Origin of the sequence: Brevibacillus sp. SYP-B805 (genome assembly GCF_011059135.1) — a bacterium.
Taxonomy (GTDB): Bacteria; Bacillota; Bacilli; order Brevibacillales; family Brevibacillaceae; genus Brevibacillus_F.
In genome coordinates this window covers 1-115,343 of sequence record NZ_JAALGD010000006.1, presented here as the reverse complement: position 1 = coordinate 115,343, position 115,343 = coordinate 1, and the positions used below count along the sequence as shown (strand labels likewise).

Annotated in this window: 105 protein-coding genes, 15 tRNA genes and 1 rRNA gene (1 of these 121 running past the window's edge); 23 read left to right on the top strand and 98 right to left on the bottom strand. The window is 53.6% G+C overall.

What is annotated here, in order from left to right:
- From G3578_RS09560 to G3578_RS09525, 8 genes are all read right to left on the bottom strand, one after another.
- Positions 1-881: the 5' portion of a hypothetical protein gene (locus tag G3578_RS09560; protein WP_165211979.1), read on the bottom strand. The gene continues 172 nt to the left of window position 1, outside the view; 881 of the gene's 1,053 nt are visible here — the first part of the coding sequence; the start codon lies at positions 879-881; its stop codon lies beyond the left edge, outside the window.
- A gap of 20 nt (positions 882-901) precedes the next feature.
- Positions 902-1,684, bottom strand: coding sequence for a 5'/3'-nucleotidase SurE (gene surE / locus G3578_RS09555; protein WP_165211976.1), 783 nt, complete (start codon positions 1,682-1,684; stop codon positions 902-904).
- Positions 1,685-1,821: 137 nt separating this feature from the next.
- A complete protein-coding gene (locus G3578_RS09550; RefSeq protein WP_165211973.1) occupies positions 1,822-2,787 on the bottom strand; it encodes a S8 family serine peptidase in 966 nt (321 codons plus the stop codon).
- A gap of 77 nt (positions 2,788-2,864) precedes the next feature.
- Positions 2,865-3,290, bottom strand: a complete 426-nt coding sequence (locus tag G3578_RS09545; protein ID WP_165211970.1) for a tellurite resistance TerB family protein — start codon at positions 3,288-3,290, stop codon at positions 2,865-2,867.
- Positions 3,291-3,400: 110 nt separating this feature from the next.
- The gene (locus tag G3578_RS09540; protein ID WP_165211967.1) at positions 3,401-4,435 is read right to left on the bottom strand and encodes an FUSC family protein; all 1,035 of its coding nucleotides are present in this window, start codon (positions 4,433-4,435) and stop codon (positions 3,401-3,403) included.
- A 148-nt stretch (positions 4,436-4,583) separates the two neighbouring features.
- Complete coding sequence (locus tag G3578_RS09535; RefSeq protein ID WP_165212251.1) at positions 4,584-5,894, bottom strand: hemolysin family protein; 1,311 nt, start codon at positions 5,892-5,894, stop codon at positions 4,584-4,586.
- 411 nt (positions 5,895-6,305) lie between these two features.
- Entirely contained in the window at positions 6,306-6,488 is a 183-nt protein-coding gene (locus G3578_RS09530) for a hypothetical protein (RefSeq protein ID WP_165211964.1), read from the bottom strand.
- A gap of 167 nt (positions 6,489-6,655) precedes the next feature.
- Positions 6,656-6,919: a hypothetical protein gene (locus G3578_RS09525; RefSeq protein ID WP_206529600.1), complete on the bottom strand. Its 264-nt coding sequence runs from the start codon at positions 6,917-6,919 to the stop codon at positions 6,656-6,658.
- Between the two features lie 248 nt (positions 6,920-7,167).
- Between G3578_RS09525 and G3578_RS09520 the strand changes: the two genes are divergently transcribed.
- Entirely contained in the window at positions 7,168-7,959 is a 792-nt protein-coding gene (locus G3578_RS09520; protein ID WP_165211961.1) for a DUF2935 domain-containing protein, read from the top strand.
- A 28-nt stretch (positions 7,960-7,987) separates the two neighbouring features.
- On the opposite strand, the gene G3578_RS09515 is transcribed toward G3578_RS09520, so the two are convergent.
- The gene (locus G3578_RS09515) at positions 7,988-8,287 is read right to left on the bottom strand and encodes an NAD(P)-dependent oxidoreductase (protein ID WP_346773992.1); all 300 of its coding nucleotides are present in this window, start codon (positions 8,285-8,287) and stop codon (positions 7,988-7,990) included.
- A 381-nt stretch (positions 8,288-8,668) separates the two neighbouring features.
- Positions 8,669-9,079, bottom strand: coding sequence for a 2'-5' RNA ligase family protein (locus tag G3578_RS09510; protein WP_165211955.1), 411 nt, complete (start codon positions 9,077-9,079; stop codon positions 8,669-8,671).
- A 271-nt stretch (positions 9,080-9,350) separates the two neighbouring features.
- Between G3578_RS09510 and G3578_RS09505 the strand changes: the two genes are divergently transcribed.
- From G3578_RS09505 to G3578_RS09490, 4 genes are all read left to right on the top strand, one after another.
- Positions 9,351-9,713 carry a hypothetical protein gene (locus tag G3578_RS09505; protein WP_165211952.1) on the top strand — a complete coding sequence of 121 codons (363 nt, stop codon included), beginning with the start codon at positions 9,351-9,353 and terminating at the stop codon, positions 9,711-9,713.
- 123 nt (positions 9,714-9,836) lie between these two features.
- Positions 9,837-11,522: a DNA repair helicase XPB gene (locus G3578_RS09500; protein ID WP_165211949.1), complete on the top strand. Its 1,686-nt coding sequence runs from the start codon at positions 9,837-9,839 to the stop codon at positions 11,520-11,522.
- 57 nt (positions 11,523-11,579) lie between these two features.
- Entirely contained in the window at positions 11,580-12,149 is a 570-nt protein-coding gene (locus G3578_RS09495) for an RNA polymerase sigma factor (protein WP_165211946.1), read from the top strand.
- Positions 12,130-13,554 carry an anti-sigma factor gene (locus G3578_RS09490; RefSeq protein ID WP_165211943.1) on the top strand — a complete coding sequence of 475 codons (1,425 nt, stop codon included), beginning with the start codon at positions 12,130-12,132 and terminating at the stop codon, positions 13,552-13,554. Before G3578_RS09495 ends, G3578_RS09490 begins: the two co-directional genes overlap by 20 nt.
- A gap of 55 nt (positions 13,555-13,609) precedes the next feature.
- Here G3578_RS09490 and G3578_RS09485 read toward each other — a convergent pair whose 3' ends face one another.
- The 3 genes from G3578_RS09485 to G3578_RS09475 are packed head-to-tail and all read right to left on the bottom strand — an operon-like array spanning position 13,610 to position 15,730.
- Positions 13,610-13,795 (bottom strand): hypothetical protein, encoded by a 186-nt coding sequence (locus G3578_RS09485; protein ID WP_165211940.1) that lies wholly within the window; start codon positions 13,793-13,795, stop codon positions 13,610-13,612.
- Positions 13,796-13,809: 14 nt separating this feature from the next.
- On the bottom strand, positions 13,810-14,793 hold the full coding sequence (locus tag G3578_RS09480; protein WP_165212249.1) for an ABC transporter permease: 984 nt from the start codon (positions 14,791-14,793) through the stop codon (positions 13,810-13,812).
- A complete protein-coding gene (locus G3578_RS09475) occupies positions 14,771-15,730 on the bottom strand; it encodes an ABC transporter ATP-binding protein (RefSeq protein ID WP_165211938.1) in 960 nt (319 codons plus the stop codon). The genes G3578_RS09480 and G3578_RS09475 overlap by 23 nt, the downstream gene beginning before the upstream one ends.
- Positions 15,731-15,867: 137 nt before the next feature.
- On the opposite strand from G3578_RS09475, the gene G3578_RS09470 reads away from it, so the two are divergent.
- Positions 15,868-16,668, top strand: coding sequence for a GDSL-type esterase/lipase family protein (locus tag G3578_RS09470; protein WP_165211936.1), 801 nt, complete (start codon positions 15,868-15,870; stop codon positions 16,666-16,668).
- An 8-nt stretch (positions 16,669-16,676) separates the two neighbouring features.
- Here the strand turns inward: G3578_RS09470 and G3578_RS09465 are convergent, their stop codons facing one another.
- Complete coding sequence (locus G3578_RS09465) at positions 16,677-17,906, bottom strand: MDR family MFS transporter (RefSeq protein WP_165211934.1); 1,230 nt, start codon at positions 17,904-17,906, stop codon at positions 16,677-16,679.
- 130 nt (positions 17,907-18,036) lie between these two features.
- Entirely contained in the window at positions 18,037-18,927 is an 891-nt protein-coding gene (locus G3578_RS09460; protein ID WP_165211932.1) for an NAD-dependent epimerase/dehydratase family protein, read from the bottom strand.
- Between the two features lie 183 nt (positions 18,928-19,110).
- Between G3578_RS09460 and G3578_RS09455 the strand changes: the two genes are divergently transcribed.
- The gene (locus tag G3578_RS09455) at positions 19,111-20,091 is read left to right on the top strand and encodes a beta-ketoacyl-ACP synthase III (RefSeq protein WP_165211930.1); all 981 of its coding nucleotides are present in this window, start codon (positions 19,111-19,113) and stop codon (positions 20,089-20,091) included.
- Positions 20,092-20,117: 26 nt separating this feature from the next.
- Here G3578_RS09455 and G3578_RS09450 read toward each other — a convergent pair whose 3' ends face one another.
- Positions 20,118-20,969: a YtnP family quorum-quenching lactonase gene (locus tag G3578_RS09450; RefSeq protein ID WP_165211928.1), complete on the bottom strand. Its 852-nt coding sequence runs from the start codon at positions 20,967-20,969 to the stop codon at positions 20,118-20,120.
- A gap of 83 nt (positions 20,970-21,052) precedes the next feature.
- Complete coding sequence (locus G3578_RS09445; protein ID WP_165211926.1) at positions 21,053-21,346, bottom strand: hypothetical protein; 294 nt, start codon at positions 21,344-21,346, stop codon at positions 21,053-21,055.
- A 254-nt stretch (positions 21,347-21,600) separates the two neighbouring features.
- On the opposite strand from G3578_RS09445, the gene G3578_RS09440 reads away from it, so the two are divergent.
- The gene (locus G3578_RS09440) at positions 21,601-25,854 is read left to right on the top strand and encodes a GGDEF domain-containing protein (protein WP_165211924.1); all 4,254 of its coding nucleotides are present in this window, start codon (positions 21,601-21,603) and stop codon (positions 25,852-25,854) included.
- A 119-nt stretch (positions 25,855-25,973) separates the two neighbouring features.
- Here G3578_RS09440 and G3578_RS09435 read toward each other — a convergent pair whose 3' ends face one another.
- The 5 genes from G3578_RS09435 to G3578_RS21155 all read right to left on the bottom strand — a co-directional run bounded on the left by G3578_RS09435 (position 25,974) and on the right by G3578_RS21155 (position 31,159).
- Positions 25,974-27,977 (bottom strand): NADPH-dependent 2,4-dienoyl-CoA reductase, encoded by a 2,004-nt coding sequence (locus G3578_RS09435; protein WP_165211922.1) that lies wholly within the window; start codon positions 27,975-27,977, stop codon positions 25,974-25,976.
- An 88-nt stretch (positions 27,978-28,065) separates the two neighbouring features.
- A complete protein-coding gene (locus G3578_RS09430; RefSeq protein WP_165211920.1) occupies positions 28,066-28,527 on the bottom strand; it encodes a hypothetical protein in 462 nt (153 codons plus the stop codon).
- Between the two features lie 330 nt (positions 28,528-28,857).
- A complete protein-coding gene (locus G3578_RS09425) occupies positions 28,858-29,166 on the bottom strand; it encodes a hypothetical protein (RefSeq protein WP_165211917.1) in 309 nt (102 codons plus the stop codon).
- Between the two features lie 187 nt (positions 29,167-29,353).
- Positions 29,354-30,799, bottom strand: a complete 1,446-nt coding sequence (locus tag G3578_RS09420; protein ID WP_165211914.1) for an LCP family glycopolymer transferase — start codon at positions 30,797-30,799, stop codon at positions 29,354-29,356.
- 228 nt (positions 30,800-31,027) lie between these two features.
- On the bottom strand, positions 31,028-31,159 hold the full coding sequence (locus tag G3578_RS21155) for a hypothetical protein (protein ID WP_277603132.1): 132 nt from the start codon (positions 31,157-31,159) through the stop codon (positions 31,028-31,030).
- Positions 31,160-31,290: 131 nt separating this feature from the next.
- On the opposite strand from G3578_RS21155, the gene G3578_RS09415 reads away from it, so the two are divergent.
- On the top strand, positions 31,291-32,481 hold the full coding sequence (locus G3578_RS09415; protein WP_346773985.1) for an iron-containing alcohol dehydrogenase: 1,191 nt from the start codon (positions 31,291-31,293) through the stop codon (positions 32,479-32,481).
- 91 nt (positions 32,482-32,572) lie between these two features.
- Entirely contained in the window at positions 32,573-33,787 is a 1,215-nt protein-coding gene (locus G3578_RS09410) for an MFS transporter (RefSeq protein WP_165211911.1), read from the top strand.
- Positions 33,788-33,802: 15 nt separating this feature from the next.
- On the opposite strand, the gene G3578_RS09405 is transcribed toward G3578_RS09410, so the two are convergent.
- The 6 genes from G3578_RS09405 to G3578_RS09380 form a co-directional block, all read right to left on the bottom strand.
- Positions 33,803-35,839, bottom strand: coding sequence for an SEC-C metal-binding domain-containing protein (locus tag G3578_RS09405; protein ID WP_165211908.1), 2,037 nt, complete (start codon positions 35,837-35,839; stop codon positions 33,803-33,805).
- 314 nt (positions 35,840-36,153) lie between these two features.
- Positions 36,154-36,414, bottom strand: a complete 261-nt coding sequence (locus tag G3578_RS09400; RefSeq protein WP_165211905.1) for a hypothetical protein — start codon at positions 36,412-36,414, stop codon at positions 36,154-36,156.
- Complete coding sequence (locus G3578_RS09395; RefSeq protein WP_165211902.1) at positions 36,411-37,397, bottom strand: hypothetical protein; 987 nt, start codon at positions 37,395-37,397, stop codon at positions 36,411-36,413. The genes G3578_RS09400 and G3578_RS09395 overlap by 4 nt, the downstream gene beginning before the upstream one ends.
- Positions 37,398-37,554: 157 nt before the next feature.
- On the bottom strand, positions 37,555-38,502 hold the full coding sequence (locus G3578_RS09390; protein WP_165211899.1) for a 3'-5' exoribonuclease YhaM family protein: 948 nt from the start codon (positions 38,500-38,502) through the stop codon (positions 37,555-37,557).
- A 29-nt stretch (positions 38,503-38,531) separates the two neighbouring features.
- Entirely contained in the window at positions 38,532-39,062 is a 531-nt protein-coding gene (locus tag G3578_RS09385; RefSeq protein ID WP_165212245.1) for a YkvA family protein, read from the bottom strand.
- 5 nt (positions 39,063-39,067) lie between these two features.
- Positions 39,068-39,679, bottom strand: coding sequence for a DedA family protein (locus G3578_RS09380; protein WP_165212243.1), 612 nt, complete (start codon positions 39,677-39,679; stop codon positions 39,068-39,070).
- Between the two features lie 246 nt (positions 39,680-39,925).
- Here G3578_RS09380 and G3578_RS09375 point away from each other — a divergent pair, with 246 nt between their 5' ends.
- Positions 39,926-40,408 carry a DUF2062 domain-containing protein gene (locus G3578_RS09375; RefSeq protein ID WP_165211896.1) on the top strand — a complete coding sequence of 161 codons (483 nt, stop codon included), beginning with the start codon at positions 39,926-39,928 and terminating at the stop codon, positions 40,406-40,408.
- An 80-nt stretch (positions 40,409-40,488) separates the two neighbouring features.
- Here the strand turns inward: G3578_RS09375 and G3578_RS09370 are convergent, their stop codons facing one another.
- On the bottom strand, positions 40,489-40,719 hold the full coding sequence (locus G3578_RS09370; RefSeq protein ID WP_165211893.1) for a hypothetical protein: 231 nt from the start codon (positions 40,717-40,719) through the stop codon (positions 40,489-40,491).
- A 180-nt stretch (positions 40,720-40,899) separates the two neighbouring features.
- Positions 40,900-41,652, bottom strand: a complete 753-nt coding sequence (nadE, locus tag G3578_RS09365; RefSeq protein ID WP_165211890.1) for an NAD(+) synthase — start codon at positions 41,650-41,652, stop codon at positions 40,900-40,902.
- Between the two features lie 105 nt (positions 41,653-41,757).
- Between nadE and map the strand changes: the two genes are divergently transcribed.
- A complete protein-coding gene (gene map / locus G3578_RS09360; protein ID WP_165212241.1) occupies positions 41,758-42,519 on the top strand; it encodes a type I methionyl aminopeptidase in 762 nt (253 codons plus the stop codon).
- A 66-nt stretch (positions 42,520-42,585) separates the two neighbouring features.
- On the opposite strand, the gene G3578_RS09355 is transcribed toward map, so the two are convergent.
- Positions 42,586-42,756 carry a hypothetical protein gene (locus G3578_RS09355; RefSeq protein ID WP_165211887.1) on the bottom strand — a complete coding sequence of 57 codons (171 nt, stop codon included), beginning with the start codon at positions 42,754-42,756 and terminating at the stop codon, positions 42,586-42,588.
- Between the two features lie 81 nt (positions 42,757-42,837).
- The gene (locus tag G3578_RS09350; protein WP_165211884.1) at positions 42,838-43,161 is read right to left on the bottom strand and encodes a PspC domain-containing protein; all 324 of its coding nucleotides are present in this window, start codon (positions 43,159-43,161) and stop codon (positions 42,838-42,840) included.
- A gap of 128 nt (positions 43,162-43,289) precedes the next feature.
- On the opposite strand from G3578_RS09350, the gene G3578_RS09345 reads away from it, so the two are divergent.
- A complete protein-coding gene (locus G3578_RS09345; protein WP_241254545.1) occupies positions 43,290-43,562 on the top strand; it encodes a hypothetical protein in 273 nt (90 codons plus the stop codon).
- A gap of 87 nt (positions 43,563-43,649) precedes the next feature.
- On the opposite strand, the gene G3578_RS09340 is transcribed toward G3578_RS09345, so the two are convergent.
- From G3578_RS09340 to G3578_RS09325, 4 genes are all read right to left on the bottom strand, one after another.
- Positions 43,650-44,264, bottom strand: coding sequence for a flavin reductase (locus tag G3578_RS09340; protein WP_165211881.1), 615 nt, complete (start codon positions 44,262-44,264; stop codon positions 43,650-43,652).
- 12 nt (positions 44,265-44,276) lie between these two features.
- Positions 44,277-45,440, bottom strand: coding sequence for a homogentisate 1,2-dioxygenase (locus G3578_RS09335; RefSeq protein WP_165211878.1), 1,164 nt, complete (start codon positions 45,438-45,440; stop codon positions 44,277-44,279).
- 24 nt (positions 45,441-45,464) lie between these two features.
- Entirely contained in the window at positions 45,465-46,418 is a 954-nt protein-coding gene (locus tag G3578_RS09330; protein ID WP_165211875.1) for a fumarylacetoacetate hydrolase family protein, read from the bottom strand.
- A 364-nt stretch (positions 46,419-46,782) separates the two neighbouring features.
- Complete coding sequence (locus G3578_RS09325) at positions 46,783-47,676, bottom strand: RluA family pseudouridine synthase (RefSeq protein WP_165211872.1); 894 nt, start codon at positions 47,674-47,676, stop codon at positions 46,783-46,785.
- A gap of 403 nt (positions 47,677-48,079) precedes the next feature.
- Here G3578_RS09325 and G3578_RS09320 point away from each other — a divergent pair, with 403 nt between their 5' ends.
- Positions 48,080-49,507 (top strand): Mur ligase family protein, encoded by a 1,428-nt coding sequence (locus tag G3578_RS09320; protein ID WP_165211869.1) that lies wholly within the window; start codon positions 48,080-48,082, stop codon positions 49,505-49,507.
- Between the two features lie 89 nt (positions 49,508-49,596).
- On the opposite strand, the gene G3578_RS09315 is transcribed toward G3578_RS09320, so the two are convergent.
- From G3578_RS09315 to G3578_RS09300, 4 genes are all read right to left on the bottom strand, one after another.
- Positions 49,597-50,982, bottom strand: coding sequence for an oligopeptide:H+ symporter (locus G3578_RS09315; RefSeq protein ID WP_165211866.1), 1,386 nt, complete (start codon positions 50,980-50,982; stop codon positions 49,597-49,599).
- Between the two features lie 340 nt (positions 50,983-51,322).
- Positions 51,323-51,841: a thiol peroxidase gene (tpx, locus tag G3578_RS09310; protein WP_165211863.1), complete on the bottom strand. Its 519-nt coding sequence runs from the start codon at positions 51,839-51,841 to the stop codon at positions 51,323-51,325.
- 76 nt (positions 51,842-51,917) lie between these two features.
- Positions 51,918-52,469 carry a hypothetical protein gene (locus tag G3578_RS09305; protein WP_165211860.1) on the bottom strand — a complete coding sequence of 184 codons (552 nt, stop codon included), beginning with the start codon at positions 52,467-52,469 and terminating at the stop codon, positions 51,918-51,920.
- A gap of 98 nt (positions 52,470-52,567) precedes the next feature.
- Entirely contained in the window at positions 52,568-53,014 is a 447-nt protein-coding gene (locus tag G3578_RS09300) for a gamma-glutamylcyclotransferase family protein (protein WP_165211857.1), read from the bottom strand.
- Between the two features lie 132 nt (positions 53,015-53,146).
- On the opposite strand from G3578_RS09300, the gene pyc reads away from it, so the two are divergent.
- The 6 genes from pyc to cysC all read left to right on the top strand — a co-directional run bounded on the left by pyc (position 53,147) and on the right by cysC (position 61,679).
- Positions 53,147-56,593, top strand: a complete 3,447-nt coding sequence (pyc, locus tag G3578_RS09295) for a pyruvate carboxylase (protein WP_165211854.1) — start codon at positions 53,147-53,149, stop codon at positions 56,591-56,593.
- A 417-nt stretch (positions 56,594-57,010) separates the two neighbouring features.
- Complete coding sequence (locus G3578_RS09290; RefSeq protein WP_165211852.1) at positions 57,011-58,633, top strand: nitrite/sulfite reductase; 1,623 nt, start codon at positions 57,011-57,013, stop codon at positions 58,631-58,633.
- Positions 58,634-58,701: 68 nt separating this feature from the next.
- On the top strand, positions 58,702-58,905 hold the full coding sequence (locus G3578_RS09285) for a DUF3906 family protein (protein WP_165211849.1): 204 nt from the start codon (positions 58,702-58,704) through the stop codon (positions 58,903-58,905).
- Positions 58,906-59,059: 154 nt separating this feature from the next.
- Positions 59,060-59,782, top strand: coding sequence for a phosphoadenylyl-sulfate reductase (locus tag G3578_RS09280; protein WP_165212237.1), 723 nt, complete (start codon positions 59,060-59,062; stop codon positions 59,780-59,782).
- A gap of 121 nt (positions 59,783-59,903) precedes the next feature.
- Positions 59,904-61,043, top strand: a complete 1,140-nt coding sequence (sat, locus tag G3578_RS09275) for a sulfate adenylyltransferase (RefSeq protein ID WP_165211846.1) — start codon at positions 59,904-59,906, stop codon at positions 61,041-61,043.
- 33 nt (positions 61,044-61,076) lie between these two features.
- Positions 61,077-61,679: an adenylyl-sulfate kinase gene (cysC, locus tag G3578_RS09270; RefSeq protein WP_165211843.1), complete on the top strand. Its 603-nt coding sequence runs from the start codon at positions 61,077-61,079 to the stop codon at positions 61,677-61,679.
- A gap of 322 nt (positions 61,680-62,001) precedes the next feature.
- On the opposite strand, the gene G3578_RS09265 is transcribed toward cysC, so the two are convergent.
- The 32 genes from G3578_RS09265 to G3578_RS09115 all read right to left on the bottom strand — a co-directional run bounded on the left by G3578_RS09265 (position 62,002) and on the right by G3578_RS09115 (position 102,329).
- A complete protein-coding gene (locus G3578_RS09265; protein WP_165211840.1) occupies positions 62,002-62,565 on the bottom strand; it encodes a GNAT family N-acetyltransferase in 564 nt (187 codons plus the stop codon).
- Between the two features lie 48 nt (positions 62,566-62,613).
- Positions 62,614-63,063 carry a GerW family sporulation protein gene (ytfJ, locus tag G3578_RS09260; protein ID WP_165211837.1) on the bottom strand — a complete coding sequence of 150 codons (450 nt, stop codon included), beginning with the start codon at positions 63,061-63,063 and terminating at the stop codon, positions 62,614-62,616.
- Positions 63,064-63,252: 189 nt separating this feature from the next.
- Positions 63,253-64,056 (bottom strand): sigma-70 family RNA polymerase sigma factor, encoded by an 804-nt coding sequence (locus G3578_RS09255; protein ID WP_346773984.1) that lies wholly within the window; start codon positions 64,054-64,056, stop codon positions 63,253-63,255.
- An 88-nt stretch (positions 64,057-64,144) separates the two neighbouring features.
- Positions 64,145-64,432 carry an HU family DNA-binding protein gene (locus tag G3578_RS09250; protein WP_165211834.1) on the bottom strand — a complete coding sequence of 96 codons (288 nt, stop codon included), beginning with the start codon at positions 64,430-64,432 and terminating at the stop codon, positions 64,145-64,147.
- Positions 64,433-64,497: 65 nt separating this feature from the next.
- Entirely contained in the window at positions 64,498-65,199 is a 702-nt protein-coding gene (locus G3578_RS09245) for a lytic transglycosylase domain-containing protein (RefSeq protein WP_165211831.1), read from the bottom strand.
- A gap of 67 nt (positions 65,200-65,266) precedes the next feature.
- On the bottom strand, positions 65,267-65,764 hold the full coding sequence (locus tag G3578_RS09240; RefSeq protein ID WP_165211828.1) for a dUTP diphosphatase: 498 nt from the start codon (positions 65,762-65,764) through the stop codon (positions 65,267-65,269).
- 272 nt (positions 65,765-66,036) lie between these two features.
- The gene (locus G3578_RS09235) at positions 66,037-66,291 is read right to left on the bottom strand and encodes a hypothetical protein (RefSeq protein ID WP_165211825.1); all 255 of its coding nucleotides are present in this window, start codon (positions 66,289-66,291) and stop codon (positions 66,037-66,039) included.
- 61 nt (positions 66,292-66,352) lie between these two features.
- Positions 66,353-66,841, bottom strand: coding sequence for a CYTH domain-containing protein (locus G3578_RS09230; protein ID WP_165211822.1), 489 nt, complete (start codon positions 66,839-66,841; stop codon positions 66,353-66,355).
- Positions 66,842-67,090: 249 nt separating this feature from the next.
- Positions 67,091-67,648, bottom strand: a complete 558-nt coding sequence (locus tag G3578_RS09225; protein WP_165211819.1) for a sigma-70 family RNA polymerase sigma factor — start codon at positions 67,646-67,648, stop codon at positions 67,091-67,093.
- A gap of 581 nt (positions 67,649-68,229) precedes the next feature.
- The gene (locus G3578_RS20705; protein WP_206529596.1) at positions 68,230-68,430 is read right to left on the bottom strand and encodes a hypothetical protein; all 201 of its coding nucleotides are present in this window, start codon (positions 68,428-68,430) and stop codon (positions 68,230-68,232) included.
- A gap of 13 nt (positions 68,431-68,443) precedes the next feature.
- Positions 68,444-68,878, bottom strand: coding sequence for a hypothetical protein (locus tag G3578_RS09220; protein WP_165211816.1), 435 nt, complete (start codon positions 68,876-68,878; stop codon positions 68,444-68,446).
- Positions 68,879-69,310: 432 nt separating this feature from the next.
- Positions 69,311-73,297, bottom strand: coding sequence for a DNRLRE domain-containing protein (locus G3578_RS09215; protein WP_165211813.1), 3,987 nt, complete (start codon positions 73,295-73,297; stop codon positions 69,311-69,313).
- 36 nt (positions 73,298-73,333) lie between these two features.
- A complete protein-coding gene (locus G3578_RS09210; RefSeq protein WP_165211810.1) occupies positions 73,334-76,162 on the bottom strand; it encodes a filamentous hemagglutinin in 2,829 nt (942 codons plus the stop codon).
- Positions 76,147-76,761, bottom strand: coding sequence for a hypothetical protein (locus G3578_RS09205; RefSeq protein ID WP_165211807.1), 615 nt, complete (start codon positions 76,759-76,761; stop codon positions 76,147-76,149). The genes G3578_RS09210 and G3578_RS09205 overlap by 16 nt, the downstream gene beginning before the upstream one ends.
- A 32-nt stretch (positions 76,762-76,793) precedes the next feature.
- Positions 76,794-77,285, bottom strand: coding sequence for a hypothetical protein (locus G3578_RS09200; protein WP_165211805.1), 492 nt, complete (start codon positions 77,283-77,285; stop codon positions 76,794-76,796).
- Positions 77,286-77,411: 126 nt separating this feature from the next.
- Positions 77,412-78,641, bottom strand: coding sequence for a hypothetical protein (locus tag G3578_RS09195; protein WP_165211802.1), 1,230 nt, complete (start codon positions 78,639-78,641; stop codon positions 77,412-77,414).
- Positions 78,642-78,761: 120 nt separating this feature from the next.
- The gene (locus G3578_RS09190; protein ID WP_165211799.1) at positions 78,762-79,592 is read right to left on the bottom strand and encodes a hypothetical protein; all 831 of its coding nucleotides are present in this window, start codon (positions 79,590-79,592) and stop codon (positions 78,762-78,764) included.
- Positions 79,593-79,604: 12 nt separating this feature from the next.
- Positions 79,605-80,489 carry a cell adhesion protein gene (locus G3578_RS09185; protein WP_241254544.1) on the bottom strand — a complete coding sequence of 295 codons (885 nt, stop codon included), beginning with the start codon at positions 80,487-80,489 and terminating at the stop codon, positions 79,605-79,607.
- A gap of 239 nt (positions 80,490-80,728) precedes the next feature.
- Complete coding sequence (locus tag G3578_RS09180) at positions 80,729-84,907, bottom strand: hypothetical protein (RefSeq protein WP_165211793.1); 4,179 nt, start codon at positions 84,905-84,907, stop codon at positions 80,729-80,731.
- A gap of 27 nt (positions 84,908-84,934) precedes the next feature.
- Entirely contained in the window at positions 84,935-86,848 is a 1,914-nt protein-coding gene (locus G3578_RS09175) for a DUF2460 domain-containing protein (RefSeq protein ID WP_165211790.1), read from the bottom strand.
- Between the two features lie 17 nt (positions 86,849-86,865).
- On the bottom strand, positions 86,866-88,332 hold the full coding sequence (locus tag G3578_RS09170) for a hypothetical protein (RefSeq protein ID WP_165211787.1): 1,467 nt from the start codon (positions 88,330-88,332) through the stop codon (positions 86,866-86,868).
- 6 nt (positions 88,333-88,338) lie between these two features.
- Positions 88,339-90,414: a hypothetical protein gene (locus tag G3578_RS09165; RefSeq protein ID WP_165211784.1), complete on the bottom strand. Its 2,076-nt coding sequence runs from the start codon at positions 90,412-90,414 to the stop codon at positions 88,339-88,341.
- A 12-nt stretch (positions 90,415-90,426) separates the two neighbouring features.
- On the bottom strand, positions 90,427-90,807 hold the full coding sequence (locus G3578_RS09160; protein ID WP_346773983.1) for a Low copy number virion structural protein: 381 nt from the start codon (positions 90,805-90,807) through the stop codon (positions 90,427-90,429).
- 106 nt (positions 90,808-90,913) lie between these two features.
- Positions 90,914-91,339 carry a hypothetical protein gene (locus G3578_RS09155; protein ID WP_165211781.1) on the bottom strand — a complete coding sequence of 142 codons (426 nt, stop codon included), beginning with the start codon at positions 91,337-91,339 and terminating at the stop codon, positions 90,914-90,916.
- Positions 91,336-94,389, bottom strand: coding sequence for a peptidoglycan DD-metalloendopeptidase family protein (locus G3578_RS09150; RefSeq protein WP_165211778.1), 3,054 nt, complete (start codon positions 94,387-94,389; stop codon positions 91,336-91,338). Before G3578_RS09150 ends, G3578_RS09155 begins: the two co-directional genes overlap by 4 nt.
- 11 nt (positions 94,390-94,400) lie before the next feature.
- A complete protein-coding gene (locus G3578_RS09145) occupies positions 94,401-95,687 on the bottom strand; it encodes an S-layer homology domain-containing protein (protein ID WP_165211775.1) in 1,287 nt (428 codons plus the stop codon).
- 53 nt (positions 95,688-95,740) lie between these two features.
- Positions 95,741-96,367, bottom strand: coding sequence for an S-layer homology domain-containing protein (locus tag G3578_RS09140; RefSeq protein ID WP_165211772.1), 627 nt, complete (start codon positions 96,365-96,367; stop codon positions 95,741-95,743).
- A 6-nt stretch (positions 96,368-96,373) separates the two neighbouring features.
- The gene (locus G3578_RS09135) at positions 96,374-99,391 is read right to left on the bottom strand and encodes an AAA family ATPase (protein WP_165211769.1); all 3,018 of its coding nucleotides are present in this window, start codon (positions 99,389-99,391) and stop codon (positions 96,374-96,376) included.
- 411 nt (positions 99,392-99,802) lie between these two features.
- Positions 99,803-100,249, bottom strand: a complete 447-nt coding sequence (locus G3578_RS09130; protein WP_241254543.1) for a hypothetical protein — start codon at positions 100,247-100,249, stop codon at positions 99,803-99,805.
- A 102-nt stretch (positions 100,250-100,351) separates the two neighbouring features.
- Positions 100,352-101,152: a hypothetical protein gene (locus G3578_RS09125; protein WP_165211766.1), complete on the bottom strand. Its 801-nt coding sequence runs from the start codon at positions 101,150-101,152 to the stop codon at positions 100,352-100,354.
- A 29-nt stretch (positions 101,153-101,181) separates the two neighbouring features.
- A complete protein-coding gene (locus tag G3578_RS09120) occupies positions 101,182-101,631 on the bottom strand; it encodes a hypothetical protein (RefSeq protein WP_165211763.1) in 450 nt (149 codons plus the stop codon).
- A gap of 335 nt (positions 101,632-101,966) precedes the next feature.
- A complete protein-coding gene (locus tag G3578_RS09115; protein ID WP_165211760.1) occupies positions 101,967-102,329 on the bottom strand; it encodes a hypothetical protein in 363 nt (120 codons plus the stop codon).
- A gap of 321 nt (positions 102,330-102,650) precedes the next feature.
- Between G3578_RS09115 and G3578_RS09110 the strand changes: the two genes are divergently transcribed.
- Both G3578_RS09110 and G3578_RS09105 read left to right on the top strand, forming a co-directional pair.
- Positions 102,651-102,902 (top strand): hypothetical protein, encoded by a 252-nt coding sequence (locus G3578_RS09110; RefSeq protein ID WP_165211757.1) that lies wholly within the window; start codon positions 102,651-102,653, stop codon positions 102,900-102,902.
- Positions 102,903-103,050: 148 nt separating this feature from the next.
- Positions 103,051-103,302: a hypothetical protein gene (locus tag G3578_RS09105; protein WP_165211754.1), complete on the top strand. Its 252-nt coding sequence runs from the start codon at positions 103,051-103,053 to the stop codon at positions 103,300-103,302.
- Between the two features lie 112 nt (positions 103,303-103,414).
- On the opposite strand, the gene G3578_RS09100 is transcribed toward G3578_RS09105, so the two are convergent.
- From G3578_RS09100 to G3578_RS09055, 10 genes are all read right to left on the bottom strand, one after another.
- Entirely contained in the window at positions 103,415-103,660 is a 246-nt protein-coding gene (locus G3578_RS09100; RefSeq protein ID WP_165211751.1) for a hypothetical protein, read from the bottom strand.
- Positions 103,657-104,484 carry a peptidoglycan recognition protein family protein gene (locus G3578_RS09095; RefSeq protein WP_165211748.1) on the bottom strand — a complete coding sequence of 276 codons (828 nt, stop codon included), beginning with the start codon at positions 104,482-104,484 and terminating at the stop codon, positions 103,657-103,659. The genes G3578_RS09100 and G3578_RS09095 overlap by 4 nt, the downstream gene beginning before the upstream one ends.
- 27 nt (positions 104,485-104,511) lie before the next feature.
- Positions 104,512-105,165 (bottom strand): phage holin family protein, encoded by a 654-nt coding sequence (locus tag G3578_RS09090; RefSeq protein ID WP_165211745.1) that lies wholly within the window; start codon positions 105,163-105,165, stop codon positions 104,512-104,514.
- Positions 105,166-105,566: 401 nt separating this feature from the next.
- On the bottom strand, positions 105,567-106,232 hold the full coding sequence (locus G3578_RS09085; protein WP_165211742.1) for a DUF2953 domain-containing protein: 666 nt from the start codon (positions 106,230-106,232) through the stop codon (positions 105,567-105,569).
- A gap of 53 nt (positions 106,233-106,285) precedes the next feature.
- Positions 106,286-107,260: an S-layer homology domain-containing protein gene (locus G3578_RS09080; RefSeq protein WP_165211739.1), complete on the bottom strand. Its 975-nt coding sequence runs from the start codon at positions 107,258-107,260 to the stop codon at positions 106,286-106,288.
- 181 nt (positions 107,261-107,441) lie between these two features.
- Positions 107,442-107,642, bottom strand: coding sequence for an alpha/beta-type small acid-soluble spore protein (locus G3578_RS09075; protein ID WP_165211736.1), 201 nt, complete (start codon positions 107,640-107,642; stop codon positions 107,442-107,444).
- 88 nt (positions 107,643-107,730) lie between these two features.
- Positions 107,731-108,858 (bottom strand): MGDG synthase family glycosyltransferase, encoded by a 1,128-nt coding sequence (locus G3578_RS09070; RefSeq protein WP_165211733.1) that lies wholly within the window; start codon positions 108,856-108,858, stop codon positions 107,731-107,733.
- Positions 108,855-109,439 (bottom strand): YkoP family protein, encoded by a 585-nt coding sequence (locus tag G3578_RS09065; RefSeq protein WP_165211730.1) that lies wholly within the window; start codon positions 109,437-109,439, stop codon positions 108,855-108,857. The genes G3578_RS09070 and G3578_RS09065 overlap by 4 nt, the downstream gene beginning before the upstream one ends.
- Positions 109,440-109,538: 99 nt before the next feature.
- Positions 109,539-110,192 carry a TerC family protein gene (locus G3578_RS09060; protein WP_165211727.1) on the bottom strand — a complete coding sequence of 218 codons (654 nt, stop codon included), beginning with the start codon at positions 110,190-110,192 and terminating at the stop codon, positions 109,539-109,541.
- 103 nt (positions 110,193-110,295) lie between these two features.
- The gene (locus G3578_RS09055; protein WP_165211724.1) at positions 110,296-111,954 is read right to left on the bottom strand and encodes a M20/M25/M40 family metallo-hydrolase; all 1,659 of its coding nucleotides are present in this window, start codon (positions 111,952-111,954) and stop codon (positions 110,296-110,298) included.
- Between the two features lie 196 nt (positions 111,955-112,150).
- Between G3578_RS09055 and G3578_RS09050 the strand changes: the two genes are divergently transcribed.
- Complete coding sequence (locus G3578_RS09050) at positions 112,151-113,299, top strand: sensor histidine kinase (protein WP_165211721.1); 1,149 nt, start codon at positions 112,151-112,153, stop codon at positions 113,297-113,299.
- 192 nt (positions 113,300-113,491) lie between these two features.
- Here G3578_RS09050 and G3578_RS09045 read toward each other — a convergent pair.
- The 16 genes from G3578_RS09045 to G3578_RS08970 all read right to left on the bottom strand — a co-directional run.
- Positions 113,492-113,565 (bottom strand) — tRNA-Gly (locus G3578_RS09045).
- A gap of 12 nt (positions 113,566-113,577) precedes the next feature.
- A tRNA-Leu gene (locus G3578_RS09040) sits at positions 113,578-113,665 on the bottom strand.
- Between the two features lie 25 nt (positions 113,666-113,690).
- Positions 113,691-113,767: transfer RNA gene (locus G3578_RS09035), tRNA-Pro, on the bottom strand.
- A 53-nt stretch (positions 113,768-113,820) separates the two neighbouring features.
- Positions 113,821-113,897 (bottom strand) — tRNA-Arg (locus G3578_RS09030).
- A gap of 8 nt (positions 113,898-113,905) precedes the next feature.
- Positions 113,906-113,981 (bottom strand) — tRNA-Gly (locus G3578_RS09025).
- A gap of 19 nt (positions 113,982-114,000) precedes the next feature.
- Positions 114,001-114,087 (bottom strand) — tRNA-Leu (locus G3578_RS09020).
- A gap of 75 nt (positions 114,088-114,162) precedes the next feature.
- Positions 114,163-114,238, bottom strand: a tRNA-Lys gene (locus G3578_RS09015).
- A gap of 25 nt (positions 114,239-114,263) precedes the next feature.
- Positions 114,264-114,348: transfer RNA gene (locus G3578_RS09010), tRNA-Tyr, on the bottom strand.
- Between the two features lie 15 nt (positions 114,349-114,363).
- Positions 114,364-114,439 (bottom strand) — tRNA-Thr (locus G3578_RS09005).
- A gap of 60 nt (positions 114,440-114,499) precedes the next feature.
- Positions 114,500-114,576: transfer RNA gene (locus G3578_RS09000), tRNA-Asp, on the bottom strand.
- 12 nt (positions 114,577-114,588) lie between these two features.
- Positions 114,589-114,665, bottom strand: a tRNA-Met gene (locus tag G3578_RS08995).
- Positions 114,666-114,708: 43 nt separating this feature from the next.
- A tRNA-Val gene (locus G3578_RS08990) sits at positions 114,709-114,784 on the bottom strand.
- A gap of 73 nt (positions 114,785-114,857) precedes the next feature.
- Positions 114,858-114,934 (bottom strand) — tRNA-Glu (locus G3578_RS08985).
- Positions 114,935-115,005: 71 nt separating this feature from the next.
- Positions 115,006-115,081, bottom strand: a tRNA-Thr gene (locus G3578_RS08980).
- Between the two features lies 1 nt (position 115,082).
- A tRNA-Asn gene (locus G3578_RS08975) sits at positions 115,083-115,158 on the bottom strand.
- A gap of 59 nt (positions 115,159-115,217) precedes the next feature.
- Positions 115,218-115,343: ribosomal RNA gene (locus tag G3578_RS08970) — 23S ribosomal RNA — on the bottom strand; the annotation flags it as partial.

The window sequence follows — 115,343 nt, the reverse complement described above, 5'->3', positions numbered from 1 at the left end:
TCGGGAAGTGCCAGCAAAAACCGGGAGAACGGATTGGCTTCATCCGCCGACATATGGATCACTTCAAACAAGGAAGAGAGATCGGGGGTCACCATCAGCAGCAGGCTTTTTTCCTTCTCCCCCGCCCAGATGGTGAAGCGGCTTTCCCGCACCTCGCTTCTGGCATGGCGCCGGATCACCAGCATCGCCTGGTGCAGGGTGCTCATCAGCAGATGCTGCGCTTCCTCCTCGCCGTATCGTTCCCGCATCCTGTCAAAAGCGAAGTGGTAGGCGGTCCCCTTCTCCCGCAGGATGGTGTCAGACAGCACATCCGCCGGAACGGTGGCGATCTCCGCCTCTTTCACCTCTTCTGCCGCCGGTTCCGCCTCCGTCTCCCATTCTCCCTCAAACAGGCGGCGGATCAGTTCTTCTCCCCGTTCGCGCTCCCGGTGGGAGAACGTGACGGCTTCGGAATAGATGTGGATCAAGTTTCCGTCATGAAAGCCCAGGTAATGAATGGGCGTATGCTCCTGTTCCAGCATGCGCAGCGCCATGAAGCGATCCTCCGCTTTCCCGATGTCAAACGCCAGGGGAAACCCCAGCGGTTCCTGGGGATCGGACAGCGTCCAGATCACCGCGAGCAGCTTCTGCCGGTAGGTTTTGAATTCGATGGATACGGCGTCCCGCGTCGCTTCGCTGAACGCGTCGATGCTTTCAAACACCAGGTACAGCTCGACGTCGCCCGCTCCGTTCAAGCGGGCGAAATACGGCAGCCCTTCCGCTTGCGCCAGATGGTAGAGATCGGCATACTCCCCTTCGTTTAACACATCCCCCATCGTCGCTTCCGTCGGCGAGGCTAGCGAAGGATCCGGGGTGATCCTCGGCCGAAACGGCTCTGTCATCTTCTCTCCCCTCCTTCCCGCTAGGTGGCTGGTGCGAACCAGTCGTTGATCCGGGGCAGCACGGAACGGTCGGTGGCATCGATATGTACGGGCGTGATCGTGATATATCCGTCCTTGAGCAGACGGTAATCGTCTTCCTCCCGGTGGGTGAAATCCTGCGGGTAGTGGCGGGTGAGCCAGTACCCCTCCGCTTCCCGGTTGTACAAATCGCGATAGTGGTACAAGGAGAGCACAGCCGGAGCGATTCCTTTGATCTCATCCGCTTGGCGATGGGGGAGATTGACATTCCAGAACACCTCGGCGGGAAGATCGCCCGCTTTGGCCCGGGTGAGAAACCGATCCAACAGCGGCTGGACGATCCGGGTGACATCCCCGTAATTCTCCTGGTCCTCCCAATTGTCATAGGAAAGCGCGATGCCCGGAATGCCGTGCAGAACCGCTTCCCGCGCGCCGCTGCATGTGCCGGAATAGTACACGTCCCTGCCAAGGTTGGCTCCCACATTAATGCCGGAAAAGACGATATCCGGCTTCTTCTCCTGCATAAACAGCAGATGATAGGCCGCTTTCACACAGTCGGCGGGGTTGCCGTTGATCGCCCACGCTTTTACCGGCAGTCCATAAAAGGAATGCGGGACGGGCGCAAGCGCTTCACGATAGGTGACGCCGTGTCCCACCCCGCTTTTCTCTTCGGCCGGGGCGACCACAAATACCTCTGTATCCTCCAGAGCGAGAAGCGCTTCCACCAGGCGGCGGATGCCCTGCGCTTCTATGCCGTCATCGTTTGTTACCAAGACTCGCTGCATCGTTTCCTCCTCCTCACCTGCTTCCCCTTTATTCTACCAGAAAAAGCGGGAAAGGACCCAACGGTTCATCTGTGCAGCATCATCCGCAAAAAAATAGCCAGCCGGATTGTTCGCCGGCTGACTCGCACGAAACGCCATCAGGATGCCGGTTGGTTGCGCGGTTCGCCGGAGTTCTTGCCGATTCCGCGCATGATCCTGCGATTTTTGGCCGCAAGCGACAGGGCGTACATCCCGGAGACATGGGCTGCCGCCATCGATGTGCCGTCCAGGATGCGGTAACGGTTCCCCGGCCAGGTTGATTTGATCCCGACGCCGGGCGCCACCATATCGAGGCCGCGGCCGCGGGCACTGAAGGAGGCCAGGTGGTTGTCTTTGTCCACGGCGCCAACCGCCACGACTTCCCGATAGGCGGCCGGATATTCCAGCGCCCCGCCGTTGTTGCCCGCAGAGGCGACCAACACAATGCCCGCCCTGGCTGCCCGTTTGACCGCCTGGCGCATGGCGTAATTGTCTTCGCTCACGCCAAAACTCATATTGATGATATCCATCTTTTGCTCCACCGCCCAGTTGATTCCCGCCACCACATCGGCTACCGTGGCATTGCCGTCCGCTCCGAACGCCTGCACGTCGTACAATTCCACATCCGGCGCTACGCCTACGATCCCTTTCTGGTTGGCCACGGCGGCAATCGTGCCGGCGACGTGGGTCCCATGGCCGCCGATCTTTCCTGCCTTCCCCCCGCCTGCGATGATGACTCTCCCTTTTACCCGACCTGTCAAGTCAGGGTGTTTCGCGGAAATCCCCGTATCGATGATCGCCACCTTCACCCCCTGCCCCCTGGTTTGATTCCAGTATCTCGGGGCTCCAATATACTCGACCCCCCACGGAATCTCGTCGGCATGAAGACGGACGGTCACATTTTCGGACACCTTGTGCTTCCGGTTGCCGATCAGTTTGCAAAACGACTCATAATCGTCGGCAGGCACAGCCAATATTCCCAGGGCAGCGAAAATTTTCGCCTTCTGCTTGATGCCATCGTCCTTGGTCAGGCAGTTGACGCAGTGATGATACGTCTTATTCGGTACGCTGATCAGTTTGTACACGCACGAATCCCTCCAGAGAAATCACCTTTCCCTGTCATCGTATGTGCGTGACAGCAGCGGAGAAATAGGCCATTCGCCTATTCTCCGACGATTTCCTCCCAGCGGTTTCGCCAGGAGATTCCTTCATAGATCCATTCTTCCACCTGCCGCTGCTTTTCCTCCGGGATATCCAGAAGGCAGGCGATCCGTCTGATTTCCCGCTCTTCCGCTGGAGACAGCTTCCGGTCAATCAGCGCGATTTGATACAGCTGGCGCAGGATGGTCAGCTTCTCTGTCGGCGTCATGCTCATCCCGCGGACAATCGATTCCGGCGATTTGGGGTCGTCCAGATCGCTCATCAAAATGCGCCTCTCCTGCAGGGTGAAATGCTTCCCCTCCACCAGCTGATAAATCCGGTTGACTTCCTTTTCTCCCATATATCCATCGGCATGGCCTACGCAGATCATCAATCGAATCGATGCAAATAACAGCCGTTTTTCTTTTTCGGTACTGGCCTGCAACATTTACCCCTCCCACAGTTGTCCTCTTTGTTTATTGTATTATACGAACGTAAAAGAAAGCGGTTGCAAATTCTTTACATTTCTTTTCCCGCAAAAATAACCGCCCGGCATCGCTACATCCGTACCGGGCGGGGGTCCGGAAGTTCGATGCGGACCACGCCGAGGGAATCGCCCTTGATCTTCCCGCACAAATCGGCCATCAGCTGCACATATTCCCCCAGATAGCCGTACAGATTATGGAAGGCAAGCTTGCTCTCAAAAGCGGAAGAACCCGCCGCCCGCTGCCGGAGGAAGGCCCTCCTGTCTTCCAATATTCGTTCCAACCATGCCAAATGATGGTTTTTCCCCCGCATCACCCGCTCCTGAGTGCGCGCAACGGCGATCAGCGCTTTTTGCGCAAAGAGCGTTTCTTCATCCCGCACATGGATCTTCTGCATTTCCTTGGCGATATCCCGAATCCGCTCCACCATGCTTTCAAAGGTGCGAAACGCCGTCTGGATGTGTTTGGCCGGCATCTGCCCGAATGCATGATCCTCCATAATCAGCACCGACAGTTCCTTCCCCTTCTCGATATACTGCCGCACCTGATCAATTTGATCACGCAGCTGTACATACGGGGTAACCGTCCCCTTCAGCAGATCAAGCTGCAGATAATGCAGCAGCGATTGCAGCATCGCTTCCGATTGGCGGAAAAGCGCTGCCGCCCGCTCATGATGAATCGGCTTGCGGCAGAGATTGATCAGCGAGCCGTATCCCACCCCGATCAGGACCAACGCAATCTGATTCAGGGCCGATTCCCCGAAGAAGCGGCTCGAAGTCCCCATGGTGTTGATGGCAACTACGACGGATACCAGGAGGGAATTCGTTCGCTTCGTCTTCACATGCAGCGTCATCAACAGAAACGTCACGATCCCCATCACCCAAAAGGAGTTCCCCACGGCGAAGAGGGCGCAGGCTCCCACCGCAGCGCCCAGCACGGCGCTGATGATATGCTGGATGCCGTGGCGCAGGGAACGGTAAATGGAGGGCTGAACCGCCAGCACCGCGATGATGCCGGCAAAATGGGGAGTGCCCAGCTCGAAAATCCTCGCGGTGAGAATGGACAGCAGCACGGCAACCGATGTTTTTATCACACGCGCACCTACCAAACCCTCCACTTCCTCTCTTATATGTAAGATTATCTAACATAAATGTACCGTTGTAGGCATTATAAACAAGGGAAAAGAAAAGAACAAGAGAAAATTATGTAAGTTTTTCTAACATAAAAAACCTCTCCCTGCAAGGTTGCGGGAAAGGTTAAGGATCGGCGGTTTGCGCCGCCATTTTTCTCACCTGCACGCGCGTGATCCGGAAATGATCCACCTCGGCCACGATAAATTCATGATCGTCCGCCCGTACCTTATCGCCCACTTTGGGCGGATGGTCGATCTGCATGTAGATCCACCCTGCCAGCGTATCCACTTCCCGGTCATCCAGGGAAATGCCGAGATAATCGTTTACCTCTTCCAGCAGAACGCGCCCGTCAAAGGAATACGTGTCGTCCTTCCGCTCGATCTCCGGCCGTTCGTCATCGAACTCATCCTGGATATCGCCAACGATCTCTTCCATGATGTCTTCCAGCGTGACCAAGCCGGCGGTTCCGCCATACTCATCGATCAGGATGGCCATTTGGTTGCGCTGTTTTTGCAGCATCGTCAGAAGCCTGCTGATGGAGATCGTCTCCGGCACGGTCAGCACCGGGCGCATGATCGCCTCCAGGCCTCCTTCTCCCCCCTGCAGCACGTGGGTCAACAAATCCTTGATATGCAGGCTACCCACGACATGATCCTTATCGCCATCCACCACCGGATAGCGGGTATACCGTCCGTTTTTCACCAGATTGACGCTATGTTCAAAGCGATCCCGCAGATTCAGGACGATCATGTCCGTACGGGGGACCATGATCTCCCGGGCCATCGTCTCCGAAAAGTCAAAGATATTGTCCACCAGCATCAGTTCTGTCTGATCGATCAGGCCGCTCTTGTGGCTTTCGCTGACCAGAATGCGGATCTCTTCTTCCGTATGCGCCTCTTCATGGCTGTCCGCTTTGATCCCGAACAGCCCCAGGATTTTGGCTGCCGTCCAGTTGAGAAACGCGATGAACGGGTACATCACCCGGTAGAACAGGCGAATCGGCCTCGCCACATGCAGGGAAATCCATTCGGAACGCTGGATCGCCAGTGACTTGGGGGCAAGCTCGCCGAGGACGATGTGCAAAAAGGTGATGATGGAAAAAGCGATGAGAAAGGAGATCGTCCCATTCCACGGTTCTCCGATGTTGAAATAGGTGAACAACGGCTGAAACAGGCGGGCGACTGCCGGTTCTCCCACCCAGCCAAGCCCGAGCGAGGCCAGCGTAATCCCCAGCTGACAAGCGGACAGGTAGGCATCCAGCTGATCGATCACGCTCTCTACCGTGCGTGCCAGCTGGTTCCCCTCGGAGACAAGCTGGGCGATGCGGGATTCCCGAACCCTGACGAGGGCGAACTCGGTCGCGACGAAAAAGGCGTTGAGAAAGACCAGAAACAACACGAGAACCAGGTTGAACAGCGTGTTCAGCGCCGTCATGCCCGTCAAGCCCCTCCTTCCCACGGCCCGTCTCCCTGCCCCGCTTCGCTGCAGGACATCCGGGCCCTTCGGGTACTTCCGCCCATTCTCCTGTTTAGTGTAACCCATGCAAAAGCCCTGATACGCTCTTCCATGAAGACCGCTCAGGGCTTGCTTGAATATGCGTCGCTATTCACTTTTGCTTGACTTCCTTTCCTGCAGGCGTCTTGAGCGTTGTCGGAAAACCGATTGTCGGAGCCATCACTCCTTTCACGCCATGATGTGTCTCTCGCCGACGTCCGCCCTCCTCTTTCCGTGGTGCTGAGCGATTTCCTCGCTGTAGCTATATCTTACACATCATTCTGAATATTGTAAATAATCATGACCAAAAATACTTTCCCTCGTTTTTCTATAAATACCCATCACTGCGCATCATGTCATCGTTGAAGTTATTTGATCTCGACCGAACGCGTAACACTCATTGGATATGCAATACCGGACATGAAAAAAACCGCGAGCATTTTCCGGAATAAAACAATCCACAATTTCAATCACTCCTGGGACCCCAAGAGAAAAATCTTTATTTTCGCCGACTTGAACATCAAAATCTGCCATCTGAATCCCCCTTCCCCATACACAAGTCAATCTATGCCGCTTCTCATTTGACTGCACATCATATGTGTCCAAGCAGAAAGCCTGTTTTTCAAAAAAATAAAAAGGGACGCCAGAACAACACCCGTATTGGGCGAAGATTCTGACACCCTCCCGTATCCCGGTATCAGTCACGGATGATCCATGTCTTGCTTTCCAATTTGCTCGATGGCTCTGTGTGCTTGTCTTTCGTTTGCCTGATTCTCAAACCAATCAATCAAACGATCCAACTTTTGATTCCGCTCTTGATCAAGCTGATTTTTCCTTTTCATAAACTTTAATACGCTTACCAGGAAGTAGATGACGAACGCATAAAACAACAGAACGGGAATGAAGAACATCATCTGAAAAAGCATGGTTCCCCATTCCAATGAAACCGTACCAATGTCAAGCAAGATTCACAACTCCTTTTCCATTGTATCGAAATCGCTTTCCGCCCCCGATCACCTGCGATTCTCGGCATACACTTGGGAATTGGGCATATCTCCCCTGTGTCGATTTGGGCGGGAGTCTATGCAATGATCTGGGTGAACGCATAGAAATACATCGTGCTGATATGACAGGAGTACAGAAAACGAGGCTTCAAACGGTTGGCCCATCGTTTGTTCTGTACGAACACTACAACGCAAAGGGGAGGCGCCGTATGGCAGATGCTTTTGTTGTCAGGTCGTTGGATGAAATCAGATTTTGGTCGAGAATCATGAAAGAACATTCTCTCTTCCTTAAATTAGGGTTTCATTGTGACGATACACAATTGATTAATGAAGCAAATCGGTTTTACGCCATTTTTGAAGACATTGAAAATCGGGCCCTTTCTTTTTCACCCGATGCAGATCCCCAACGAATCTTCGAATTTAACAACATTGTCCACAATGCGGTTTGTCACATTTGGAGCTTTAAGCGAAAAGTGCTTGGACTGATCATTCGCTGCAAGATTGGCGGAAACAATTTCCCCTTGCTGGTCGATCATGTCAGCAGGGAAGCTGCCTATTTCATGAAGCGGCTGGAGCAGTTGAATACCGGCACCCTTGATCCCTTGCCTGATGCCATCATCAACGAGAATGTCTTCTTCCTTCGAATCATGGCCGACCACGCCAAATTTATTAACCATCTGCTGGATCCCTCAGAAAGAAAACTGGTGGAACAGGCTCGTGAATTTAGCCACGACTTTGATCAACTCCTTTTTCAGGCGATTGACCTCGATTCCATGCGGCCGCAATCCCAAACTCCCCCTCTGCTTGATCAGTTTGTGGACCAGAATCGTATTTCCGTGCGCCAATTGCGCGACTTCAAGAAAACCGCGCGCGATCTTATTGAGGCATGCCGCATAAAAAGCATTATCCCGCCGCTGCTCGCCGATCATGTATTCAGAGAAGCATCGCGCTTCCTTGAAATATTGGATGCCTTTGACGCGGCTTTGTCATCTTCGACATAACACGTTCGATTCGACTCATGTATGTACGTTATGTTGTTTCCTGCAAGGATCGTGCAATCCCTTTCAGCAACGTTTGCGCGTCGTTCACAAGCGTCCAGGGACCTCCCCACGCCATGTGCGGTGTAAGGATAACATTGGGAAGAGTGATAAGCGGATGGGTTGTAGGGAGGGGTTCCTGCGCAAACACGTCAAGGGCCGCTCCCGCAATCCTTCGTGTTTGAAGGGCATGTATCAGTGCCTCTTCGTCAACCAAATTTCCCCTGGCTGTATTTATAAACAACCCATTTTGTTTCATCCAAGAGAACTCTTTCGAACCAATGCATTTCACCAGATATGGCGAACGAGTGGAACATTGCCTGGAATGACCATCCAAGAACTGCCTTGTCGCACCGCCTGATCTGCTTCAGGCAGCTTTTTTAACAAAGCCAGTCTTCCATTCGGCAAGGCTCTCCCATGGACCAAGCCCTGCGCGTAGTTGACCGTCGTTCCCGTCAAAAATAAGGACCTTATTCAATGTCATCTTCCCCCCTCGACGTTTATTCCACTTCTTTACATACATTCATAATAACATAACATTTTTGTGTAGAAAATTTGTTTTGTACGCATCATGCACCATGAATGACAGGATCGGTATCCCGGCGTATCTCAGTGGACAGGTTTTCCCCTACAAACATGGAACAAATTGGATTATAATATCAACATCCATGTTTCACCCTTTGGGCTGGTGGGAAAATCGTGAGAGGAAGTTGAAATCTGTTAATTTGACATATGACGCACCGTTATTATTTCGTGATTCATATACCCGAATGAATTTAGCTTTAAATTTTATGTCAATCTCAAAATTTTTTCCTAACTGTTTCTCCATCATTTCCAGTTCCTTAATTGAATTGCCGTGATAAACAGTACCTATTGTAAGATGAGGCGTATATAGTTCTTTTTCAAAATATTTCTTAATCATCTCTTCTGAAGTTGAAATAATATTGACAAAACCATAATGGAGATGATAGATCTCCTCCGATATGCCGCTAAGATACAATACTTCTTTTCCAAACCATCCTGGCTTACCTATGGTAACTTCAAAGGGTGATAGATGTCCGCATAACATTTCGACCTTTTTCAATCAGTTTTTATCCACGGTTAATCCGCCCTGCGCCTTAACAGTGATGTGAGGTTCCACGATCTTTGTGAGTCGATTGTTTGGGTATAACATTTGAAACTGGATGATTCTCTTCACAACATCTTCAGGTGGAACAAGGCCAATAAAATATTCCTCTCATTTCCTCCCTTCAGGCTTTTCCACTTCTTATCGAGCCAATGATATGCATGTTCTTTTTCAAACTTCTCTTCATTTTTTACATAAAGGAGTATTCGTCCAAAAACGGGAGTGTGCCATGAAAAAGAAATTCATAGGAATCGCCATTGCCATCGCAATACTTTTCTATTGTATACATCAGTATCATGAGGAACCTATTAGCCAAACGAAAGCTGTTGAATTAGCCAAGATTTATGTTGAACGCACCAATGAACATATGAATTTGATTTACGATTCCTCCCAGGTGGAGTATGTTACCTACAATACCAATCCTTTAAAAGAACTTTTGAACACGTCAACATGGGAGATTTTTGTGGATGGTATTTTCGTAAAAATCAATGCCCATTCAGGACAATTTGTTAAAATGGTTTTTCCAGCGGATGGCGTGATAACCTACGAGGAGCATCCCGAATGGTTTGATCTCACTGCCTTCCCGCAATAACCGCTTTTCACCACCACTTTTTCCCCCATTCCCCTTTTTCCCCTTTACCCACGGATGCCGTTTTTCTTCCCGCGCACAATTGTGTTACCATGGAACTACTTACATCTGGTCGAGGTGTTCACCATGTCCTTTCAACCGCACCTGCCCCTCATCGTGCAAAGCGACCGTACGATTCTTCTGGAAGTGCAGAATCCGCTTTTTTCGGAGGCCCGGCAGGCTCTGTCCGGCTTCGCCGAGCTGGTGAAAAGCCCGGAATACATACACACCTATCGGATCACGCCCCTCTCGCTGTGGAATGCGGCGTCCAGCGGGCTGACGGCCGGGAAGGTGATCGATGCGCTGCATGCCTACAGCAAATACGGCGTGCCTCCTGCGATTGCCGGGGAAATCCACGATGTGATGTCCCGCTTCGGCCGCATCCGCCTGGAGAAATGGGAAGAGCACCTTGTCCTGGTGAGTGAGGACAGCGTGCTGCTGGCGGAATTGGCCGGTTACAAAGAGGTGGCGCGCTTGCTCGGCGACAGGCTGGGGCCTGCCGCGTACAGGATCGCGCTGCATGCACGCGGCCTGATCAAGCAGGAGCTGATCAAATTGGGGTATCCGGTGCAGGATGTGGCCGGTTATTCGGCCGGAGAGCCGTGTCACGTGGAACTGCGCGGCTGCACCTCCGCCGGAAAGCCGTTTGCCCTGCGCGATTACCAGCAGGAGGCCGTCGATACCTTCTATGCGGGCGGTTCGGTCTATGGCGGGAGCGGCGTGCTGGTCCTGCCCTGCGGAGCGGGAAAGACGATTGTGGGGCTCGGGGCCATCGACAAGCTGAAAACCGCCACCCTGATTCTCACCACCAACGCCACTTCCGTACGGCAGTGGATCGCCGAACTGCTGGACAAGACCACGCTGACAGCGGAGCAGGTCGGCGAATATACCGGCGACAAAAAGGAAATCAAGCCGGTAACCGTCGCCACCTATCAAATCCTGACCTATCGGCCTGACGCCGCAGAAGACGACTATCCGCACCTGAAGCTCTTGACAGAGCGCGACTGGGGATTGATTATCTATGACGAAGTCCATTTGCTTCCCGCCCCCGTTTTCCGCGTAACCGCCGGCATCCAGGCCAAACGGCGGCTCGGTTTGACGGCGACGCTCGTGCGGGAAGACGGCCGGGAAGGCGATGTCTTTACGCTGATCGGCCCGAAAAAGTTCGAGATGCCCTGGAAAGACCTGGAGGAGAAGGGCTGGATCGCGGAAGCGCGCTGTACCGAAATCCGGCTTCCGATAGATCCGCTCCTGCGCGAACGGTATGCCTATGCCACCCCGCAGCAGAAATATCGCATTGCGGCAGAAAACCCTCATAAGCTGGAAGTGGTCAAAAAACTGCTGGAGCGCCACCGGGAGGACCGCGTGCTGATCATCGGGCAGTACCTGAAGCAGCTCGAAGAAATAGCGCGTGCCTGCGGCATCCCGCTGATCACGGGCAAAACGCCGGAACGCGAACGCGAGCGCCTGTACACCCTGTTTAAAAATGGGGAACTCACGCGGCTGATCGTCTCCAAGGTGGCCAATTTCGCCGTAGATCTGCCGGATGCCAATGTGGCGATCCAATTGTCCGGGACCTTTGGTTCCCGTCAGGAAGAAGCCCAGCGCCTGGGACGTATCCTGCGTCCCAAACCGGCGGACAATACCGCCCATTTTTACACGCTGGTGACACGGGACACGCGCGAACAGGAATTTGCCCTGCACCGCCAGCTGTTCCTGATCGAACAGGGGTACCGCTACACCATAGCCCAAATGAAAGATTTTCTCGCATAAACGGAAACAGATGAAAGAGAGAGATCGTCTGATAAAGGGAAGGGAGGCCGGAGATTGATGCATTCCGATGCTGAAATCATCCAGCGGATCATGGAAGGCGACGTGGAAGCGTACCGCGAACTGATCCAGCGATACCAACACATGATTTTCGTGTTTATTTACAAAATGGTCAACAATCGATCAGACGCGGAGGATCTGACGCAGGAGGTTTTCGTCAAAGCGTACGAGAAGCTCTCCACCTACCGGGGGGACAGCCATTTCTCCACGTGGCTGCACACGCTGGCGCGCAACAAGACGATCGACTTTCTGCGCCGGCGCAAGTATTACGATTCCGATGACCAATTGGCCTATATCCCTTCGCAGGTCCGGGATGAATCCCCGCAGGAATCGCTCCTTGGCAAGGAACAGCGCCGGGAAATCCAGGAAGCGTTCGCCAAGCTGTCCGACACGTATCGGGAAGTGATCGTGCTGCGCTGCACGCATGAATATCCGTTTGAAAAAATCGCCGCGCTCCTGGGCGTGGCTGAATCAACCGCCCGCGTCCGTTACCTGCGCGCACGCCAGGAACTCGCCAAGATCTTAGGTCAACAGGAAGGAGGGCTCGTTCATGAACTGCCAGGAATTTAGACAAGACTGGATGCACGATGCGGACAACGCCGACCTGACTCACATCGAAACGTGCGATGATTGTCTGAACTGGTTGGAGGCGAACTTCACAAGCGACGAGGAGGTCATGTTCATGAAAGAGTATCCGCAGCCTTCCGCGCATTTGGAAGACCGCATCATGCATGCCGTCTATCAGTTGGCTGTCCCGTCTTCCCCTGCTACTGCAACCGTTATGTCCCCTTCCGCGAGAAAACGGTTCCCGCGCCGCTACCAGCAGCTTGGTTGGATCGGGGCGGCTGCCATTCTGTTGGCTGTCGGGGCATTCAGCCTGAAAGAGATGCAGGGCGGACTGCAGGAATCAGCCCATCATTCGGCACTGCAGCAAGCCGCCGGCAATGCGGCACCTGCCAGCCAACCGCAGTTGGCGATGGCGACCGAACCGCCCAAGCAACAGGAAGCGGCGCATGTGGAACAGGAAGAGACGCCGGTGAAGCATGGGGTACCGGTGATACAAGAGGCACCGGTGGAGAAAAAGAGATCGGCGGAGCAGCCCGCAGCATCCGGAAACACGGTTCCACCGGCCGATGCCCAGCCAAAAAGGGCGTCCAGCCAACCGAAACAGCAGGCACAGGATACGCCATCCCCTGCAGCGCCTGGCACACAGCAGCCCGTCAACGAAAAGGCCATTACGACGCTGCCGGTGGCAGGCCCTCCGGCCGACATCGGAAAAATGATCGCGTCCCGCGACACCCGGTCGGCAGCCGGAAACGACAAGCAGGCAGCGGGACAACCGGCGGCGACAGCGGCGGTTCCTGCCGTTGATGCGAAAACGATGGCGGATGCGGCCGCAGCCAAGCAGCCGGGAAATACCGTCCAAGGCATCGCCAGCATCGGGGAGCATCCCAAGGATACGACTGCATCCCAGGACGGCGGTCAAAACAAGGCAGCAGTGGCAGCGGAACCGCAAATTACGCTGTCCACCTTTACCGATGTGGAGACGGCGGTACGCGCTTCCGATATCCCGATCCCGTCGATCAGCCAACCGCCGAGCGGATTCGCCCTTTCTTCCGTCTCCTTGCGGTATGAGTCGGAAACAAGCCAGCGGGTGACCCATGTGTCGCTGATGTATCACCGCAACGTCGATGCCATCAAGATCGAAGTAACACGCAGCAATCCGGGGCCGCACAACTTGTCCGTGCCCGGCACGTTCACCGACACGCAGGTATTCCAGATTGACGGTGAGCAGGCCATCGGCGTCACTTACGACCCGCAGGCGGTCCCCGCCGACCACGCAGGGGCCCAACACGCCGTACATTTTTATGCGACGAAGGCAAACCATTCCCTCTACGTGGTGATGACCGCAAGCGGCATCTCGTTGAATGACCTGACAGAGTTGGCCAAGCAGCTTACGTGGAACCAACCATAACACAACAGGAAGCCGGGCATGCCCGGCGAAGAGAAAGAGAGAAGCGAAGTTCACCTCAGCTTCTCTCTTTTTCTTTTTCTTCCAATCTCTGAAGCCGCTTCTCGATTTCTGCCAATCTTTCCTGCTCTCTTTTGCCCGACCATCCCCGTCTTACGCTGGCAATGGCGAGAACCACAACAATTGCAAACAACGCCAGCACCGAAAGCAGGATCAAACCGGGAATCCCTATACTGCTGCCCATCTTTTCCCTCCTTGTTACGATGTGACATCGCGCCGGATAAACACGGCATAGGCCACCAACAGGGCGACAGCCCCCCAAACGCTCAGAACCGCGAGGGAAAAAGGTAGGGTCATGCCCTTGATCGGCGGCAGCGTGCCTGCCAGGTAATCGGTGATTTGCAGATTGACGACGAACAGGTACTTGGCCGATTCCCATGAGGAAGCCATCTGCGTCAGGATCGTCCCGCTGATCAGGGCGGCCATCATGATTCCCATGCCGGCCGCGGCGCTGCGCACCAGCACGGAGACCATCAGGGAGATGATGCCGACGATGACGCTGACAAACCAGCCCAGCCCGTACTGCATGAAGAGATACTGCCACTGCGGAACCATAAAGACCCCGGAAGTATCCAGTTCGCTCCCGACGATGCGAAAGCCGGTGAGCACCGGCAAGTCCCAGCCGGAGTAGCCAAAGACCAGCCCCGAGATCAAATAAGCCATGATCAACGCCGCCAGGACGGTCAAGGAGACGAAAAGGATCAATGTCAGCAGCTTGCTCGTCAGCACCTCCCACCGCCGCACCGGCCGGGTCAGCAGCAGCTTGATGGTCCCTTCGCTGTGCTCCGCCGATACCAGATCAACGGCCAGGACCACGATCATCATCGGCAGGAAGAGGGAAACGGCCTGATCCATGAATCCGCGGGCGAAGGAGGGGCCGCCGGGCGCATTCGGGTTGATGTCGTGATCCAGATAGTACTGCTGCTGCTGCACCCGTATTTTCAGGAACTGCCGCCATTCCTCAGGCAAGCGGCTGGAAGCCAGCCGATTCTGCGTATCGACGATCTGCTGCTGTAAAAGCGCCCGCCAGTCCGACGTTCCCAGCCGCTCCTGGGCCGTCTGCACCGCCCGGTACTGCGCATACGTGAAGATCGGGATCAGGACGGCCAGGATCAGGAGCACGACGAGAAACCGGCGGCGGCGCAGCAATTTCATCGTTTCATTCCGGACGAGCCCCAACATGCTGTGTTTCACGATCGGCACCTCCCCCGGTAAGCGTCAGGAACAGATCCTCCAGCGTAACCGTCCGCGCGGCGATGCCAAGGACGGGGACACCGGCTTCCACCAGCGCCTGATTGGCTTCCGCGATACGCTCCGTATCCATCCGGCATTTTACCTTCCCCTCGACGGACGGCCATACCTCCTGCACAAAGGACAGCGTCCGCAGCACTTCCACGGCACGCGCGCAGGCGTCCGGGGCGAACGTCCATTCCACCCGATCGGCGAACTGCGCCATCAAGGTGTTGACCGCCCCGACGGAGATGACCCGCCCCTTGTCGATGATGGCCACCCGGTCGCACATCATCTCGATCTCGCTCAACAGATGGCTGGATATAAAGACCGCGAGCCCCTCCTCTTCCGCCAAACGGCGGATAAACCGGCGCAGTTCCCGAATCCCCGCCGGATCGAGGCCGTTCGTCGGTTCGTCCAGAATCAGCAGGCGCGGCCTGTGCAGCAGCGCCTGGGCAATCCCCAGCCGCTGCCGCATGCCAAGCGAATAGGTTTTCACCTTGTCGTCGATCGCGTGGGTCAGTTCCACGAAGCGGATGACCTCCTCAATCCGCTCCGCCGTCACATCGCCGCTCATCCGGGCGAAGTGCTCCAGATTTTCCCGCCCGGTCATAAACTTGTACATTTCCGGATTTTCCACGATACACCCCACCTGCCGGATCGCGTCGGGAAAACGGTCGAAAAGGGAAATGCCGCCGATGCGGATCTCCCCGCCGTCCGCGGAAGCCAGTCCCACCAGCATGCGGATCGTGGTGGTTTTCCCTGCGCCGTTGGGCCCGAGAAAGCCAAACACTTCCCCCGCCATCACATCGAACGTAATGTCATGGATGATTGTCCGCCGCCCGATCGCCTTCTTGAGGCCGGAGACAGACAGCACCACATCCGCCATGCGCTTCTCACCTTTCCTTCTGAAGCCTGCCAACATGCGAAATTTATTTATGGTACACTACGTATTGAATGGCAAAGCATTACCATTATACCATGAACGCTTGGAAAGACCCCAATACAGACGAGGAGGGATGCGGGATGCATCTTCGCACCGGACAAACGTTATGGCGGACCACCTTTACGATCTCGGTTCTCTCCCTGCTCCTTTTCATCGCAGGATTTCTGCTCGCCCTGAACCCCTTCCTGCTCCGCTCCGGCCAAGGGATGGCGCCATCCGCCGGCAGCAAACCGGTTGCGCCATCCGCCCCCCTGCCCGAGCAGGGGAAGCTGACGGTCGTGGCGCTGGGCGACTCGCTTACCAGAGGTGCGGGGGACGCCAGCGGCCTCGGTTATGTCGGCCTGGTACGGGAAGCGCTGGAGAAACAGCGCCATCAATCGCTCATCCTGCACAATCTGGCCATCAACGGCCAGCAGTCGTCCGGCCTGTTGGCCCAGCTGGAGCAGCCCCAGATCAGGCGGCTGGTGGCCGATGCCGATCTGATCGTATTTACGATTGGCGGCAACGACTTATTTCAGCAGAGCGGCGGCGTCTATCAGCTGGATGAAAAAAAATTGGACGCGGCCATGAACAGCCTGACGACCAATTTCGGGAAGATCCTCTCCCAACTGCGGGAGCTGAACGGCAAAGCGCCGATCCTTTATACGGCCCTGTACAATCCTTTCGGCGATACGGAAGCGGCGCAGGAGACAGCAGCCCCCGTTCTGGCCTGGAACGGGAAAGCCGCGGAGATCGCTTCCCGCGTTCCGGGCGTGATGGTGGTCCCCACGTACGACCTGTTTGTGCAAAAAGAGAATAAGTACCTGTACACGGATCATTTCCACCCGAATCACGCCGGATACCAACGGATCGCGGACCGGATCATGCAGGCGCTGGAATAGCGGGATGCTTATCCGGCGTGCCTGCGGGAGATATGGTGACCGGTGCGCAGAAAGTAGGCGCGGTCGCCTGCCCAGTAGAAAACGCTGCCGAGCATGGAGATCGCCGCCACGGTCGTGAACAGCACGGAACCGCTGTAATGCGCCAGCAGGATGCCCCCCAGCCACGGCCCCACAAAGTGACCGATGTTGCTGAAGCTTTTGGCCCCGTAGTAGGCACCGCGCATCTCTTCCGGAGCCAGGCGGTCGATCATGACATCGGACGAGGTAAACGTCAGGATTTCCCCCAGGGTGAATACCGCCATCGACAGGATGAAGAGGATCCAACCGTCGGCCATCGCGTAACCCAGATCCCCCAGCGCATACATCAGGTTGCCCACCAGGATGCTCTGAATGGGCGTCCTTTTTTCCGACCATCTGGCACAGGGAATCTGCAGCAGCACGACCACGATGGCGTTGACGCTCATCAATACCGCAAACAGCTTCATGCCGTCGGGTACCGTCATCTCCACGAACTTGGAGAGCGTGCTTGACATCTGGGAATACCCGATCGCCCCGAGGATTCCGCCAATGATGTAAAAACGGAAAGCCGCATCGTGGATCACGACATCCCACGCTTTTTTAAAGGTGATCTGCTCCTTCTTCTGCCCTTCGATCTGCCTGATGCCGAAGAAATGGAGCAAAAACTGCAGGCTGATCACATACAGCAGATAGATCGCACCTGTCAGCAAAAAAGGCAGGGCATCTCCCTGCAGCGCGAGGAGCGCGCCGATGATCGGGCCGACAGCCACCCCCAGGTTGATCGCCGTGTAGCGCATGGCGAAGACGCGGTACCGTTTATCCGGCGGCGTCAAATCCGCCATCAATGCCTGCGAAACCGGTTCATAGAAAGACCGGCACAGCCCGCTCAGCACATTGAGCAGGAAAAAAAACCACGGGCTTTCCCCGTAGGCAAAGCCAAAAAAGACGAAGACCCACAGATACAGGGCGGCCAGCATGACGCGGCGCCTGCCGATGATGTCGGAGAGCGTCCCGCCGACAAAGCCGCCCACCGTCCCCGCCAGCGAACCTGCCCCGATGGTTAGCCCGATGGTTGCCAGATCCATGTCGGTGTTTTTGGACAGATAAATAAACAAAAACGGCATGCTCATCGAGCTGGCCGCACGTACAAACACAGTCCCCGCCACCAGGGAATGCACAATGGGGTGATACTCGCGCAAAAAGGATTGCAGCCTGCCCATCTCTCCGTTCTCCCTCGCTCTCAACCCCTGCTTGAGGAGTTTCTATCTATCGGTGCCTCCTATTGTAGAAATTGGGAACTGCTACGTCAATCATTCGTTAAAAAAAATTTAATAAATTTTTCACCATGAATCACAATTGCGACAGATACCCGGCCAACAGGGAGGGGAGCCAGTCGCGGACATGACTTGGTGCAAAACCGGCCTGCTTGATCTTGTCGATGCAAAGCGACCACGAACCGGGCATCGCGTACGGGGAATCATGCCCGGGACCCGCTTCGGGAACGAGGATCGCTTTTTTCCCCACCAGTTCCTCGATCATTCCCACCAGCTCCCGCAGCCGCATCTCCCCGTGGGAGGAAGCATTAAACGGCCCGACGACATCGCTTTCTCCCAGCCAGGCCAGCGTCCGGGCCGCGTCTTCAGACGAAATGAAGTCGACGTAATTGTCCGGATTGGAGATACCCATCGGGATTTCCCGGGCGATATGTTCCACATGGAAACGAAGACGGTTGGTGAAATCGTCGGGGCCGATGACCAGCGGGAAGCGGATCGCCACAACCGGAAAAGCCGGATTGGTCAACAGCACCGCTTCGGACGCCCGCTTGGCTTCCTGATAGCCGGCCACCCCTATGTAGGCGCGTCTGTCACCCAATTTCCCGACAGCGTAAGCGCGGGGATCAAAATCTTCTTCCCTCTTGCCGCTGCCATGGTCGTAGACCGCCATGGTGGAGGTAAAGATATACCGTCCTATCCGCCCGTCCAGGATCTCTTTCGTATCAAGAGCCTCTTGGGGCGAATAGCATGTTTGGTCGTACACCACATCCCAGCTTCTCCCCCGGAAAGCAGCCTCCAGCGTCTCCCTGTTCTCCCTGTCGATCACGAGCCGTTCCACACGATCGGCAAACGGATCGGCCGTTCTTCCCCGGGTCGCGATCGTAACCTCCATTCCTTGCTGCAGCAGCTTCTCCACCAGCCGCTTGCCAAAAAACATGGTACCGCCCATCACCAGCACTTTTTTCATGCCCGCCACCTCTTATTCTTTAGAAAAAATTTTACTGATTGCATTTATTTTAATAAAAAAGGGAGGATTTGTCTTTCGTTTTCAAAAAAGTCTGTTAAAAAAGATGGTGCAATCAAAAATTAGTACCAGATACTAATACTTAGTGTTATAATCTGGTTATCATTTCTAAACGAGGTGATTTCCATGTACAAGGCTTGCATTACCGGGATCGGTTCCTATGTTCCCGAGCACGTGCTGACCAACGCGGATTTGGAGCGCATGGTCGAAACTTCCGATGAATGGATTGTGACCCGAACCGGCATCAGCGAACGGCGGATTGCCGCCCCCTGGCAGGCAACGTCCGATCTGGCCTATCATGCCGCCGAGGCTGCCATCGCCCATGCCGGATTGACGGCGGATCAGATCGATATGATCATCGTGGCCACGTCCACTCCCGATCACCCTTTTCCTCCCGTTGCCTGCCAGCTCCAGCACCGGCTGGGTTGCCGCCATATCCCGGCCTACGATCTGGGGGCGACCTGCGTTGGCTTCCTATCCGCCCTGGAGACGGCAGCGCAGTTCATCGCCACGGGCAAGCACAAACACATTCTTGTTGTCGGTGCGGATACGCTGTCCCGCGTCACGGACTATACCGATCGGACGACATGCATCCTGTTCAGCGACGGCGCGGGCGCGTTTCTTCTTTCCCGCCAGGAGGAAGGGCGCGATCAGGGAATCCTGCATACCGCCACGCATGCGGATGGCGCCCATTTCCCCCACCTGTACGTTCCCGGTGGCGGAAGCCGGCATCCCCAACCTGTCGCTCCCGACACCAAAGCCAAAATCGTGATGGACGGACGAAAAATCTTCAAGCTGGCGGTCACTTCCATGGCCCAAACGGTGCGGGAAACGATCCAGGCCGCCGGCATTGACGCCAGTGACATCGACTGGCTGATTCCGCACCAGGCCAACCAGCGCATCATCGACGCCGTTGCCGAGCAACTGGCTTTTCCTCCCGAAAAGGTAATCAGCACGGTCAAGCACTATGGCAACAATTCCGCCGCCACGATCCCGCTTGCCGTCGACCAGGCGGTGCGTGACGGCCGGATCAGGCGCGGCGATACGCTGCTGTTGGTCGCATTCGGCGGAGGGCTCGTCTGGGGTTCCATCCTTCTCACCTACTAGACACAAGAAGAGGCACCTGCTCTTCGCTACAGGTGCCTCTCGCCAATTTCCACTTTTTCGATAATCTCTCCCGCCTCGTTCCATTTCAGGGCCCGGTACAGCGCATCATGATAAAAGCTGAACCAGGCCGAATCCTTGATGCCTTCCGCTATCCACTTCTCTTTGGCAAAGATGGAGGTCATGGGATAATCATCATAGGCCATCACCCACAGGGGATTCTGGTGGGCATGGGTCGGCAGCAGGTCGGCCAGATGCAGCAGCACCTCTCCCTGACTCTCCATGCGGATGATCGCGTGGCCGTCGCTGTGACCGCCGGTGTGATGCATCACGATGCCGGGCAGCACTTCATGCTCCTTCCCGAATGTTTCCACCTGCTGCTGGATCGGCCGCCAGTTCTCCTCCCAGTATGTGTTGCGCGACCGGATATTGGGGGCGCGCATCTCGTTCCACTCCGTTTCCTGTACATAAATGACCGCATTGGGAAACGTGGAGGTGAGCCGATCTTCCACTTTCGAAACAAGTCCGTTGGCATGATCGTAATGCATATGCGTCATCATCACGATGTCGATATCGCCGGCAGACAGCCCGAGCGCGGCGAGCGATTCATGGAGCAGCGATTCTTCCAGCAGCCCGAAGTTTCGTTTTTGCTTCTCCGTCAGCCGATCCCTGCCGAGGCCGGATTCAATCAGCAGCCGTTTGCCGTGGGCTTCCACAAGGATCGGGTCTGCCCGCAGCGGAATCTGGTTGAGCTCATTGTTCGGATAGCGCTTGCTCCACAGCGGTTTGGGAACCACCCCGAACATCGCCCCTCCATCCAGTTGGCTGATGCCTCCATAGAGCCAGGTTAACGCAAATTCTCCCACCCGCAGCTTGTCCATCTGATCGTCCTCCTTAGTCGCTTGATCTGCCGCACAACCTTTTCCGCGCAGGCCGAAAAAAGCACCCCATGGGGGGGTGCTCGTCATTTTTCCGACACTCTGACCATCCGCGGATAGGGCATGATTTCCAACAGCACTTCGCTTGAAACCGCCTGAACCGTCAACTCGGTCTCCAGGCGCCGATACGTCAGCAGCAATTGCGCCACTTTTTCCTTTTCCTGATAGATACTGACCAATGTCTGTATCGGGTTGGCACTCCCTCCGGCGATCAGCTTGAATCCGGAGGCCAAAGTGAACGTCCATCCTTCCACCTTGATCGTCTGATCCGTACTGTACAGGAACTGACGCTTCCCCAAAAGTATGCCGTTATCGCTCATCGCGATGCCCCCCAACATGATCATCCGATTAGTTCGATGTGTTACTATTTTGCAACGAATCTCACAGAAAGGAAAGCGTTTCGACAAAACATCCAAAATTATTACATCGCTTTTTCTCATCATACACCAATCGCCTTTTTCTGAACAGCCGCAACTTTCCCGCGCTTCACCCCCGCCCTCTTTCCTTCTTTTCGAAAACTTCAAAATATATTAAACTAGTAGTATTCGATTTTGCTCGGAAAAGGAGGAACGCCATGGAACAGGTATATACCCCAGGATCGACCGCGATGCGCTGCATGACGTTAACGCATCGTGTCGACGGTTCCGTGATGCGTTTCCACCGCTTTGCGTGGAATTACTATCATCAACAACCCATCCGCGATCGCCTGCAGCAGTGGCAGAAGGCAGCGATTGGGAACCGGTTTCGCAGGATTGCAGACATCAGGGAGGAAGAAGACGAACTGTGCATTTATCTTCCTCCTTTGCCGCCGGGCTGCTTCCCGCTGAGCGCCTGCCGTGACCATCTCTCCGAGGATGACCGCATCCGGATTCTTGTCTCCCTGACGGAAGCGTTGGAGCAATTGCATCAGCAGCGCTTTGTCCTGGGGCTCTTCATTCCCGAACAAATCTATTACCGCAAGGAATCGGGTTCTGTCATCCTGGATGTACAGCCTTATCCCAACACGTTTCCCATGGTAGACAAGGTATTGGCCGAGTATCCGTTCGCCCTGCTTTCTCCCTATTCCCGCCATCATACCATGCCGCGCATCGCCGATTTCCAAGGGATCGGGCTGCTCATGCATTGGCTGTACCTTGGCCGCTTTCCGTCGGAACCGTGGACCCTGACGGATGAACTGCCGGCGGCTGTCCATGGGCTGTGCAAGCAGTTGATCGGTTCGCCGGAGACATTTCTGAGCGCGCGGGAAATCGGTGAGCGTTTGGTGACGGCCGGCACAGGCCGTGCCGTTCCCACCCAGGACGGGCACCTGTCGGCAGGGGTGGAGCAGCTGCACCCCATGCTTCCCCCAATCATGCCGGATGAACAGGCAGCGCTGCGGGCGTTTTTGCGGCGGGAAGGCGGCCGCCTCATCGGGCTGATCAGCCAGGATGATGCCTCCCGTTATCACATCTATAACCAGCATTTCAATGAAGTGATGGAACGCCATATCTTCATCATGATCAACTGCCGTCCGTTGCCCTTCTCCACCCTGCGGGAACTGAGTGAACGGACGATTCAATTCGCAGCCCGGATGAACCCCCGGATCGCCCCCTCGCTGCAGCGCATGTGGCAAAGGTTCGAGCGTATTCTGAGCCAGCATTACACGGGCCGCGAGATCGTTCATACGCTGGCAGAATGGCTGTACAAGCTGTATCGGGAAGTGCAGCCGGTGACGCAGCCGCTTCACTTTTTCTATACGTTGGAAGATTGCGAACTGTGTGATGAAGACTCCCAACGCGTCTTTCTTCATTTCTGGGAAACATATGGCGAAGAATTGCACCAGCCCTACGTCCTGTTCAGCGGCAAACAGAAACCTGCCATCATGACGGGGGATTCCATCCGTTATCTGGAGTTTGGGCAGAAGACGGCCGCGATGTATCGGCATGTTCTTCTTTCCCAGCTGGGGCGGGCGGACGACGCGCTGGTGGAGAAGCTCGCCCGGTGGTTTTGCGAGCAGCAGATTGATTTCGCCCATACCCGGCTGATTCTTGAGTCTCTTGTGGAGAAAGGACATCTTGTCCTGACGCCGGCTGGCTGGCGGGACAACGGCATGCCGGAGCTGGATATTCATGCCCCGTCCACCCTGATCGCCAGCAGGCTGGCGAAGCTGTCGCCAGAGGATCTCGATCTGCTTCGCACATTGATATGTTTCCCTCATCCGGTTCGGGCCGAGACCATCTTTCGGGCAAACGGTGCCGACACCGAGGAATTGTGGATGGCCCTGTCGCGCTTCGATCAATGGGGGCTGGCATCCGTCTACAGTCCGAACAGCGTCTATGTGCCGGTCGATGTGGCCAGGCAGGCCCTGTACGATCTGCCGTACGCCGAACAGTCCTCCTATTATGAACGGGCGCTGCAGATGCAGCAAGCGTTCCGTCCGACGGCGCTGCCGCAGCTGATCGAACTGGCGCTGCTTGCCGGCAACAAACGGCTTGAATACTTTTATCTGATCCGCTATTACCGGCAGATCCGCAGCAAGCTGAAGCTGGATGGGCATAAAACCATCCTGGAGAACCTGAAGCGCCTGCAGCATGAACTGATGCGCAGGCAGATTCTCTGCTGGGATCGCCTGCTGTATCAGGTATATCTGCGGCTCAATCTTTATGAACAGGCGGAAGCAACCGCTCGTGATCTGTACAAACGGACCGGCGAAGCATACGACCGCTTTTGCCTGCTCAGCGTCCTGCTGTTTACCCAGCAGCTTGACCTGCCAGCAGCGAAACAGGAGCTGCTCACATATCTCGAGGACAAACGAAACCGCCTGAGCGATCGGGCGCGCGCTGCCCATCTGCTGTGCAGGCTCAATCTTTTTTCCCCCATCACCAGGGAAGGCGCCGAAAAAATCGACCGTTTTTTCAGGGAGGAGTTCTATCCCAGCCGCGCTCTCCTGTCCCGCCGCTTGTACGCTGATTTTACGCTGTTCTACGTGATTTTGGCGGCGGACTACTTTCAGGAGCTGGAGGAAAGAGCCAACGCGCTGCGCCAGTCGTTGGAGACCATGCTGGAAACTTACCCGTACCACGACCTGCTGCTGGATCTGTATAATTCCTACCTGTTTCAACCGAATGTCAAGATCGCCCATATGTACAACCAGCGGCAGCTAACCCTGTCGCGCCGATTCGGGTTTACCACCAAGGAACAGATCAGCTACCTGAACGGGATGGAAATCGCCCTGATCCTGGGCGATCCGGCCGAATACCGCTATTTGCTGAACTGCCTCCTGCAGGCCGGTGAACTGAAACGCTCGGATCTGCGCGAATATTTTCTGCAGCATCAGATGCTTTATGCGGTCGAATGGATGCGGTGGGAACTGTATCAGCAGGTGGAAAACGAGCTCCTGCAGCTCAATTTGAGCGACGCCGCCTTTACCGAATGGGAAATGGTGAGCAGATACGCCGCCTTTCGCCGTGGTGAGCCGCTGCCGCCCCCGACCGTTTGGCATCAGCAGAATGATGCCACCCTGTTCATCGATGCCCTGTACGAGATCGAACGCGGGGAGACGGAGCGGGCTGTTCAGCTGTTCAAACAGGCGATCGCCTCAAACGGATACCGCATCTACCAGGGATGGGCCATGCGGGAACTGATCGCGCTCCTGCTGAGGGAAGGCTCTGCAGAGGCGGAATACTGGCTGGAGCAATGGAAGCATTACCTGCATGCCTATGGATACGATCTGTTTTGGCCCGATTATTATCGTTTCATAGCGATTTGGTATCTGCGCAGCGGTGACCGGAACCGGTCGCTTCTTTCACTGCTGCGGGCTGCGAATATTTACCAGCTGATCGAAAAAGAGGAAATGTACCACGAGATCATGGCGGAGATTGAACATCTCATGAAACCGGCCTATCTGGAGGGTGATCCTGGTCTTCGCGAGCATCCCCAGGTCCAATGCCTGCTGCAGGAACGCCAGCAGCTGCTGCATCACTCGCTGGACCTGCAGATTATCATGCAGCTGAGCGAACAGGTAACGGGTGCGCTGGAAATTACCCGGACCCTCCATCGTCTGACCCATGCGCTGTTCGAATATTTTCCGGTTACGCTGCTGGCGGTCGATTTTCAATTGTTGTTCCGCAAAGAGAAGATCTATTACCGGGCTTCCGGTACGGTGATCGACAACGTGCAGATCAGCTATACGACCGAGCGGGAGGGGATCGAAAAATACGTGTTTCCGCTGTATCAGCAAGGCAGCCAATCCATCATGCTGGAGCTTTATTCCCCTGCGCTGCCGGATACCAAACGGGCGCATATCGAGCATTTCCTCTCCTTTATCAGGCCGCACATCGCCAACGCCGTGCTGTACATGGAGATGATGATCGACAATCTGACCGGCTTCTACCAGCGGCGTTATTTCATGGAACGCTTGCAGCAAGAGTTTATTCTGGCCAAGCGCTACGATCTCGATCTGTCCGTGATCATGCTGGATATCGACAATTTCCGGCTGATCAATGAATTCGGCCATCAGGAAGGAGACAGGGTGCTGCGGGAGCTGGCGGACATCGTGAGAGGCATCCTGCGGCAGAACGATGTCCCCGGCAGGTATGGCGGCGAGGAACTGCTGCTGGTTTTGCCCAAAACGGACGGGCAGACCGCCTTGAAGATCGCCCGGGAGATCCGCAAGCAGATAGAAGAGGGGTTTGCCGCCCGAAATCCCTACAAGGTGACGGTAAGCGTCGGCGTCTCGACGCTCGCCCATTGTCAAGCGGAAACGATCGATGATTTGATCCGGCTGGCGGACGATGCGGAAATCGCGGCCAAAAAATCAGGCAAAAACCGTGTCGTCGCCGCCTGGTAATCCCAAAACCCCGCCGACTTAAGCTAACGCTGGTGTCGGCGGGGGCCCCAACCTTTCTCACTTCACTTTAGTGCTTTAAAACCCTGGCAGTTTCGCGCATGCCAGGGTTTTCGTCTCTTCTATATGTTGCGTGCGACCAGCGATCCTTCCAGAATGGCGCGCTTGGCATCCAGTTCTCCCGCCTCTTTGGCGCCGCCGATCAGATGCACCGGCATTTTCCCTGCCAGGTCGCTGTACAGGCGGTTGTTCGAGGTGGCGCCTGCGGCGATGATCACCGTGTCAGCCGGAAGCAGGCGCTTCTCCCCTTTCTCCAGGATGCACACGCCCTCAGGGGTGATCGCTTGATACTCCACTTCCGTCACCATCTCCACTCCCTGCCGCTTCAAGGTCGCAAGCACAGCCCACCGCGTCGTTTTCCCCAAACCGGTACCGACATGTTTGCCGCGGCGCAGCATGGTGATTTTGCGGCCGCTGTGCATGACATGCTGGACGCCTTTTGCATCCAGCACGCGCTGTTCGAGCAGGTAGCGGCTCGTTTCCGCGCTGATCCCGCTGTTGTGTGCAAGCAGATGGGACAGGTCGCAGGCGATGCCGCCAGCCCCGATGATGACGGCGCGGCGTCCGACGGCAGCCTGCTTTTCAAATACCTGCGTATAGCTGATCACATGCGGAAGATCGATGCCCGGGATCTCCGGCCTGCGCGGAATGACGCCAGTAGCCACCACCGCCTCCTCGAAGCCTTCCGCAAGCAGCAGCGCGGCATCCACCTCCACGCCGAATCGGATCTCCACGCCCAGCCTGGCAAGCTCTGTCCGGTAGTAGCGCAAGGTCTCCCGAAATTCCGCCTTGCCCGGGACCTGCTTCGCGTAATTCAGCTGCCCGCCGATCTTCTGCCGTTTTTCAAAGAGCGTCACGCGGTGACCGCGCTCCGCCAGCACCCGTGCCGCCTCCATTCCCGCCGGTCCGGCCCCGATCACCGCTACCCGCTTCACCACTTCCGCCGGTTGCAGGGCGAGGTCCAGCTCCCTGCCTGCGAGCGGGTTGACCAGACAGGAAGCCGGAATCCCGGAAAACACATGGTCCAGGCAAGCCTGATTGCAGGCGATGCAGGTGTTTACTTCGTCAAAGCGCCCTTCCCTGCTTTTGTGCACGATATGGGAATCCGCGAGAAACGGCCGCGCCATCGAGATCATGTCGCACAGCCCCTCCGCCAGAATCTCCTCGGCAAGACGCACGTCATTGATCCGATTGCTGGCGATGACGGGGATGGCAACCGCTTCCTTCACCCGCTGCGCTACCCACACGTACGCTCCCCTCGGCACCATCATGGAGATGGTCGGCACCTGCGACTCATGCCAGCCGATGCCGATATTGAGGGCGTTGACGCCCGCCTCCTCGAGCATGCGGGCAAACCGGAGCGTCTCCTCCATGGTGGTGCTGTCCGGAATGAGATCAAGCCCGGACATGCGGAAAATGACCGGAAACCCGTCCCCCACGGCAAGCCGTACCCGCCGGGCGATCTCCACCCCGAAACGGGCGCGGCGCTCAAAATCGCCGCCCCATTCATCCGTTCGCCGGTTGGTCACCGGCGAAAGAAACTGATTGATCAGGTATCCTTCCGAGCCCATGATCTCCACACCGTCAAACCCTGCCCGTTTGGCCCGGACGGCACCATCCGCAAAAGCCTGGATGGTTTGCTCCACTTCCGCCGGACTCAGCTCCCGCGGGGCCGTCCGGTTGATGGGCGCCTGCAGCGGGGAGGGAGCGACGGGGTCAAGACCAGTCGCCTCCTTGTACGCGTAGCGTCCGGCATGAAACAGCTGCAGGGCGATTCTGCCGCCAGCCCGATGCACTGCCTCGGGAATTGGCCGCAGCTTGTCGATGTGTTCGTCGCGGTAAATGTTGCAGTAGGCCTCGCCCATTCCTCCCTCCGGACTGACAGCGACCCCGCCGGTTACGATCAGGCCCGCCTCCCCCTTTGCCCGCTCCGCGTAAAAAGCAGCCAGGCGGTGAATCCCGTTCTCCATCTTCTCCACACCCACGTGCATGGACCCCATCATGATCCGGTTGGGCAGCGTCAGATCGGCCAAACGAATCGGCGTAAACACATGCTTCAGCTCCAAAACGATCCCTCCCATTTTGCGAATGAATGTTCATTCATTTTGTCTGTACAACATTCTTTCTCCCCCGGACAAAATCCTGCAAACGGGTCTAAAGCTGCACCAAGCGCCCCACATCTTCCGCGAAGCACTGCAGGGTTTGGAGCAGCCGTTCGTCCTCTTCTTCGCTTTGCGGCATCGACAACATGAAATGATAGTCGAGAACAAGCTCATGTTCCGCCAATCGCTCGGGCGACAGGAAACGTTTTCTCTCCGTCAGCGAGACCTCCTGCACGATCTCCTGCGCCTGCTGCCACAGCATGCGTGCATCCCGCTGCCCGCCGTTCATCTGGTCAAACGTGATCTCCACCTCCACCTCGCAGGTCAACTCGTCCAAAGGAAACAGGTGGATGGCGGCGATCGGGTGTACCTCTTCTCCTGCGCTGAAATAGAGGATCATCTCCAGCTGTTCGTCCGTTTCCTCCCACGAGCGTTCGGTGCACAGACGCACATGGGTAATCTCGCCGTGGCGGGAAAGAAGTGCCTCCAGCCATTCATAGCATCGTTCGATCATAGGTTCCTCCGGTCATGTGACAAATGGCTTCGCTCTCAGTATACCACAGAAAAACCTCTTCCCTAGGAAGAGGCCAGCGTGTAGACAAAGTCCTTTTTTGCATGGGTAATGGTTCCTGCTCGCTCTCTTGACGACCCGCGCAGAAGTTGGCTTTTGTCCGCTCCGAAACGCGACGCGGGCAGGGGGCTCAACATCTGGGTGTCTCAGGGATGTGAGACTCACGCCCCCTGTGGCCCCCGCGTCTTTGTTTCTTCGCTGAGTCGGTCGTCAAAGGAGCTCGCTTGGCCCCATTCCCCCGTGCCTCAAACAGAAGTTTGTCTTCAGTCTTCCCTAGGAAGAGGCTGATGTGTTCAGGTTTTTATTGTTCACAAATTCGCTCAACCATGCCCGCCGCACCTCTTTGTTGGGGCAGAAGCCGAGGACGTAGCTTTCGCCGCGCATGTATTTTTCCTTAATCCATTCCTTGTGCTTGCGGAAAAAGGCCTGTTGAAAATCAAGGGGCATCTGCTGGTACTCTTCCAACGCAGAAGGATTTTGGAGGAAGTATTCTTCATCGTAAACGATCTCATCATGCTGTTGTCGGCTCAAAAAATACAGGAACAAGATCACCAGAAACATGTTTACCAAAAAGAGCGTCATCCCTATCCCTCCTCGCGAAAATGAGAGTCACCAGTCCCAATTGTCAAAAGTATCTGTCTTATCAGTATATTATTATCATACCACGTTTTCGGTGTTTGCAAACCTATAGTTTTATACATGACCGCCGTAAAGAGAAAGAAACAAACAGAGCTGTCTTCCGCGTGGCAAGACAGCTCCCTTGTCGTGTTTACCCGCCGCTGGCCCCGGTCACCGGTGGCTGCTCCCCTGCCGCCGGGGGAACTTGCTCCACGATGTCCGGCGGCGGGGTTGCCTCCCCATCCGCCTCGGGAGCAGGTGCAGGCTCGGTGCCAGGCGCAGGCAATTGGCTGTTATCCGTACCGCTCTGCTCGGGTGGGACGATGTCCGGAGGCGGCGTTTCCTGCGCGGGCTGCTCTGGCGGCGTCTGCTGCTGATCCTGCTTGGCTGGCGCAGGCGGTGCGGCCGGAGGCTTGGCGGATTGAGCCGGCGGCGCGGCTGCTTCCGAGGTCGTCTTTTTCTTTTTTACCGTCCTTTCGCTGGAAGCCGTTTCGACCCCGAGCGATTCATCCACCACTTTCTCGTTCAGCTGGGCGATCATCTCGGGCGACAGTTCCATTTGCGCCTGCAGCGTATTGCGGATCTCCGCCAGTTTTTCCTTGGGCAGATAGGTGTAGCCCGATTTCCAATACGCGCCGTTATCCAGCGTGGTGATGGCGCTGGAATTGATCTTGATGAAATCCGCCGCAAGGCCCTTGATCTGTTCGGGCGACAGATCCGTTTTGACGTGCTCGGCCCCCACGTCGATCAAGGAGAAAATCTTGGTCATGCCGTTGAAGGAGGTCACCTTGTCCACCATCGCCCGGATCACTTCCTGCTGGCGGCGGTTGCGGTCGAAATCGCTGGAATAGTACTTGGTTCCCCTGTTGTCATGGCGATGGCGCACATAGCCGAGCGCCTGCTCCCCATTCAGCAACTGCAGGCCCGGCTCCAGATGGATGTGGGTGCCATCGGTCGGGTCATCATACACAAGCTTGCGGTCAACGTTCACTTCAACGCCGCCGAGCTCGTCAACGATCGCCTTGAAGCCTTCAAAATCCACTTCCACATAGTGTTCTATCGGGATGCCCAACAGTTCCTGCAGGGTCTTCTTGGTCAGGGACGGCCCGTCTTCCTCCGCCACGCGGCCGTTCGCCTCGGCGCGGCGGCGCTCCGCCTCTCCCGTCGCAAACACGGCATTGATCTTCTCGTAGCCGCTGTATCCCGGAATTTTCACGCGCGTATCACGCGGGATGGAAACCATCGTCACCTGCTTCGTCTTCGGGTTGAGCACCGACACGATCATCACGTCGGTCAGCATGGTTCCTGTTTCCGGGCGTGTGTCCCGGCCAAGGATGACAATTGACAACGGTTTGTCCGCATGGTAGGTGGGGTCGAGGGCGGCGCTGGACGGATTGGACGCCCCATTGGTTTGGGTGCTGATCACATTGATCGCATCGTCTACCTTCCACGCGAGGGCACCAGCCACTCCGCCGATCAGCAGCAGAAAGCAAATGCCGAACAAGAGCAATAACCGGCGTTTGTTCCGCCGCCGGACCGGTTTTTTCAGTTGTTTTCGCGTATATCTTTCGTCGCTTTTTACGCGCAGTTCTGGCATTTATAATCAATCTCCTTAACCGTCGTCGTTCATGACTACTGTATGTATGACGGACGACTCTTCATGCTGTTTCGATTCGACAAACATTTCCAATAAAGGTGAATCGAAAAAACTCTGCTCAGTATTTTACCATATCGATGTACGGTTTTGTAGAAAAATGTTGGAAACAGGCCCTTCCCAATGGAAAATCCTTCACCGGTAGGAGAGGGTGAAGGATTTTCGACCTACTTACTGCAACCCTTTCGGCGCCTGGCTGAACCCCTGCACGGGCCCTTCCGGGGGCTTGCGTGTCGATCGGTGGGCGTCTCCGCCATGCCGGATGTGATCATCCCGGCTGCCGTTGTTCGATTGTTTGCCCATGTTCCTCCTCCTTTGGCTGCGGCTATGGTGTAGTGTTCAACAAAAACAGCCCGCCCATACGACAGGAAAAACAGGAACCGCCCCTCTGTTGTCGAACTATTCTATCCAATCCATGCGCAAGGAGGCGTTCCGTGTTGTCATTCGTTCCCTTTTCGCCGTTTCAATTCTGGCTGCCCACCCGGATTCTGTTTGGCGAGGGCCTGCTGCAGCAGGCGGGTGCCCTGATCGCCGAGCATGTGCCGGGGAAGCGGATCTTCCTCGTCACCGACCCGGGCATCGTGATGGCCGGACTGGTTGATGACGTGCTGGCCAGCCTGCACCGGGCCCACTATGAAACCGACATCTTTCAGCAGGTGGCTCCCAATCCCAAGGATGTGGACTGCGAGCTAGGTGCCGAACAGGTTCGCTCCTTTCAACCCGACCTGATTCTGGCGATCGGCGGCGGTTCGGTGATCGATTCGGCCAAGGCGATCGCCCTTCTCCATACACACCCCGGCCGCATCCAGGATTACGAGGGGCGGGGGAAGGTGGCGGGGCCCGTCACACCGCTGGTGGCGATCCCGACGACCGCCGGCACCGGTTCGGAAGTGACGCGCTCGTCCGTCATTACGGATACCGGACGGAAATGCAAGATGACGGTCAAGGACGTGAAGCTTGCCCCGCTGCTTGCGCTCGTCGATCCGGAGACGACGTACAGTCTGCCCGCGCCGCTGACCGCGGCCACCGGCATGGATGCGTTCGTCCATGCCATCGAGGCCTATACGTGCAAATTGGCCAATCCGATCAGCGACGCCTTTGCTTTGGCCGCCATGGCCCGCATCTGGCGCGCGCTCCCTGCCGCCGTTCACGAGGGCGGGAACCGTCTGGCGCGGCAAGAGATGATGCTTGGGTCGCTCATGGCAGGCATCGCGTTCTCCCATGCCGATGTGGCCGCCGTACATTGCATGGCGGAAGCCTTGGGCGGACGTTATGACACTCCCCACGGAGTAGCCAACTCCATCTTCCTGCCAGTCGTTACCGCATTCAACGCCCAGGCTGATCCGGAACGGCATGCGCACGCTGCCAGGGTATGCCAGCTGCCGGTGGAAGGTTTGTCCAGCGCCGAGGCATCGGCCGTATTGGTCGAGGCGCTGTTTGCGCGGGCACGGGAGATCGGCATTCCCCGTTTCGCGGATCTCCCCTATGTGCGACGGGAAGATTTCCCGTCGCTTGCAGCCGTTTCTTATGCCAACGGCTCCACGCCGAGCAACTGCCGTCCGATCACGGAGAATGACTATCTCACCCTTTTTGAAGAGGCGTATGCGGGCGCAGCACGGGCATGAGGAAGTGTCATATGCTGGTCAAACACGGATGACGACCTTTCCCTGGAGTGGTAAATTATTGGTAACACGAGTGAGAAACGGAGATGAATCAATGTCGTCCTCGAATGCAACCGTATACCGCATCCTGTTTTCCATCAGCATTGTTCATTTGCTCAACGACAGCCTGCAGTCCGTCATTCCTGCCCTGCTGCCCATTCTGAAAAACAATTTGTCGCTCAGCTATTTTCATCTGGGCGTGATCCTGCTGGTGATGAACGTCACGGCTTCCGTGCTGCAGCCGTTTATCGGCTACTTCACCGACAAGGCGCCGCGCCCCCTGATCCTGCCGCTTGCCATGCTGATTTCCGGTACCGGCATGGTGGGCATCGCTATGGCAGAGCATTACTATACCGTGCTGCTGGCCGTGGCGCTGGTGGGAATCGGTTCCGCCATCTTTCACCCGGAAGCTTCCCGTGTGGCACACATGGCTTCAGGGCCGCGACGCGGTCTCGGACAGTCGATCTTTCAGGTGGGGGGAAACACCGGGCACTCCCTTGCTCCTGTGATGACCGCCCTGATTTTTGCGCCGCTTGGGCAGGGCGGCGCCTATTGGTTCGTGATTCCTGCCGGGATCGGCCTGTGCGTGCTGATGTACGTGGCATACTGGTATGCAGGGCAGCAGCGTGCCGGCAAAGCCAAATCCGGCGCATCCGGCTATTCCCATCGGTCCCGGCGTTTGATCGCCTTGGGGCTGCTGGTGGTGATTGTCAGCGTCCGCTCCTGGATCTATGCGGCCTATCAGAGCTTCTATCCCCTGTTTCTGATCGATGTGATGGGGGAATCGCTCTCCCATGCCCAGGTCTACACGTTTCTCTTCCTGCTCGCCGGAGCGATCGGCACGTTCTTCGGGGGACCGATCGCCGACCGTTTCGGCAAACGGAACCTGTTGATCATCTCGCTTTTGGGGGCGTTTCCCTTTGCGCTGCTGATCCCGCATGTTACCGGTTCCCTGGCGTATCTGCTCCTGTTCCTTGACGGGCTCATCCTGCTGTGCAGCTTCTCGGTGACCGTCGTTTATGCGCAGGAGCTGCTGCCGGGCCGCATCGGCACCGTGTCCGGGCTGATGATCGGGCTTGCTTTCGGGATGGGCGGAATCGGTGCATCCGTCCTCGGCCGTCTGGCTGACTGGCAGGGCCTGTCCTTCATCATGCTACTCTGCGCGCTGATGCATATGGTCGGCCTGCTGGGCTTCCTCCTGCCGAAAGACAGAACGCTCGCAGATTGGGAAAAGGAAACAATTGTGCATGAAAAAAGCGTCACCGTCTAGCCGGTGACGCTTTTTTCATACAAGAACAGCCGTCGGGACGCCGAGCATGCGGCTCACCTCGGGCGGATACAGCCAGGGTGTCCCGAGCAGCCGCCAGCAGCCGTCGGCGGTGCGGCCAAACAGGCCGAACACGATCCAGTCTGCCGCGAGCGCCTCAGCTGCCTCTTCGGGCATGTGCAGCTCGAGATGTTCGCCGCTGCTCCGTCTGCCGAGCCACCCGTGCGGACGCCGTTCCAAAAGAACCAGATGCTCTTCGACCGTTTCCTGCAGCCCTGCGCGATGCTCGGCCAAATTGAGATGCGCCTCTTTCTGCAGCATCGCACGCAGCCGGTACGCTGCAGCCAGGTCGTCCTTCAGCGCGGTCAGCAGCGGCTGCATGACATCGGCCCGTTCCGTATTCGCCCGTTTGTCCACCCATTTGAAAAAGGCGGCCAGTACGGACAGCAGGTTGCCCGCCAGCGTTTTCGTCAGGGATTCGGTCCGCTGCGGCACATCATGGACGAGGAAGTAGGCCACTTCCTCGGTCTGCAGCTTTTCCCACGCGAACGCCGGGCCAAACGCGGCCCTGACAAACGAACGGAACAGATTCATAGCCTCGTCGTACTTTTTCACGGTCGCTTCCGTTTTGCCCTCGGTCATCTCCGTCACGAAGGCGGCAATGTCCGCAAGCGTTTCCGGCGCAACGGCAAAGCCGCTTTCCGGCGCCCCTTCGATCAGCGGTCTGCGCAGCAGGTTGCCGATATGAAGCGCGTCGTTGGCAAGTCCAAGACGCGGCCGGAGCGCATCGATGCGCATGAATCGCGCCACCCCTTGTCCCCGTTTCCCTTCCTCCTCCATGGTTTTCACCAGATCGGCCAACGCCTGGTGAAGCGTCGGCTCTGCGGAAGCGGCGGCAAGGATCGGCGGCTGCCCGTCCAACGCCTGGTGCGGGGTGGTCAGCCACTTCTCGGCAAAATAGGTTTGAACGGCCCACTGCAGCACTTTGGACGGCAGCATGGGTTCGCTGGTGATAAACAACGTGCCGGGAGTAAGTCTGGCTCCGGTCGAGGTCAGCTGATTGATGGGCGTCTCCTCATATGCTTGCGGCAGCGCCAGGGCGGACGCCATCTCCTCCGCGCGGGCAGGCGGCGCTTCCACCGCCAGCGTGCCTCCTTCGACCAGCACCTCCCCGCCCACTTCGTGGAGCTCCAGGAGCGCATTCCGCAAAGCGGGGAACAGATGGGCTTCCTTGCGCTTGGAGTAGACCCAGATCTCCCGCTGTCCATCCCGTTTCTTCAACTCGAAGTCGTGATGGGCTTCCAGCACGCTCCGCAGCTCGGGGAGTTCCACTCCGCGATAGAGGCGGCGCACCAGCGGTTCTTGGCCGGACTCCCTCCGGACACCCGCTTGCACGATCAGGCGGTACAAATCAAGCGTGAGGGCCGACCGTTCTTCGCGGGGGTTCTTCCGCAGGAGCTCCATGATCGGCGCCTTCAAGACCGGTTTCAGGATCATGCTGCCAGGAAGCAGCGTCCCGCGTTGGCCAAGGGAAACCATCCGGCCGAGCAGAATCTCGCCCGGCTGGGCTTCCACCCCCGGCGGGAGGAGAAGGTCGCAGGCTTCATCCGCAGCAAGCTCCCGCACGCGGACAGCCACTTTGCCAGCCTGCTCCACCTCGTAGGCGCCGATGCGCAGCTGCTCCAGCTCCCGTCGGATCTCCGGCTCGATCTTGCGCCCGTGTTGCTGAAGGAACCGGTCGATCTCCCTTGTACCATTCTTTTCCAGATCAAACGTGTACCAGTTCAGAAAATGGAGGAACCATTCGGACCCAAGCGTCTCTTCTTCCGCGATGCCAACCGCCGAGGCAAACCGCTCCCGGGCAGCCTGCAGCTCTTCCGCAGTGACATGCGCTGCGACGAACTTGTTCAGGCGCTCCATCCCTGCGTTCAGTTCCCTGCGCAGCTTCTCTTCGCGCAGATTCCGCGCCTCCGCGATCGTCGTGACGATTCCGCAGCACTTTTTGTATTTTTTGCCGCTTCCACACGGACAAAGCTCATTTCTTCCGACTGACATGGGGGAATGAAACTCCTTTCGGCCGTTTGATAGCCAACCTTTGGCCATAACAGTTATCTTATCGGTGTGTAGTCAAAGTCCGTCCTATCATGGGTAATGGTTCCTGCTCGCTCTCTTGACGACCTGCGAAGTAGCCTGCAATGTCCGCTCCGAAACGCGACGCGGGCAGGGGGCTCAACATCTGGGTGTTTCAGTGAAGTGAGACTTACGCCCCCTGTACTCCCGCGTCTTCGTTTCTTCGCTGAGTCGGTCGTCAAAGGAGCTCGCTTGGCCCCATTACACCATGCCTCTACCAGCTTTGCCATCAGTTGATCTTATGTTCGTTTGGTTTCGTGGTCAATTCCACTATGCTCCATCGTCTCCCAGCGTGCCACGAACTGTTCCAGCTTGTGGATCAGACGGACAATGCGCTGCTTCTCCTGTATCCGTTCCGAAATGGCGGCTAAATGATTGGCGGCAAACAGCTCGACAACCTCCGCTTCCATCGTCTGCAATCGAAGCCGGTAAGCTTCGATGATCTCGTGCAGAATGGCAAAACGCTGCTCCAAACGGATAAGGTTCTGGTCGCGGTTCATTGTTCATCCGTCATAGTCAGCAGTTGGCGCAGGCCCTGCACGATCTGTTCATTTTTGTGCTTCTCTTGCATCAGTTCTTCGATCGCCTGCAGATTGCTTTGTTGAAAAAAGGACACAACCTCCGCTGCCATTTGCTGGTTCCTTTCTTCCAGCCGGCCCAGCGCCTGGCGCAGGAGTTGGCTTACTTCCGCAGCAGTCGATTTGGTTTCAAGCGTATTCACAAAGATTTCCTCCTCAATGCTTTCTTGTTTGGTCTTCCATTCGGGGCTGACGGTGGCAGCGGCTTCTGCTCTCCCTTCCAGCGGCATGGGGGGATGCTCCTCAGGGCCATGCGCCTGTTGGAGGCTGTCATGCCCGTCCATGGCGGGAGGCGTGTCCGCCGCTTCCTCCACGATCATCAGCGACTCTCCCTCCAGCTGAAAACGGTCGTCCGCTTCCGGCAGGAACAATTCTTCCCGCAGGGATATCCCCACCTCATGCTCCAGAAAATAGGCAAGGGAGCGCAGCGAGATCTGTCTCAAACCGTTGGTGCGCATGAAGTCATAGACATGATCGTTCGCCACTTTCCACTCGGCCAAAAACCAGCGCGGATCGCCTTGATATTGAACAAAACGCGGGTCCCGTTCCAGTTCGAGCAGGCGCGTCACCTGGTTCCAGGAAAACTGCGTCTGCCGGCGAAGTTCGGGCACGATTTGTTCAAACTTTTTGGGCGTATGGGTATCCCGCAGGAATCGGTACGCGAGATCGAACAGCTGATGGGGTTGGTACGTCAATTCGATAATGGCCTCCGTATGTCCGACCCGTACAGGCGATTGCTTCATCTGCAAAATCTTGGCGAGCGCTGTTTCGCTGTCAAGCTCGTACCCATAGGCGGTCAGAAACTGCTGAAGCCGTTCCTTGATCTCGTGTCGCGGCAGCGAACGCTCCCCGGGCCGGAACACCTTTTTGATCAGACTGGACAGGGTGTAGGTTGGCCGTTTCATGAACCTTCTCCTTACTGTATGGCTGGTACTTGTCCAATTTCCCGGACTATCCATAGGTATTCTACACGGTCGGCGAAACTCCTACCTGAACCCGGAGTTGAGAAAGTTGCAAAAAGAAAAACGGTTCCGGCACCTCTACTGCCGAAACCGTCCGTTTTCAAAATCCGCGCCAGATCTTGCGACGCAGGGCGGGGGCTTGCCCCCATTCCTCGTCTTCCCCCATCTCCGCCAGCGTCTGGGAAAGGGCATTCATCTTGCTGTCGATCTGGTCGAGGTAGTGGAAGATGACCGCCGTCGGTGTTTTCCCCGACACGGCGCTGCCCCAACCGTTTTCCACATCGCCGTGATGGCTCAGGATACAGTGCTTCAAGTGGAGGATCTCGCTGTGATCCGGCGAAATCCCGCACCTGCGGCACGCTTCCGTCACCAGTTCCACCCCCATCACCAGATGGCCGATCAGCTGGCCCGGGGTCGTATAATCGGGCGCGATGGCGTCGGAAAGCTCGTACAATTTGCCGATATCATGCAGGATGCAGGTGGCATAGAGCACATCCCTGTCCACCTGCGGATAGAGCGGCAGCAGCCGTTCGGCGGCCGCCAAGAGAGAGACGATATGCTCCAGCAGCCCGTGCACATAGTGGTGATGCATCCTGACGCCGGCAGGAAACGAGCGCAGACGCCCGCTCACTTCCGGATCGTCCAGCAGTTCTTCTACCACACGCGAGAGCACCGGACTTTTGATCTGGGCCGCATAGGCCTTGAGCTTCTCCCACATCGCCTCCGGCTGTTGGGACGATACGGGCGCAAGCGACTCCACGGAGACCTCATCCGCCGGGGCAGCGAGCCGGATCCTGTGAATCACCAGCTGCTTTTTGCCGCGGTATTGCTGCACCTGGGCATCGATTTTGATCACCGACTTGACCTGGATCATCGCCTTCATCTCTTCCGTAACATCCCACAGCTTGGCCGTCATGGTGCCGGAACGGTCGCCCACTTCCAGATTGAGATATTCCGTCTGATTGCTGGCAACGCCCACTTCCCTGCTTTTCACCAGGCAGAACGTGATCACCCGTTCCCCTTCCGCATAATCAAGCAAATATTTCATTCTCCGATTTCCTCTCACCGTGATTCTGTTTATTTTTGTCTGTGAAACAGCACCGCTTCCAGTTTCTTCAGGATTTTCTTCCCGAGCAGGTCGTCGGCCGCCTTGACAACCCGCGTGATGGCACCCAGCAGATCTTCATCCCCGCTCCAATGCTCCCGGACGATGCGCTCATCCACATCCACGAGGATTCTGCGCAGGGCATAAACGGCCAACACCACGTCGTCCAGCAGGCCAAACGCCCCGGTCACGACCTCCGGGATGAAGTCGAGAGGGGTGATGAAGTAGGCGACAGCCGCTCCCGCGATCGCTTTCGCCTGCATGGGTACCCGCTTGTCCAGCATCAGGCGGGCCAGGACAACGAACAGGTCGGGCGCCAGCAGCACATAGCTGGCAATTTTGTCGCTTACGCCCTTTTCCCGAATGAAAGCCTGTATCTTTTCCCGCAGCCTGTCGTAGAATCTGCGGTGTTCCTCCGGCAGTTCGAGGAGAATCAACTCTTTCTGCTGCTGCACGGCAGGCACATTGGTTAAGGGAGCTTCCTGTGTCCGATTTTCTTCCATGTCCATCATGATCCCTCCTGCTTCGGTTTGGACAACAGCTTGCGCCGCTGATAAAAGGAAAGCGCGATGACCGCCCCAAGCACGATCGTAAAGAAGACGGCCAGATTGCGGGAGATGATGCCAAACAACTGCTCCCAGCGCTCTCCAAGGAATTTGCCCAGCGTAACGAAAAGCACGCTCCAGCACAATCCGCCGATATACGTATACAGCATGAAAGACGGAAAGGAGAGCTTCGTAATGCCGGCGAAATAGGCGGTAAACTGCCGCACGCCCGGGATAAAGTAGCCGACGGCGAGCGCCCATTTGCCGATGCGGGAAAACCATTCCTCCGTCCGCTTGTATAAAGTATACCCCAATCCGAAGCGTTTGCCGTACCGCTCGATGAACGGCAGCCCAAGCGTCCTGCCGATCCAGTAGGCGGTCGTCATCGCGCTGATCGAGCCCAGGTAGCAGAAAGCCAGGGTAGGGAGATAGCGCAATTTTCCCGTTGAGACCAGAAAGCCGGAGAAGACCAGCAGCGTTTCTTCCGGCAGGGGCATCCCCAGGATCCCGAGAAAAAACAGGCTGTACAAAGCCGCATAACCGTAATCTGCGATATATCCGCCGAACATGTCCATGAATTCCTGCAAGCCGATTCCCACGCTTTCTGCCTTGAATGAAGAAAGGATTTACTCCCATTATGCCAAATGACAGCAGGAGACAAAAGTCCGTATCCTCCTGCCTGCCAGATACGAATGACACCGGAGACAGGTTTCAGTTGGCAAATGTTGATTTCTGGCGAAAGCTGCGCTTCTTGCATGGCTTTCGTCAGCGGTATCGGCTATAATAAAGGAAGATTGCAGAGAATGAGGGACAAGCCGACAATGTTCAGAAAATTGATGCGCAAAGCGAAATATGAATACTACAAGCTGATCCGGATGAAAGGTGCTCCCTCTTTTATCGCAAGGGGTTTCTCCGTCGGCATCTTTATTGAATTCATCACGCTGCCCACTTTTGGCTTGGCATTTATCCTGCTGTATCCGATGAACCTGTTGTTCCGCTCCAGTTTTTCCGCAGCCCTGATCGGGTTCGTCATCGGCAAGCTGGTGCTGCCGGTCTTCATGATCCTGAATTTCAAGCTGGGCAATACGATTATCGGCAAACCGCTCAAAGAGCATATTGAGCACAATCACGGCTCCTGGAAAAACTGGATCGCCTGGATGAAGCAGAACGGGCTGGCCTATTTCACGGGCAGCGCCATCATGGGCGTCATCGTCGCGATCGGCAGCTATTTCCTCGTTTATGCCGCCCTGCAGTGGTACCGGAAAAAAAAGGGGCATCGGCGCCTGGGGCAGGAGAATTCGTGACCGATGCTTCCCCACACTAAAAAACACCGGCAGCTGCCGGTGTTTTCCACTTCTTCGATAGCCGGGCCCATCCCCGAAGGTTAGCCCCGCTTGGCAAAAATGCCTTTTTCGCGCAAAATATCCATGATCTCGCTGACGGTATATTTGCCGTCCAGCAGGGACATCACGTAATCCACGTCTTCCCACGACATGCCGTTTGCCCACAAGCTTTCGCGGATCAGCACATGGTTGGAACGACGGTAATAGCTTTGCAGGGTCCGCAATACACGCCCTTCAAAATCGGTTTTCAGCATCAGTTCGGTTGTAGACATCTCGATTCACCTCTCTCCAAGCGTCATCAATCACGTAACTTTTATTATCGCGCAAAACGCGCGCAGAATCAATCGTTCGCCCGGGCGCGGGCCGCTTCCCGCCAAAGCCGGCCAACGTTTTCTGCGTGCATCCGCACAAGCGCCGGCGAGATGTTCCGGTACCGCTCTCACGGCCATTCCCTAAATCTCCGGCATCGGTCTGCGCTTGTGTTCGGAGATCCGATGCAGATACTCGATCCGTTCCTTGGCTTGGGGAGTCGTCTCCCCGGTGATGAGGTAGCGGTCCAGCTCTTCATAAGTGAAGCCCATTTCCTGTTCATCCGTTTGTCCCGCCCACAGGTCGGCCGATGGCGCCTTGGTCTGGATCGACTCCGGAATCCCCAGTTCGCGGGCGAGGAGGCGTATTTCATGCTTGGTCAGGCTGGCGACCGGATTGATGTCGGCCAGTCCGTCTCCGCCCTTGGTCATGTAGCCAACATAGATTTCACTGCGGTTGCAGGTGTCAACCACCAGGTAGCCTTTCTGGTTGGCGATCGCATACAGGGTCGTCATCCGCAGACGGGCTTTTGTATTGCCTTTTGTCTTGTCACCCAGCGGCAGCACCTTTTCCAGCTCCGCCGTGATGGCGTCGTACGCCTTGCCCAGATCGACCGTGACCAGATTGAGCCCGATGGCGTCCGCCAGCTTCGCCGCATCCTCGGCATGGATCGCCTGGGAATACGCCGGCATCCACACCCCGATCACATTCTCCCTGCCGAGCGCCCGCACGCACAACGCGGCCGTCACGGCGCTGTCGATGCCTCCGGAAATGCCGACGACCGCCCCGCCTACGGACTTGCCGTCAATGTGCGCGCGAATAAACGCCACCCGCTTGTCGATATCCTCTCTGATCTTCTCTTGATAATGGCTCAAGTGCTCTTGAAACTTGTCCATACGATCCCTCCATTCCACTCTCTCATCGTATCACGGTCGAAATGTTTGTGGCAATCCGAGCCGATCCGGTCTACACTAATGAAGAGAACAATCGAGGTGAAAACGATGATCCATGTGAAAACACCCGAGCAGATCGCTCGGATGCACGAAGCGGGAAAACTGCTTGCGGCCTGCCACCGGGAGATCGCCAGCCGGATACGGCCGGGCGTCACAACCGCCGACATCGACCGGTTCGTGGAACGTTTCCTGGCACAGCACGGTGCGACGCCCGAGCAAAAAGGGTATATGGGCTATCCCTATGCCACCTGCGCTTCGGTCAATGATGTCATCTGCCATGGTTTTCCTTCCGATCGCCCCTTGCAGAATGGCGATATCGTCACCATCGACATGGTGGTCAACCTGAACGGCTGGCTGGCCGATTCGGCCTGGTCCTATCCGGTGGGCACCATCTCCGAGGAAGCCCGCCGCTTGCTGGAAGCCACCAAAGGCGCCCTGTATGCCGGCATCGAGAAAGCGGTGGTGGGCAACCGCATCGGAGACATCTCCCATGCCGTCCAGACCTATGCGGAACAGCGCGGCTACGCGGTTGTGCGGGATTTTACCGGCCATGGCATCGGGCAGCAGATGCATGAAGATCCGCTCGTTCCCCATTTCGGCAAACCCGGCAAAGGTCCCCGCCTGCGGGAAGGCATGGTGATCACGATCGAACCGATGCTGAATACGGGCACGTATCACGCCACGATCGACGAGGACGGCTGGACAGCCCGAACGGCGGACCGCAGCCTGTCCGCCCAGTATGAGCACACCATCGCGATCACCGCCCAGGGCCCGCTGATTCTGACCGACCAGACCATTTTCCAAGCCTAGGTTTTCCCCTCATGCACAAACAAGGCGGCAAGCTGCATCAATCAGCTTGCCGCCTTGTTTTCCGTCTTAGCGGGAAGACTTGTTCGAACAGTGAACGACCATTTCTTCAAGCGCCTGCACGTCTTTTTCCAGCTCGCGGATATCTTCTTCGATCAGCTGCTTGAGGTGCTGCTTTTCGCGCAGCATTTTCCGCGTTTTCTCCAAGCGCTCGTTCATGTCAAATACGCCGAGATACACTTCTGTTCCCTCCCTATGTAAGATCGTTCATCACCTTACATCATATGCCGGAGGGGTACATTGTTGAATCCATTTTCCTCGTCAGGCCTGCTTGTATTTGGCCAGTTCGGCGCGCAGGCGGGAAACCTCCTGCTGCAGCGCCCGTTTCTCCAACCGCTCGATCTCATGGTCCAGGTCATGGTAATGTTGGACGCTGTCCGGGAAGGCGGATGCCCAGTACGGTTCCTTCGGCACAAGCAGCGCCAGCAGGAAATAGAGCAGAATCGGAAAGCCGGTGAACATGGTCAGCAGAACGAGCCCGATCCGCACCAGCGTCGAATCAATCCCCAAGAAATGCGCAATCCCCCCGCACAAGCCCGTCAGCTTCCTGTCCGTTCGGGAACGGTACAAGCGTTTTCCTGTCATCAGCGAATCAATCCTTTCCTGTATGCCGGATAATAATGGTTTGTATCTCTACGATATCCCAGAAGTCCATGCTCGCAAAACTGACCGCAGCGGGATTTTGTCTCCGTCCCGAGGCGGAGACGAGCGGAATGGCAGCAGGAAATCCAGGCAACGCTAAGGGAGAGGTGATCCGGATGCCAATGATTTTCCTGATGTTGATCCTGCTTTTGGCGGGGTGCCAGGCCACTCCTCCTGCGGCCGATCCCGCGGTTCCTTCCGACCGCAGCGCCTACCTGCTGCAAAGCGATGTCCATCCGCTGGGAGGGGAGCCCGATTTCACGCCGTACGGCACGCCGACCAATATGGGGACGAGTTCCGACTACAATCGCAGCATTCGGATTGATGCGGTCTCCAACTATTGAAACATGCCCGCACGCTCGCCGTTCCCGCAGAACGGAAAAATGCCCTCCGGTTCCCGTGCATGGCCGAAGGGCTGGCTGATGCCCGCTTTATTTCTTCTCATAGACGGGGCGCGGACGGTCGAAGATGTCACCGATCGTCCCGTAGGAATGACCAGCCAGCCGGCTGACCGCCCCGAATGCCCGCGGGTCCACTTTTCCGCTGTCATACAGCTCGTCAGCAATATGCACATGGACCACTTCCCCGATAATCAAATCGGAGGCGGCCGGCTCGCCCAACGTCACGACACGGTGCAGGCGGCATTCGAAGTGGATGCGGGATTCGCCCAGACGCGGCGCTTTCACGGCTGCCGATGGGAGCATGGTCAAGCCGAGCTCCGCCACTTCGCTTACCTCCGGCGGGTAATCGGCGGAAGATTGGTTGACCGCATCCACATTGTGCAGATCCACCATGTTGACCACGAAATCGCCGGTCTGCTGGATGTTGCGGGAAGTGTCCTTCAGCACGCCTCCCGGCCGGCGCGCGACCGCCACCGAGATCATCATCGGGTCGATGCAGGCCACGTTGAAGTAGCTGAACGGGGCGGCGTTCACCACGCCATCGGCGCTGACCGATGTCACCCAGGCAATCGGCCGCGGAATTACGCAGCCGATCAGCAGCTTGTATTTCTCCTGACGCTCAATGGCGCCGATATTGATCTCCACCATACAACCTCCCTATTCCTTTGACGGCAGCCAGCTCGCCATGTACGCTTGATCCTCGACCGCTTCCGCCAAGCTTGTCACGAACAGCGGATGGAACGTATCCAGCATCACCGCCAGCTCCTGCGTCTCCTTTTTGCCGATGCTGGCTTCGATCTTGCCGGGGTGCGGCCCGTGCGGAATCCCCATCGGATGCAGCGTGATGGAGCCCTCGTGGATGCCTTTGCGGCTCATGAAGTTGCCGTCCACGTAGTAAAGCACCTCATCACTTTCCACGTTGCTGTGGAAGTAGGGCGCCGGAATGGCCTGCGGATGGTAATCGTACAGCCGCGGCACAAACGAGCAGATGACAAAATGTTGACCGGCAAACGTCTGATGGACCGGGGGCGGCTGGTGGATGCGGCCGGTGATCGGCTCGAAATCATGGATGCTGAGCGCATAGGGATACAGATACCCGTCCCAGCCTACCACGTCGAACGGGTGGAAATCGAAGAAATAGCTGTACAGGGCGTCCCCCCGCTTCACCCGCACTTCGAAATCGCCGCTTTCCACATGGGTATCCAGCCGCTCCGGCGGACGCATGTCCCGCTCGCAAAACGGCGAATGTTCCAAGAGCTGGCCGTGTTCGTTGCGGTAGCGCTTCGGCGGCACGATCTCGTTTTGGGATTCGATCACCAGAAAACGGTTCTGCTCTCCCTTCGGCACGATCCGGTAGGTGGTGCCGATCGGAATGACCAGATAATCCCCCTGGCGATAGGTGATGGTCCCGTAGATCGTCTGCAGTTCGCCCTCTCCCTGATGGACGAACAGCACTTCATCCCCGTCCGCATTGCGGTAGAAATAGTCCATGGGCTCGGTGGGCACGGCGACGCCGAGGACCACGTCCTTGTTGCCCAGCAGGTACTGGCGGCCAAGGATCGGGTCCCCGCCGGCCGGCAGATCAAACGTCAGGAAGTGGCGGTGTTTCAGCTCTTCCTGCGGGCGATACTCGATGCGGCGATCGGCATGCTTCCGGGTCTCCCGCACCTGGGTGGGCGGGTTGTGATGATACAGAATGGATTGGATGCCGGAGAAGCCTTTCGTGCCCATCACCTGTTCGCGGTACAGCCCGCCGTCCGGCTTGTAAAACGTGATATGCCGCTTGTGAGGAATCTCTCCCATGCGATAATAGAATGGCATTGACGTTCCCCCTTTATGCTGTCGTCAGGAATGCATCTTCCTTCTCTTGGCGGTGACGCGGTTGCGCAGAATGCCGAGCCGTTCCACCTCCAGTTCAACGGTATCCCCCGGCTTCAGCCACGCATAACGCTCCGTCCCCAATTCGAGAATGCAGCCGGTCCCGACCGTCCCGGAGCCGATCACATCGCCCGGATAGAGCGGGCAGTCGGCGGAAGCGCGGGCGATCATCTCGGCAAACGTGTAGTGGATATCGCGAAAATTGCCCCGCGAATACTCGATGCCGTTGACGCGCGCCACCATGATCAGGTCATAGCGGTTCCCCTTTTCCCCCGGTATGCGGCGGTCCGCCAGCTCGTCGGGCGTCACCAGCCAGGGGCCCAGAGACGTGGCAAAATCCTTTCCTTTGGCAGGCCCAAGCCCCACCTTTACCTCTTCGCGCTGCAGGTCGCGCGCGCTCCAGTCATTGAGGATGCAGAAGCCGGCGATATGATCGTCCGCCTGCTCCACCGGGATATCCATCCCGCCCTTCCCGATGACGCAGGCGATTTCCAGCTCATAGTCCAGCCATTCCGTCGCTGCCGGTTTGACCACCTCTTCTTCCGGCCCGACAAAGGCGGCCGCATTGGAAAAATAGAAGACGGGAAACCGGTACCATTCCGGAATCATGGGGAGCCCGCGCCGTTCGCGAGCAGTTTTCACATGCGCCTCAAAGGCATAAAAATCGCGGAAGCTGGGCGGTCGGGGCAGCGGGGAACCCAGGACCGCCTCCTCGAGCCGGACGATCTTCTCCGGGGCCGACGCGGCAGCGGCGCCGGCCAATTCCTCCCGCCAGCGTTCCCATTCCTCCAGCAGCCCCAGCACGGTCCCGGGCGCATCCGGCAGCGCCCGCTGCACATCCACGATCCCCGCTTCTGTCAACAGCCCTGCCCGCCACGGTTCCTGCGGCGCTTCCCGCCTTTTGAACGAAACCACTTTCACTTGATCCACCACCTTTCTATCGCCCGGCCGCCACAAACGAAACGCCGGTGTCGGCCGGTGGCCTCACCCTTCCTTGTGTCGTTCCAGGGTTTTCTTGAGCATAACCTTTCCTGCATGCAGCAAAAAACCCAGTCTGCGCATCGCCTTCCTCATGCCGGGACAAACCTGCTGCAAGTGCGGCAGACTTGAAGAAGACCGAAGCGTAAACTGGGTCGTGTCTACTACCATGAAAAAAGACCTTGGGGGTCCTTTCCCCATAGACCGCCAGCGGCTTAAGCCTATGATGTTGGAGCGGAGTGGATTCCTTCTTTCATGATAACGTAAGCGCTCTCATTTTGCCAGTGAAAAATGTTGAAGTCCCGCCTTACAGGAAGCGGGACACCAGGCGCGCCATGTCCTCGGGCAGCGGTTCCGTCAGCGCCAGAGGCTGCCCGGTGCGGGGGTGAGCAAAGGACAGGGCGGCCGCGTGCAGGGCCTGCCGTCCGATCAGCTCCCGGCTGCCGCCGTACAGATCATCGCCCAGCAAGGGATGGCCGAGGTGGCGGAGATGGACCCGGATCTGGTGGGTGCGCCCGGTTTCCAGCTGCAGCTCCACCCAGCTCATCTCCGCCGTCTGGGCGAGCACCCGATAGCGCGTTCGGGCAGGCTGGCCGTCGGGCCGCACCGTCCGTTCGATGATCGAGCCGTCGGCAAGGCCGATCGGCGCATCGATCGTCCCCTCGGCTGGCGCAAGCCGTCCATGCGCGATGGCCTGATAGGTTCTCCGGAGGGTGCGCTCCTTCTGCATGCGGGCGCACTGTTCGTGGGCCCATTGGTTCTTGGCGATGATCATCAGGCCCGAGGTATCTTTGTCGAGCCGGTTGACGGGCCGGAAGCGGCGGCTCTCCCCTTTGCCAAGGTAGTAGGCGATCACCCCGTTTGCCAGCGTGCCCGACGGATGGGTCCGAGTCGGATGGACGACCAGTCCGGCCGGTTTGGCCAGGATCAGCAGATCGTCGTCTTCATACCGGATCGCAAGGGGCATCTCCTGCGGCTCGATATGCTCCGCCTGCTCCGCCGGCAGCGTAACCGTCACCACATCCCCTTTGTGCAGCCGCTGGGACACATAGGCCATCTGGCCGTTGATCCGGATCTCGCCGCCGTATTTGGCTTTGACCAACAGCCGCCGCGATACGCCATGCGCGTTTTGCAGCACTTCCCGCAGCGTCCGTCCCTCCTCCTCGTCACCGGCTGTAAACCGCAGCAATACCTCTTCCATGCTGTCTCTCCTTCGGTTTTTTCCGTAAAGCAAGTATAGCAAGCATCCGGTTTCAAGAAAACCTGGGCATCGACGAAACTTGGCGTGAAGTTTCTGCCAACACCGTTCTTGATCAGGAACCATACATTAACAATATCCCTGTTACCAAATTAGCAGATGCGCGAAAGTGCGCATTTCCGATGATTGGTCGAAAGTACAGTCATCAGCGAGAACATGATGTGACGACCTCCGTTCATCGTGCAGGAAGGGATCAGGCGGGCATTGATGATGCAAGATACGGCGTTTTCCCGGATTAAAGCGTATACATTGTGCAATCTCGCTCCTCTCCGTTTGCTCAATGATGCAGCTTCACTGGCCGGTTAAGATAGGGAACCAACGTAAAATTCAATTGGAGTGACATGAAGTGAAAAGCATACCGTTACGTGAAATTGTTCAACAAATCGGTGGCCGCATCATTCATGGGTCTGGCAATCCGATTATCATGAACGTAAACTATTGGTCGAAGGACGAAATCGACGATCATACCCTGGTCTTCCATCTGGACAGAGAGCCAATCCATGGAAAGTATTGGAGCGTGAAGAAGCCGGTCGCGATTATTTCAGATGAACCGGATCTTTGCATCGATTTGGGGGATTCGATCATTCTCATTCAGGTTGAACAGGTAGAGCAAGCTTTTGAGCAGTTTGTCCGGTACTATCGAAGCCTTTTTCACATCCCGGTGATCGGCGTCACAGGTACCTGCGGCAAAACGACGACAACAGAAATGTTACGGCAGATTCTCGATGAAGATTTTACACTAACGGCCACTTGGAGGAGTTTGAATGACATTTGGCACAATGTGGATTGCTTGCTCGACATGGACCAACAGACGGAAGTGGCCATTTTCGAATTGCCGGTCGTTCATCCGGGCTATTTGAGCACGACATGCCGGTCCTTCCAACCGCAGATCCGCATTTTGCTAAACATCGGAGTGCACCACTTGGCCTATTGTGAAACACCCGAAAAGTATATGCTGGCCAAAGCGGAAATCGTGGAAGGATTGGACCCTGTAAACGGAATCCTCATCTTGAATGATGATGATGAAAATATTAAAAAAGTGATCGATGTCAGCGGATTGCAAAGGGTGCTCTACTTCGGAAAAAGCGATCGCTCCCATTTTCGTGCAAAGAACGTCGTCTATGCTGACAAAGGTATGAATTTTGCGCTGGAGCATCAAGGCAAATCTTATCAGGGTTACGTTCCCGGCTATGGAGAACACAATGTGTATAATGCGCTTGCAGCGATCGCAGCAGCGTCGTGTATCGGAGTGGAGATTGAAACAGCGCTGCGTCGGTTAGCCAGCTTTGAACAGGTGGAGGAGCATTTGGAGGTAAAAACAGGCGTCAACGGCTGTACGATAATAGACGATACATGGAATTCTTCTCCGCTCGCAATGGCCACCGCGCTTGAGGTGCTGAAGGAAATTTCCCAAGGAAGGAAAAAAATCGCTCTTCTCGGTTACATGCCGCAGTTGGGAGAAAGTGAATATGCGCAGGAGCAATATGCCAAGATGGGTGAAAAGGCGGTGGCGACCAATGTCGACCTGTTGATCGTCGTCGGGCAAGAAGCGGAGGAAATCGGTCTTAGCGCCTTGAGACAGGGGATGAACGAGCAGTGCGTTTATTTTTGTGAGACCGGTTCGCAAATTTACAAGATTTTAGAGCCTCACCTTGATAAAAGCACGATTATGCTGTTGAAAGTTACCCACCGGGTGATGGAGAGAACGTCCTTCAAAAGCTTGATGAGCAAGCTTATCCCCGATCAGCGGAAGGCGGAAACGGATGGACAATGACCGACACGAGAAAATGACAAGGCTTATACCAAAAAAGCTGTTGACCATCACGGCCAACAGCTTTTTCGTTGTGTAGCAATGTTTCCCGGCTACATCATCCGGGTCAATTTTCTGGAAAGAAGCAAAAGAAGCGCACCTATGCCAATTGTGGCAAATCCGATTACTGAAAATACTTCCAGGTATCCGAGCGATTCCGTAAAGGCTGCCAGCTGTCCCGCCAAGATATTGGCAACCCCCGTACCAGCCAGCCAAACGCCCATCAGGAGGGAGACGATGCGGACGGGAGCCAGCTTGCTCACCATCGACAGTCCCACCGGAGAGAGGCACAGCTCGCCCAATGTGTGCAGGAAATACGTGAGAATGATAAACAGCATGTTGGCTTTCAGCGCGATGTTCTGTTCATCGCTGCCGGTCATAAGAACAGCCGGAACCAACACGAGAAAACCGAGTCCGAGCAGCATCATGCCGAGCGCCATCTTGGTGGGGATATGCAAATCACCCCGTTTGGAGTTGGCCAGTCTGACCCACAGCGCGGACAAAATCGGTGCCAGAATCACGATAAACAGCGGATTGAGCGACTGGAACCAGGAGGTGGGCACTTCCCATCCGGCGACGTTGCGCTCAATAAACTTGTCCGTGTACAGCGTCAAGGAACTGCCGGCCTGCTCGAACCCTGCCCAGAAGAAGACCACGAAGCAGGCCAAAATCACAATGACGGCCGTACGCTGCTTTTCTTTTGCCGTGAACGGAGCGCGCTCCACTTGGCTCTGCGCCTTCTGCACGGGCTTGCCTACCGGCTTCTTCCCGATGTCGCCCAGGTATTTGGACGCCAGGCTGTTGAACAGCACCTGGCCGATCACCATCCCGATCGCAGCAGCCAGGAACCCGTACTTGAAGCCGTACTGAACGACGCCGTTGACCGACGTTTTGAAATAATCTTCCGCCAGGTACCCGCACACGAGCGGCGACAGGAACGCCCCGATGTTGATCCCCATGTAGAAAATGGTGAACGCGGCATCCCGGCGCTTGTCATTCTCCTCGTACAACTCGCCGACCAGCGTCGAAATGTTGGGTTTGAAGAAACCGTTTCCAATAATAAGCAAAGCCAGTCCGAGATAAAGCCCTGTCTGGTTATTCATCGCAAACAGGCAGTAATTCCCCAGAGCCATCGCAATCCCGCCGATTGTAATGGCCCATCTTCTCCCCAAGAATCGGTCGGAGAGAAAACCGCCGAGAATCGGGGTGAAGTAGACCGCTCCTGTAAAAAATCCGTAAATGCTGAGCGCATGGCTTTTGTCCATGCCAAGCCCGCCGCTCACAAGAGCCGTCGTCAAATACAGCACAAGGATGGATCTCATGCCGTAGTAGCTGAATCGCTCCCACAACTCCGTGAAAAACAGCAGATAAAGTCCGCGCGGGTGCTTCACTTTTTCAGATCCCGCTTCTTCGTTGAGACGACGTATCGTTGCTTCCACTACATATCCTCCTTACTTGAAAATACTCTGATCATTTTATTCGTAAATTATTTGCAAGTCAATAAAACTGGATTATTTCAGAATTATTGCCCGTACACAAAAATTAATCCACATAAAAAACATTGAAAGATAAAAAAACATTCCAATGTAAGGAATTTTCCGAACACAAAAGGGAGACGAATGGCCTGCGCCGCGTTTCGCAGCGGACACGGCCCACTTCCTCGCGGGTCATCGAGAGAGCGAGCGGGAACCATCCCCATGATGGCCGGACTTTGCCTGCAATACAAAAACCTCTTCGCTCCTGAAAGCGAAGAGGTTGTGGGTGTCTTGCGGGATTGGCTTATTTCGCCGCTTTGGCCGCTTCAATCGCCGCTTCGTAGTTGGGGTGCTGGCCTGCTGCCGGCACATACTCGGCATAGACAATCGTGTCGTTGGCATCAACCACGAACACGGCGCGGCTCAGCAGACGCAGTTCCTTGATGGCTACGCCGTAGGCCAGACCGAAGGAAAGATCGCGATGATCGGACAGGGTCTGCACCTTGTCGATTCCGGCGGCGCCGCACCAACGTTTTTGGGCAAACGGCAGATCCACGGAGATCGTCAAAATGGATACACCTTCCAATTTGGCTGCTTCTTCGTTGAAACGGCGGGTTTGCGCATCGCACACGCCGGTATCGAGAGACGGCACCACGGAGATGATGCGAACGGTCCCTTTGGAATCGTCCAGCGTAACTTCAGTCAGGTCATTGGCCACCACGGTGAAGTTGGGCGCTTTGTCCCCCACTTTCAATTCCGGCCCGAGCAGCGTTTTCGGTCCTTTAAGATCAAACGCGCCTTGACGTTCAACAGCAGTCGTCATACCAAAATTCCTCCCATCAATTGGCAGATCAAATCTATTACATGTCTCATGATAACTCATTTTGCGGGGATTTTCACTATCGCGATGGGGGAAAGTGCTGTTGAATCAGCAAATCTTTCATTTGCAGGCGCTCGACAGGGCTGATCCGCTTCACTTCGTGCTCAAACTCCCAGTCGCTCTTGCCGTTCAGTTCGTGGCAGCGCAAAAGCGCATGGTACAGGGCAAACGCAAAGCTGACCCGCGAGAGCTCATAGCGCGTAACCATGGACTGGGGGGCGATGGTATTGACGATCTCCACCAGATAATCGGCCTTCTCGCCTGTTCCGCTGGTTGGCACCACATACCCCATCCGTTTCAGGATGCAGCCGTAGTCAAATTCGCCGTTGTCGTCAAAATCGTACGTCTCTTCTGCGGTAGCCAACAGGTCCAGCAGCTCGCCCAGCCCCATCAGCTCGCAGCCGGCCGGTTTCGGCATGGAGATAACCGAGCCGTCGCTGTTGACAAAGTAGATATGATCCCGATAATGGAAAATCAGTTCATCATCAGGCACCTCTTCCGGAAACAGCCAGCAGGAAGACGGAATCAGCAGGCGCCAGATGTCAGCGGGTGCGGCATGCAGCAGCTCCACCGTACTCCCCCCTTCTACCCACATCGGTATGGAATCCCCTGCAGTGAGGGTACGCTACCATTGTGGGCAAAAAGGCGGCGGCGTATTCGTGCAGCCGGCTACTTCCGCGAGCCCATGAAGCCCCGCCAGTCCCCTTCCGGCACGGGGATGCCGATCTGTCGGGCAAGCCGCTCCTGCTCTCCTCTCTTCACGTAGATGAATGCCTGCAGCTCTTCCCCCGTATCCAGCCGGGTCACGGCCACCATCTCCCGTTCATATTCATTGCGCGGATCATCGGGGCCGTAGTAGGTTTCCAGCTCGTCCAATCCTGCGAGAACCCGGGGATACACGTCAGCCGGAATGAAGACCACTTCGCCGTACACCCAGGATGCGTCCGCCTCTCCGGCTTGCAGAACGGCCGGATACCCACTGACAGGCAAATGGTAGAGAAGTCCCTTCGCTTTCGCCGGATAGGCTTCGTGAGGATATGGAGCCAGATACAGGCGGTGGTTGCCAAATCCATGCCGCAAACTGCCGTAAACAAAGACCGGTAGCTGTTGGTTCATCGCTTTTCATCTCCCAATCCCCAGAAAAATAGTCGGAAAAAATATTTTATGCGTGTAACCGTATGCGCTATTTTGTATATTTAAACTATATGAAAATGTAAGAAACGGCAAGTAGAAAAGGGGGAGAGAATCATGCAGCAAAGAAAAATCAAGCGCCTGCTCGTTGCCAACCGCGGCGAGATCGCCATCCGCATCTTCCGTGCGGCGACGGAGTTGGGCATCCGCACCATCGCCATCTATTCCGAACAGGACAATGTCGCCCAGCACCGGTTCAAAGCGGACGAATCGTATCTGGTCGGGGCCGGCAAAGGGCCGATCGAGGCGTATCTGGACATCGACAGCATCCTTGAGATCGCCAAGCGCAACGATGTGGACGCCATCCACCCCGGCTACGGCTTTTTGGCGGAAAACGCCGAATTTGCCCGCCGGTGTCAGGAAGTGGGCATCATCTTTATCGGACCGTCCTCCGAGCTGATTGAGAAATTTGGCGACAAGGTGGAAGCGCGCAAGCTGGCCGTGGAAGCCGGCATCCCGGTCATTCCCGGCACCCCGGAGCCGATCGAAACCCTGCAGGACGCCATGCTCTTCGCCAAGGAACACGGCTATCCGATCATCATCAAGGGCGTTTCCGGCGGCGGCGGGCGCGGCATGCGGATCGTGCGCAGCCAGGACGAGCTGCAGGACGCGCTGGACCGCGCCCGATCCGAAGCGCGTTCCTCTTTTGGCAATGCCCACGTCTATCTGGAAAAATACCTGGAAAAACCCAAGCATATTGAGGTGCAGATCATCGGGGACGCCCACGGCAATATCGTCCATCTCTTCGAACGGGACTGTTCCATCCAGCGCCGCCATCAGAAGGTGGTGGAGGTTGCCCCCAGTCTCGCCCTGGACGAGAAGCTGCGCGAGGAGATCTGTCAGGCGGCGCTCACGCTGATGAAGCGGGTGGGCTATACCAACGCGGGAACCGTGGAGTTTTTGCTCACGCCTGACCGGAAATTCTATTTTATTGAAGTAAACCCGCGCATCCAGGTAGAGCATACCATCACGGAGCTGATCACCGGCATCGACATCGTGCAGACGCAGATCAGGGTGGCGGAAGGATATGCCCTGCATGATCCGGAGATCGGCATCCCGGTACAGCAGGAGATCAAGCGCAGCGGCTATGCCATCCAGTGCCGCGTCACGACGGAAGATCCGGAAAACGGCTTCATCCCGGACGCCGGCCGCCTGCTCGCCTGGCGTTCGGGGGGCGGTTTCGGCGTGCGTCTCGACAGCGGCAACGGGCATCCGGGTGCCATCATCACGCCGTACTATGATTCTCTCCTGGTGAAAATCTCAACCTATGCGACCACGTTCGAACAGGCAGCCCGCAAGATGCTCAGAACCCTTCGCGAATTCCGCATCCGCGGGGTGAAAACCAATCTGCCGTTCCTGGAAAACGTGGTGACCCATCCCGACTTTTTAAGCGGCCGGTACGACACGTCGTTTATCGATACCAAGCCGGAGCTGTTCAAGTTCCCCGGCAGACAGGACCGCGGCACCAAGCTGCTCAACTATATCGGCACGACCATCGTGAACGGCTATCCGGGCCTGCCGAAAAACGAGAAGAAACCGCGCTTCGAACCGCCGCGCATACCGAAAACGCCTTACTCCCAGCCTTATCCGGAGGGCACGAAGCAGATTCTGGAGCGGGAAGGGGCGGACGGCCTGGTGCGCTGGATCAAGGAGCAAAAAAAGGTGCTCATCACGGACACCACCTTCCGCGATGCCCATCAATCGCTCTTTGCCACCCGGGTGCGCACCTACGACATGGTGGCGATCGCCGAGGCGACCGGCAAGCTGGCCTCCGACCTGTTCTCCCTGGAGATGTGGGGCGGCGCCACCTTCGACACCGCGATGCGGTTCCTGCGGGAGTCGCCGTGGGACCGGCTGCAGCTCTTGCGGCAAAAAATCCCGAACGTGCTCTTCCAGATGCTGCTGCGCGGGGCCAATGCGGTCGGCTACACCAACTATCCCGACAATGTGATCCGGGAGTTCGTCCGGGCAGCCGCCGAGCACGGCATCGATGTGTTCCGCATCTTCGACAGCCTGAACTGGCTTCCGGGCATGCAGACCGCCATCGATGCGGTGCGCGATACCGGCAAGATCGCGGAAGCGGCCATCTGCTACACCGGCGACATTCTCGATCCGTCGCGAACCAAATATACGCTGTCCTATTACGTCAATCTGGCGAAGGAGCTGGAAAAAGCCGGCGCCCACATCCTGGCGATCAAGGATATGGCCGGCCTGCTGAAACCGTATGCCGCCTATGAACTGGTGCGCGCGTTGAAGCAGGAGATCGGCATTCCCATCCATCTGCATACCCACGACACCGCCGGCAACGGGGTCGCCATGCTGCTGAAAGCGATCGAAGCCGGCGTCGATATCGTCGATGCCTGCGTCAGCTCCATGTCCGGCCTTACCTCGCAGCCCAGCCTGAATGCGCTTATCGCCGCCCTGGAGCGCACCGAACGGGACACCGGTCTGAACGCGGCTCATTTCAACAAGCTGGCCGATTACTGGGAAGATATCCGGCCGCTTTACCAGAGCTTTGAAAGCGGCATGAAAGCGAGCAGTACCGAAGTATATGTCCATGAAATGCCTGGCGGCCAATACACCAATCTGGAACAGCAGGCAAAAGCCGTCGGGCTGGAAGGCCGCTGGGAAGAGGTAAAAGCGATGTACGCCACCGTCAACCGGATGTTCGGCGATATCGTCAAGGTTACCCCTTCCTCCAAGGTGGTCGGCGACATGGCCCTCTTCATGGTGCAGAACGGCCTGACGGAGGAAAACATCATGGAGAAAGGGCAGCGTCTGGATTTCCCCGACTCCGTGATCCAGTTTTTCCAGGGCTATATCGGCCAGCCGCCGGGAGGGTTCCCGCAGGAGCTGCAGGCCCTTGTCCTCAAGGGACGCGACTATTTCACCACCCGTCCCGGAGAGCTGCTTCCGCCGGTCGATTTTGCCGCCGTCAAAAAGGAGCTGGAAAGCAAAATCGGCCGGGAACCAAGCGATCTGGACGTCCTGTCGTACATCATGTATCCGCAGGTCTTCCTGCAGTATGACCAAAGCCTGAAAGAGTTCGGCGATCTCTCCTACCTCGACACCGCCACCTTCTTCTACGGCCTGCGTCCGGGCGAAGAGACCGCGGTCAGCATCGAGCGCGGGAAGACGCTGATCATCAAGCTGGTGGCCGTTGGCGACCTGACTCCTGAAGGCAACCGGATCATCTACTTTGAGCTGAACGGCCATCCGCGCGAGATCATGGTGCGCGACCACTCCGCCCAGGTAACCGCACAGCGCCGTCCCAAGGCAGACCCGCACAATGCCGGCCATCTCGGCGCCTCGATGCCGGGCAAGGTGCTGAAAGTGCTGGTGGAAGTGGGCGACAAGGTGAGAAAAGGAGAACACCTGCTGGTCACCGAAGCGATGAAAATGGAAACGACCATTCAAGCGCCGGCTGACGGGAAGGTGAAGACCCTCCACGTGAAGACGGGCGACTCGATCGAAGCAGGCGACCTGCTGCTGGAACTGGAGTAACAGACGAGACCGATTGCGAAGGCGCAGCTTATCAGGCTGTCCAAAAAGTCGGCAGCCATGATGATATCGAAGCGCTCTCCTGTTGCCCGCAGATGGAGAGCCGTTATCGGCATTCGGCAAGCAGCGGCTCCTTTTTCAACCAAACGTTTCAGGCGTTGGACGGCACCAAGCCGTTTCTCCGTGCGCGGAGAAACGGCTTTTTTTCATGCTGGCGATGCCCGATGCTTCCCCTTTTTCGCCCCTCCGCTTCCCATTCAAAATTCCCAAGAAAATTCTTGCAATCCGGGGAAAATCGTTATATGATCTAAGCATTAAATTCCGATAAATTTAGTATGATTTTATCCTCAAAAAAATCGCGGTCAATTTCCTGATCCGATTATTCGGGTCTACTTACTTTTAAAATGGAGGTTGATGAGCATGCCCTACCAAGCAACCTGGGCCAAGACGCCGGAAAAGTTGAACAAGACGGAATTGTTGAAACTGGAGAAAGACGGTCTCGATATCATCGAGGATATTTACCGTTACGCAAAGACCGGCTACGAATCCATCCCCGAGGATGACAAGAGCCTGTTCAAATGGGCCGGCATCTATGAACAGCGGCCGAAAGACGGCCATTTCATGATGCGCGTCCGCATTCCGTCGGGCCGGCTGAATTCGGATCAGGCCCGTGCGCTGGCAGGGATTGCCCGCGACTACGGCCGCGATCTCGTCGACATCACGACCCGTCAGGCAGTGCAGTTCCATTGGCTGCGCGTGGAACAGTTCCCTGACATTTTCGACCGGCTTGCCAAAGTGGATCTCTCCTCCTTCGAGGCCTGTGGAGACTGCCCGCGGACCATCGTCGGAAATCCGCTGGCAGGCATCGATCCGCACGAATTGTTTGACACGACCCCCTACGTGAAGCAATTGTCCGACACCTTCTTGCTGAACCGTGACTTTTCCAACCTGCCGCGCAAATACAAAATCTCCATTTCGGCGAGCATCTACAACTCCGCCCACGCCGAAATCAACGACCTGGCCTTCACCCCCGCAGTCAAGGTAATCGACGGTCAGGAAGTGGCCGGCTTCCACGTCTGGGTGGGCGGCGGCCTGTCCGCCAAGCCGTATCTCGCCAAGCAGCTGGACATCTTCGTCGTTCCGGAACGGGTGGTCGATGTGGCCGTCGCCGTCACCAGCATCTTCCGCGATTACGGCTACCGCGAGAAACGGCATAACGCCCGGCTGAAATATCTGGTCGCCGACTGGGGGCCGGAAAAGTTCCAGGAGAAGCTGGTGGAGTTGACCGGCGAACTGCCGTCGCGCGGCGAAGACAAGATCATCGGCTGGAACGCCGGATATTTCACCGGCGTGCATCAACAGAAGCAGCCGGGCCTCTCCTACGTCGGACTCTGCGTGCCGGTCGGCCGGTTGAGCGGCACGGAACTGGAGGAACTGGCACGGTTGGCCGATGTGTATGGCGATGGCTCCCTGCGCACCTGCAACACGCAAAACATCGTGATCGCCAACATCCCGAACGAAAAGGTGGAAGCCTTGCTGCAGGAAAAACTGCTGGAGCGCATTACCCCCTATCCCAAGCATTTCACCGCCTTCGCGGTATCCTGCACCGGCACGGAGTTCTGCAACCTGGCCCTGGTCGAAACCAAGGAACGGATGCGCTGGTTGGCCGAATATCTGGATCAGGAAATCGAGCTGGACGAACCGATCCGGCTGCACATGGTCGGCTGCCCCAACTCCTGCGGTCAGCGGCAGATCGCCGATATCGGCCTGCAGGGTTCCCTGGTGAAAACCGGCGACGGCATGAAAGAAGCGTTCGATATCTATATCGGCGGCACGCTGGGACCCAACGCCCGCTTCAATGAGAAGCTGAGCGGCCGCATCCTGGCGGACGACCTGCCCCGGGTGCTGGTGGCCTTGATCGGCTTCTTCAAGGAAACAAAAGAACGCGGCGAAAGCTTCCTGCAATTTGTACAGCGCGTCGGCACAGCGGCGTTTCAGGAGCAGCTGGATGCGGTCCTGGCCCAACTGGCGGACGCCAGATAGCTCCCCCGAACAAGCCCTGGTTTGGTCGGGCAGCAGCATGAAAGACGCGCGAGAGAGGTGTTTACGAGATGTTTCTATACCGGGTGGAGGTTACCTATACAGACCGCTCTCGGGCGGAAGTGATCGTCCTGCAGGAATCGGAAGAAAAGGCGTTTAAAAGCGCCGGAGGGCAGATTGAGCATCATTACCTGCCGCCGAAGAAGGTGCAGGAGATGGTGATCGTCGAGAAGAAACCGGCTGCAGCCGGGAGGGGATTTGTGATCGATCTGTAGTCTCACCATCCCCTGATCAATCTCCTGCTGGCCCGCAGTCCCGGCGTCGCAGCCGCCATCACGAGCGCGTTCATCGCGACGCTGGGAATGACCGGCCTCGCCCGGCCGATCCGGCGGGAGACACAGGCATCCATGATCAAGGAGGTGGGATGTGATGGCCCAAACCGCCAATCCGTATACCTACGAACAGCTGACGCCGGAGGATTACGACCGGCTTAATGAAGAGCTCGCGGGCAAAGACGCTCTGGATATCGTGCGCTGGGCGTTTCAGCAGTACGGAGACGATCTGGTCTATTCCTGCAGCTTCGGCGCCGAAGCGATGGTGCTGCTCGATCTGATCAGCCAGGTGAAGCCCGACGCGCCGATCGTCTTCCTGGATACGAACGTTCATTTTCCCGAAACCTATGCGCTGATTGACCGCGTGCGCGAGCGGTATCCCCGCCTGCGCATCGACATGGTGCAGCCGGAGCTGACATTGGCCGAACAGGCGGCCGCGCACGGCGAGGCCCTCTGGGATCGCGATCCCGATCTGTGCTGCCAAATCCGCAAGATGGATCCCCTGCGCCGCGCCATCACAGGCAAAACGGCTTGGTTTTCCGGCCTGAGACGGGAGCAGTCGCCCACTCGGGCCCATCTGCGGTACGTCAATCCGGACCACAATTTTGCCAAGGTAAAGATATGTCCGCTCATCCACTGGAAGCTGGACGAGATCTGGATGTACATCCGCACCTTTCAGCTTCCCTATAACCCGCTGCACGATCAGCACTATCCCAGCATCGGCTGTATGCACTGTACGCGGCCGGTGCAGCCGGGAGAAGACGAACGGGCGGGCCGCTGGGCCGGCCTGAGCAAAACGGAGTGCGGCCTGCACAAGTAACGGCTGAAGCAGCCGCTTATTCCCCGCCCGGCTTGAGCGATCGCTTCGCCGGGCGGGGGCCGTTCGCCTTTCTATCTAGGCTTTCTGATCCAGCAAGAACCCTGAAAAGGAGAGAACATCCATGGCTTTGAGCATCCCGCACGGAGGCACCTTGATCAACCGCATCGCGGAACACCAGCAGCCTCCTTCCCTTGACAAGCATGTGGAAATCGACGCCATCGCCTTGTCCGATCTGGAACTGATCGCCACCGGTGCTTACAGCCCGCTCACCGGTTTTCTCGGGCAGGCCGATTATGACAGCGTCGTGGAGCGCATGCGCCTGGCCGACGGGACGGTCTGGAGCATTCCCATCACCCTGCCGGTCAGCGAAGCGCAGGCGGAAGCCCTTCAGCCCGGCGACCGCGTGCTGCTGACGCATCGCGGCGTCACCTACGGCCTGTTGGAACTGACGGAGATCTACCGCCCCAACAAGGAACGGGAAGCGACAGCCGTCTATCGCACCGCCGACCTGGCCCATCCCGGTGTCGCCAAATTGTGGGAGCGCGGTCCCGTTTATCTGGCCGGACCGATTACCCTCTACAAGCGAACCGCCAAGGAATATCCGGAACATCAGTTTGATCCGGCGGAGACCCGCCGCCTCTTTGCCGAGCGGGGCTGGAACAGCGTCGTCGGCTTCCAGACGCGCAATCCCGTCCACCGCGCCCATGAGTATATCCAGAAAGCGGCGCTCGAAATCGTGGACGGCCTGCTGCTTCACCCGCTCGTGGGCGAAACGAAGGCGGACGATGTTCCCGCCGCCATCCGCATGGAGAGCTACCAGGTGCTTCTGAAGGAATATTATCCGGCGGATCGGGTGCAGTTGGCCGTCTTCCCGGCCGCCATGCGCTACGCCGGGCCGCGCGAAGCGATATTCCACGCCATGGTGCGCAAGAACTACGGCTGCACCCACTTTATCGTCGGGCGGGATCATGCGGGGGTAGGCAACTATTACGGCACATATGACGCCCAGCTGATCTTCCGCGAGTTTGCCCCGGAGGAGTTGGGGATTACTCCGCTCTTTTTCGAGCACAGCTTCTACTGCAAGAAGTGCGGCAACATGGCTTCCACCAAAACCTGCCCGCACGATGCCGCGCACCATCTGGTTCTTTCCGGAACCAAGGTGCGTCAGATGCTGGCGGAAGGGATCGCGCCGCCGCCGGAATTCAGCCGTCCGGAAGTGGCGGAGGTCCTGATCCGCGGCGTCCGTTCCGTCGCCCGCTAAGTCCGCCGGTAATCGTATCGAGGAGGTCACGTCATGAACAATCTGCATCTCGTTTGGCACAACGCCACCGTCAGCAAGGCGGACAGGCAGCGGCTGCACGGACATAAAAGCGCGGTGCTGTGGTTTACCGGCCTCTCCGGTGCGGGCAAGTCGACGCTGGCCAATGCGCTCGAACAGCGCCTGCACGCGGAAGGGATGCGCACCTATCTGTTGGACGGGGACAATATCCGCCACGGGCTGAACCGCGATCTCGGCTTCAGTCCGGCCGACCGCACCGAAAATATCCGCCGCATCGCCGAAGTGGCCAAACTGTTTGTCGACGCAGGCACGCTGGTAATGACCGCTTTTATTTCACCTTATCAGGCGGATCGGGAACTGGCGCGCAGTCTGGTCGAACCGGGCGAATTTATTGAAATCTACGTCAGCTGTGCGCTGGAGACATGCGAAAAACGCGACCCCAAGGGGCTGTACCGGAAGGCGCGGGCGGGAGAGATTCCCGAATTCACCGGCATCTCCGCTCCCTATGAGCCTCCCGTCTCCCCGGAGCTGGTGGTGCACAGCGACCGGCAGAGCCTCGAAGAATCGGTGGAGCAGATCTACCGATACCTGGCGGCTCAAGGCTATCTGCGCGCCTGATCCAGGGGTTGATACACAAAAAAGCTTGGCAAAACGCCAAGTCAGACTGATGACTAACTGTGTTTGGGGCATGGAGGAATGGGGCCAGGCGAGCTCCTTTGACGACCGACGCAGCGGAGAAACAAAGACGCGGGGTCCCAGGGGGCGTGAGTCTCACTTCGCCGAAACGCCCAGATGTTGAGCCCCCTGCCCGCGTCGCGTTTCGGAGCGGACACGGCCCACTTCCTCGCGGGTCGTCAAGAGAGCGAGCAGGAACCATTACCCATGATCAACCGACTTTGTCTGCCCACTGGCTTGGCAAAACGCCAAGTTTTTTGTTTTTTTATGACGGACTGTACTCGATCAACCAACAATCCTTCAATTCCCCCTCATGCATTTCGTGTTTCGGAAGAAGTTTCACCTTTTTAAAACCGCAGCTTTCATAGCAGCGAATCGCACGTTCGTTCCAGGATTGCGGATCCATCACCACCTTGCTTGCCCCTTTGCCATGGATCAAATACTCTATCACAGCCCTGACGAGAAGCTTTCCGATGCCACGATTCCACAATGCACTTTCACCAATAAATTGGTCGGTTCCATAAATGACCTCGTTTTCATCATATCCGTAGGCCTGTTTAGTCTGATGATCCAACGGGTAGAACTGAATATACCCGATTGCCTGTCCATCCAATTCAACCATGCAGCGGGTTACTTCATCATTGCGGTCATAGAAGTGTTGAGTTACTTTCTCAATGTCATGAGGATTGTCCCTTCCTTCATAAAATTCCAAGACAACCGGACTGGTGAGCCATTTGACAAGCAGCTGCTTGTCGTCATAACAGAAAAAAGGCGTGTCAAAACTGAAGTCAGTTTCACACGCCGTTTTATCAGTCTTTACATTCTGCATTAAGACGGAGCCTGTCCCCCTCAACTGCCAAACCTCTATTGGCGCTGATTAACTGCGCTCCATCAATTCGTCCAGATCCTGTTCGCTCGGATCGGTGATAATCTCCGCCTTTACATGATCGTTCCTGCCTATCATCTGCTGTACCTTTTCCACCACCTGCGGGACGGAATCGAGGATCCGGTCATACAGATGCGTGGAGTTTTCCAACGGGATGGAACGAATCCCCTGTTTACCGACGATCAGGAAAGCGACCGGCGTGATGGAAACCCCTCCCCCGCTCCCCCCGCCGAAAGGATGGCTGATCGCAGCGGTATTTCCATGACTGTACTCAAATTCGCTTCCCCCGGAAGCGAATCCAAACGCTACGCGGGAAACGGGCAGGATGACGCTGCCGTCCGGTGTTTCTACGGGTTCCCCGATGATTGTATTGACATCAACCATATGTTTTAAATTTTCCAATGTCGTCTTCATTAATCCCTGGATGGGGTGGTCTGCCATGTGCATTCCTCCTTTATGTGCAGCTCAAAGGTCTTTCTGCTTTATTTAAATTACCCCTATTGGCGAAGGAGTATGTAGTACATTTTTGGAGGATCACCCCAGCCAGCTCATTCGCGAATCGGCCAGTTTTCGGGTTATTTCATGGCGCTGCTTCCCGTGACGTCCTGCCGATCAACGGGTTTGAGTCCATTAATGGACTTGTTCATGGAGAAGTTTCGCTACCTTTTTCATAATCCTGCTCACGCTCATCTGCGAAATGTTCTCCTTGACGGCTGTTTGGGATTGGTTTAAACCGTCGATTCTGTGCCGCAAAACGCGAAGCTCTTTTTCCGATAGGGCATGGCGCACCTTGCTTAAAAGCGACTCCACGTACACTCTGTCAATAACTTCCTGTTCCACCCCCTCACTGTCATCAATAAGATCAAACAATGTCATCTGACTGCTATGGGGATCCTTCGCTTTTATCGGCTCATCCAGATATTTCACACTTTGTCCAATCTGAATGGCGCGGGTAATCTTTTCTTTGTCCTCGTTCAGGAGTTCCGCCAAATCGCTGATTGGCGGTAAATACCCCAGTTCTTGCTCTATGCGGTTAATCTTATTGATTAACTCATTTGCGGTTCGTGTCAGACGGATAATGCTCGCTGAGTCACGTAGGAAACAGCGGATTTCCCGAACAATAGCCGTCACTGCGAAGGAGGAGAATTTTACACCTCTCGATACATCGAACGCTTTGATGCTCTTGATAAAACCAAATCTGCCAAGTTGTAAGATGTCATCCTTATCGATACAGTTGTTCTTAATGATGACTTCGGGTTTCCCGATGTATTTATGGACCGAGTGCCAGATGAGGTTCTCATTAACGATCAGCACTTCACCAAGGTAGTCGTCGTCTTGCTTACAGCGCATGATATTGTCCATTATATCCAATGAATAGTAATCCTTATTCTTGGACAGATTGCGCTGTATATATTCTGGAAACTTGTTCTCCACCAAACCGCCCCCTTTTCGTAAACGTAAAAAGGACAGGCAGCCTCCAATAAATTCAGAAACCCCTGTCCCTTGGGTTTAGGCAGTATTTTTACTTGCCTTGAATCCGCTGTTTCATCGTTTTTGTCATCTTAACTACCACCGTACGGGTAGCTTCAATCATCAACGGCTCACCCGTGTGCGGATTTTTCGCGTTCTTCGCCGCACGCTCCTTGACGAAGTAGTTGAAGAAGTTTGCAAGCTTGACGTTCTGCCCATTTTCCAGATGAGAAGCAATCAGTTCAAAAACATCGTCAATCCGGCGTTCCGCCTCAACTTTTGTAATTCCTCGCTTTTCAGCGTACTCGTCCCTCAGGTCACGTTTGAAAACCGTATTCATGACAGAAACCTCCCTCGACTGCAGGCAGTGACTCATAACGATCGATTGTAGGTTTTGCGATATACCTAACGCTTTGAGCCAATTCGTTCGTCGATTTTCCGGGTCATGATGTCGTAGTGCTTGCGAACAGCTTCTAGGTAACGCTTGCTGTACATTCCCTTGTCAACATTACCTAAGCCTTGATTATAGGCTGTTATTGCTAATTGTAGGTCTCCGTTGTAGTGGTCTCGTAATTTCGCGAGATATGTAACCCCAAGCGGGACATTTACTTCGGGTTTGAATAACTCGCTCCGACCGACTCCAAACTCACCCTTTGCAGTCTTGGGCAAGATTTGCATAAGCCCCACCGCACCGTGACTCGATACAACATCGGCATCGAATTTGGATTCCTGAAAAATCATGGCTAACAACCACATTGGGTCGTCAAATCCTTTCTCCTCCGCAGATTTTTTCACCAATCTGTAGTAAGTTTCTGCGGATTCACGGCTTAATGCTTTATGAGGAGCGGCTAACTCCATCATCACATCGACAATGATTTTGTCTTTATTGGGAGACTCTTGAGGAGGTTCCGAAGGGGCTGACAAGGCTTGGACTTCGGGCTTAAGTTCCAATAACTTGCCCGAATCTTCTTGCTCTTGCGCCTGTTGAACCGTATTGCTTTCCTCCCTTTTCCCTACCCCTTGCCCTGTCTCTTGTAAACGGAGTCCTACATAGATACCTGCCGTAGCGACAAGTGCTAAAATCAATGCTCTCGTTCGGGTATCCATGCAGCCAGTCCTTTCGATGTCGGTTTGAGAAGAAGGGTCAACTCTTCAAACCGCTTTATAATCCGTATCAACCACGGTCAGCGTTACCCAATTCGTCTACCTCCACTGGATTGACTGGCAGGAGCGGAAGAAACACTGCTTGGCAAACCTTATCACCCGGATTGATGACGGCGGTTTCCTGCGTGACGTTGATAAACTCGGCCCCCCACTCATCGTGATCACCGCAGAACAGTGAATCGATCACCCCAACACTATTGGTCAGCATGACCTTCCACTTGCTAAATGTGGATGAGCGTTGGAAAAGCAGCCCCACTGCAAAGGGAGGGATTTCGGTCGCCACATTGAGCGGGATGAAAACTGCCTGTCCTGGCTCTACTGTCATCGGCATTGGGATGCGAGCAAACAAGTCAAACCCTGCGTTACGCACATCCTTCCTAAATAGAGCGGGGATTTCTTTATCGAAACGCTTGTAAGGCAAGGGGATTTTCTTGGTCATTTCCTCGTACTTAGCAAGGTTGCGGCTTTTTTTCTCCAGGTGCTTCTGAATATCATCGAATTGTTGCATCAAGAGTCCACCCCTGGGTTATGACTTGGCACAAACTCCTTAGCAAGCCTTTTTTGCGATGTTTCTCTCAGCATTTGCATGGCGTGCTCACCTCCTCATTTGCCTTATACGAAGTACTTTTCATCCAATCCAGTTCAGACCAAAAGTGTCACCCACAGAGGGTGACTTCGCGTTCAACAAGTTCACAGGATTTCTCGCCACCGCTATCACCTCGCTGATAAATTGAAAGCTCCGTCACCTGCCTTATACGAGGTGACGGAGCTAGAATCCAATTACTCATCTGCATTTTCATTTTCATCGGAACCATCTGATAACTCTTCCAAAACCTCAAACTTGATGCGAAGCATTGGGTTTACACGGGGCATCTTTTCCACATAGAACAACCGCCCGCCCAGGTTGGGAGAGTAGAAAGTCTTGAAACAGCCGGCTTCGTCCATAGCTGTGTCCAGAAAGAACTCGACAACATCAGGACCAACCTCATCAACAGACTTCTTCACAGCCTTATCGGAAAGGAACAGTTTAAGCAATTTGCTCTACCCCTTTTTTCTCTTATTGACAGAACCAACTATCGAACTGTCCGTGCAAGCACTAGAACTCAACTCCGTTCAACTCTTTCCAAAGGCTCTGAGCCTTAAACTTTGAGTTGTCTGTAACCTCTTCTCCAAACCACGCAGGAGGGATAAACTGCTTCGCCGTCTCTGCGTCAGGGAACTCCTTCCCGATGATGTTCAATTTTTGGTCGTAATACATATCAACATTGAACTCTCCGACAGTTTCTTCTTGAATCACAAAACGGTCTTTCAGCAGAGCGTTGGTTCCTGTTATGGCATATAACCACTCGAAAGTTCCTTCTGCAATTTCAACCTCAGTCTCTTGCCGTACCAACCCCATCTCTGATCTAATGGAGACGAAGAATTTTTCCTCCCCCGTCTTGAGGGAAGTTTGCTTAAGTATCCGGACTTCCATATCGCTAGCCATTAGGTAGTTTTGGATAATGGAGAGGCAGTCCTGAAGGTTCATGCCTTTCGGAACCGACTCCCAGTTGCATAACCACTTGCGCGCAATCTTTGTATCCAATGAAATTTACCCCCTCTTCATTCTGTGGATAGCAAGGCGGTATGTCACATTGAGGTCTTGCTCCGTCCAAACCATGTTGTAATGGCCGGCAGTTCGGAGTTGTTTGCCCTATCCTTCTCCCCCTCCTATCTGCCCTATACGAAGCGAATGAACGTGAATCCAATAAAAAATTCCCGCTTTCTCAGCGGGATTCCAGTGTGCAGGCAAAGTTCGTCGGATCATGGTGGCTCTTCTTTTACCGGATCTATATTAAAGGGTTTCGTATTTAACGACGATACTCTTCCAAATCTGTTGGACCCTTGATTTACTTACGCCCACCATCTTCGCAATTTCCTGGTACTCATACCCTGCGGAACGAAGTTTAAATACTTGTCGTTCACGGTCATTAAGACCCATGTTTTCCATAATGTCCATCAAAACTTCACAATTTTCAAAACCCCTATCTTCGACGCCAACATGGTAGCAAACCCCTTCTTCCTTAACTTCAGCCTTTATCAAACCTGCGATGTCGATTGCGTTTACAACAGCAAGGTTCTTACCGGACATAGTGGACTTGTAGCAGTCCTTAATCATGTTGTCGATGACGGAGTTTAAGAAAGTATTGATCTTTGCAATACTGCTGTCGTACTTATCCAACACTTTATAGGTTTTGAAAAGGACTTCTTGGACAACATCTTCGTGCTCCATTCCCGCGAACCGTTTTCCTTTTAACTTTATTTCACACTTCTTTTTAACCTTTGCCAGTATCTCTTCAACTTCATCCATCGCATATAGCTCATCGAAACCTGCATTTACACTTGTACCCATTTACCGTCCCCCCTCGAAAAAAATGACCGTATGATGAATTGCTGCATTCATCTTTATCGCTGAGAGTGAAGAAATCAGATTGTCCGATTTCAGAGTACACTCAACGCCGTCTTTGTCATTATCGAAGAATAGAGTTACCGTTTTTAATCCTTACATAGTATAGGCCATATACAATCTCTTTCTTATCAATATTCATCTCATTGAGAAAGCCTTTATGGTCTCTTATTAATGAACCTTAAGCTACCGTCCGATGTCCGAACAGGGAACGTCACGGCTCGGATTTCTTCATCAAACCCCGCTTCATCCTTTCGAAAGGCCGGTTCTGAGAAACCCCGCTCCGACGTATAAGTGTGACGTTTCCTGGTGTACTTCCCTGCCAGTTCATCAGGTAATGTTCGCTTATGGTCTTTTCCCCTTTCGTCTGGTATGCCCTCGATGTTAATTGGAGGACGGCGAGAATTGGTAATGCTTTTGCGCGCTCAACAGCATTAGGGTAGTCAACCCCTTAATCATGAAACTGTACGACCATAGAGTACCCCCATTTTACCAAAATGCGAACATATGTTCCACTATCTTTTGGTTTAATTCACCATTTTTTTACCAACAAAATCCAACAGAAGTATGCTTAACCCTATCATTGTTAAGATCTTCGCTGGACCGTACTGCTTCTCCAAATACTGGATAGCGTGTTCGTAGGCCCCGAGAATGGATTCAGACTCACAGGTAAGAATCTCGGAAATTACTTCCTCCTTATCAAACGAATACGTCAACCGATACGTCATGTTGTACGCCCCCTTAATTAAGCGTATGCCTCTTGGGTTTTACCCCCAGAGCTTCCACAATACCGTTTTTCTTCTTCATATTGGTTCCACTCGATTGGGGGCTGAATTGTGTATCGTCGGGTGCATTATGTACCTCAGCGGTGACCGCCTCTTTTCCTCCCTCAATCTCGGCAGCATCCAGCTCAATGTACTTTACTTCCGTCATATCGATGAGGTGAATTTTTCCGTTTACGTCCTGAACGGAAAAGGCTTTCCCTTCGTTCTTATAGTTGACCAGGAGCTTTCGGTACTCTTGCTTTACACCTTCTACAGTCAGCGTAATCTCCCGAAGAACCTCATCACTATCTTTCTTCTTCTGAATAATCTTCGGGTTCTTTTCAACCCACGAAAGGCTCACTGATTCCTTGCTGCTTTTGTAGCAGAATTTCGCCGTCAGCTTTATCTCCATGCTTATCCTCCTTATTAGACCATTTCTTCCTTCGGAGATTTCCTCACGGATACCAGGTGCTGGTCAGGAGCTGCCCCCCCGGTCTTTCTGCGCCTCCCCAGCATACTCACGACCTACCCGGGCAACTAGCATTGTCGGGGTCTGTGCAGAAAGGTTCACATCACGGAACCATTCGTCACATGAACGATCCGTCACCCCAATACTCTCTTCCATAACTTCACCCCTTCTTACCTTTCACGTACCTTATACGAAGTGATTTCACGAGAATCCAATGAGAGGCGCATGTCATTTGAAAATTAGAAAAACTCGACTTATCGCCAAGTCTTCATGGCGAAAGCCGAAGTTTTTCTTATACTTTCATCCTTTATCGCGTTAGCGAAATTAAACTTTCTGAAAGTGGAACCAAAAGGACCCGCCTTGTAGGTGGGTCCTTTACAAAATGTAAGCGTATGGGTAATCCGTGAGAACCTCAATGTTACACTCCATCTGGCTCACTGACCTTACAAACGTGTGACCGTCAAGATTCGATTCCCCATTTCTCCTTACCTCAATATGACCATCCAACATTCGCGTTATCCATACATCTATGCAACCTGGAAGGGCGCTGCTTTCATTTCTGCGAACCGAGATATCCCCGTCGAGGTTGCTGTGCTGGTATACGGATATAGAGGACGGTAACTGGCTGACTGACCTTACAAACGTGTTGCCGCTCAGATCTGATGTCTCCGTTCTCCTTACCGTAATACTGGAATCTAGGAATGACCTTCTCCAAATTTCGATGTACGAAGGAAGCTTGAAACTGGAATCTCGCCGTACTGCGATATGACCATCAAGGTTACCATGCTCTTTAATATCGAGCGTAGCAGGTAGCTGTGCTCGGTCCCATCTCCGAATGTCGAGCACCGAAGGGAGGTCAGCTTTCTCCCAAACCCTGACAGAGATAGTGGAGAATAAGCAGGACTCCCCAAACTGCCTAACCGTAAAACTACCGTCAATCTCGGAGTATTCGGTTCTTCTGACCTTACAGCTCATGTACAGGTCGGATTCTCGATACTTCCGGGCCTGGATGTTACCGTATAAGTCAGCCTTGTCCCAAGCTCTGACTGTAAAGCTACCGCTCAAGTCATCGTCGTCCCGCACTCTTACCACGATATGGGATGGAGTCTCTTTCCACTTATTTACTCTGATCGCAAGGTGAGAACCTAACCAACCTGACCTCACCCCATTTTCGGATTCCAGGTCGGCTGCGGCTTTTACCCTCACACTAAGGTAGGAGCGTATTTCACTGTTCTTATGGAATGGAACAGTTATATGACCTGCCCAATACTGGGACAGCACCGTAATGCTAGACGGGATGTCCTTCTTAGGCGGAATGTACACGCTGGAAGGCAAGTTGTCTCTGCTCTGAACCTCGAACCCAGAGTCGAGTGCCGATTCTCCCCACACCCTGACGGCAATCGTGGAAGGCATCTCCGAAATGTAGACGACTTCCATGCAGCCTGGAAGGTAATCTTTATGAATGACAACGCTACCCGGAAGGCTATCATGATACCTTACAAAACCTTCTACGGGGAGGTTATTCTCTTGCCAGGACCGTACAGACAGTTCACCGTCTAAATTGGACTTCTCCAGTACAGACAGGCTTCCTTCCATGAAGCCTCTGCTGATTACAACGTCAGACTCCCAATCCGTGAATGCCTCCACCCTTACCCCAATCTCACCAACAGTATCAGCCCTGTTAACAGTAATACTGGTCGGGAGTTCAGGGAACGGCTTACTCCAACGTCTGACCGCAACATGCGAGAATAAGTCTCTCCTGTACAGCACATACAGATTAGATGGCATAATCTGCTTGTTTACAAGGATACTACCTGCAAGCCACGATGCATCTTTCTTGGAAGCAGTGATACTACCATCCAAGTCGCTGTAAGCGGTTCTTCTGACACTCATCTCGGAAACCGTGCTTGCCCTGTTCGCTGTCATGTAAGAGAACAGGTCACGCGGGTTATTGGCAAAAATGTTACCCGCTAATTCAGCACTACCCTGGAACGAGCGCACATAGAAATGTGATGGCAGGTCGGCTACCTTGCTTTGCCTAGCAGTAATCTCAGACAAGATGCTGTCCCTACCGAAACTGTAAATATGAGTGTCGTAGTAGGTGATTTCAAGCATCGGTCTGAACGACTTCTGCTCCTTGGTCAAGAAGTGTACGACAGAGTTCTCGGATTCATCCAACGCTTTCATGATGAACCCGAAGTTAGGTTTTATCCCTTCGTGCCACTTCCTGATTGCTTCCGTTACATCAATAGCGATGTATCTTGAATTTCCGCCCACATCCATAACGATGTTTATTCCGTCATAAACAGACGTAGGTGAATCGAAACCAAATGGAAACGGTTGGTTCTGCCATGTGATTCCGTATTCTGTCCAGTCCTGTGTAGGCTCAATGACTTGGACACTCTTGGTCGGTTCATTCAAACCGTCAAAATAGAGCTTCAACTCGGCCTTCTTGATGGTAGTGTTTGTCTTAGGGATGGAGGCCGAATCCAAATCGAATCCTACAAATGACCTGAACCGCTCTGATCCGCTGTATCCCGCATACATCTGTTCTTCGATACCATAGTTAAGTCTCGGTACAGCTTCGCGAACAAATGCGTCCTTATTCGGGTAGAGAGTCACACCGTAAACAGGCGGCTCAATGACATCGTACTTAACCGTCATACTGTTGTACGGCGAAACCCTGACGAGTGACGGGAGATCGCTTACTTCTCTAATGGTGAAACTGGACGGCAAATCGCCGACGTAGATACCCAGAATGTTGTAACGCGCAGTAACCTTGGCGTAAGACGGGATCGACAGGCTTGAATCAAGGTTGGCTGTAGCCGTAACCCTCAATTCCGACTCAAGGTTCGCCGTACCGCCCAATACTACCGAGTATCTACCTACCAACCTGTTACGTGTAGAGACTTTAATGTTACTCGGCAGGTTAGAGGTGCTCGTAATCTGCAACGATGATGATAGGTCACTTGACCCTCCCGTTATCATGCCGTACTTGGCCCTTAGTCTTGCATGGGAGTTGACGCCAACCGTAGACGGTAACTGCGAAACGGAAGCAATTCCAAGGCTAGACGGTAAGTCAGCAACCTCAATCCCATTTAGCCTGTATTTAGCAACCAAATTACCTGTAATATTTACCTTGATGTTACCAGGTAAGTTACCAGAACCTTTAACCTCAATAGACGATGTTAAGTCACAGACTGACAACGGTTGAACTTTATACTTGGCTATCAGCCTGCTACTAAGCGGAATCGCCAGTCGCGCAGGTAAAGACCCACCCTGAATAACAGCCAGTGACGACTCTATGTCATCTGCGTACAGCGTCTCGATTCTGTATGCAGCAGTTACATTCGTGTGCGGATTTACAGATACACTGCCCGAAATATCATTTGTACGAGTAACACTGATAGAGCTTTCGAGGTCGCTACTTTCCGAAGGTATGGTGCGGTAACGCGCACGTAAACTTGTGTTCGGATTTACATACGCGCTGCCTGGGATGTCGGATGTTTTCTTGACAAGAATATATGATGTGATGTCAGAGACACCACTGGGAATAATTCGATAGCTCCCCTTCGCGTACCCACCAATGCCGACTTTGAGTGAACTGCTGAGGTCCTTTCGTTCAGGCACAGTAATGCGAGACGGGAGATTAGATACGTCCCTGTACAGTACATACCCTGCCAGATAGTTCTCTCCAACCTCATCCATTGACAATGCCCTATCGTACAACCTTACTACTGGAACAGCACCACGGAACCATTTCGTGTCATCCGTGCTGTTTTTCCCGATAATAAGGTTTGTAGGCGGCGCGGAGAACGTCCCTGACGTTGCCAATACCCTGCCTTGGGGAGCACCGTTTAAGTACGCACTCAAGTAACCGGTGGTATCATCATACGAACCTGCAATATGATACCACGTAGTTCTGCTCAGGACCCCGAAATTAAATTTCGCTTCCCTCGTTGCGGTTTTTACATGGATTTCGAGTTCCCCTGCGTCATTGAATGCGATAGCTACACCTTGGTTATTCGGTAGATGCCCGCCAGAGGTAAGGACCACGTACCCTCCGACATAGTAGAACCAAGCCTCAAATGTGACACTTGCGGTAGGCTTCAAAGAATCAGCACTACCGCAGTCCACATAGTCATTAGTCCCGTCAAAGTAAAGAGAGTATGGGTCGGTCTGAGAGTTGTTGCCGACCCACCCGCTTTCTGGGACATAATCGAAACCGTAAAGTATGCCGTGATTGCCTTTTTTGCTTAGGTCGTACCACTTTACCGTAGGGGCTTCGTTAGTACCTTTTACGAGACCTTTATCGGCTAGGGCGGCGTGAAGGGAAAGGACTAGCCCTTTCGTTACAAACATTGTGATCACGCCCTATTCCATTGTATTGGAACGCCGTTATACAGGACTAGCTTTCGCACGTAAGTCGAATGTGCCACCTGTTTTAACGGATATGTCAGAACTTATTCTCACGAAGAATTTAGCGGAGGACCCTCTCGAGTAAGTACCGCTAAACGTGATTTCATTCGACCCGATAAACGGGGTCTCAGAGATGCTCAGTTCTACCGTCATCCCTGCCGCCACAGTAGCAGGATCAACCCAGACCTTCATGTTATTTACAGGGAAGTCGGCATTGTTCTGCAACCAGACAGCTTTCGGAAGGGAAGTCTGGCTCGCAACCAAGGTGCCGAAGTCAAGGTAGCGAAGGATTTGACCCGTGTTGTCCGTATAGTACTTCCCGAACTCATTCCTGAACCCAAGGATCGGAGGGTCGAGCGGACGTAATTTGGCGAGAACAGGGTAGCCACTGTTGTACTTCGCATCGAGTGTCCACACATTCGTGAAATCCCACCCTGCGGAAGCTTGATATGTCGAGGCGTGTTTCATCTCTGCTGTTGTCTTTCCGACTGCCCCGAAACTACCGTTTGCAGTTGGGTTTATGGTCCTATCAAAATAGTTTTCAGCCCATGCGGTTGGAGTTTCGAATGAGGTCTTTCCGTGTAAGAAACCATTCAGACCACTGGAAGCATACCCTTTACCATACGCTACGCACCGTCTGACAATGAAGTTTTGGTTGTACCTGTCTACGTAACCGCCAAACAACCCAACCTCTGTTCCATTAAGTTCGGCATTAGTAAAACAATCCTCGATCAAGGCTGTAAGACTGGATTCTGCGTATCCGAAGAAACCTGCCAATTTTCCGCCCGTATTCTCACCTTTTCCTGACGCATAGCACCTACGGATGATAGCGTTTCCTCCAACACCGTGTACGAAGCACCCCGCATAGTCGGTACTGGATACGGTGACATTTGATGAACAATCCTCAATTACAGCACCAGATACAGCCCTTGATACAAACCCTCCCACATACCTGCCTGTAATTTTACTTCCATTAAAGGAGTCAGTATGGCAGTTAGTAATGGTGGCGTTTTGCACAATACCGAAGGGTGAAGGAAAGCCCGCACCAGTGATGTTCGCATCAATGATGTCTAAGTTCTTAATCCACCCGCCGTAGATGAACCCGAACAAACCAACGTAATCAGAAGTTGTCCTGTAGATAAACAGGTTAGCTACACATCTCCCATTACCGTCTACATACGCCTTGAAGTACTGCTCCTTACCCACTAGGTCGAATCCCAGAGGGTAAAAGCCGTTACCTGTCTGATTGTTGACCATTTTTACATCATCTTCAAACTTGAAATAATAGCCATGTCTCCACCAACGCATCTGCTCTACATCACGTTCGGAGTTAATGATGAAAGGCTCTGCTAATGTTCCTTTACCATTTCTGTAACGAACGAACTGCCTATGCTCTGGGTAGCCTTCATTGTACTCGTCACCGTTCATGTACCAGTAAACTTTGAAGTTCCAGTTTGCATACGAGGCGGGATTCTTCATATCTGCGGTCGATAATCCAGTACCGCCGCCCGAATTAGCGTACATCTTGGATTTCTCCATGTCCCAATACGAGTTGTTCACTGACCAACCTGTACTGTCCCCGATAAGACCGTTCAGACCAGTCCTATCCTTAGCAACAGTAATGTCCTCAATTAACCCTGTAGAGTACAAAAAGTCCATGTAAACACCAGAGTAGTAGAAGGTGGTAGTTTTTCCTGCAATACCCCCCGCGATATTTCCCGCAGTTCTGACGTTACAGTTCAAGTTGTAACAATATTGGATAGCACAAAACTGACCATACGCTACGCCGCCGCCATATCGGGTGTCACCGTAGATGTAACCTACAAGACCACCCACCGTTCCTCCCTGCCCTGTCACAACACCGCCAATCACGTTGCAGTTGTACAGCTTCGAGTTGTAGCCGCCACCTAAAAAAGCACCAGTGAACGCTTTTTTGTTAGTCACGTTAGGGTCAATGAGTCGGAGGTTACGGATAGTACCACCTACTGAGTATCCAAATAACCCAGTGTAATCCTGATCGGCATTTATAAAAAGGCTCTTAATATAGTAGCCATCGCCATCATAGAGTCCTGTGAACGCCGCACTAGGAGTTCCAATAGGACTAAAACCTGCACCTGTCTGAAAGCTACCCATAACGATGTCCCTGTCTTGTCTGTACCAGGCACCGAGATTGTTTCTGACGTTATTCAGGTCAGCCTCGTTGGACACAATGTAAGGGTCTGCTTGCGTTCCCCCACCACCGGAGAAGTGGTCCACGTAGATATAAGTCTTTCCGTCCCGCTTCTCGTAGTATGGTCTGACACCGCCTGTCTCCTCTTTTGTTTTAATAAAAGTAAGCTCCGCGACACTATCTTCGTCCGCATCGCTTACCACATAAACATCAGAGTAGTCGTCGTAAGGGAGTTCGATGATCCCACTGATGTTTGAAGCACCGCGTACATATGCGAACTCACGAACAAAAGGAATCTCTGCACGTTGCTCAGCTTCCAGCACGTGTTTAACCCTGTCCCTGCTCACAACCTCAATTCCGCTTGGGTCAGCCGTATCGAAGATGATTCTGGAAGCGATTTTGTGTTCGTAGAAATGGTCAGCCAGATCTCTGTACTCCATGTAGAGCCTTTCTTCTTCTGGCGTAAGTTGGTATGTCGGGTCGTTCGCCTTCGCCATAATTGACTTGAACTCTTCCTCGATGTTCAACCACCCATTGGGCGTTAACACTTCAACTGGATACGGGTACAAAGTAAAAATGGACTTGTTGTTCTCGACGTCAATTTCAATCGTATAGTTACGGACTACTGAATTAGCCAATTCAACTCACCTCCCACGTTCGGTTCCAACGGAGCGTGAAACTCACTAACAACCAGTCCATTGACCCGAATTTGAAATTTTCCGTTGAGCTTGGTGTCAGCTACCAGTCTCAGGTTCATATAAGCTGGGGAATTAAACGGAATGTGACACAAGACCTTAAAGTTAAACTTAACGCCATGAACCTCTAACACAGACTTGTAACCGAAAGTGAACTGAGTAATTGACCCGTTTCCTGCAAACCCGCCCTGGGTATGAGGGTCATGGAAGCTCGCAAGTCTGGCGACAGCATCTTTGTAAGTAATCGGATCCCGGCTAAAAGTAGAAAAACCGCTTGTTAAGAAGAAGTCATTCTCTGACGTCGAGTAAATGAAATCGACTACTCGTCCGGAAATATTGAATCTTCCGTCAGCTTCATAGAACATTTTATGACCGTGACCGATCAAACCAAACCGAATCAACTTATCTTTCTGTAAAGAATAGAAGCTATTTTCCTCTTTCGTCACGAAGTCAAATTCGGCCAGGTGAGTACCGTCTACGTACTCACCCAACCAAATGAAATCTTGAGCAACAGGAGAATAGCCGTTAGTTTGTGAAAACATGATAGTCCCTCCATTGTATTGGATTAGGTTTATTAAACGTACTGATAAGCAACGCGGGTCAGGAAGTTTACGTTACCTGCCGTTGCCGTAGCAGGTACGTTTGCCTGTAATGTAACTTGTGCAAAGTTACCTTTAGAATTTGCGATTGAACCGTCATTAGCCACGCCCAGAATCTCCTTTGTGTTAGGAGAGTAAGTACCTGTCGCATTGACCGTGTTACCACCTGCTTGAATGGCTTTCGTGACCGATCCGCCGATTTTGGTAAAACCTGTCTCACCCATACTATCTACGCGTACCTCAATCCAGGTGTTGGTAACAAGCTCTCCCGTGTCGCCCCCTGCGCTATCCTTTGTGGTAATCGTACAGTTGGTCATTGTAGAGAGATCTGACGTACCTCCACGGTTATTCCAAATGAGAACTCCCAATGCGGGAGAGGTAGAACCTGCATCAATCGTCCCGATTTCCCATTTCGGGAGTGCCGTTACGTTATCCGTTTTATACCAAGAGACCGCTGGTGCTGGCATATTAGATACCTCCTCACAGAACGAATCTGTTTATTCACAACCCTTAGTATAGAACCGTCCTATATTTCCTTAACGCCAACCCTTTTTTACAATGAGAAAACCCTCCGCAGTGGGAGGGTTACTCATTTACAGAATCTTCTTGTACTTCACGAACAGCACGTCAGGTACGCCGTCAGGGTTCTGAGCGGCACCTTTCAACGTCTCAGGCGCGAAGTTGAAGCCTGTAATCTGGTTCTGAGCGTTGCGAGTGTACGCAAAGTTGATGCCGGGAGCTTGAGCCGCACCGTTGACGAACAACAGAACGCTCTTCTCCTTCGCTGGACCGTTAACAAGGGTGTAAGAAGTCTCGCCGCCAGTAGCTTCGTAAACTTCTTCCTCATCTTCGGCATCAATCTTGTCGAGACGGTCCTCGAAACTCTTGAACTGAGCATCAGCTACTTGCTCAATGTCGTTGAAACGTCCTTCAACGTCAGTAAACGTCTGGGCAGTGAAGTAACCGTTAGTCGTACTGACATCACGGGACCGCGCATTGTCAATCTCGGTTTCACGGTTCTTCAAGCGGAGTGCAAGGTCATCGAGGACATCTTGGACAGTAACGCCCGTGTAGTTCGTGTTAGGTACCACACCGACGATGTCAGCACCCTGGTTAGCCGCCGTGGACTTGATCGCATCGATAAAGTTATTGATACGCTCAAGCACAGAGACGCCGTAACCTTTGTCATCAGTCAGGTTCGAATTGCCGTCATTGTCAGCAGTACCCGTTGCACCATACAAGTCTTTCACCAACTGTTGGATATTCAGGTATGCTTTACTATCCGTAGCACCTTCAACAAAGGACCCGCCGCCATTGATAATTGCGTCTACAGGGATGACGGACATGTTCGTGCGCAGAACGAATTTATAGTCGATAGTCATACCTGCGGGCATCGTAAACGGCACGTCATCATCGCTGTAGAAGCTCAGAGTAAACGTAGGGGTAGGTCCAGCATTTTGGGTAATCTTACCGTAAACAACATCACCGTTGCTGTCGTAAACAGGCGTATCAGCAGTGTTGCCTTGACGGAGAATGACTCTCTGGGACAGAACAACGCCTTCCGAAGTGTTAGAGCCATCAGAGATTGCGTAACCGCTGATAACAGAGGTTACGTCAACGGACGATGCACCACCTACAGCAACATCATTGACTTGTACGAACACGTCAACTTTCGTATCTTCCAAGATTTCGCGGTGTGCGCGCCAATTGATGTCTACTTTATTCTCGTTAATCTTGTTGTTCACATCAAAGTGGGTATCGCGCATCAGTCCGTTTTTAAGCTGTTCACCGCGAAACTTAGCAATACCTCTCGTTCCTGCCATGCCAATTCAGCTCCTTTCTCATCCTGAAATAAGCAGGGAAGCCTCCCCGCTCTAATAGAGTAGAACGGAGAGGCTCCTCCTTAACACCGCTGTAGCAGCAGGATAAAATGGAATGGTCCATCAAACATTTATCACCACTTCAACCGTAACATCCTCCAACCCTGTCCCCAACTGCAACACATTGACTCGGAAATGGTCATTGGGTTGGACATCGGGTATCCCAATAACGGGCTGAGCGGCGGCCGTTCGGGTAGACTTCTCCCCCGCGTCCAAAATGAGGTTGTGGGAGAAGATATTCTGCCAACCAAAAGGAGCAGGCGAAAGGCCATCAAAGTCATCCTGGGAGATTTTTTCTACAGCAAGCTCAGTAGGGGTTGAGCCTGGGACTCTGCACGATGCGTAGACACCGGCAATCGTGCCCTTGAATGGGAACCTAATCTCCACTTTTTGGACGCCAGGCTTTACCTTGCTCGGGATAACATAGACAATAACCTTCTGACTCACTTCAGCCAGGTTCTGTTGTATGTGATCCAACCTCTGGTCAAGGCTACCGAAATCGGAATCGGTTTCAAGGAGCTTTCGCGCCTTCATGATCTCCTCTTCCAACTTGGCGAGTCGATAACGGTCAACACTCGACCCAACGCCACCAGTTGAACGGAACCAGTTACGGATATGAATTTCATCACCTTCCTCCAACTGAACAGGCAAACCGGTTGCGGGGTCACGCAAGTCAAGGCGAATGGTGTACGCATCAATCTCTTCATATCCTCCGCCGCTTGCAAGCCACTGGCCGTTAAGGTGTACATCCAGCTGATTCATCCCTACTTCGTAAGCGTGGTCCAGTGTGATATACAGGTCATGCCCTTCAGGTCCGACAACTATCACTTGGTCAACAAAATCCTGTTCCTTTGACCCGTACCTATTTAGTATCATCTTTGTACCTTTTGCCACATCGACCACCTCCTACAGATGTGTGATATCCAATATGAAATCCGCAGGGTCTAACTGGAAGATCGGCTCTAAACGAGTAACCTTTACCCAAATGTATTTCCCTTCTTGCGGTGCCAGGTCTCCGATGTTAATGGTGTCAGCGAACTCCCCGGGCAGCCCGCCGACATCAGGAGCGACATCCACCCACTCGTACCCGAACTCATTAAGATACTGCATGACAGAAACCTTAATGTCCTGAGCGTATGTTGCAGTCGTTGGATTTCTCACTTCCATTTGAACGAGGATCTGATTGTCGTACATAGTACCCAAGTACGTTGAGCTGTCGATACGAAGTTCCTTCCCGTTCCACCACACTTCAAGATCTGTTCCCAAAACAAATACGTCTCCGCCATACATTACTGTGGGACCGATGCTTGATAGGAACGCGTTGCCGACACCAAAGACCCGAATCATGCCAGTGAACGGGATTGTCGGAAGTTCAAACTCAACGCCAGAGTGTTCGGGAGGGACAACGAGCGACTTCACTTCATATCCGTTCTCATCACAGAGATAGACAGTGTACCCAGGCCCGAGATTTCCGACACTTACCTTCTTACCCCGGCACAGAATCACACGGTCCAGTCTTAACGGTTCGTATCCGTCCTCATAAGGATTCTTGAGAATAATCCCCGCCTTCGTAGCATCAAGGAACGCTGCATCAAATAATTCGTACCCGCTCCCTCTATCGGCAGAGAACTCCCATCTGCTTCCTATTTTATGTGCCCGCCACTGGCTGTACTCTTTCGTGGTCGTGTCCAGGCTCTCAAGAAACTCCAACTTGAAGTATCCATCTTTCCAGACAATGATCCCGCCCTCGTCTCCTGCCTTCGCCGGTATGTAGTCTGCCGTTACTTGCATCAGAAGTTCGCGCTCCTGCGGCAAATCAAACAGAACCATTGTGTCCGAGTCAGAGTGCGCCATTACTAACTGGCTGACGGTCGGAATCGGCGTAGGCTCCGCAGGTGTTGAACCTGGTGGATACTGTACATCTAAATAAACCGCAGAGCTAGGTGACAATTGCCACCTAGCATGTAATTCTGCGAATGTATCATCAAAGATCAGACCGCTTTGCTTGCGATAAAGCCCCATTTTCTCACCTACCTTGTTTTCTTCCAGTTCCACGGACTCCAAGAAGCTAACTTACCCATCATGAGCCAAACCTTGCCAGGGTAAGGAATCGGCGTTGGCGGTGTCGGGTTTGATGGGGGCGGATACTCTGGCGGCGGTGATGTCGGCGGCGTGCCGGTAGCCGCTCTATCCTTATCAATAACCCCTTTAAGAACCTGCTTCATGCGGCTCGCATGCTCCTGCTCATCCAATTTCGCTTGAAGGATTTTCCTGGAACGACTTGCCGTTTCTCCTTCTTCGAGACGAGCTTTAAGTACCTGTCTAACCCTGCTCGCCGCATCACCAAAATGAAACCGGGCCTTGTACCTGTTAACCAACCTACTGGCAGGTGTGAGCAGTTCAATAATCGCTCCCTCTTCGGACTTGATATTCTCCAGCCATTGAAGGTTACGATCATCCACTGCGTCAGCATTTTCCCCACTAACCATAGAATAACCAATATTCCCAATATTCGCTTCACGGTTCAGGTAGGTGGTAGTGTACATTTCTTTATCGTTATCGCTCACAAACGCTCCTTCGTACGTATCGGTGATTGAATAAGATTCCTGGACGGCCACATCAGCTTCCATCGAGATGAACCTCAGATTTCCTCCCCCGCCCAATCCCTCCGCAATTGAATCGATCGAGATTGATGATCGGCTGTATACCTCCCATCGGAACCTATCATTCACTTCGACATCTGTTTGGGAAAGGAACAAAGAGGTAAGCTCAGGTGTTTCAACAACCCCTTCGTTCGTACCCCCAGTAAAGTTAGACAACTTAGCGTACTCGACCGCCACGTCTACGCCCTTGTCGCTAACTGTGGAGAGGTAAGTGTAGATTACCGCTCCCTCCCTAAACGCATCAATTGAGTCAATCAGAGACGGCCGGATGACCTCCCCGTCCATTGGACTGCCGAGCAACGATGTCAGCAATGGGAACTGCATATCCCCTTCAATAAATGTCGAGATGAACGAAGTCCGTACAGGAAACTTCTCTACGCCTTCAAATGAACCCCCGATAATGAACGCAAGGGCTGGAACTTCCACACCACCTTCAACAGAACCCCCTTTGAGCAAGGCAAGCTCATGGGTTTCCACGCCCCCATCAAGCGATCTCCCAATAAATGAAGCGATACCTGGGGATTCTGCCACTCCTTCAAAAGAGGCTCCAATAAACGAAGCGAGTTCAGGAACTTCCGTAACTTCTTCAAAGCAGATCCCCAAATTTGAAGCAACAACAGGAGATTCCACGCTCCCTTCAAGAGCTGTGCCAATGAACGAAGCGGAAATCGGAGACTCAGGCTCACCTTCAAAGGAGATCTCACCGGGTACAGCGTGGGAAAGAAGCTCTGTCTTACCCTCGAGGGAAATCGCAGTGAGCGAAGCCAGTTCATCCGTTTCCCAAACACCTCCTGCAGCTGGAGAAAAGAATGAAGCGGCAGACAGAAGCTCTGTAACTCCTTCGGTAAGAGTTGCAGTAGATAGAGCAAAAACCGGAAACTCCGTAGCAGCTGCAAAATCGGGACTTATCGTCGAAGCGAGCAGTGGAAACTCTGTTGCCCCTTCAATAACTGAGCCAATGTACGAGTACAAATCAGGAAGCTCTTCCACCCCTTCAAACGATGGTGCTCGCGACGAGCCAAGAACGGGAGTCTCCCAAACGCCGTCAAAAGAACCACCGATGAGTGAAGCTAGTACAGGAATTTCCGTAAAGCCCTCAACGATCGAACCAACGAATGATGACAAAACCGGCAATTCCACGATACCTTCCACGGATTGGCCCGTCTTCACAGCAGGTGAAGGTACGTAACCTTCAGCATCGAAGGACGATTCGGTATTGACAGCAAATGGAGGATGTTCGATCACAGCCTCGCTGGTTTTACTGATGAACTCGAACATCTGAGCGTACTCAACAGTACCTTCCACATTCGTATCGACAAATGTAAACATTGGATGAGATTCGACTGTCGATTCGACACTCCGATTGGTGTGCTTGGCAATCATGCTTAACTTTTCTGTCGCAGTCTCACTGAACGTACTCCGGTTCACAGCAAATTGAGGAAAATCCTCAACCGCTTCCAGTCCGTCTGAACGGTACACCTGTCCCTGGAACCCAACGTCCTCTACTGACTCGCACTCTCTCAAAAATACGAACGCCTCTAACATAGGCTCCTCGGTGGCCTTTTCGTAGCTGTTAAAACTTATCGCAAGGTCAACTGCGTCATCTATCTCAGCCTCAAAATCCATACTCATGAACACGGTTACCGTTGGTTCCAAGAGTTCTGCGTCAAAAGAAGGACTAGCGGAGGAGGTTGACCATCCGATCGTGAATACTTCCGTTTCATAGCTGTCCTCTACGGACACAGCCCGCTCCCACTCATCTGTGTGCGCCAAGTTTACTGAACCAATATTACGGGATGTTTTTGGACGCTCGACAAAGAGTTCATCATAAGTTTGAGCATGGTTCATACTGAAAATGGCATGATTGAGCAAAGGCACACCATCCGTATAAAGCTGGACATGGTCAGTAGTGTGGACAACCAAACCGTCCTCATCAAGCCGCATAGCTGCCGGACCAATACCCGAAACTACGGAAAGCAGTACCTCATCTTGCCTGCCAGAATCCAAAAGAAATTCAATTTCGACCTGCTCGTCTGTATCAACGAAATGCGCTGTCCCTTGGTAAGAAAGTCGTATCCCATTTATGGAAGCAACATCCCCGCCCATTCCAAGCGATTGCGTGATGAAATCGAATGAGCCGCCAGTTTCCGAAACAAGATAATCGTCCGAATCAACATCGAATTGTCTCTGGCTAACCGTGGACAATACAGGGAACGCTGACATACTCTCCCCGCTGCGGCCTAACTCAGCGAGACGGTACTGAATCTCATCTCTTACAGAGGTTCCAAAGGCAATCTCCATAAGGCGTAGCATCGACTTAATGTCAGGGTCGGACTCTGCGATTGTTTCAAACATCTCGAGGTAATCAACACTCACATCGGACTTCCCATTTTCCCCTTCGGTCAAGGTCAGGGAAATGAAGTCTGTATGGATTTCGACAGAAGCCAATCTCACTTCTTCGATGGCTCGACATTCGACGCCTGTTGAAAGAACTCCTAATACCTGTTTCTCCGTCTCAGCTACGAATGATGTGTCAACCAAACTGCCAGACCCTAACCTATCCGTTAATGCTGCACCATCTACAGTCGTAAATCCACTTACTCCATCTCCTGCAACCGTTGATTCAAGAACCGGCTCTGATACAACGCCTGCTTCAAGTTCGTGCGAAACGTCAAGTACTCGGCTGGTTTCTCCCCTCAAGAATTGCTGCAGTTCAACATTAACCCCCGTCTCGCCTAGATACCCCTCAACTTCAAACACGCTATTCTTCACGTTTTCTACTGCTTCGGTGAATTGCACACCGAGGTCCTTTACGTTCTCTTTTATAACCGCGCCGACTAAATCGGTGATATCACCGACATCAGGCAGTATTTCAGAAAGGAATAATCGAAGTGCCTCAGCAGACTTTCCCACAATGGAATATCCGTCAGCAAACAACCGATGAATGACATCATCTGTTGTCAACTCAATAACGCTCTGAACATAAGAGAATGGCGTAACGTCAGCATTCTCTGCACGATATACCTTGTCCGCACTGCTTACCCGCTCCACAAAAATATGGTCGCTGACGCTAATAGCTGTAACGTCACGCTCAACATGTACTTTGTCGGTAACGAGAACCACTTCCCCGTCCTCACCAGTAAACCTTATTACAGTGCCATTAAGTTTAACCAGGGAAGCGGTAATATCGTAAATAGGTTCCCAATCCTGTGAATCGCCCGCCCTAATTCCTGAGAAGGACTTGTAAACTTCCCCAAGCAAAGAGATAACGATCTGCTTGAAGTCAGACACTTCTTTAGGCGTGTCTGCTTCTGCGACAGCCTCCCCGCCAAAGAGCATTTGCTCAACCAAACTGTAGCCTTTCGTCTTTCTGGCTTCACGCATCGCTTGCTCGATCGTACTGCTAAAGGTACTCCAGACGGGGAAGGAGAGATGCCATTTCTGGTCTACTGTCTGCTCGTAGTTATGAATGTTGAAGGATAAATGATACCCCTTCTCAGAAAAAAGAAGGGCGGTGAATGTCAAAAGGTACTGTTTACCTTTCATCTCACCGCCATCCCCTTTCATTTATGGTTACGGAGTTGGTGTCAACGGAGCCAAGGTTTTCGTCTCCTTCAAGATCGCCAACCCAATCGGAGCGTAAGGCACACCATCTTCCAACTGCCACGGTGATACTTCGGTGTCAGGCAGCGTAAAGCGGTAAACCTGCTTAAACACATACTCGGCGTGAATGATAGCACCCGCAGGTGGAGCCGTGTTGAACGTGATTGCCTTCGTCTCATAATCGAAGGTGAAGTCGGTCGTCTGAACGCAATTGACTTCAACAACCAACTTAATCGGCTGGGCAGTAAACGGATTCGCCGTGAAGTCCGTTCCGTCTGGGTAAGACGGGGAGTGCGTCAGCCAGAACACCTTTCGGGAACCGTCCCCTACCCCAATCTCCTCCTTCAATGGGTTGTTTTCTCTGTACTCGATTTCAAGCTCATCAAGCTGAGCGATATTCTTCGGATGAACGGCGAACACGTCATCGAGCGTACCTACAAACCCGTCATTGGGATGAACAATGTAGAACGGACTAATGTGGTATTTCCCGCTGTAGACCGAAGGATTGAGGCGAGCTTCGCCGTTGTCAATCGCTTTGTCGTGTGTGATGAACGCCATGTAATGCCTGTTGTAGTTCACACCGCCATAGGTTTGTTGCAACTGAATACCATCATTACCGCCGGTTGTGTTCGGTCCGTAGTCCACAATGTAGTAACCAATCTTCATGCCCTTAGCATAGGTCGGGATGTCTTGTTTCCGCGTACCTGCCGCGATTACAAGATTCCGTCTCGGAGAGTTTTTCGTCGTACGCAGACGACCGATATACAACGGAGCAAAGTAAGTCTCTTCTGGTCCTACGGATGGGTCTGGGCGCATGAACAGGATAATCCTGTCCTTGTTAATGTTCCCCCAGTAGAAAATACCCGAATCCCGCCGCCAAGTATTGCTAACATTGTCCAAAGGAGTAACGGACAGCGTCGTAGGGAAGGACGGTCTCAGGAAGTAGAGTGTCGAATACACTGCCTTAAACACACTCTTAATGTCATTCGGATCGAAGTTGCGGCCCGCCTCAAGGTCTCCCAGGTCAATCACGCCGTCCAACTCAGTGCCCGTAAGAATCTTGATATACTCGACGCGCACATCGACACCCGGGGCAGGAGCCGTATGGAAGTGAATGGTCTTCGTTGCAGGGTTAAACGTATAGCTTCCACCGTCAGCCGCCGCGCCCTCTTTTTGCTTGATGCCGTTCAGATAAACGGTCACGCCCTTAATCTGGTAGGTGGTGTTAATGACATAATCCGTAGTGATCCCATCGCCATCCGGAAGGACGGACTCGTTATCTTCGTCGTTCGGGTCAAAAGACGGAACGACCAGACGCTCCAAACGGACATCATCGAAGGTGAAGAACCCAAGACGCTTTACCGGTTTTGGCGCAATCGGAGACGGGATATATGTCGCCCGTAACGCTTCTCCCGTTTGCGGAATGTAAGCAGAGCCAGCGTTGAATACCAACGTGCCCTCATCGTAGTTGATTGTGTACTCTGTCGATGGGACCTCGACCTCCGTTCCGTCAGCCCGGTAGATGTAAACAAATACCGAGTCCCTCAAGACAGGGAACACCTTAAAGGTAAAGGAGCTGTTCACTCCATCAATCGCTCCTTGAAGAACGGCCAACGAAGAATGACGAGAGATTGTGTCCTCTGTATTAAGGACGGAACCGCCGTTCTTGTCTCCCCCGTACCCGAACACCATCCCGAAATACCGGATCTGCTTGTCGCTGCCGACAGAACGAAAGATGCGAACATCAGCAAAACGGTCCTCTGTGGTGCCCCTTGGCTTTCTCCACACACGGTACTTGATATACAACCCCCAACCGTTCTCCCGAAAGTCTTTCGTCAGGTAGTCGGGCAGTTCTTGCATTGTCGAGAGCTTATCAATGAACATCTATTCTCACCTCTCCATTAGTTGACCAGGTTACCGTCTTTATCTTCGACATGGGAGAAGATCCCGACCCCCGCAGGACGGAACGGAGTACCAGGTCTCTTGGTTAACGGGCTAACCCCATCCACAACTGCGTAACGGTACACATCGTAACGCGGGTCAGCACAATTCCCGTCTTGACGAACTCTCAACTTCTGAGCGTTGAAGTTGATAGCGGGTAGAGCGAGAACCTTCGTCAGCGATCCCCGAACGCCCTCTTCCGGATGCACGACATAAATCTTCGAGGTATGAACCTTCCCGGTGTAAAGGGACGGATTAAACTGGTACTTGTAAATGTCCGTCTGGAAGTTTGACGTCGCTCTCGGATAGTCTTTTGAACCGTTGGAACGTGAAGGCGGCATGTTGTTTGACGGAGCGTTCCAAGACAAATAGTACGCCTGATAACGGGCGCCTTGTTTGGACCGGCTCAACATCACCTGTTCAATTCCGTTAGCGGGATATGCAGGATAGTTTTTCATCACTGGGAAAATTGGGTCAAACTTAATCGCCTCATCGTCATAGTTGAAAGTAGACACGTCAAGTACCCCAGGAGGAACGCTGCCTGCAAACATGGCACACGCTTTGTCGTTCGGGTCAAATGGGTCCAACCTTCCGAAATAGAACGGGATGGATGGCACCTTGTTCAACTCAAATGCAGGTACGTTATCAGATTGCATAATCAGGAACACGGTCTCCGAATCTACATATCCGCGAACAGAGATTTCTGAATCGTACCACCAGTTCGTGTTGTACACGTTCATTTTGAGTGCTTCGTTGTAGAAGTCCTCCAAACTGGAGAGTCGAAAACCTGCGGGAACGATCGGGGACTGCATCCGATAAGGGTCATACCCATCGGGCTTGACTCGCCATGTTTGAATCCCGTCGACAGGCACCCACTCTGTACCAGTAATCTCGATGTCGAGAGCGCAATTTGTCAGACCAGTTTCACTACTTTGGGTCCAACTGAGAACAAGGTTGCCCTCTGCATCAAGTTTTGTCTCCAAACCTTTCAAGTCCTCAAGGACATAGAAGTATAAAGTACCCCTCTTTTGGAAACCGTTGGAACGGTCAGCCGCCCACTTCCCGAACTCTACCATCGAGTTATGCGGCTGTGATGCTACAGGAATCAGCCCGTACTCTTCTGTCCAGTAAGCAAGCGTAGCAACTCCAAAATAGGTTTTGTCAGCAGCGGAAGCCGCGCCACTTTCAAAAATAAAATGCTCCCCGACAGCGATTGACATAAAGGAATTAGGGTCAGGAATACCGCCGTATGCGCCAGGAGCAAACTGGCTAGGGATACAAACTTTGTTAAAGTTCACTTTCAGCGTCCATCCAAACTTCATCAGGATGTTGGCAAGGTCACTGGCAAAAAACGCCTCCCTAACCTTGTACACGCCGCCGGAAGGATTTTCGTTGTTGATGTTCAACATCGTATCAACGTAAGGCATACCCTGTCACACCTCTCTTTTTTGTGTCACCTGTAACTTGGACTTCTTCACTCCAACACCCGCAGGTCTGTATGGGGTTCCTGGCCGCTTTGTCAGAGGAGAAGCACCTTCAATCAGGCAGAAGTAGTAACGCCATTTGTCATTGGAACATAGAACTTCTTCTATTTCCAACTCATCTCCATTTAGTATAGACAGGGGGTTGCATAGTATCACGTTCCTCAAAGTTCCGTGCACCCCGTCCTCCGGGTGTACGAGATACGCTTTCGAGACATGCACCCTGTCATCGTAGCTGGACGCATTGAACTTGTAACGGTAAGCATCGGAATTGAACTGATTCCAGGCTCTCGGATGCTTGTCTCCACTTTCAGCGCTCTCCCTTTCAGGAGGTATTAAGTTAGAGGGAGTATTCCAAGAGACGAAGTACTCTTGATAGTACGCGCCGAATTTTGTACGCTTCACTTGGACAGTATCCACACCGTTACTAGGGAACGCGGGATAGCCGGAGACGCTGCTTCCACTCTTCTTCTTAAAAATCGGGAAAATCGTCTCTCTAAATCGGGTCCTCGACGGGTTGTCGAAATCAAAGCTTCCCTTATCAGGAGCATACCCTGCGAACAGACAGCACTCATAAGGTCCTTGCTTGACAGAACTGGTAACCGTAACCTCCAGCCATACGCGGGCTGCAATCGGAGAAAAAGCGTTTACAGACGGGTCAGACTGCGTGTAAATATTGAGAATGGTCTTTCCCGCCACGTCTTGCAGAGCAAACTCGCCGGCATAGTAAGCCTGGGCTTTCTCTTCCACAGGCGATTCCTGTACGCCTGAACGAACGCCAATCTGCTTTGCTCCATCAATGCCTACATAGACGAATTCTGTTGTTAAATCCATGTCCCCCGAAACCCAAATCTTTACTGTAGCACTCTGAACCGGCAAGGATGACACAATGGTCGAAATCTCGGTTGCCCCGCCAGGAGCAAGATCCACCTTAAAATGACGGGTAAACGTCTCCGTCTGATTCAATCCATCTCCAACCAAATCAAACTGCCCCATATAAATGGGAATGGAGGGGACTGCATTGTCTTGTCCCTTCATTGGGGCAGTATCGGAGTTAAGCACAAGAAATGCAGTATCCGCGTCAATGCAGCCAAGCACCTTAATGATGCTGTCATTCCACCAGTTTGTCATCTTGTAGTCGATGTCACCACGAAGCACCCACTGCTCCAGTGTGGGTCTGCGGTGGTTCGCTTCGACAATTGGTCCTTGCAGGTTATGGTCCGCATACTCCTGGGTAATGCGGTGAACGATGTCGCCATGTTCGTCAGTGACCCAGGCAGTCGTATAAACCTCCATATCAAGCGCGGCACGCTTCACTTCATCCTCCGTATCCGACTCGCTACCGATGATGTGGGTATATACACGGGGTTTTTCGGCAGAAAAGTCTTCCATCTGGTAGAGGTACAGCGTATGTGCCTCCATATACTTCGACTTTATTTCCGTTTGAAGGGTATCGAACATCGAATAATCCTGCGGCTCCAAATCCGATTCCCACGTCCACGTTCTATAACCTGTCGGCGGTATAAAGAACGGCAAGCTGTCTGGGTACCCTTCGAGATGCCGAATCTTCTTTTGCAGCTTTCCTACCCGCGCGATACCGAAAAGATTCCCGCTCGCGTTTCTCAGTATCAGATGATTCGCATAACAAACCGTCAGTAAATAATCCGGCTTGCCTGCAAGGGCGCTTGTCCAACAGGTGATCGTTACTGGTGAACCAATCGATGCTCCGTTATCCGCCCCATGAAACCACAACGTAACCGAATGGTCTGTCTCCTCCTGCCTGGAGACGGTCGCCCCAGGGCTTCCATCGGTGTAGAGATGGTAGGCGTTAACCGCGCTCTTTGGAATTGTAATGGCCGATTCCTGTGTGTCACTTGTTAAGGTGACAGAATAGACTTTCGGTTCCGTAAATTCTTTAGGGAAAGCGAGCCGATCAATCCGGTCGACGACCTCCCACCCCGCCATGGAAAACTGATTAGCGAGTGCGTCTAGCAGATTCCCCTCCGTAAATTGATTGTCGATCCACAACACGCTAATCACCTACCTTAAAAACTGATAGTTCCACCAAACAAACTTTGCTTTACCGCCGTTGTTTACGAACTCAAAGGTTAGCTTACTGCCTGCACGAACCGGAATCACTGCCAGGAAAAACATTCCCTCAGGGACATTCTTGGTGTACACTGTCTCACAGATGATGTCTCCGTCCAGGTAAACATTCCAGTAGTCCTTCGGTTCATAAACCGAGCACCCCACCGCCACCGACAATAACTCCCCGTCAATAGGAATGGGAGTATCTTTACGATAACTTCCCATAACCGAAACTTGAAGAGTATCGCCTTTAATAAACGGCTTCACCTTTGTAGGCATAAACGGAGGGTCTAACCGACCACCTGCCAGGTAGCCAATTCCAAACCCGGACACTCCAATCACCACCTAGATCTCTGATAGGCTCTCTGCGACTTTGTCAGCCCATCTTGAAATTTCGCCCCGTGTACTTCTTGGCGGCACTCGCAGCACCCCTGTTGGTTTACAGTGAAAGAGGCTCACCGCTCAGTCTGTGCACACTCGTAGATTCGAGTAAGCCCCGTTTATCATAGTTTAGACTGATGCTATAAATGGCTACTGCCTCGTTCTGGGGATTTTTCGCCGTCAGCTTAACTTCGGTCAATGCCCAAGCACTGCCGGTCTGAGGGTGATACCCAAACATTGGCTCCCATTCAACCACCCAATTGCTCTCATATACCATCGTGGCTTTGGATAGCATGACCCGATAAGTGTCGTTTGGTTGGTTACGTTCGAGGATGACGGAAGGTATGCCGCTGAACGGGTCAAACAGAGACGAGGTACCGCCCCCGTCCCCACCTTCCCGAACCGCATCCCCTGCGATTGATGCTTTTCGAATCTCTTGCCTGATGAGGTCAAGTATCGGAAATATCAGGTTATCGTTGATCATGAACCAATCACCGCCCCGCTGTTTATCCAGGTCAGGTCAAGGATTTGAGAATAACCACCCTCGACGCTGTAGGATGTTCGGATTCCCTTGATCGTGAAATATCCCCTGGTTGCTGTGTTGGGACTGTAAATGTAAATGAGGTCCAAAATGTCTAACGCAGGGTTTCCAGGAATAACAACCTGCATCGTTCTGCACAGGCGTTTCAAGTCCCAGAACATCCGTCTGGCCACGTCAGCCTTCTGTTTTTTCGTTCGCGCCCACGGCACGTTTACAACAGCCGACCGAACTTCACCTTTCAACTCCGCAAGAATCTCAGGGTCTATGAAGTTCTCATACTGCCCCTGGTCATCATAAATAACAAGGTGGCTCCGACCTCTTGAGAAGTCGATACTCTTGCCTACCATGACAAGGTTCTCATTCTCGGTAAAGTAAGCAACGCAGTTTCCTGTGTACCTGATTTTCTCCAATCGGTAGGTTCCGTACCTATCGCAGTACGAGCGATAGTTCGTATCTTGCATCAGTTCACGGATGCAATCGTTTATCTTGTATTTGTAAGACTCGAATCTCGTCGGAGGTTGAACGAAGGGATTCAACCACCCGTTTACAGTCGGAATTGACTCGATGTCCTTCTCGATAAACTGCCCTTCTTTGTCAGGAGCCGCAACAATAACCTTGCCTGTAGCTTGACTCGCTTCAATCAGGTACGACTCTTCAATGACCACATCAGGATAGGCTAAATCCTCGGAAGTCACCCTCCATCCGATGAGTCCGGCTTTGTCTACCAGGTCGTGTACGATGGCGGATTTCAGCCACAGCTTACTGGCCTTCGCTTTCTCAGTGTAATCCTCGAAAGACGGGGTAACGCCGCCTCCCGTTGTCGTGAAGTACTGTGTAGTATACACGGGGTTGTTCGGAATCATCTGCGAGTAGGCTTCCCACACATTGTCCACCCAAACTGGACTGGAGTTGTAACGATAAGCTGTTCCTTTGTCTCCGCCTTTTTGCAAATAAGCAATTGCTTCTCTCGTTATAGGTCTGTCCCCTAACGCTTCCCGGATACGCTTTGCCACGTAGTAGCATTGACGGTCGATCCCTGCCGCCCACGACTCCGCGTTGTTAGGACCGTACACTCCGTACCCACAAATGTATCCACCGGATTCTTCTCTCCCCGCTCCCGTAGTTCCCATCTGGGTTTCAGCTTGAGCAATGGCCAAGATCAGCTTGTAATCAATGCCAAACTGCTGACCATACTGCTGTGCCTTGTACACAATCTTCCTTGTTCTGTCCAGGCTTTCGTAGTCGGTCTTGTTCGGGGAAACGTCTACAATTTGCTCATGCCCCAAGTCCCGCGGATAAGTCAAATCTTCGGTAAGCACCTTCTCCATAATCCGCTTGTACATATTTCGGCAGGTAACGGTGATGGTCGAATCGTTGGAGTTAATATCAACCTTATCGATCAACCCGGTGAACACCCGCATCATATTTACCCCATATCCGAGATAGACTCGGATCGGGGTGTTTTCACTGAGAACTCCGATGGTCGCACCGTTTATCTGATAGGAGAACGGGGTTTCCATATAATTCTCAGGAAAAAGAGCAGGGTTGTAATCAGGACTATAGAATCCGTCTGGATTAGCAAGAACTAAGGTCAGCTCTGAAGCTTCCTGCTCGAAATTCTCATTCATATTGATGCTGACGACGTTATCCAGCGTCAACGTATCCATATAAACGAATGAGCCGACTTGAATATCAACGGTTTCCCTGCGGGTATTCAGCATAATGTCAGACACTTCTTCCTCCACCCAGTAACCCAAGCCATTTTCCTTGTTTAGTCCTGCCGTTAGGTTGGAGAACTCCGACACTTCAGAAACTTCCTGTATTTTGAAGCTGTGCAGCAGGAACGTCATTGGTGTTGAACCATTCCAGTACACCTCGAAGCGAATGGTAGTGTTCCCCCTGCCAGGAATGTACTTGTCACCTGTGGAGATGATTTTCCCTACTCCCTGACCGGACGTGAACCGCACCAGCGTCTTGCCGTCTACCTTGACTCTGAACGCTCCGTTCCCGCTCATATCCGACGAGAAATCAGTAACCAGAACAACAGGGGTGGACAATGTCAAAGTGACATCGAATCCCCAGACTGCCCCGCCCGCCGTATCATCGGAAGGTTTAAAATCAAATCTCAGCGCGGGGTCACTTGGTACGGTCGTCTTGTCTATTGTCGTGATATATTGGAGTCCAGGGTCAGCTTTATACTGAGATTTTTGATACCAGTTAGCGGAGTCGAAAGCCTCAGTCAGCACGATTGCGCCTTTAACAACATCAACATTTCCCTCCTCCACCACCGAACCGGTATTGGTTGAATCGTTGTACATCTTCTTCGCCCCGGAAAGGTATGGGTACGGGTCAATGTCCTTGCCGTCAACCCAAATTTCAAAATGAAGATGTGCCCCATAACCTTTCGCGCGAAGCGAGTCAGGGTCGTCATAACTCCCCGTTATCTCCTTCCCGCTCGACATAACATGACCCGAGTTGCCACTCAGCCCGATAACCTGTCCCTGCTGTACTTTCTGCCCAACCTGACATTTCACATAACGAAGATGAAAGTATTTGGTCACAACCCCATTCGCGTGCTGAATTTGGACTTGGATACCTGCGGGTTGCTGAACAGCTTTTGGTCCATCATCGACTTTTATAACGGTTCCCGACCAAGCCGCTACAACGGGAGTCTCCATCGGACATGCGATATCAATTCCCCGATGGGTCGGTCGGTCCTTTGTTCTCCAATGAGAAGATACATCGCTCAAACTGTACCCCACGACAGGGAAAGCCATGTCCTGCGCGTTGGCAACGGTCTCTCCGCTCTCAATCCAACGCCGTTCGATCGATTTCACCTCTTGAACGGAACCGGTAATGAAGCTCAACTGTTCGGTTCTACCCGGGATAAAAGCCAACCTGTCAACCTCTACCCTGCAGACAGGTTTATCTTGGACACCGAGCTTCAACTTCTCCCTGACGGCACGCTCGAACTCTTTGTTTAGAAATTGCACGCACTCTCACCTCACAGCTTGAACTTCTGTATTCCCCAATGCCTGAACCTGTTAAGGAGTGATACAGCTTCGGCTCTTGTCATAAAAGCGTCAGGGACCAGCAGGGCATCATCTTCGGTTGCCACCCTTCCCGTCAACAGCCAACGTCTGCCTGCCTCAGCGTTGTAGTACTCCATCTCCAACGCAATGACGTGCGGGTAGTACCACGCTGTATTTGAAACATCTGAAAACTTGGAACGGTTCTTCGCAAAAATGAACTCTACAACTTGACCGTCCTTCAATGGCTGGGCAAGCAGAACCGTGCGGTCATCTATGATCGTGTACTCTCCCTTTGCTTTGGAAAGGATTGCTGCGTCCACCCTTACCACCAAGTCAGTTCCGTCCGTATTAAAGGCACCGTTTACCCGAAACACTTTCTGTCCCGTGTATGCAATTTGGATATCGTGAAACGAGCCTTTTGGCGGCTCGGCATCCGTAAATCGTTGATAGAACGATTGGCGTAACCTGTCGAGAAACGCAATCCCTTCCGCTCTGGTCATCTTCGCGTCTGGGAAGAATCTATCGTTGTACGATACCGAAGAGGAGGTGGCTTTCAGCGTACCCTTCATGAGTTTGTACGACCCGTTAGACTTATCATGGGCTGTATAGACGAATTGGAGAGAAACGTTGTTCAGGCTGTACGGAACATAGACAGTCCCAGTGTTCGGGTCTACCGCATAGATGTCATCGCGGTACCCGATGTACTTCTTTAACAGCTCCTGCTTATCCGCGTAGGAAGTCCATTCCGCTGCTTGGACATTTGCCCTCTTTAACGCCCGTCCGAACGCATAGAGGTACTCAAGATATTTCATGTCAAACGGATTGTAGTAGTATTCGAGATTGGCGTTACCACCGAAGTTTAGCGTGTAACTAGGGTAATAGTAAACGCCTCCTGCACTGACTGGTCTGCCGTCTGCATCCAGGGCAGGCTTTCCAGGCATGAAGAAAGAAACGGTAGAGCCCACTTTCGGTGCCGCGTATAGTTCGACCGTATTCCCGTTAACCGATTTATAGATCGTCTTTACACCGTCAATAAAGACATAAAGCGGGTTATCGCCAGTCGGGGTAACAGCTTCAGGCAAGGTAAAGGTTGCTTGCCCCGCCGCCTGAAACTCCTCATAGATTCTTGGCGAATCAAACTTGTCATAAGTCATCCCTGCTACGAGCGGTTCTCCATCTTCAAGATAGTAATTGGTCGCTTCCATAATCTCGTTATAAAACCATTGGCCCGCATGTATATCAACCCAACGCTTCCCCACAGTTATCACCTCATTTGTAGTATAGACAGAGAAAAGGAGCAGACCACGAAAGTCTACTCCCTGATAATCTGCTCCATCAGCCGCCGGGTCCGATTTAAGAACGTGATATACTCTGCTCTTGTAATGTAGTCATTCGGTCTGAAGTAGAGAACCGGCTGTCCGTCCCGCGAGATGATTGCGACGAGACCCAAATCGGCCATTTCTACAATATCGTCCTTACTCCAATGGCCGTCACCCGCCGCGTTGTCGAGATCTTGAAACTGATTAAGGTGTTTTTTGTCGTAAGCGTCTTTCTTGATCAAAACCAGGTCAATCTCAACAATGTACCTCTTTGACGTTTCCACTGCTTGCGGTTTGATCGACTCAGCCGCCCCCAGGTAAATGCTGCCCTTCTCGTCGTAAAACTTGTGAGTCCACCCCGACCACAGCATGTACGCGGCAAAGTCATCTTTGCTATCGAATAGAAGTCGAAGGTGAGCTTTGTAGGAAGCAATACCTCTGTGCTCAAAGTTTGAAGGGGCATGGAGGAGCTGGATTTCCTTGAGCTTGTTTACAGGAGAAGGAGGGGAGTAAGGCTCGATGATACGAGCCTTTACCTCCATGAACTTCCCGCCGGTGTCTACAAAAAGACGCTTTTTGTAATGATCACTGGCTTTGCCAAAAGTGTACTGCTGTGTCATCTCTCATTACCTCCCCAAATCAAGCATCGAGGTGTAGTTCTGTCCCGTTCCCGTCTTTACTTGCTGAGAAAGCGAGTTGGCCACGTTAACCTGGACGTTCTTGACCTGCATAGCAATCTCGTCGGCCATCCTCTTCGCTGTTGAGGGGTCGCCGTCCATATTGCCGATCGTGACATTGACTGTCACATCTCCTTGTCTCAAGGTGACGTTGCGGTGAGAGTTGCTAGACGTTACATAATCCATGTAGGAGACTGGCTCAATACCAGACGGCAAGTTAAAGGTTGCTTTACCGCCCAACTGCTTACTAATATCAGCGAAGAGCTTCTTCTGTTCTGCCTCGGTTTGCTGAATAGCCATCCAGATCGTTTTCCACTCTTTGTCGCCCTGATTGAACGTACTCAACAAGTCGCGCAGTTCTGCTTGAGACTGTTCGATTCGGCGGCTCAACTCGTTTGCCTTCTGCCTCTCCAGTTCACGAACGACAAGGGAATCTTCACTTGCCCCACCAATGATAGCCTCCGACTCCTTGATGTCGTACTTGTTCGCAATCAGGCTTTGATCCTCTTGCAGTTTGTTCATGATCTCGTTGTATGAAGAGAACCTGTTCTCCCGCAGTTGGGCCTCATTCTGCCTCATCTCAGCTTCGAGCCCAAGCTGTAGAAACTCTAGTTTTTGATCGGCTTCTTTACCAGGGACCAACTTCTCTCTGCGAGCTTTGATCTCGTTCAATTGCTCTTGAAGAAGCGTAATGTTTTTGGTCAGATACTCTTCCATCAGTTGACGCATTTCATTCGAGTCCGTGCGCACACCTTGGATGCGGAGCTTAGCTTGGTCAATGGTGAACTTGCTCTCGTTCCGACCGGTACCCTCCTGGACTTTTTTGCGGATTTCCTTGATGATTTCATCGACCTCCTCTGGTGCCAAGTTCATGCTACCAGGCTCGATTCCCTCATCAATCTTTCCGTCGCCATTTTTGTCCATTGGGTCCTTGGTTCTCTTCAAATACTCTTCAGAGGCGATTCGAGCATCAGTCAACAACTTGCTGACACCAAGCTCTTTTTCCAACGCCGCCTCAAGGTCTTTGCCTGAAAACCGGTTGAGCAATTGCCACGCTTTCCAAGACTCGGAGAAGGAAGGTGCATTTCCGCCGAGAAAGTGAGAGATTCCGTTAAGACCCATGTCCCACCAGAAGTTTGCTACCCCCAACCCTTTAGACAGCCAGTTCTGGCTCTGGTCTATGGCTTCTGTGTTCTTCGCAAGGTCTTGTAACTTCTCTGCTCTCGCCATCATTTTTTCATGGGGCAGCATCGTAGCGGCGGTACCAACATCCCACGCCACATTGAAAAGGTCGTAAGCAAGCAACGCTTCTCCTAATACCGGTATGGGTTTGCCAACGACTTTAAGGAATCTGCCGAGTTTAGCGAATCTGCCGAGTTTAGCCGCTTCCTTACTGAGCCTGAGATTCTGACCATGCTGACGTATCTCGTTGCGAAGCGCACTTAAACGCTCCTCGCGGTCTGAACCTTGGTAATTAAAGTAGACATCCTTATACCGCTGAGTGGCATCACGGAGTTTTGCTCTATTTTCAACTACAGCGCGATCGTTCTCGCGGTTGTTCTCTTGCCCGTCTTCGCCATTGCGACCCAGTAAGATCTCCTTGAGGTTATCGTATCCATCGACTACGTCGATGGTCTTTTTGAATTCATCCCGTCTATCCTTTTCCGTCCGCTCCTGGTTAACGCCAATGGCCGTGCTTTGTTCGAACTTCATTGCGGCGGCAATCTTGCTCAACAACGTAATGCCGGTAGCGATGCTGTCAGCATTTTCGCGCATGATACGGAGGATTGAGAGTAAATTGGTATTCACCTGACCGAACCCGTTCTTTAGGCTGTCGATAACACCTTGGGACCACATTTCCATAATCTGAGGGAGCATCCGAACAAATTCAGCGGAAGAGGAACCAATCTGTCCAGCCAACGCCCCAGGTACACCTGCATGCAAAGATTGGACATTGAACGGTACTGAGCCGACATTTGAGGGCTGTGTGGCCAGTTCTTCGAAACCGTTGTTCATCCTGGTCAGTTCATCGCTTGTGAAGGTAATCCCCAGTTTGCCTTGAAGCCCTTGAGCCGCTTCAAGGATCGCATCGTGCATAACACGCCCAAGCGTCTGGGCGCCATCACCGGGAATGTTTTGAGTGTTCAAGGTGATTTTCAGATCACGAAGAGTATGACCGATTGCCGCAGGAATGCTATCAAGTAAGCCGACAATCTTCTCTATCAATTGCGCGTATACTTGAACGATCTTCCCCCGTATCGCCGCCTGGTCGATGGAAGAAGCGGGAGTCTCATTCACCTCCTTGATTAAGGGGGAAACAACGCTTTTCGTCTTGTTCAGCAGAATTTTCTGGAGGTTAACGATTGTATCCGTAACGTCCTCCACACTCTGTTCATTCCCGGAGATGGCAAACTGCTTGTTCAGTACTTCAGCAAATTGGACAATATGACCAATCCCTTTCACAAGACCTTCGCTAAGAGAGTTCACTTGATTGGCTGGTTCATGTACCTGAGCTACCTTCTGCACTTCAACGCCGGCAGCTTTTGCCACCTCAACAATCTCAGCCTGCAGCTTCTGGAACGCCTCTTGGAATTTCTCCACAGGTTTGACTTTGGAAAGCTCGGCCTTAAAATCTACGGTACCTTTAGACACAATCTTCTCCATCACACTGGTTTCGAAAGACTTGATGATGTTTTGCAAACGGGAAGCATTCATATCGTTGGCTTGAATCCGCTTCATGATGTCGGAGCCGTCCACCGCAATCCGGGTATCACTGCCTCTCCACTCTTTGATCGCCTCTGCAATAGATTCCCCGACTCTGAAATTGAATGTCCGCACCTCTTTTTCTGTTTTTTGAAACTGCTCATCTATTTTCTTCAGCTTTTCCACGAAAGTGTCTGCGTCTTTTGAAGCTTGCGTGAAATCAAATTGGAGTTCAGATATGAGGGAGTGTTTCTCCTCGGCCATCGTCTCACGCCCTTTCTCAATGAAATAACCGTTACTACCTTAGAATAGGCAGTAACGGTTATTTTCCACTGAGAGCCGCCATGAGTTCGCCTAAGTCATCCTCTGTAAGCTCCCTGTACCCATCTGCGTCCACTTCGCCATAAGAGCCTCCGCCCCCGTTTGCGGAGCCGCCGCCCGTTGCGCCGAACATTCGGCCGAAGGCACCTACCCTGGTCTCGACCTCGAACTGGATGTGGCGGTTGGTGGCTTTTATCAATTCAGCAACCTGGGGCAAGGTGTACTCCCAAATCTCCCACTTGTTTAAGTTGCAATACCTATGAAGCAGGAAGAATATCTCGCCCCAGTGTAATGGCTTGCCGGTTTCAGTGTCTCTTATTTCGACATTTTCTGGTTCCTTATCGTCGGGGATCTCTACTTTTTTAAGCCATTCAACCCGATCAGAATCTCGATCGTCTTACGCGCAGTGTCCAAATCCATGTACTCATCGAGATACTCCCTGGTGATGTGCTTATAGCCTTTGAAAGCCATCATTAACACTGTGAACAGGTCATCCTCACGACTTGCGTCCACTGCATCGTCGCCAGAAGGAACAAAATTGAGGATTATCGCATCCACGTTAATGGTGCGCAGCTTTTTCATCAGAATCCGTGCGTCTTTCAAACTGCATGGAGGAACTTTGTAGGTTTTCCCGTCACGAAGCCTGATCTCCTCATCATCCTCGAAAAAAGCCCGCTCCACCTGTTCCGCTTGCTCCGGAGTCAACTCTTCCTTCAAACGGTTAACAGCCGCCTCATTCCGCTTTTGCAACCTCTCCATGTCTTGAGGTGACAATTCTTGATTTTGAGCGTGATCTGCCATCACCGATTCCCCCCTGTCATGCGATTCCTTTCCCCTGTAAGTGAAGAGATAAGGTAAGCGGTTAGCCCAAGGGAAGCTAACCGCCGTAACTCCTTGCCAAGATTAAGCCGCCTCAAAAACCTTGATAGAACCGAGCCGTCCATCCGGACGTTCAGGGTCAATCAACTTCAAGGTGATGGAACTAGACGAAGCGGTAGCACGTTGAGCATCTAAGCTGAACTGACCGCTTGGGCGGCAAGCATAAAGCTCGGTTTCGATACCGCGCTTCGTACCGCACTTCTGTACATAGTAACCGTGATGCACGATGGAAACCGTAATCGGAATCTCGTCCTTTTGCAAGAACAGTGCTTCAACAGTTGCTTCGTACATGTAGTTCACATAAATGTCCGAACCAACGTGATTGGAACCAACCTTGATTACCTTGGCAGCGGGGTCGTATATGAACTCATCTGCACCGGGAACAGCGTTGGTAGTATAACGGAGCAGTCTACCGGACTTTACGTTACGAACCACCATTTCACTTTCCTTGCCAGGCTTCACATCATGTTTCAATGCACCGCTTACACCGCTCGCATCGGTGTTTTTCAACTCATTCAGAGACCAGAGGTAAGCATCGTCACCGCTGGAAACATCCGTAATGTTGCCCCCCATGAGCAGTTGAACAGCCGCAAGGTCGAACTTAGCGTCAGTAGCCGTAACCTCAATGGACTTGGACTTAATGATTTGGTCGATAGAAAACAAGCCGTCACCGCCAAAAATGTCCTCAACTTCAACATTCAAGTCGATACGCAAGCTCTGCAAGGTACCGAGAGTAATGAGTTCCTCGCCAGGAGTAGGGCTGTCGCAGTTGACCCGCTTCGCCATCATAGTACCTACGCCTTTGATGATGAGTTTCTTACCCATGTGTTGTTTTCACCCCTTGAAATGATCAATTAGCAATCATCCGTATCAAGAGATACAGACATTTGCATGACAACTGTGAAACAGTAGGCATTTTGCAGACCAGAGTCGGACTCGTACATCGTCACGAACTTCGACTCAAAATTTTCCATACCCTGAAACGGCATCAGCTTGCCCTCGAATAGAGCAACGATTCTCTTGGCAATTTGATGCGCTAGATTCACGTCATCATTGGTATAGATGTCGAATCGAAACGGTGTATTGTAGACCAACTCATTTCCTCTCTCCCGTTCCCCGCCAGGAGGCGCATAAAACGCAATAAGAGGAATATGGTCAACGATATTGAGAGGCTTTGCTCTTTTTTGCAGATGCATTTCCTTGGTTAAGTCATTTGCACTTGCCCCTATGCCTAAATAGTTTAGAACGTCCTCATCATTTGCTAACACACTGTAGATGTTGTTGTACAAGTCCACTGCATCCATCAGCGGTACCCTCCTCGCATCACTGTCACAGGTTCCCCTCTTATGAATGATCAACGTGGCGCTCTTTGGTTACCACATCACGGCAACGCGTTATCACTTTATAACTTCACTGGAATCAGGCATACAAGACGAATGGGTACATGCCATAGTTTGCCAACTCATCCACACAAGCAGCGGTATACTCTCGGTTTATTTGGTTTGCAAGAAAGCTGGGTACCACGTAAACAAGCCGGCAGGTAGGCTGCCAGGCTGTTTGTGTTGCCTTCGGGAAGAGTGTGCACCCTCTTCCCTATATATCAACTCCTGTACAGTAGGGACAACACATAGTATAGACACTATTTAAGAAAATGATATGTCACCGTCACATTGTTCGGCGCGACACCGTGAAACGTGAAATGGAACACCTCTCCCGCTTTAACAGGGTGAGCTACCATGAGTTGGAGTCCCTCTTCCCAGTCCAGCGTATGCACAGTTTCCACAAGCTTATCCCCCCCGACAATAAGTTCCCAGTAGTCCTCGGCATAAAGCGTCTCCGCTTTAACGTGTATGGCAACGAACTCCGTGTCATAGTCCAGATGAAAGCTGTCACTCACTACGCCCGCCGCCGCAAGCTCCACCTGCCGCCCGACAAAATGGTCATTGAACTTCGTCGGATAAAACGGCGCATCAAGCCGCCCGCCCGCTAGATTGTGAAGCAATCCGCAACACCTCCCGCTCCGTTTCCTCCACATCATTTGTCTGCGCATATCGTGAAACGCATCTGCGATTCTCCTTTTAGAGTAGACAGCACCTTCCGCACTTCCGCACGCACTGCTTGAAACAGCCCTCCCCCTCCTGTGCGGGTCAAGCGCCGTATATGTAACAAGATCCCAGAAGTGTAAATTTTGTGCCAACGTCACGGTGTTGACCTTTCATCTCCTCTCACCTACAATAAGTAATTAACAAGCTTATGCTGTCGTTAATCTTCTTGTGGGCTTACTAGGAACCTGAGACGCTCTATGCGAAAGGTAGGTTGACTAATGGAGCTTAATGAAAGTCAGAAAAGAACGATTGCATATCAATTTCGAGATAAATTTGTAAATGGTGACGCAGAAGGGTATGAAATTGTTATTGCTCTCATGGCCATGGTGAAACAGGGCAAAATTGGCCTTGACGATGTTAAGCCTATCCTTACCATTGTTCACATGGGGAATCTGGAAGGTGTAATGAGGTCTCTACAAAGAGCGCATAGCATTATTGATGATGATTTGATAGACTCCATTCTGAATTGAATGAATAGATACGGACATGAAAACCGACCTTCTGTATGCAGGTCGGTTTTCCCGATTTCTGCCAAAAACACGGTTTCACCTACGCTCGCGTTTATGGTGTAAGACAACTGTCATAAACTAGGGTCAGCAAGGTAAGGAGGAACGATAGATGGACAAGAAAACCAAAGCCTTGATGATTCTAGCTCTTATGGACGTGTTATTTGACCACCTGGCAGGTGAAGCCGTCGATATGCTGGAAGTGGAAGACGCCCTTGAACAGTTGGGTATTGACGGCCAAGTGTTTTTCCAGACCCACCCCGCCATCGCCTTGCAATGGTTGTGTCGCATGTACGCTGACTTGGAGCTTGACGAGCAAACGATTGCAGCTTTCGGTGAAGTCGATGGGTCAGGAACGGTTTGATGATTTGCAGGGCAAGATAGGCGGGCTCTCCATGGCTTGCCATCCAAAAGAGCAGGACAGTAAAGAGTAAAGCAGGGGCGAAATTCCCCTGCTTTTTTGCTTGTTTTAGATTTTAGAGCGACTTTTCGTCTTCATCGCCCTCGATGATCAATAGCGGTGCCTCTGCTGATTTACCATCTACGTAAGCCTCGGCAATCATGTAGACGACAACCGAACCAATGGCTCCAACAAGACCGGCAATCTTTGACGTCATGTCACTCCCCGCTCCGATAATCACGGAGATACTCGTAACTACCCCCGCAATCAAGCTCCAAAACTTCCGACTGCCAAGTTTGCGAAGCAAGTCCTCTTTCGTCATGATGGTGTTCCTCCCTTATTGAGAACGAGTAACTTCGTTGTCACAATCAAGCTCAGCCAGGCAAGTTCAGAGTTCGTCATTTGCCCGCTTTTCACTTTATCAATCCACATCGGAGCGCTGTTAATGATGCCTTCTTTACCCAAGGTCTCCAAAGCAGTGATAAGCATGGGTACTTGATAAGACCCAGGCAGTTTCATGGTTTCATCATCCTCCTCTTCCACTACTCCGGGTTTCGTGCAGTCGTTGTACTCCCATTGAACATCGTTGATGAACTTCTCCCAGGTAATCCCCATCTTGCTGAAAGCGTTAATGGGGTCTGTTTTGCGCTTCGGGTCAAGTTTATAGTGACCGGTAATGTCCGTTGCAGGGTCTAGGTTGAATGTGTAGCACAAATAAGCGATATACCAGACATACCGTTTGTAAGCCTCAAGGCTGCGGCGTTTCCTCTCCTCTGGACTCAGTGAAGACGGTTTTTGATAGAAGTAGCACAGCTCCACACCGATCGCCACATCGTTTGCATCATCCCCGTATACCTCATTATCTGCGGTGACGTTGTAGATGACATGCCACGCTTTTTCGGGTGTACCCGTTGCGGCGGGGATGCACTCAATGATGTGTTCATGATCGACAAACGTATGGGCAGATGCTTCAATATGTGGCGTATCTGCGTAATAACCGATATTTCCGGGTGCCGTACTCCCATCGTTACCAGTGTCGTGCGCGACGATAAATCTAACCTTGCCTAACGGAATGCCTGGTCGCCGTCCAACTTCAACCAGCGGGAGATAGTTGGTTTCAATAGGGTACTTCATCTTAAACCCCATTCTCATCTCCCCCTTCTGAAATATAGGTTAGACCCTTTCATCGAAAAGACTCACGTTTTCTGGGTGATTTTTCGGTTCAGAATTTGAGCCCGCGCCGGATGGTCCGTTATTGTCCTCCTCTGAAGGTGCGGGGCTGCCGTCCAAGTCCTTCATGGCATTCCCCATATTCTCGATTGGGTCGGCAATACCACCATCTTCTTCAAGCACCTTGCTCTGTTTACGTTTCAAGAAGAAAAGGAACCATTCCAGGTCCTCATGCCCTGCATCAATGAGGTTTTCGATGACGCTCTGTGACTCCCGTAAGAACATGATTGAATACGCTACCGTTGCAATGAATACGGCGACCGAGGTCAACATCGTTACACGGACGGAAAGACCGCACAGAACCATAATCACGAGATAGCTGATCAGTTTACGCTGTGTCCCTTTCCACAAGGAAGCGGAAGAAAGTTTCCGCGTTCGCAGGGCTTCTCGAAATCCCCCATTATTCACGCACACCGCGTAATATTTTGTGATGATGTCCAACAGCATGGCCGAACCGACTGCGATCGAGGCGGGAACAAAGGCATCATCGGGAAAAAGCACGTAGTTCACAACTGACATCAACGCAACCCAAAAAGGTTTTACGGATGATGCCGCTTTGGTTAGATAGGTTGATACATCAACAGTTCCGTTGTTCACATTTTCTTGCCCCCTCCCCGAACTCTCTTTTTAGAATAGACCGAAAAGAGGGATCGTATCTTCCCCTTGAAGCAAGGAAACACCTGCACAAAATAAAAAGCACAAGGACTTCATGATTCGTCTCTTGTGCTTCGAAAAATTTCATCATTTCCTCTAACTATGTAACCTTCTGCCGACAATTCAGTCTTTGATTACGAACAAGGCCGGCTGTTATGGAATCGGTCACGTCTAAACCAGCTGATCGGCGAGTCGGCAAACCCATTGATGCTGCCAACAGCCCGGTAAAAATCCAGTAGGCAATGCTCTATAATATACTTGAAAAGGAATATATTGAATTGCATGATCGTTCCCCCGCCCCTGGTTTGATGACTCCACGGCGGGGGTACGGATCAAGCGGTAATTTACGCTCCGGTTGGCGTGGCTGCCCATCCGGGCCGGCGCTTTTTCCGGTACCGGACCAAAAGGCGCACCCCTGCGATCATCGCGTGCCCCAGCATAAAACGGAGGCTGCAGCGAAAACGGGTCCGCACGATCAGGCTGTTCCACTCCGGCTGGACGCTGACGCGGGGAATGGTGCGCATCGTGAGGTAGTGGGCGATCATGGAGACGATCATGCTTTTGATTCCCCAGGCAATCCCGGTTAACGCCCCCGTGGCGGCCGCCTCCCCGATGCCGATGGTGGTTTGCCATTCCAGTTGCTCGCAGCGGATATGCTGCATCATCCGCTGCATGACCGGCTGCAGGTCGTGGAAGCGCTCCAGGACGTCCTGAAAACGCCGGTACGCGTTTTTCAGCTCCGGCGTTTCAAGATCCCGTTTCTCTCCGTCCGCCCCCTTGGGACCGGTTTTCTTCAGCCTGACGAGCAGTTTCGGCCCTTCCCTGTCCGTCCTCAAAGCGATCATCGGCAGCTCATACCGGAAACGAAGCAGTCGAAACCATGCCGTCACCTCCACATGGAGCCGGTCGTTTTCCCCGACGCGGCCGTAAACGATGACAATGCGCAGAGGCGTGAAAAACGCCAGGCATCCCAGCAGCAGGATGATGCCCAAAAGTATCCAACCGAACAAAAAAATCCCCGCCTTTCCTACTCTAGTATGGGTAGGAAAGGCAAGGAATACACCTAGTCCAGAATATATACCTTGGTGTCCTTTTGTCTTCCATAAGCAAGGGCGGCTTGAAGGGAAGGCAAAAATACATCAACGTGTTTCTCTTTGACGGCGCTTCCGATATCGGCGGCGACCGCATAACCGTACCCTTCGATATACAGGTGCGTGCCGAGCGGTATCACCTTCGGATCGACTGCCACAATCCCCTCGCGCAGCGGCCAGCCCAGAAACGCTTTCACGTTGGTTTCCGCGTAAGAGGTCGTTTGCACCGTCATCACTTGTTTGTAAGGGATCTTCAGATCGCCGAGACGCGGCAGCGCTTGATGCCCATCCGTCAGCAAATTGTGGTAGGCGAATATGGCCGCTTCCGCGCGGGTCATCAACTTCGTCGGTTTCAGGGTTCCATCTTGATACGGGCTCGCGATCTTGTTCAACAACGCATACGCCACGGCCTTCTGGTGCCATGTTTTCACGTCCTGCTGATCCGGGTAGGGGAGCAATATCTGGTACGCCGTGGACCATTTCAGGGCGTCCGCCCTGCCGATTTCCCCGCTTGCCCGGAGGACAACGTCAATCATCTCCTGCCGCTCGATCGGCTGCTCCGGATGAAAAGCGAGCTTGCCTTCCTCTTCTCTGCCGTGGAAAAAGCCCAACCGGTAGGCGGTTTCCACATAAGGGGAGAGCCAGCTGTCCAGAGGCACATCCGCGAAGTGGGAAACAGGCGCCTTGACGGGGGTGATCCCCTTGGCTCTCAGAAAGAGGGCCGCCAGTTCGCCGCGGGTGATCGGGTCATTTGGCCGAAACAGCCCTGATCCGTTGTCCTTGATCGCTCCCCCGGCGTACAGCTGCTCGATCTCCTTTTGCGCCCAATGGTCTGTGATGTCTGTAAATGGTGAATTCGCGTTCGTTTCCTTTTCCGCCTCGACGGCCGGTGTGCCCAGCAACAGCATGACCGCCAGCGAGGCCAGCAACAGCTTCCTGATTGTCATCACCCTCCTCGTTGAAATGTGACCAATGTTTTCGCGTATCCCGCAATCGATGGAAAGCGATGCCAAGCGAGGTTGAGACCTCTTTTCCATTTTACTGGACAACCCCGCGCAAACAACCCTTAAAATTTACCAATCGAAAAAGGAGAAAGCATCGCTGCCTTCTCCCATCCATCGTATTTGGTTATTGACGACCAGCCAGCTGCTGTTCGGCAAAACTTACCAAACGTTTGGTGATTTCTCCACCGACGGAACCGTTTTGACGAGAAGTGGTATCTGGTCCCAACTGAACACCGAACTCTGCGGCAATCTCATACTTCAATTGGTCGAGAGCTTGGTTCGCCTGCGGTACCAGAAGATTGTTGCTGGATCTGTTGCCTGCCATCTGTATCACCTCCTCGTTTTTGGTACCCTTAATATGCGTGGGAGGCGGGGAAATCATTCATACTTTTCAGCGATGTTATCCTTCCTTTTTATAGATGTAAAATCAAGTCCGCTGTGCGATAAGCCGCATCCGGACGGGCAAACGGCCGCATGCGCGACGCCAGCTCGCTCCGTTCGTCCTGCCTGTGCTGCCAGCGCGCCAGCAGGCGGACGATCTCTTCCACATCCCGCGCTTCTTCCGCAATCTGGTGGGTGCGCAAAAATTGGCTGTTCTTTCTCTCCTGTCCGGGCAGCGGCCGATACAGAATCAGCGGCGTCCGCATAGCCAGCGCCTCGGAGCAGGTGAGCCCGCCCGGTTTGGAGATCCAGGCATCGGCCGCTCCGATATACGCCCACATGTCCTGCACATAGCCCAGCAGGTGAACCGTATGCGGGGAAGCGATGCCGGTCAGGCAGGCCGCCAGTTCCCGAAGAAGCGCCGCGTTTTTGCCGGTCGCCACGATGATCTGCAAGGGCTTCTCCATCTGCAGAAGCCGTTTGACGACCGGCCCAATCTCCCCGTATCCCCCTTCACCGCCGCTGATCAACACCGTAAAACGGTCGGGGCGCAGGCCCACCTGTTTTCGCCATTCATCCTTCTGCCGATCGTTCTCACGGGCAAACGGCGGCCGCAGCGGGATGCCGTATGGATACACGTTCTCCGCCGGGACGCCAAAGCGGCGTACCGCATCTGCGGCAATCTGTTCGTTCGCCACCACATACGCATCGATCTGCGGATGAAACCAGAAATGATGGAAGTGGAAATCCGTACATACCCCGACCAGCGCGAACGGCTTGGCCGCCCGTTTCTTCGCTTCGGCCAGTGCCGCCAGACAGTAGGCATGGGTGGCGACAACCACTTCCGGTGCCGTCTGTTCGATCACGTTTTGCAGCAGACGTTTTCCCAGCACCATCCCCAGGGGCTTTTTGAAGGCGCGGCTCCACAAATGGTCGCGCTCATAGAGGCGGTGCCACACCTCCGGAACATAGCGGAGGCTGCCCAGATACGCGGCCCGGGACAGCCGCTTGAGGAGCGGGCTGGCTGTGTGCAATCCCCCGATCATCTCCACACGGGCATCCCCGCCCCTCTCCCGCAGCACCTGTTCCAGGGCGCAGGCGGCCATCCAGTGCCCGCTCCCTGCCCATTCTTCGGTCACAAGGAGGATGTTCCTGCTCATCGGATGGGTTCACCCGACTCTTCTGCGGGCAAATAACGGCGAAACAGCTCTTCCTTCGACATATAGACCCGTTTGAGCGGCATGGTGTGATCCCACTTTTGCAGCCGTTCTTTGCCATCGGGGTGAATCAGCCGCAGCATCAGGCGCAGATACCAGCGTTTATAACGGAAAAACAAGTTCATCGGGACATCGGAAACCGTGAAGCCAAGCGGTTCCGCCCCTTTGTGCAGCATGGTTGTTCCGACGATCCCCTTGACCTCCTTCGCTTCCGGCATGGCATACAGGCAGCGGGCAAGCTCGGGAAGCGACTGCACGATGTGCCGGCGCAGGAGCAGGACGAGACGGGTCTCATCCTTTACCCCCCGGCACATGTTGGCGAAAAAGTAATTGTGGATGTGCAGCTTCACAATCAGATCGCCGGAACAAATCGTCTGCCGGTCTGACGTCACCAGCGTTTCTCCCCGGTAGCGAAGCAGGACGATGCGAAAGATATTCTTCCCTTTCTCCACATAGCGCAGCCTTGTACAGCGTTGATACAAGGCATCCCATACTCCCCACAGAAGCAAAATGCCAGCGTTCATCTGCCATCTGACCTTTCCTGGTTTGTTCTTCTTTCCCAGTATTCCCGACCCAACGGAAAAAGCTGCAGATTCGACGAAAAATACGTCCAACCTGCAGCTTCAATGCGCCCGTTTCCACCTGCCGAGAAGGATCACCAGCAAGGCGGCAATCACCGGTGTCCAAGCGTGGTTTAACAAAAGGCGATTGGCAATTTTCCATACATACGGATCTTCCAGACACATTTCCGTTGCCGTATAGGCAAGTATGCCTCCTCCCAGATATACAAGGAATGGAAACCGCTCCATCAGCCGCGCGATCCAGGCACTGCCCCACATCAGCAGCGGAATGCTCAGTCCGAGGCCAAACACCACCAGCAACAGATCGCCGTGGGCCGCTCCCCCCACCGCCAGCACATTGTCCAGGCTCATGATGAAATCTGCCAAGATAATGGTTTTCACCGCCTGGCCAAGGCTGGAGCTGTACGCAACGTCGCTCGTCTCCTCCTCCATCCCGGCCAGCAGTTTGACGGCGATCCACAAGAGCATGCCCCCGCCGAGCGCCTTGATGAGCGGAATATCCAGCATCCAGGTGGTCAAACCGGTTAAGCCGACACGCAGGAGGATGGCCCCCGCGGTCCCGTAGATGATCGCCCGCTTCTGATCCTTTTTCGGCAGCCCCCGGCACGCCATCCCGATCACAAGGGCGTTGTCCCCGCTTAAAACGAGATCGATCAGCATGATTTGCAAAAAATGAATCCAGAATTGGCCGTCCATTCCACTCCCCCGCTTGTACGCTGTCCTTTTACTTGTATGCAGGGGGAGGGCTCCTCATGAAGAAAACCCGTCCAATCGAACCGATCGGACGGGCCTTTCCCTGTCACAGCGGATGTTTCCACAGATACTCGATCACTTCATGCATCAGCCGCGGAACCATCTCCAGCGAATACGTACACTCCAGCCGCTCCCATTTCTTGTGGGCGTCAAACCCGTACGGACCGATATTGACGATCGGCACCTGCAGGCGGCGGATCTCTTCAAACGGCACATGATGCCGTCTTCCCCAGGCGGGCATGTTGGCGGTATACCCTTCGATACCGTCCGCATCATCGCTCAGCGTGACGAAGCTCATGTCGGAAATGTACGGGAAAAACCGGCGGATCACAATCGGATGACGATAGTGCGGCTGCACCTGTTGGACCGCATGCTCGACCGCCTCTTGCAGCCGTCTGTCCCGCGGATCATCGTCCGACAGGGCCACGCGCGGCGAATAGAGGGAGGAATAGAAGAGAATGCAGACCGGGTCCTTGTTGGGGTCGTAACGGTGAAGCTCTTCAACCAGACGGCAGCAGAACCAGCGAATATCCAGCGACTGATCCTGCATCAGCTCCTCCGCTTTGCGCGCCATCGCCTCTGCCAGCGAATCGCCATGCTGTCCCCGCAGATAGTCGTAGTACTCGCTGTACGTGTATACCCTCGGTGTCAGGCGAACCGGTTTTGCCGCCGTCCCCGTGCGTTCACAGTACGCCTGGTACCGGTTCCTGTACGTTTCGATCGCCCGTTCAAACGCTTTTTCCGCCCGCGCCCGCAGCAACTCCAGCACATCGCGCGGCGAGAGGGAATGGACGAGGAAATTGTAGTACGCAAATCCTGCAAGCGGCGTTTGCACGTCATAGTACGGTTTCAGATCGGTCTGTTTCAGGCTGACCGGCGGCGGCGTCACTTCCCCGTACATCTCATCGCACAGCTCGGGATTGTAGTCGATCTCGCGCGTGATTTCTGCCAGCAGCAGATTGGGATCAAAGCCGTCAAACGCCTGCCCCACATGCGTTTCGTTGCCGCTGACGTAGACGCTGGGAAGAAGCTTCCCCACGGTTCCCAAATAGATGTACCGGTTCGGGTCCCCCTCATGCCGCGCCGTGACAAAATCGCTGTTGATCGCGGCCGTAATGGCAATGCCCTGTTCTTCGGCCAACCGGTTCAGGAAAGGAACGGCTGCGAGAATCCCGTTGGAGCTGTCCTCCTCATCGCACTCCGCCACCAAGATCAGATTGCCGTTCATGGCCGCGGTATGTTCGCTGTAATATTTCAGCACGGCGAGATTGGCCGCCACGCCGCTTTTCATATCCGATGTCCCGCGTCCGAACATCCAGTCTCCCTCGTCCAGATGGCGTTTCACCGCTGCCGGGAGATGCGCCTGCTCCTGCAAAACCTTGCGCAGCACATCCGGATGGGTCGCCACCTCCTTCCACTGGCCGTAATCATCCGTGCCAACCGTATCGATATGGCCCAGCAGCATGGTGGTCTCTTTAATCTGTTGATCCGCCTTGACCAGCGCGATCACATTATAGCGCTGATACGCGCTTTCTCCGGTTGGCTGCAGCCAGAGGTGTTCTGGGTGCTTCTGAAAATACGGCCATGTTTTCAGTTCGTCGAAAAGACGCCGGGCCAATGCCGCCTCTCCCGGGGTGTTGACGACGCTTTCCATGCGCACCAGCCATTCCGTCCACTGCTTCAGTTCCTGTTTGTCCACGATCACGAATGTTTCCCCCTTTGCGGTGTATCCTCTCATGTTTTCGTCGTTTTGCGGAATCTCCCTTCCTGCCAGAAGGAGATTCCGGTCGTCCCCTTCAGCGATTTTTGCCGAAAAATGGTCGGCCGTTTTGTAAATATTAGGAATTTCTTACCTTGAAAACAGGGACAGACTTCCCGTACGATATGGTGGGGGGAGGTCTATGCCGGAAACTGCTACCATGAACTTCGAGGATATTGCTAACAAAATCATCGCGCTGTCAACGACAATCACCGCACAGTGGCTGGATGAAATCGAGGAAACCGCCGTTCTTCCGCTGTCGTTTCCTCAGGATTACGCCGAAAAACGCACCATTCTGATCGCGCGCTCCCTGGTGGAGGATGTCCATGCCGACATGCAGGCCTGGGCGCTGGAAATCAGCGAATGGATGCGTTCGCAGCGTTTCCCGTTTTCGGGTATTTTGCGCATCTACCAGTTGTATCGCAGTGTATTTTGGGATTGCCTGCGTCCCGCCCTCGCCGACTGGTCGCTGAACGATGAGGAGATCGTCTGCCTGGAGGGGCGGATCGGCCAGGCCATGGACGAGAGCATCTATTGGGCGGTCTATCATTATGAACAATTGGTAAACCGGGAATTGCTCCAAAAAGAAGAAACGATCTCCTTCCTGCACAACGACAAGCTGACCATTCTCGGAAAAATCGCCGCCAACATGGCTCACGAGTTGCGCAATCCACTGTGCGCCATCGAAGGGTTTCTGAAGCTGATCGGGGAGTCGACCCGGGGCCAATCCCAACTGCAGACCTATATCGATGTGATCATGCATGAGTTCGACAATCTGCACCGCCAGATCACCGGTTTCCTTAGTTTTTCCAAAAAGCCGATTCTCGACGAGGTATATAAGGAAGTCAGACTGGACAAGCTGCTGTTTGAAGTCGAAGTGCTGATCACTCCCCGTCTGGTGGGGGAAGGCATTCTGTTCGACAAGCAGATCCCGCCCAACTGTACGCTCTATTGTTATGAAGAGGGGCTGAAGCAGGTGCTGCTGAATCTGCTGAACAACGCCATCGATGCTGTTCAACAGAAGGCGGACAAACAGATCCGGATCCAGGCAAGCTCCGGCAATGGAAATGTGGTCCTGGCCGTGGAAAACAACGGCGACATGATTCCCGCCGAGATTCTCGCCAATCTGTTTCAGCCGTTCTTTACGACCAAGCACAACGGCACCGGCATCGGCCTGTCCATCTGCAAAAACATCATCGAGAAGCATAATGGCACCATTCACTGTGAGTCCACGCTCAAAGCGACACGCTTCATCATTACGCTTCCCGTCGCCCAAAGCCCGTCCGTTTAGAAAAATGCCTCCTGCAAGTGATTGCAGGAGGCGAGGCTAGAGAGATCCGCTGCCTTACGTAAGCGATCTAGCCTTAGATTACAGAAAAACATATGTTTCTACTAGCAATATTTTTAGACATTTTTCGACAAAATCATTCCAATTACAATAGAAAGGGTAGCAGCATAATGCCGCTACCCTGTTGCTTATGGATGGAGCGGGTGATGGGAATCGAACCCACGCATCCAGCTTGGAAGGCTGGAGTTCTACCATTGAACTACACCCGCATGATCGCTTGTTGGTGCCGAGGACCGGACTTGAACCGGTACGGGAGAAACTCCCGACAGATTTTAAGTCTGTTGCGTCTGCCTATTCCGCCACCCCGGCTCAGATGGGCCTGCAGAGTCCTTGATGGTCGGGAAGACAGGATTCGAACCTGCGACCCCTTGGTCCCAAGCCAAGTACTCTACCAAGCTGAGCTACTTCCCGACATCACCCACCCGCCTGTGCAATCGCTTGGGGTGGGACGTTCACAGATAAGATGGCGTGCCCTGAGAGATTCGAACTCCCGACCTTTTGATTCGTAGTCAAACGCTCTATCCGGCTGAGCTAAGGGCACAAAATAGATGGAGCGGACGACGGGTCTCGAACCCGCGACCTTCGCCTTGGCAAGGCGACGCTCTACCAATTGAGCTACGTCCGCATGAGTCTGATGAAGTTTATGGTGCGGTCAAGAGGACTTGAACCTCCACGGTGTTGCCACCACTAGAACCTGAATCTAGCGCGTCTGCCAATTCCGCCATGACCGCATGTAAAATTCTGGGGCCCCCGAAAAGTACTCGGAATAAACACGAAGCAAAACGTCACTTTTTGGGGTGTAATACTGGTGAGCCATGAAGGACTCGAACCTTCGACCCTCTGATTAAAAGTCAGATGCTCTACCAACTGAGCTAATGGCTCATGCTGCGATGGATGCTGTGAAGCATGGTGGGGAGAGACGGATTCGAACCGCCGAACCCAGAGGGAGCAGATTTACAGTCTGCCGCGTTTAGCCACTTCGCTATCTCCCCATGGTATGGTTGCCATGGTGCCGGCGATAGGAATCGAACCCACAACCCCCTGATTACAAGTCAGGTGCTCTACCAATTGAGCTACACCGGCGCTGATTTATTATTATAACAGATCAGACCTTGTATTTAAACAAGACGTTGTTGAGAAAACTGGCGGAGCTGACGGGACTCGAACCCGCGACCTCCGGTGTGACAGACCGGCGTGAACTCCAGCTTCACCACAGCTCCAGCTTGAATGTTTGGTTGCGGGAGCAGGATTTGAACCTGCGACCTTCGGGTTATGAGCCCGACGAGCTACCGGACTGCTCCATCCCGCGACGATCGGATGTCACCTCTTATGGCTGACCATCCTGAGGAAAATGGTGGAGGCTGACGGGATCGAACCGCCGACCCTCTGCTTGTAAGGCAGATGCTCTCCCAGCTGAGCTAAGCCTCCCCAACATCCCGCAAAGCAACGCTTCGTTTGGAAACGCATTTCGAGCGCTTTGCGGGGAATCCAATGCTTGAAATGGTGACCCGTAGGGGATTCGAACCCCTGTATGACAGCGTGAAAGGCTGCTGTGTTAAACCACTTCACCAACGGGCCAGGTTTCAGGGGCCCCCGAAAAGTATCGGAATATGCTGCAACGCACTTCGCCACTTTTCGAGGGACATGTATGGTGCTCCCGACAGGAATCGAACCTGCGACCTCTTCCTTACCATGGAAACGCTCTACCGACTGAGCTACAGGAGCATGGCTCCTCGGGAGGGACTCGAACCCCCGACCGATCGGTTAACAGCCGATTGCTCTACCGACTGAGCTACCGAGGAATACGTGAAGGTTTGCCCCTTCAAAACTGGATACGCAAGATTCTTGCTGAAGGCTTGCTGTGGATAAGTCCTCGACCGATTAGTATTCGTCAGCTCCACGCGTTGCCGCGCTTCCACACCGAACCTATCAACCTCATCGTCTATGAGGGGTCTTACCAGCTTGACGCTGTGGGAAGTCTCATCTT

What these genes read in the sequence shown, in the direction of transcription:
- G3578_RS09285 (WP_165211849.1), top strand. Translation starts at nt 58,702, where the DNA reads ATGTTTCTATACCGGGTGGAGGTTACCTATACAGACCGCTCTCGGGCG.
- G3578_RS09445 (WP_165211926.1), bottom strand. Translation starts at nt 21,346, where the DNA reads ATGAGCGATAACGGCATACTTTTGGGGAAGCGTCAGTTCCTGTACAGT.
- G3578_RS09485 (WP_165211940.1), bottom strand. Translation starts at nt 13,795, where the DNA reads ATGGGCAGCAGTATAGGGATTCCCGGTTTGATCCTGCTTTCGGTGCTG.
- G3578_RS09060 (WP_165211727.1), bottom strand. Translation starts at nt 110,192, where the DNA reads ATGGACGGCCAATTCTGGATTCATTTTTTGCAAATCATGCTGATCGAT.
- G3578_RS09425 (WP_165211917.1), bottom strand. Translation starts at nt 29,166, where the DNA reads ATGACGCTCTTTTTGGTAAACATGTTTCTGGTGATCTTGTTCCTGTAT.
- G3578_RS09345 (WP_241254545.1), top strand. Translation starts at nt 43,290, where the DNA reads ATGGCAGCAGGAAATCCAGGCAACGCTAAGGGAGAGGTGATCCGGATG.
- G3578_RS09385 (WP_165212245.1), bottom strand. Translation starts at nt 39,062, where the DNA reads ATGGAAGAAAATCGGACACAGGAAGCTCCCTTAACCAATGTGCCTGCC.
- G3578_RS09120 (WP_165211763.1), bottom strand. Translation starts at nt 101,631, where the DNA reads ATGGATGCAGTGGACTTGTACAACAACATCTACAGTGTGTTAGCAAAT.
- G3578_RS09100 (WP_165211751.1), bottom strand. Translation starts at nt 103,660, where the DNA reads ATGACGAAAGAGGACTTGCTTCGCAAACTTGGCAGTCGGAAGTTTTGG.
- G3578_RS09325 (WP_165211872.1), bottom strand. Translation starts at nt 47,676, where the DNA reads ATGGAAGAGGTATTGCTGCGGTTTACAGCCGGTGACGAGGAGGAGGGA.
- G3578_RS09175 (WP_165211790.1), bottom strand. Translation starts at nt 86,848, where the DNA reads ATGTTCATTGATAAGCTCTCGACAATGCAAGAACTGCCCGACTACCTG.
- G3578_RS09290 (WP_165211852.1), top strand. Translation starts at nt 57,011, where the DNA reads ATGCCCTACCAAGCAACCTGGGCCAAGACGCCGGAAAAGTTGAACAAG.
- G3578_RS09050 (WP_165211721.1), top strand. Translation starts at nt 112,151, where the DNA reads ATGCCGGAAACTGCTACCATGAACTTCGAGGATATTGCTAACAAAATC.
- G3578_RS09545 (WP_165211970.1), bottom strand. Translation starts at nt 3,290, where the DNA reads ATGTTGCAGGCCAGTACCGAAAAAGAAAAACGGCTGTTATTTGCATCG.
- G3578_RS09110 (WP_165211757.1), top strand. Translation starts at nt 102,651, where the DNA reads ATGGAGCTTAATGAAAGTCAGAAAAGAACGATTGCATATCAATTTCGA.
- G3578_RS09390 (WP_165211899.1), bottom strand. Translation starts at nt 38,502, where the DNA reads ATGAAATATTTGCTTGATTATGCGGAAGGGGAACGGGTGATCACGTTC.
- G3578_RS21155 (WP_277603132.1), bottom strand. Translation starts at nt 31,159, where the DNA reads ATGGGCAAACAATCGAACAACGGCAGCCGGGATGATCACATCCGGCAT.
- G3578_RS09155 (WP_165211781.1), bottom strand. Translation starts at nt 91,339, where the DNA reads ATGATCAACGATAACCTGATATTTCCGATACTTGACCTCATCAGGCAA.
- G3578_RS09300 (WP_165211857.1), bottom strand. Translation starts at nt 53,014, where the DNA reads ATGAACCAACAGCTACCGGTCTTTGTTTACGGCAGTTTGCGGCATGGA.
- map (WP_165212241.1), top strand. Translation starts at nt 41,758, where the DNA reads ATGATCCATGTGAAAACACCCGAGCAGATCGCTCGGATGCACGAAGCG.
- G3578_RS09465 (WP_165211934.1), bottom strand. Translation starts at nt 17,906, where the DNA reads ATGGGCAGGCTGCAATCCTTTTTGCGCGAGTATCACCCCATTGTGCAT.
- G3578_RS09455 (WP_165211930.1), top strand. Translation starts at nt 19,111, where the DNA reads ATGTACAAGGCTTGCATTACCGGGATCGGTTCCTATGTTCCCGAGCAC.
- ytfJ (WP_165211837.1), bottom strand. Translation starts at nt 63,063, where the DNA reads ATGGCAGACCACCCCATCCAGGGATTAATGAAGACGACATTGGAAAAT.
- G3578_RS09380 (WP_165212243.1), bottom strand. Translation starts at nt 39,679, where the DNA reads ATGGACATGTTCGGCGGATATATCGCAGATTACGGTTATGCGGCTTTG.
- G3578_RS09400 (WP_165211905.1), bottom strand. Translation starts at nt 36,414, where the DNA reads ATGAACCGCGACCAGAACCTTATCCGTTTGGAGCAGCGTTTTGCCATT.
- G3578_RS09375 (WP_165211896.1), top strand. Translation starts at nt 39,926, where the DNA reads ATGTTCAGAAAATTGATGCGCAAAGCGAAATATGAATACTACAAGCTG.
- G3578_RS09430 (WP_165211920.1), bottom strand. Translation starts at nt 28,527, where the DNA reads ATGATCGAACGATGCTATGAATGGCTGGAGGCACTTCTTTCCCGCCAC.
- G3578_RS09520 (WP_165211961.1), top strand. Translation starts at nt 7,168, where the DNA reads ATGGCAGATGCTTTTGTTGTCAGGTCGTTGGATGAAATCAGATTTTGG.
- G3578_RS09135 (WP_165211769.1), bottom strand. Translation starts at nt 99,391, where the DNA reads ATGGCCGAGGAGAAACACTCCCTCATATCTGAACTCCAATTTGATTTC.
- G3578_RS09240 (WP_165211828.1), bottom strand. Translation starts at nt 65,764, where the DNA reads ATGCAACAATTCGATGATATTCAGAAGCACCTGGAGAAAAAAAGCCGC.
- G3578_RS20705 (WP_206529596.1), bottom strand. Translation starts at nt 68,430, where the DNA reads ATGACGTATCGGTTGACGTATTCGTTTGATAAGGAGGAAGTAATTTCC.
- G3578_RS09480 (WP_165212249.1), bottom strand. Translation starts at nt 14,793, where the DNA reads ATGTTGGGGCTCGTCCGGAATGAAACGATGAAATTGCTGCGCCGCCGC.
- G3578_RS09205 (WP_165211807.1), bottom strand. Translation starts at nt 76,761, where the DNA reads ATGTTTTCACAAACTAACGGCTATTCTCCTGTTGCTCAAGATTTCATT.
- G3578_RS09180 (WP_165211793.1), bottom strand. Translation starts at nt 84,907, where the DNA reads ATGAAAGGTAAACAGTACCTTTTGACATTCACCGCCCTTCTTTTTTCT.
- G3578_RS09350 (WP_165211884.1), bottom strand. Translation starts at nt 43,161, where the DNA reads ATGACAGGAAAACGCTTGTACCGTTCCCGAACGGACAGGAAGCTGACG.
- G3578_RS09250 (WP_165211834.1), bottom strand. Translation starts at nt 64,432, where the DNA reads ATGAATACGGTTTTCAAACGTGACCTGAGGGACGAGTACGCTGAAAAG.
- G3578_RS09125 (WP_165211766.1), bottom strand. Translation starts at nt 101,152, where the DNA reads ATGGGTAAGAAACTCATCATCAAAGGCGTAGGTACTATGATGGCGAAG.
- G3578_RS09505 (WP_165211952.1), top strand. Translation starts at nt 9,351, where the DNA reads ATGAAAAAGAAATTCATAGGAATCGCCATTGCCATCGCAATACTTTTC.
- G3578_RS09195 (WP_165211802.1), bottom strand. Translation starts at nt 78,641, where the DNA reads ATGGCAGGAACGAGAGGTATTGCTAAGTTTCGCGGTGAACAGCTTAAA.
- G3578_RS09495 (WP_165211946.1), top strand. Translation starts at nt 11,580, where the DNA reads ATGCATTCCGATGCTGAAATCATCCAGCGGATCATGGAAGGCGACGTG.
- pyc (WP_165211854.1), top strand. Translation starts at nt 53,147, where the DNA reads ATGCAGCAAAGAAAAATCAAGCGCCTGCTCGTTGCCAACCGCGGCGAG.
- G3578_RS09470 (WP_165211936.1), top strand. Translation starts at nt 15,868, where the DNA reads ATGCATCTTCGCACCGGACAAACGTTATGGCGGACCACCTTTACGATC.
- G3578_RS09530 (WP_165211964.1), bottom strand. Translation starts at nt 6,488, where the DNA reads ATGGCAGATTTTGATGTTCAAGTCGGCGAAAATAAAGATTTTTCTCTT.
- G3578_RS09215 (WP_165211813.1), bottom strand. Translation starts at nt 73,297, where the DNA reads ATGTTTGTAACGAAAGGGCTAGTCCTTTCCCTTCACGCCGCCCTAGCC.
- G3578_RS09095 (WP_165211748.1), bottom strand. Translation starts at nt 104,484, where the DNA reads ATGGGGTTTAAGATGAAGTACCCTATTGAAACCAACTATCTCCCGCTG.
- G3578_RS09080 (WP_165211739.1), bottom strand. Translation starts at nt 107,260, where the DNA reads ATGACAATCAGGAAGCTGTTGCTGGCCTCGCTGGCGGTCATGCTGTTG.
- G3578_RS09490 (WP_165211943.1), top strand. Translation starts at nt 12,130, where the DNA reads ATGAACTGCCAGGAATTTAGACAAGACTGGATGCACGATGCGGACAAC.
- sat (WP_165211846.1), top strand. Translation starts at nt 59,904, where the DNA reads ATGGCTTTGAGCATCCCGCACGGAGGCACCTTGATCAACCGCATCGCG.
- G3578_RS09130 (WP_241254543.1), bottom strand. Translation starts at nt 100,249, where the DNA reads ATGGCAGATCACGCTCAAAATCAAGAATTGTCACCTCAAGACATGGAG.
- G3578_RS09140 (WP_165211772.1), bottom strand. Translation starts at nt 96,367, where the DNA reads ATGACACAGCAGTACACTTTTGGCAAAGCCAGTGATCATTACAAAAAG.
- G3578_RS09105 (WP_165211754.1), top strand. Translation starts at nt 103,051, where the DNA reads ATGGACAAGAAAACCAAAGCCTTGATGATTCTAGCTCTTATGGACGTG.
- G3578_RS09410 (WP_165211911.1), top strand. Translation starts at nt 32,573, where the DNA reads ATGTCGTCCTCGAATGCAACCGTATACCGCATCCTGTTTTCCATCAGC.
- G3578_RS09405 (WP_165211908.1), bottom strand. Translation starts at nt 35,839, where the DNA reads ATGTCAGTCGGAAGAAATGAGCTTTGTCCGTGTGGAAGCGGCAAAAAA.
- G3578_RS09065 (WP_165211730.1), bottom strand. Translation starts at nt 109,439, where the DNA reads ATGAACGCTGGCATTTTGCTTCTGTGGGGAGTATGGGATGCCTTGTAT.
- G3578_RS09450 (WP_165211928.1), bottom strand. Translation starts at nt 20,969, where the DNA reads ATGGACAAGCTGCGGGTGGGAGAATTTGCGTTAACCTGGCTCTATGGA.
- G3578_RS09395 (WP_165211902.1), bottom strand. Translation starts at nt 37,397, where the DNA reads ATGAAACGGCCAACCTACACCCTGTCCAGTCTGATCAAAAAGGTGTTC.
- tpx (WP_165211863.1), bottom strand. Translation starts at nt 51,841, where the DNA reads ATGACGACTGCTGTTGAACGTCAAGGCGCGTTTGATCTTAAAGGACCG.
- G3578_RS09500 (WP_165211949.1), top strand. Translation starts at nt 9,837, where the DNA reads ATGTCCTTTCAACCGCACCTGCCCCTCATCGTGCAAAGCGACCGTACG.
- nadE (WP_165211890.1), bottom strand. Translation starts at nt 41,652, where the DNA reads ATGGACAAGTTTCAAGAGCACTTGAGCCATTATCAAGAGAAGATCAGA.
- G3578_RS09475 (WP_165211938.1), bottom strand. Translation starts at nt 15,730, where the DNA reads ATGGCGGATGTGGTGCTGTCTGTCTCCGGCCTCAAGAAGGCGATCGGG.
- G3578_RS09225 (WP_165211819.1), bottom strand. Translation starts at nt 67,648, where the DNA reads ATGGGTACAAGTGTAAATGCAGGTTTCGATGAGCTATATGCGATGGAT.
- G3578_RS09200 (WP_165211805.1), bottom strand. Translation starts at nt 77,285, where the DNA reads ATGCCAGCACCAGCGGTCTCTTGGTATAAAACGGATAACGTAACGGCA.
- G3578_RS09245 (WP_165211831.1), bottom strand. Translation starts at nt 65,199, where the DNA reads ATGGATACCCGAACGAGAGCATTGATTTTAGCACTTGTCGCTACGGCA.
- cysC (WP_165211843.1), top strand. Translation starts at nt 61,077, where the DNA reads ATGAACAATCTGCATCTCGTTTGGCACAACGCCACCGTCAGCAAGGCG.
- G3578_RS09370 (WP_165211893.1), bottom strand. Translation starts at nt 40,719, where the DNA reads ATGTCTACAACCGAACTGATGCTGAAAACCGATTTTGAAGGGCGTGTA.
- G3578_RS09220 (WP_165211816.1), bottom strand. Translation starts at nt 68,878, where the DNA reads ATGGAGATAAAGCTGACGGCGAAATTCTGCTACAAAAGCAGCAAGGAA.
- G3578_RS09185 (WP_241254544.1), bottom strand. Translation starts at nt 80,489, where the DNA reads ATGCAAGTAACGGCAGACTACATACCGGCGAAGGCAGGAGACGAGGGC.
- G3578_RS09265 (WP_165211840.1), bottom strand. Translation starts at nt 62,565, where the DNA reads ATGCAGAATGTAAAGACTGATAAAACGGCGTGTGAAACTGACTTCAGT.
- G3578_RS09535 (WP_165212251.1), bottom strand. Translation starts at nt 5,894, where the DNA reads ATGACGGCGCTGAACACGCTGTTCAACCTGGTTCTCGTGTTGTTTCTG.
- G3578_RS09075 (WP_165211736.1), bottom strand. Translation starts at nt 107,642, where the DNA reads ATGGCAGGCAACAGATCCAGCAACAATCTTCTGGTACCGCAGGCGAAC.
- G3578_RS09070 (WP_165211733.1), bottom strand. Translation starts at nt 108,858, where the DNA reads ATGAGCAGGAACATCCTCCTTGTGACCGAAGAATGGGCAGGGAGCGGG.
- surE (WP_165211976.1), bottom strand. Translation starts at nt 1,684, where the DNA reads ATGCAGCGAGTCTTGGTAACAAACGATGACGGCATAGAAGCGCAGGGC.
- G3578_RS09170 (WP_165211787.1), bottom strand. Translation starts at nt 88,332, where the DNA reads ATGCCTTACGTTGATACGATGTTGAACATCAACAACGAAAATCCTTCC.
- G3578_RS09440 (WP_165211924.1), top strand. Translation starts at nt 21,601, where the DNA reads ATGGAACAGGTATATACCCCAGGATCGACCGCGATGCGCTGCATGACG.
- G3578_RS09335 (WP_165211878.1), bottom strand. Translation starts at nt 45,440, where the DNA reads ATGCCATTCTATTATCGCATGGGAGAGATTCCTCACAAGCGGCATATC.
- G3578_RS09460 (WP_165211932.1), bottom strand. Translation starts at nt 18,927, where the DNA reads ATGAAAAAAGTGCTGGTGATGGGCGGTACCATGTTTTTTGGCAAGCGG.
- G3578_RS09280 (WP_165212237.1), top strand. Translation starts at nt 59,060, where the DNA reads ATGGCCCAAACCGCCAATCCGTATACCTACGAACAGCTGACGCCGGAG.
- G3578_RS09420 (WP_165211914.1), bottom strand. Translation starts at nt 30,799, where the DNA reads ATGCCAGAACTGCGCGTAAAAAGCGACGAAAGATATACGCGAAAACAA.